Source organism: Gluconacetobacter tumulicola (genome assembly GCF_014174215.1).
GTDB lineage: Bacteria > Pseudomonadota > Alphaproteobacteria > Acetobacterales > Acetobacteraceae > Gluconacetobacter > Gluconacetobacter tumulicola.
The window spans coordinates 112,508-227,319 of the sequence record NZ_JABEQL010000004.1; the positions used below are offsets into that span (position 1 = coordinate 112,508).

The following is a 114,812-nucleotide window of genomic DNA, read 5'->3' on the forward strand; positions in this document are numbered from 1 at the left end:
CATCATGCCGGCCCGTCCGGTCACGCCCACCCGTCCGGCCCCGCAGGCCGCGACGCCGGCCCAGCCGCCGGGCGAGACCCTGCGCCTGCGTACCGGGCGTGGTCCCGACACGGAAGAAGAACGCCGTGCCCCGCGTCGCCCCGGCGTCGTGCCCAGCCGCAAGCCGAGCGGCGCGCCGGCGAAGAAGGGGGGCGACAATCGCCGTTCCGGCCGCATCGACGTTCAGGCGGCGATCGAGGGTGACGACGACAAGACGCGTTCGCTGGCCTCGGTCCGGCGCCAGCGTGAGCGTGAGCGCCGGCAGGCGGAGCTGGAGCGCCTGCGCTCCGACCAGGTTCGTGTGGTGCGCGACGTGGTGCTGCCCGAGACGATCACGGTTCAGGAGCTGGCGAACCGCATGGCGGCCCGCCAGGGCGAAGTCATCAAGGCCCTGATGAAGATGGGCGTGATGGCGACCGTGACCCAGTCGCTCGATGCCGATACGGCCGAGCTGGTCATTCAGGAATTCGGCCATCGCGTCCGTCGCGTGGCCGACAGCGACGTCGAAATCGGCATCGAAGGCATCGAGGATACGCCGGAAGACCTGCTGCCGCGTCCGCCCGTCGTGACGGTTATGGGGCATGTCGACCACGGCAAGACCTCGCTGCTGGATGCGCTGCGCACCACCGACGTGGCCGCGGCCGAAGCCGGTGGCATCACCCAGCATATCGGTGCCTATCAGGTGACGCTGCCTTCGGGCGCCAAGATCACCTTCATCGACACGCCGGGCCATGAGGCGTTCACCGCCATGCGTGCCCGTGGCGCGTCGGTGACCGACGTGGTGGTGCTGGTCGTGGCGGCGGATGACGGGGTCATGCCGCAGACGATCGAGGCGATCCGCCATGCCAAGGCGGCGAATGCGCCGATCGTGGTTGCGATCAACAAGTGCGACAAGCCGGGCGCCAACCCCGAGCGCGTGCGTCAGGAACTGCTGTCGCACGAGATCGTGGTCGAATCGATGGGCGGCGACACCCAGGATGTCGAGGTCTCGGCGCTGAAGCGCACCGGGCTGGACAAGCTGGAAGAAGCCATCCTGCTGCAGGCGGAAATCCTGGACCTGCGCGCCAACCCGGACCGGGTGGCCGAAGGCTCGGTGATCGAAAGCCGGCTGGATCGCGGTCGTGGCCCGGTGGCGACGATCCTGGTGCAGAAGGGCACGCTGCGGCGTGGCGACATCGTGGTGGCCGGTGCCGAATGGGGCCGTGTCCGTGCGATGCTGGACGACCGCAACCGCCCGATCCAGGAGGCGCTGCCTTCGACCCCGGTCGAGATCCTGGGCATTGCCGGCGTGCCGGGTGCCGGCGAGCCGTTCGTGGTGGTGGAGAACGAGAACCGCGCCCGCGAGATCTCGGAATTCCGCCAGCGCGTGATCAAGGACCGCATGGCCGCGGGCCAGACGGCCGCGCGCGGCACGCTGGACCAGATGCTGGCGCGTATCCAGGCCGGCGCCCAGAAGGAAGTCGCCGTACTGATCAAGGCCGACGTCCAGGGTTCGGCCGAGGCGCTGCAGACCACGGTGCTCAAGCTGGAGCATGAAGAGGTCAAGGTGCGGGTGCTGACGGCCGGTGTCGGCCAGATCACCGAAAGCGACGTGCAGCTGGCCAAGGCGTCGGACGCGGTGATCATCGCGTTCAACGTCCGCGCCACGACGCAGGCGCGGGAGCTGGCGCAGCGCGAAGGGGTCGATATCCGCTACTACTCGATCATCTATCAGGTCGCGGACGACGTCGAGCAGCTGGTCAAGGGCAAGGTCGCGCCCAAGCACCGCGAGAAGTTCCTGGGTTATGCCGAGATCCGCAAGGTGTTCGACATCACCAAGGTGGGTAAGGTTGCCGGTTGCTACGTCACCGAGGGCGTGGTCAAGCGTGGGTGCGGTGTGCGCCTGCTGCGCGACAACGTTGTCATCCACGAGGGCGATCTCAGCCAGCTCAAGCGCTTCAAGGACGATGTCAAGGAAGTGGCGCGCGGTTATGAGTGCGGCCTGTCCTTCGCCGGCTACAACGACCTGCGTGAAGGCGACATGGTCGAGTGCTACGAAATGGAACTGGTCCCTGCATGAGCCGCAACCCATCACGTGGGAAGGTGAATACGGCTGGGCCGGCGGGGAAACTCGCCGGTCTTGCCGCTTCCGGCCCCAGCCAGCGCCAGTTGCGCGTGGGCGAGGAAGTGCGCCGCGTGCTGGCCGACCTGTTCGCCCGCACCGAATTCCGCGACCCGGAACTGGTCGATGCCCGCATCACCGTGACCGAAGTGCGGCTGTCGCCTGATCTGAAGCACGCCACGGCCTTCGTTGCGCGGCTGGGGCGGAGCGATGTCGACGCGCTGATGCCGGCATTGCGGCGGGTGGCGCCGTTCCTGCGGTCGCGCATGTCGGGCAATCTGCGGCTGCGGGTGGTGCCGGAAATCCATTTCCAGCCCGATACGGCGCTGGATTATGCGATGGAAGTCAGTGCGCTGCTGAGCCAGCCCGAGGTGGCGCGGGATCTGGACTGAGAGAAGGTCTCTTCTTTTTCTGAAGAAAAAGAAGCAGAAAGACTTTTGATCTGTTCAGGGGCACTGTGTGCCCCGGCAAAAAACTCCTGAACGAATAAAAGTTTTTTGGTTCTTTTTTTCAAAAAAGAACGAAGACTATTTCGTCCCCATCAGCAGCACGCCCGGTGCCTGTCGGATCTCATGCACCGCGTCGTGCAGCGCGGCGCCGCCGGCCGCGATATCGCGCCGCGTGGCTTCCAGATCGGTCTTCAGCGCATCGTCGGGCGTGTGCAGGTCGGAGCGGACCTGCCGGGCGGCTGCCATGCCTGCCTTGCTGTCGCGGGTGAGGGCCCGGATGTCCGCGCCGCGATCATGAATCTGCTGGTGGGCTGTGGCTCGGGCCCGCGCGATTGTGGTGCGGGTGGCGTGCCAGTCGTTTTCAGTCTTTTGCCGGGCAGTCTTCGCCGTGGCCGAGGCCGTTCGGAGGGCTGATGCGGTGGCCGTCAGGCTGGCGCGGACGGGCGGCAGGCTGGCATCCAGATTCTGCGCTATTTTTTGGCTTTCCTGCACGGCCTGTCGCCATTCCGCCGCCATTTTGTGGATCGGCAGGGTGGTCAGGGTCCGGCGCAGGATCGCCAGCCGGGATTCGTGGGCCGGGATTTCCACCAGGTCCGACAGGCCGGGATGCGGCGGCGGGACGGGGCCGGGGACGATATCCAGATCGATACCGATGCGCCCGGTGACCAGGCTGGCGGTATGGAGTTCGGCCTGCAATCCGTCGCGCACCAGCCGGGCCAGGATCCGGCGGGGCGACGAGGCGTCCGCGCCGGCCGTCATATGAATCCGTTTGGGCTGGATGCGGATGATGACGGGGATCAGCGCGCGGCCCTGCTGTGGCTCGGCGTCGAGGGCGACCTGCTCGACCCGGCCCAGCATCACGCCGCGAAATGTGACGACCGCGCCGGCGCGCAGGCCGCCGACCGGATGGTCGAACACGATCATGGCCCGTTCGGTGCGTGCCAGCAGGCCGAACTGGCCGAACGAGCCCAGGAAGGCGCAGCCCAGCGCGATCCCGCCAGCGACGAAGAGCAGGATGGCCGCCCATCGGGCTGCCTGACCCGGATGCATGCTCATCGGCCGCGGGGACGAAGAAGAGTGATCATCGGCTTTTATTCGGGCCTCCCCCGCCTCATGAGAAAGCAGGCATCGCACAATCCGGCATTGCTCCTCATTCAGGGCTCGTCTACACGCACGCCTCTTCCAGGATTCTGATCAAGAAGGTTTTGCCCCATGCGACGCAAGCGCGGACGTCCGATCGATGGCTGGCTGGTCATCGACAAGCCGACGGGGATGACATCGACCGATGTCGTCAACCGGGTGAAGCGTCTGTTCGACGCCGCCAAGGCGGGGCATGGCGGCACGCTGGACCCGCTGGCGACCGGGCTGCTGCCCATCGCCTTCGGCGCGGCCACCAAGACGGTGCCCTACATCATGGACGGGACCAAGCGCTACCAGTTCACCCTGCGCCTGGGCGAGGCAAGGGACACGGACGATGCCGACGGCGCGGTGACCGAGACCTCGCCGGTTCGTCCCTCGGACGATGATTTCCGCCGCGCGTTGCCAGCCTTTCGGGGCGATATCATGCAGGTGCCGCCCGTCTATTCCGCGATCAAGGTGGCGGGCGAACGGGCCTATGACATGGCGCGCGACGGTCGGCCGCCCGAGCTGCCGCCCCGGCCGGCGCGGATCGACCGGTTCGAACTGGTGGCGCGGCCTGATGAGGACACCGCGATTTTCGAGGTGGAATCCGGCAAGGGCGTCTATATGCGCTCGCTCGCGCGCGACATTGCCAGGGCCTGCGGCACGGTCGGCCATGTGGCCGCCCTGCGCCGCCTGCGGGTCGGCCCTTTTGCCGAGGAAGACGCGATTCCACTGGACAAACTGGCGCCAAACGACGACAACGCGCCTGCCTCACCGGATCTTCTTCTTCCGGTCGCGACCGCGCTGGCCGACATCCCGGCGCTGGCCTTGACCCACGAGGAAGCAGAGTCCCTTTCGCACGGGCAGGCGATCAGCCTGCTGGGCCTGATGGGACGCATTCCGGACGCCGCCGATCCCGAGCAGGGGATCGTCCGGGGGATGGACGGGGGGCGCGTGATCGGGCTTTGCCGGCTGGAAGATGGCTGGCTGCGCCCGGACCGCATGCTTTAACCGAATCTGAATGTGGAGAACCCGATGTCGATTACTGCTGAACGCCGCACGGCGCTGATTGGCGAATACCAGACCGCCGCCCAGGATACCGGCTCGCCGGAAGTCCAGGTCGCCCTGCTGACCGAGCGGATCACGAACCTGACCGAGCACCTGAAGACCCACGCGAAGGATTTCCATTCGCGTCGCGGCCTGCTGGTGATGGTCGGCAAGCGCCGCGGCCTGCTGGACTATCTGAAACGCAAGGACGAGGCCCGCTACCAGACCGTGATCGGCCGCCTGGGCCTGCGCCGCTGAGATGATTCGCGATCCGGTCCGCTGCCGCGCAGTGCGTGGCAACGGACCGGATCGCGTTGGTGCGTTCCGCCGACGGGATGGCGTGGCCACCCCGTTGTCGCGGGGCCGCCATGCCCGATGCCCAATCGTGGGCCGGGTTACACGCTGCCGCCATGTCGGTGGAGACATCCGGACCGGGTCGCAGCGTTTCAGGCCACATGGTGTTCTGGCGGGCCACCGTCATCGCTCCATGCCGTCCGAGACGCTGTCCTTCATCCCCTTGTCCGGACCCCTCCCATCCGTCCGGGGCGGCTTTCGGACAGGGAGTGTCTGAATGTTCAATTACTACCGCAAAGAGATCGAGTGGGGCGGCCGCACGCTGGTGCTGGAGACGGGCAAGATCGCCCGCCAGGCCGATGGCGCCGTGGTCGTGACCTATGGCGACACGGTCGTGCTCTGCACCGCCGTTGGCGCCCGCAGCGTCAAGCCGGGCCAGGATTTCTTCCCGCTGACGGTCAACTACCAGGAAAAGGCCTATGCGGCCGGCAAGATCCCAGGCGGCTTCTTCAAGCGTGAAGGGCGCCCGTCGGAGATCGAGGTCCTGAATTCGCGCCTGATCGACCGCCCGATCCGTCCGCTGTTCCCGGAATCCTTCCGCAACGAGGTTCAGGTCGTCGCGACCGTGCTGAGCCACGATCTGGAGAACGACCCGTCGATCGTGGCCCTGATCGGCTGCTCGGCGGCGCTGACGCTGTCGGGCATTCCGTTCTTCGGCCCGGTCGCGGCCTGCCGCGTCGGCTACGAGAACGGCGCCTATGTGCTGAACCCGACCCTGGCGGAGCTGAAGACCAGCGCGCTGGACCTGGTGGTCGCCGGCACGTCGGAAGGCGTGCTGATGGTCGAGTCCGAGGCGGGCGAGCTGAGCGAAGAGGTGATGCTGGGCGCCGTGACCTTCGGTCATGAATCGTTCCAGCCGGTCATCGACTCCATCATTGCGCTGGCCGAGCATGCCGCGAAGGCGCCGTGGGACCTGGCCGAGCCGTCGGCCGAGGAACTGGCGCTGCGCAAGCGGGTCGACGAGCTGGGCCGCGCGTCCATCGCCGAGGCCTATCAGGAGCGCGTGAAGCAGGCGCGTTACAAGAAGGTCGGCGCGGCGAAGGATGCCGTGCTGGCGGCGCTGACGGAAGAAGGCCTGGACGCGAATGCGGCCAAGCCGGTCCTGAAGGACCTGGAAGCCGACGTGGTGCGCAGCGCGGTGCTCGATACCGGCCTGCGCATCGATGGCCGCGACCTGAAGACGGTCCGCCCGATCGTGTCGGAAGTCGGCATCCTGCCGCGTGCCCATGGCTCGGCCCTGTTCACCCGTGGCGAGACCCAGGCCCTGGTGGTCGCCACCCTGGGCACCGCCCAGGACGAGCAGGTGATCGACGCGCTGGAAGGCGAATACCGCACCAACTTCATGCTGCACTACAACTTCCCCCCCTACTCGGTGGGTGAATGCGGCCGCATGGGGTCGCCCGGCCGCCGCGAGATCGGGCATGGCAAGCTGGCCTGGCGCGCGGTCCATCCGCTGCTGCCCGGCAAGGACACCTTCCCGTACACCATGCGCGTGGTGTCCGAGATCACCGAGAGCAACGGTTCGTCCTCGATGGCGACCGTGTGCGGCACCTCGCTGGCGCTGATGGATGCCGGCGTGCCGCTGAAGCGGCCGGTGGCGGGCATCGCCATGGGCCTGATCAAGGAAGATCGCGGCTTCGCCGTGCTGTCCGACATCCTGGGTGACGAAGATCACCTCGGCGACATGGACTTCAAGGTGGCGGGCACCGAGCAGGGCGTCACCGCGCTGCAGATGGACATCAAGATCACGTCCATCACGCCCGAGATCATGAAGATCGCCCTGGGCCAGGCGCGCGACGGCCGCCTGCACATCCTGGGCGAGATGTCCAAGGCCCTGACCGAGGGGCGCAGCGACGTGTCCTCGACGGCGCCGAAGATCACCACCATCACCGTGCCCAAGGAAAAGATCCGCGATGTGATCGGTCAGGGCGGTAAAGTGATCCGTGAGATCGTTGAATATTCGGGTGCCAAGATCGACATCAACGATGACGGCACGATCATGATCGCGGCGTCGGCCGAAGAGCAGGCCACCAAGGCCATCGAGCGCATCCGCGGCATCGTGGCCGAGCCCGAGATCGGCGCGATCTATACCGGCAAGGTGGTCAAGACCGCCGATTTCGGTGCGTTCGTGAACTTTCTGGGCGCGCGCGACGGTCTGGTCCATATTTCGGAACTGTCGCAGGGCCGGGTTGCCAAGACCACCGACGTCGTCAACCAGGGCGACGTGGTCAAGGTGAAGGTCCTGGGCTTCGACGATCGCGGCAAGGTCAAGCTGTCGATGCGCGTCGTCGATCAGGAGACCGGCGCCGACATCACTGAGAATGTCGGAGCCAAGCCCGCTCGGCCGCCGGCGCGCTGAAGCCGGTCGGCGGTGGGGCAGCCTGCCTCCACCGCCGCGGCCCCGCGGGGTGCGGGGCACGTATGGACGAGACGCCGGTCCGTCGGGACCGCGCGAGGACGATAGGGTAGTGATGAAGGCGATCAATGCGATCCGCATGGGCGGGGTGGATGTCCTGCCGCTGATCGAAGGTGGAAAGGGCGTGTCGGTTTCGACCGGCATATCGTCCGGACATTGGGCGGCGGCGGGTGGCGCCGGCACGGTGTCGATCGTCAATGCCGATTCCTATGACGCCGAGGGACGACGCGTCCCGCAGGTCTATCATGGCCGCAACCGGCGCGAACGGCAGCAGGAACTGATTGCCTATGCCATCAATGGCGGCATCGCGCAGGCGAAGATCGCGCATGATCTGGCCGGTGGGCGCGGACGTATCCACGCCAATATCCTGTGGGAGATGGGCGGCGCCGAGGAAGTCATTACCGGGGTGCTGGAAGGCGCGCCGGGGCTGATCCATGGCCTGACCTGCGGCGCGGGCATGCCCTATCGCCTGTCGGAGATCGCGGCGCGGTTCGGCATCCATTATTATCCCATCGTCTCGTCCGCCCGGGCGTTCAGCGCCCTGTGGAAGCGGTCGTTCCACAAGAACCCCGACGGGCTGGGCGGGGTGGTGTACGAAGACCCCTGGCGGGCCGGCGGGCATAATGGCCTGTCGAATACCGAGAATCCGCTCAACCCCGAGGACCCGTTCCCCCGCGTGCTGGCGCTGCGCCAGGCGATGCGCGGTTTCGGCCTGCACGAGACGCCGATCATCATGGCCGGCGGCGTGTGGTGCCTGGAGGAATGGGAAGACTGGATCGACAATCCCGAACTCGGGCCGATCGCCTTCCAGTTCGGCACCCGGCCGCTGCTGACGCAGGAAAGCCCGATCCCCGACGCGTGGAAGCGCAGGCTGCTGACCCTGAAGAAGGGCGATGTCTTCCTGAACCGCTTCTCGCCGACCGGATTCTATTCCTCGGCGGTGAACAATCCGTTCCTGCTGGAACTCCAGGCGCGGTCCGAGCGCCAAGTTGCTTATTCCACCGAACCGGTGGGCGAGCATACGGCGTCCTATGGCGTGGGTGCGCGTGGCCGGCTGGTCTTCATGACCGAAGCCGACCGCGCGCATGTCCTTCTGTGGGAGCGCGAGGGCTATACCGAGGCCATGCGCACCCCGGATTCCACCCTGATCTTCGTCGCGCCCGAGAAGGCGCGGGAGATCCTGGCCGACCAGGTGGCGTGCATGGGCTGCCTGTCGGAATGCCGCTTCTCGAACTGGAGCCAGCGGGGGCCGGACTATTCCAATGGTCACAAGGCCGATCCGCGCTCGTTCTGCATCCAGAAGACGCTTCAGTCCATCGCCCATGCCGGCTCCGAGGGCGCCGACGAAGTGATGGACAATAACCTGATGTTCGGCGGCACGAATGCGTGGCGCTTCGGCACCGACCCGTTCTACGCCAACGGGTTCGTGCCGACGGTCGGCCAACTGGTCGATCGCATCCTGACCGGACGCTGACACGGCGCATTGCTGGAATGGTTGGAACGGGCCCCGATGGGGCTCGTTCGCGTTTACGGGCGGAAAAAGGCGATATCGTACGACCGCGGACCCTGCGTGCGCCGTCTTCAGCCTGCTGAGGGCGCTTTCCTTTCATCGTCGCCGGCTTTCCGCGGTGCCAGGAAGACCGTTCGGTCGGCGCCGTCCAGAACCGGGATATAGCCGGCCGCGTCCAGCGCCTCGGTGATCGGGTCGTGGCCGCCATGGGCGATCGCTTCGGCCTGGCGATGAGTGGCGGGATCGATTTCCACCCTCGCGAAACCATGCCCACGGACGATGTCCATAAAGGGGTAGAGCGTGTGTGTGGTCAGCAGGGCCTGGGTCAGATTGAAGAAATCGACCGTCTCCTCCTTGCCTGCCCAGTAGCAGAGGGCCAGCGTCTCGCATGCCGCTGAGCCGGGTGTGGCATGCAGATCGTCGATCGCCATCTGCCAATGTGCTGACCTGACGGGCAAGGCGCGCAGGTCGCGGAATTCATGTGTCACCTGGATCGGAGCCAGGGCCAGCAGCGGCAGGATGGACAGGCATGTCGGCAGGACCGCACCGTATGGCCGACCACCCAGCGCGCTTGTCGCGCGCGACACGGCCAGCCCCGCCGCGAGGCAGGCCGCGATCAGGGTTTCAAAATGGGCATTGGAATTTACGCCGTCGCCCATGCGCTGCAACAGGCCCGTGGCCAGCGCCAGGGCCAGGAACAGAGTGACGAAGGCCCGCATGCGCCGGGTCGCAGCATCGGGTGGCGGTCCGGCCCAGAGCAGGCCGGCCGCCAGCAGAAGGCCCAGCAATTCGATCAGTTTGCGGAGGCCGTCGGTTACTCCGGCCGCTGCCATCGTGCGGGCGTGATGCAGCAGGTCGGTCAGGAAAGACGGGCCGTACAGCAGCGTTGTCAGGCCGAAACCCGCCAGCAGGCCCAGTGCCCCGACCCCGCACCAGATGGCCAGCGCGCGCCGGTCGTACCACGCCAGCCAGACTGTCACGGCCAGTGGCAGCGCGACCAGATTGTGTTTGACGAAACCTCCGGCGACGACCAGCAGGGCCGCCGCCGCGACCCGGCCGGGGCGGAATCTGTCCGCTCCCGCCGGGAGCAGGGTGGCCAGACCGGCCAGCATGACGGCGTGCGCCAGCCATTGCGGATCGTCCATTGCGACGTAGCCATGGAAGGATGTGGCGGCATAAAGGGCCATCAGCAGACCGGCCAGCATCGCGGCCGCAGGCGTGCCGCCCATGCGCCGTACGCAGCCTGTCACCAGCCCCGCGCTGGCCAGCAGGGCGAGCAGCGCGACCAGCCGTCCGGCCACGATCACGTCGCCTTCCAGCCGGCCCGCCAGCCCCAGCAGCGGAAAGGACAAGGGTGGATAATTGTTGAAGAGCATCGCGCCCGGCGGCGGGTAGAGCGGCCGGGTTGGATCGCCCGCCACGGCGCGGGCTGCCAGATAGGCGTTCCAGCCTTCGTTGGGGTTCAGCGGGATGTGGTGGGGCAGTGTCATGATCGGGCCGGCCAGCAGCACGGCCAGCAGCGCCAGCAGACTGGGGTTTGGGTTCCGTGAGAAAAAGAGCCAAAACCCCTTCATTCGTTCAGGGATATTTTTCATGCCGTAAGAAACACTGACGAACGAACGTCTTTGGCTTTTATTCCTTCGGAAAAAGAAGCCCTCGCGGATACGCGCGGATCAGGGCGTTTCCTGGCCATGGTCTTTAGCCGGGATCGGGCAGACAAGCCGCCTGGAAGGCGGCGAAGGCACGGGCACGATGGCTGATGGCGTTTTTCTCGACCTCCGGCATCTCGGCGAAGGTTCGGGTTTCGCCTTCCGGCGTGAAGATCGGGTCGTAGCCATGGCCGTGGGCGCCACGGGGCGGCCAGGCGATCTGCCCGTCGATCCGGCCTTCGAACATGCGGATGGTGCCGTCGGGCCAGGCCAGGCACAGGACGGAGATGAACCAGGCCGATCGGTCCTCGTCCGTGCCGATGCCTTCATGGATGCGGGCCATGGCGCCGGGGAAATCCTTGTCGGGGCCGGCCCAGCGGGCGGAATAGATCCCCGGCGCGCCACCCAGGGCGGCAACGCACAGGCCGGAATCGTCGGCCAGTGCCGGCAGGCCGCTGGCCTGCGCCGCCGCCACGGCCTTCAGCGCCGCGTTGCCGGTAAAGCTGTCGGCGGTTTCCTCGGGCTCGGGCAGGCCAAGCTGGCCGGCCGAGACGATGGTGATGCCATACCCGTTCAGCAGGGCGTCGAATTCGGCCAGCTTTCCCTTGTTGTGGCTGGCCAGGACCAGCCGTTCGCCACCGGTCAGGCGGCGTGCCTCCGCCCCGCTCACGACGCGTCGCTCCGCGCGCCCAGTGCAGCGTCCACCGCCGCGCGCTGGGCGGCGAACAGATGCTGCGTGCCGTCCTGCGCCAGACGCAGCAGGGCCTCGAACTGCGCCTGCGAGAAGGGGGCCTGCTCGGCCGTGCCCTGGATCTCGACGATGCCGCCGGCCTCGGTCAGGACGAAATTGGCGTCGGCGGCGGCCGCGCTGTCCTCGTCGTAATCAAGGTCCAGCACTGCCCCGGCCCCGGTCAGGCCGCAGGAGATCGCGGCGACCTGCGCCGTCAGCGGCACGCGGGCCAGGACGCGGTTGCGCACCAGCTTTTCCAGCGCCAGCCGCAGGGCGACCCAGGCGCCGGTGATCGAGGCGCAGCGGGTGCCGCCATCGGCATTCAGCACGTCGCAATCGACGGTGATCGAGATTTCGCCCAGCGCGCTGAGGTCGGTCACGGCGCGCAGCGAGCGGCCGATCAGGCGCTGGATTTCCTGCGTGCGGCCCGACTGCTTGCCCTTTGCGGCCTCGCGCGCGCCGCGCGTGTGGGTGGCGCGGGGCAGCATGCCGTATTCCGCCGTCACCCAGCCCTTGCCCTGGCCGCGCAGGAAGGGCGGCACGCGCGGTTCGACACTGGCGGCGCACAGCACCTCGGTCCCGCCCATGCGGATCAGGGCCGATCCCTCGGCGTGGCGGGCAAAGCCCGTTTCGATGGAGACGGGGCGCAGCGCGTCGGGGGCGCGGCCCGAGGGGCGGGTGGTCATGGGCAAATGATACTCCGCATCGACAGGCAGGGTATTCCGGGGCGGGCCGCCGAAAAGGCGGGCATAGCCCGAGCCGGGGGATAAAGGCCAGCCCGACGCTTGTCATCGCCTGCCGGCGCCTCCAGATTCCGTTGCAGCGGTTGCCCGCGCGCCACCTGTTCAGGGGGCATCGAAACTTTGGCGGCGACCTCGTATAATGCTCAATACGGCCGGTATTTCCGGCTGCGAACGTGGAGGCTTCAAGCAGGATGAATCCCGGCACGCTGTCTTCCCGTCCGGCCCTGCCGCCGGGGCTGGATGCCCGTTCGGCGGCGATCCTGCGCGAGATCGTCGAACAATATGTCGAAACCGGCGAGCCGGTCGGCTCGCGCACCCTGTCGCGGCGCCTGCCGCTGCCGCTCTCGCCCGCCACCATCCGCAATGTGATGGCGGACCTGACCGAGGCCGGTCTGCTGTTCTCGCCCCACGCGTCGGCGGGCCGGCTGCCGACGGAAAAGGGGGTGCGGCTGTTCGTCGATGGCCTGCTGCAATTCGGCAGCCTGAGCGAGGATGAGCGCGAGACCATCACCAACTCGCTGGAGATGCGCGGGCGCTCGTTGCAGGACACGCTGGCCGAGGCGTCGTCGATGCTGTCGGGCCTGTCCTCGGCCGCCGGGCTGGTGCTGGCGCCCAAGGGCGACGGGGCGGTGAAGCATATCGAATTCGTGGCCCTGGGCCCCCGGCGCGCCCTGGTGATCCTGGTGGGCGCGGACGGGCAGGTGGAAAACCGGGTGATCGAGATCCCGATCGGCCTGCCGCCCTCGGCGCTGGTCGAGGCGGGGAACTACCTCAACGCCCAGCTGGCGGGCCGTTCGCTGGAGGATCTGCGCGCGCATGTCAGCGCGGATATGAGTGCCAATCGCAGCGAGCTGCACCATCTGACGGCCGAGATCGTGGCCAGCGGGCTGGCGACGTGGAGCGATGTGGACCGTGGCGGCACGCTGTTCGTGCGCGGCCAGGCGCGCCTGCTGGCCGACGTGACGGAGATCGAGCGCCTGTCCACCATTCAGATGCTGTTCGAGCGGCTGGAAACGCAGGAGACGATGCTGCGCCTGCTGGAACTGGCCCAGGAATCGGACGGCGTACGGATCTTCATCGGGGCCGAAAGTGGCCTGTTCGGCCTGTCCGGCACCTCGGTGGTGGTGGCGCCGGCGCGGACCGAGAGCAATCGCATCGTAGGCGCGATCGGCGTGATCGGCCCCACGCGGCTCAATTACGGGCGTATCATACCGGTGGTGGACTACACGGCGCGGGTTATCGGCAGAATGCTCGGCTGAATCTCCGCCCGGACACGCGCGCTGGTGGCGATCCGGCGCGGGCGTGAAAGGCCGGACGGCCTTGGTGCCGCCATCTTCCTGCCCTAGCTACCGGGACGGTGCGTTCGTTTCCGCCCGGCGCGCATGTTCGAGGAGAGCCTTAATGCCCCGTCCCGATGCACGCCAGGCCGGCACGTTCCTGATCGGTGGCGACCTGCCGGTCGCGCGCCTGGGGTTCGGCGCCATGCGCATTACCGGGCGCGGAATCTGGGGCGACCCGCCCGACCGCGGTCATGCGCTGGAAACCCTGCGCCGCGCGGTGGCCTGCGGGGTTACCCTGATCGACACCGCCGACGCCTACGGCCCTTATGTCAGCGAGGATCTGATCCGCGCTGCCCTGCACCCTTATGCCGGGCTGCATATCGCGACCAAGGGCGGCCACACCCGCCATGGACCGGACATCTGGCGCCCGGTGGGCAATCCGAACTATCTGCGCCAGTGCGTGCTGATGAGCATGCGCCGCCTGGGCGTGGAGCGGGTCGACCTGTGGCAGTTGCATCGCGTGGGGCCGGACTGCCCGCCGGAGGTGCAGTTCGAGGTCATCGCCGCGATGCGCGCGGAAGGGCTGATCCGTCATGTCGGCCTGTCCGAAGTGTCGGTGGAGATGATCGAGCGGGCCCAGCGCTTCTTCCCGGTCGTGACGGTGCAGAACCGCTATAATCTGGTCAATCGCGCGTCCGAGGACGTGCTGGATTATTGCGCCGCGCGCGGGATCGGCTTCATTCCCTGGGCGCCGCTGGCGGCGGGCTCGCTGGCGCGGGAAGGCGGTGTGCTGGATCGGACGGCGCGCGCGCTGGGGGCTACGCCGGGACAGGTGGCGCTGGCCTGGCTGCTGCGCCGCGCCCCGGTGATGCTGCCGATCCCCGGCACCGGCAGCCCCGCGCATGTCGAAGAGAATGTGGCCGCCGCCGGACTGGTGCTGGACGATGCGACCTTCACCCGGCTGGAGCAGGAGGGGCGCGTGGAATGGCGCCGTCAGGCGGATGGTTGACGCCCCGCCCGGGGGGCGACGCCGCGGCCCGAGAATGCTAGGAGAGGCGTCCTTGCCCGTCGTGACGGATCTCGTTCCCTTGCCCTTCGCCCATTGGACCCTGGATGATTTTTCGTAACGGATCAGGCCGTGACGGCCGGCTGCTTGTCACCTCGCGCGTTGGGGGCGATGTCGTCGAAGGCGCGGCCCCGGGCCAGCCCCGGCGTGGCTTCGGCCTGACCGGGCCGGGCGGCGGCCCGCGCCGGCCGCGCTTCCGGCTGGTCCGCCGCCTGCTGGGTGGCGGGGCGGCCGTGGTGCTGCTGGTGACGCTGGCTGGCGGGCTGGTGGCCTGGACGAAATATGAGCAGCTGGTGGCCGACCTGCCGACGGTGGACGGGCTGCGCACCTATCAGCCGCCGGTCATGAGCCGCCTCTATTCCGGCGATGACAAGGTGATGGCGGAGCTGGCGGCCGAACGGCGCATCTTCGTGCCTTATTCGGCCATTCCGGCCCGGGTGAAGAATGCCGTCATCGCGGCCGAGGACCAGAAATTCTATACCCATGGCGGCGTCGACCCGTTCGCGATCATCCGCGCGGGGCTGAGCGACCTGACCGTGCATAGGGGCCACCGCCCGATGGGGGCCTCGACGATCACCCAGCAGGTGGCGCGCATCATGCTGCTGGGATCGAAGCAGACCCTGTCGCTGGAACGCAAGGCAAGGGAAGCCCTGCTGGCGATCCGGATCGAGCAGACGCTGCCCAAGGAGAAGATCCTCGAGATCTACCTGAACGAAATCTATCTCGGCGCGGGTGCCTATGGCGTGGGGGCTGCGGCCCAGACCTATTTCAACAAGCCGCTGGACCAGGTGGACGATGCCGAGGCCGCGTTCCTGGGCGCGCTGCCGAAATCGCCCACCAACTACAACCCCTATCGCTTCCCTGACGCCGCCAAGGGAAGGCGCGACTGGGTGCTGCAACGCATGGCCGAGACCGGCGCCATTTCCGATAGCGATGCCCGCGCCGCGCAGAATGAGCCGCTGGTGCCGCAATCCTTTACACGCCCGGGCCCGGTCCCCGGTTCGGAATGGTTCGGCGAGGAAGTCCGCCGCCAGCTGATCGAGCGGTACGGGCAGGACACCACCATGCAGGGTGGCCTTCTGGTCCATACCAGCATGGACCCGCAGCTGCAGCAGATCGCCACCGCGGCGGTGCGTGACGGGCTGATGGCCTATGACCATGATCATGGCGGCTGGCGCGGGCCGGTGGGGCATCTGGACGGTGTGGCGAACGCCGGCCAGTGGGTCCCCGCCCTGGCTGGTACGGCGCGGCTGCCCGGCATGCTGGACCCCTGGCGCCTTGGGGTCCTGCTGTCGCCGTCGACGGGCGAGATCGGCTGGCTGGAAGGGCCGGCGGCGCGTGCCGAACCGCGCACCGGCCGGTTGCTGGCGCGCGACATGGCCTGGATGCGCCGCATGCGGGCCCCGCATGCGGGTGACCTGCTGATGGTCGAGCCGCAGGCCGAGGGCGGCGGGGTCGCGCTGCGCCAGGTGCCGAAGGTCGAAGGCGCGCTGGTGACGATGGACGTGCGGACGGGCCGGGTGCTGGCGATGGTGGGCGGTTGGTCGTTCGGCCAGTCGCAGTTCAACCGCGCCACCCAGGCGCTGCGCCAGCCCGGATCGTCCTTCAAGCCGTTCGTCTATCTGACGGCGATGGAGCAGGGGATTTCGCCGTCGCAGAAATTCGACGATTCCCCAGTCTCGTACGGCACATGGCACCCGAACAATTACGAGAAGGATTTCTGGGGCCCCACCACCCTGCATGACGCGCTGCGGGAATCGCGCAATCTGGTGACCATTCGCCTGGCGGCCCATATCGGCATGAAATCGGTGGCGAACATGGCCATGTCGCTGCAACTGGTCGATGCCATGCCCCATGTCCTGCCCGCCGCCCTGGGCGCGGTGGAGACGACCGTGCTGCGTGAGGCCGGGGCCTATGCCACCATCGCGGCGGGCGGACGGCTGGTGACGCCGACCCTGATCGACAATGTGCAGGACCGCGACGGCCATGTGCTGTGGCAGCCGCCGGGCCTGGGCTTGCAGGCGGCGGCCACGCCCGGTCCCGCCACGCCCGCATCTGGCGCCCCCGCGTCTGCCGTTGCGGCGCCGCAATCGGCCTCCGCGAGCGGCCAGACGCCGGCATTGGCACAGGCGGCGATTGTGGCGGCGATGGCCGCGCCGGCCGATGGGCCGGTGCTGGTCGATACGCGGCCGCAGGTGGCCTCGCCGGCCAGCGCGTTCCAGATCGTGACGATGATGCGCGACGTGATCCTGCGCGGCACCGGGACCCGGGCGGGGCAGGGGATCGACCGCCCCATCGCCGGCAAGACGGGCACCAGCCAGAATTTCAACGATGCGTGGTTCGCCGGTTTCTCGCCTGATATCGTGACGATCGTCTGGGTCGGGTTCGACACGCCGCAGACCCTGGGCAAGAACGAGACCGGCGGCACGATCGCCGGCCCGATCTGGAACCGGGTGATGAAGGCGGTACTGGCCGACCGGCCGAAGCTGGATTTCCCCGTTCCGCAGGGGCTGACGCTGACGCGTTACGATACCGGGATGGGCATGGCGATGGATGCCTTCAAGCCCGACCAGGTGCCGGGCATCAGTGCCGACCTGAACGCCACCGCGACCGGCGCGCTGACCGCCGAGGACACCGGCGCCGAGACGATGCCGGATTCCGAGAGCGACATGGCGGCATCGCCCTCCGCCGCGCCGGCAGGCGGCCCCGCGACCGGCCCCGGCGCCGTGCCGGGCCAGCCCGCGCCGTCGGCCGCCGCCCCGGCCGCCGGGGGTGACATCGGCATGGGCGGCCTGTATTGACCCCGTTTGCATTTCCTGTCGGGTAGGCCGCCGGTCGGCTGCCCCTCTTGACCGATGGAGTTCCTGTTCCATGTCCGCCGAGACCGAGGCTCTCAACGACCAGATCAAGCAGTCGGTGGCACTGCTGAGGAGGCATCTTTGACTGGGATGTCGCACTTGGCCGCCTGGCCGAACTGAACAACCGGGCGGAGGACCCGGATCTGTGGAACGATCCGGATGCCGCCCAGAAGCTGATGCGCGAGCGCACCCTCCTGGCCGGGCAGGTCGAGGGGGTGCAGCGGCTGGAAGCCGATGTCCGCGATACGCTGGATCTGGTCGAACTGGCCGAGATGGAAGGCGACGAGGCCGTCCTGAAGGACGCCACGCGGATGCTGCGCGACCTGGCCGACGAGGCCAAGCGCCGCGAGACCGAGAGCCTGCTGTCCGGCGAGGCCGACAGCAATGACTGCTACATGGAAGTCAATGCCGGCGCGGGCGGTACCGAGGCCCAGGACTGGGCCGAGATGCTGCTGCGCATGTACACGCGCTGGGCCGAACAGCATGGCTACAAGGTCACGTTGATGGAAAGCTCGGAGGGCGAGCAGGCGGGGCTGAAATCGGCGACGATCCAGGTGTCCGGCCCCAACGCCTATGGCTGGCTGAAGACCGAGGCCGGCGTGCATCGGCTGGTGCGGATTTCGCCCTTCGACGCCGCCGCGCGGCGGCAGACCTCCTTCGCCTCGGTGTGGGTCTATCCGGTGGTCGATGATTCGATCGAGATCGAGATCAACGAAGCCGACCTGAAGGTCGATACGTTCCGTGCTTCGGGCGCGGGCGGACAGCACGTCAACAAGACGGAATCCGCGATTCGCATCACCCATATTCCCACGGGCATCATCGTGGCCTGCCAGACCGACCGGTCGCAGCACCGCAACCGGGCCACGGCGATGACGATGCTGAAGGCCCGCATGTACGAGCAGGAACTGCAGCGGCGCGAAGCCGCCGCAGCCCAGACCGAGGCGGCAAAGACCGATATCGGCTGGGGGCACCAGATCCGTTCCTACGTGCTGGCGCCCTACCAACTGGTGAAGGACCTGCGGACCAATGTCGAGCGGGGCAATCCCGGCGCCGTGCTGGACGGCGACCTGGACGATTTCATGGCGGCGGCCCTGGCTGCCCGGGTGGGAGCCACCCGGTCCGAGGCCAGCGCCTCCGCGCAGTGATCGCGGGATATCCCCGGCGGCAGGAAAGGGTGGCTTCGGCCGCCCTTTTTTTGGCCGTCTCCATGGTGCGGTTCGGTGCCGCGCGATGGATTCGAACCCGGTCCCGGCCTCCTGCGTTGAGGTTTCGTCAGCGCGGTGAACGAGGCCGCGTGGGGCCGGTCAGCCATTGTGTCGGATTCGCAACGAAATCGGACTCGGCGCGAAAAATGGCAGAAAAACGGGCACGATCTCAAAAATCGCCAGTTTTTGGCCATTTATGACAGGTTGTTAATATGGCCATTTTTTGGGCCACTGATGACAAATTACTCGTTTCAAATTCGATAAATATCTTGCTTGACATCGGATGGGCGCAATAGCCCAATTCGACGGCTTGGCGGCATTTCGATGTCTGTCCGGTCAGGTCGGAACGCAGGGGATGCACGATCCCGATGTAGTCTGTTACGCCCTTTCGCACGTGTGCGTGGTTCGTGCCACGGCATGACCCGGGTTTACCCGGGGTGAGGGTCGGACGCTGCGCAGTGGTCCTGATTTGTTGTGGTTTTGAGTGCCGAAACCGGCGTGGACGAGAGGGTTAAGGAGGTTTCGACATGAACTACGCGGAACAACAACGCAGTCCGACGAAGCATATCATCGGCATAACTGTCGTTGTTCTCCTGCACGTGGTTCTGATCTGGGCGTTGATGAACGGGCTCGGGGCGAAGATCGTCCAGGAGCTGCATCCGCCCATCCAGACCAAGATTATTACGGAGCCAAAGCCGCCGCCGCCGCCGCCACCACCGCCGCCGCCGCCGGTGATGACGCAGCCGCCGCCGCCGTACATTCCGCCGCCGAAGATCCAGATTCAGCCGCCGCCGCAGCAGGTGATCAGGCAGGTGACGCATACACCACCGCCGAAGCCTGTGCCGCCTTCGCCGCCTGTGCCGCCGTCGGCGCAGAACGCGCCGGTCGGGCCGCCGGTTCCGGATCATCTGGCGGGTGCGCGTCCGGTCAACAACGTCAAGCTCGAATATCCCGAGGAAATGCTCGAGGAGAATCGGGAAGGCCGCGTGACCGTGGTGTGCGACGTGGAGCAGGACGGGGCGACCAGCAACTGCGCCGTGACGAGCGTGCAGGGTGGGCAGGCTTTCTCCCAGGCCGCGTTGGATTACGTCCGCCGCGCCCGGTATCAGCCGGCGGTGAAGAATGGCGTGCCCATCAAGGAGTTCCGCCATCCGTATACGATTACCTTCAGGCTCAGCAACGACTGAGGGTCACCTAACGACCGGGGCCGGCCGGATGTAAGTCCGACGGCTCCGGGGTTCCGGTAAACGGGCCATTTACCACAGAGGATTTGGAGTACATGACCAGACTGCACCGTGTTCCTGTCGTTGCCGCGTCGGCCCTGGCTGCCATTCTGAGCGTCTCATCGCCCGTGATCGCGGTGGCTCAGGACGCACAGTCCACCGCTCCGGCCGCCGCTCCCGCTCCTGACGCGTCGGCTCCCGCCGCCACGGCGCCGGCCGCTCCGGCGCCCGATGCATCGGCTCCGGCCGCCGCTCCGGCCGCGCCGACCGATGGTTCGGCCCCTGCCGCTCCGGCCGCCGACGCATCCGCCCCGGCTCCCGTGACGCCGCCGGCGGAAGATGCCGCCCCGGCCAAGCCGGCGGGCAACCCGTATGGCCTGGATGCGCTGTGGCGCAATGGTGACATCATCGCCCGCGGCGTCCTGCTGATCATGGTCGTCATGTCGCTGGGCACGTGGTACATCATGATCACGAAGTTCTTCGAACAGATGCGTATGTTCTCGGCCGCCAAGGAAGCCGCGACGACCTTCTGGACCAAGTCCTCGATCCAGGAAGGCGCCGCCGCGCTGAAGCCGTCCTCGCCGTTCCGCTACATCGCCGATACCGGCATCGTCGCGGCCGAGCACCATGAGGGCACGATGCAGGAATCGATCGACCTGCATACCTGGACCTCGATGTCGATCCAGCGCGCCGTCGATACCATCCAGGCGCGTATGCAGGGTGGCCTGGCCTTCCTCGGCACCGTGGGTTCCACCTCGCCGTTCGTCGGCCTGTTCGGCACCGTCTGGGGTATCTATCACGCCCTGACCGCCATCGGCATCGCCGGCCAGGCGTCGATCGACAAGGTTGCCGGCCCGGTCGGTGAATCGCTGATCATGACCGCGATCGGTCTGGGCACCGCCGTTCCGGCCGTGCTGGGCTACAACCTGCTGGTCCGCCGCAACAAGGGCGCCATGGACAAGGTCCGCAACTTCGCCGCCGACCTGCAGTCGATCCTGCTGGGTGGCTTCCGTCATGGTGTTGCGCCGGAAATCGTGGTTCATCCCGATAGCTCGCCGACCACCACCACCACCTCCAACCGGGTTGCCTGAACATGGCGATGCAAGTCGGAGGCGGCGGCGATGAAGACGAGGTGGTGTCCGCCATCAACACCACTCCACTTGTCGACGTCATGCTGGTGCTGCTGATCATCTTCCTGATCACCATCCCAGTCGCAACACACACGATCAAGGTGACCCTGCCGAAGGACGCCAACCAGCCCACTCAGACCAAGCCCGGCAACGTGGTGCTGGCGGTGACGGAGAACGGGCAGATCTACTGGAATGAAATCGCGATCAAAAGTCGCGCCGACCTTCTGGACAGGCTTGAAAAGGTGGCGGTGATCAAGCCGCAGCCCCAGATCCAGATCCGTGGCGATGCCAAGTCGCGCTACGAATCGGTGGGGCGGGTGATCGCCACCTGTCAGGAAGCCGGGATCTACCACGTCGACTTCATCACCGAGCAGCCGCACTCGGACTGAACGACGGGGAACAAGGGGCCGGCCCGCGCCGGCCCCGGACTTCCGGGAATCTCACATCAGGGCGCCGCGTTCGCCCGTCCGCACCGGTTCAGGGGTGGGCGGCCTGAACGGTCCGGCATCCGCGTTTTTTTAGAGAGTACACCGCCATGGGCATGAGTGTCGGCTCCGAGAGTACCCACGAAGACGAAGGTATGGTCGATATCAACACGACGCCGTTGATCGACGTCATGTTGGTGCTGCTGATCATGCTGATCATTACCATTCCGCTGCAGACCCATTCGGTCGCGCTGGACCTGCCCCAGGGCAACCCGCCGCCCTCGACCGACGTGCCGAAGGTCGTGACGGTCGCAATCGATTTCGACAACAGCATTTCCTGGAATGGCGAACCCATCGGGGACGAGGGATCGCTGCTGGCTCATTTCCAGCAGGCCGCCGCACTGCCCGACCAGCCCGAAATGCATATCCATCCCAATCGTCTGGCCGACTACAAGACGGTGGCGCATGTCCTTGCGGATGCCCAGAGGCTTGGCATTACCAAGCTGGGTATCGTAGGTCAGGATCAGTTCATGGAAGGACAATGAGCTGATGTCATTACGTCTGTTCCGCGCCGGCCTGCTTGCCGGCGTGATCGCCGCCGTTCCGTTTTCCGTCTCGCCGGTCGGGTCCGCCCTGGCGGCCGATGCCCTGAGTGCCAAGGTCGGCAAGCCCTTGCAGCAGGCGCAGGCCGCCCTGGCCGCGCACAGCTACGCCAAGGCGATGGCCGCCGTCGACGCGGCCGAGGCCGTGCCGGGCAAATCGGACTATGAAGAATATACCATCACCCAGATGCGCGCCGCCATCGCGGCGCAGTCGGGCGATGTGGCGGCGGCGACGGCCGCCTATGACAAGCTGATCGCGTCCAGCCGCACTCCCAAGGATGCCAAGCTGCAGATGATGATGGCGGAGGCCACGATGGCCTACACCGCCAAGGACTATCCCCGGGCCGTCGCCGGGACCGAGCAGTATCTGAAAGCCGCCGGCAACAACCCGGCGATGGAAACGCTGCTGATCCAGTCCTATTACCTGCAGCAGGATTACAAGAACGCGGCGCGCGTCCAGCAGGCGCAGATCGATGCCGCGCTCAAGGCCGGCAAGGTGCCCGCCGAGTCCCAACTGCAGCTTCTGGCGGCCTGCCAGACGCAGCTCAAGGACCAGTCGGGGCTGAACCACACCTATGTGACGCTGGTGTCCTATTATCCCAAGCCGGAATATTGGGCGCTGATCCTGCATGGGCTGATCACCAACCCCAAGGTGGCGCCCGGCCTGCAGCTTGATGTCTATCGCATCCGGCTGGCGGCGGGCGTGCTGACGGCGCCGTCCGATTTCATGGACATGACCGAACTGGCCATGCAGGCGGGCCTGCCGCAACTGGCGCTGGACCTGATGAATGCAGGTTACGCCAGCGGTGCCCTGGGCAAGGATGCGGGGGCCGCACGCGAGGCCAAGCTGAAAGCCATGGTCGTGAAGGCGGTGGCCGACAAGAAGGCCACCATCGCGGCGGACGAAGCGGCTGCGGCCAATGCGCCGACGGGCAATGCGCTGCTGACCGTGGGTTACAATTACGTGACCTTCGGCCAGGCGGACAAGGGCCTTGCGGTCATGCAGCAGGGGCTGACGAAGGGGCCGCTGGACCCCAATATCGGCAAGCTGCATTACGGGCTGGCGCAGGCGGCGGCCGGGCATACCGCCGACGCCATCGCGACGCTCAAGACCGTCGCGGGCGAGAATGGCGCCCGGGATATCGCCCAGCTCTGGGTTCTCAAGCTGACCCCGGCAGCCGCCGCCCATCACTGAGCGGTGGCCGGGCATGAACGGCCCGGCATGATGACCCGGCATACGGCGAGGCCGGGCGGATCGTTCCGCCCGGCCTTTGCTGATTGATGGGGTTCTTTTCGCCGATGCCGATTTTGCGGTATCCTTCCGTCATCCCGGCCCGATCCGGCGGCCAGTGCTTTCAGGAATGACGATTCACCTCGTGACGATGTCCCAGACCGCCCCAGATTCCGACCTGCCTGCCCGCATTCTGGTCGTCGAGGACGATCCCGGCATGCGCACCCTGCTGGTAAGGGCCTTGCAGGCCGATGGCTATCGCGTGCGGGGCGTGCAGGATGGGCGCGAGATGTGGGCCGCGCTGGCGGCATCACCCGCCGACCTGATCGTGCTGGACGTGATGCTGCCGGGGACCAACGGGCTGGATCTCTGCCGCTCGCTGCGGCGGGGCGGCACGCCGGGTAGCGAGGCCATCCAGCCTGATCGGCACACGCCCGTCATCATGGTTTCGGCCCGGGGCGAAGAACTGGACCGCGTGCTCGGCCTCGAACTCGGGGCTGACGATTACGTGGCCAAGCCCTTCAGCCAGAAGGAATTGCTGGCACGGGTCCGCGCGGTGCTGCGGCGCGGCAGCGGTGGCGTGACCGGGGTTCAGCCCAGCACCCCGCGCCGTGAAACGCTGAAATTCGCCGGCTGGACGCTGGATCTGCGCCGGCGCGAACTGATCGACCCCTCGGGGGCGGTGGTGGATATTTCCGGCGCCGAGCATGATCTGCTGGCCAGCTTCCTAGACAATCCGCAACGGGTGATCGGGCGCGATCGGCTGCTGGAACTGTCGCGCACGCGTCTGGGTGATGTGTCCGATCGCAGTGTGGACGTTCTGGTCAGTCGCCTCCGCCGCAAGCTGGGCAACGACTCCGAAGCCCTGATCCGGACCGTCCGGGGGTTGGGGTATATCTTCACCGCCCCCGTAGAACGCCTCTAGTGTGTGCGCGGAAACGCGCGCTGGTGGCGATCCGACGCGCGTTTCCTGCGCGCCGGTGCTCACGGCCATATAGGCCGCTCCGCTCCGGTGCTCGGAAACGCACGCCGGGCGCGGCCCTGTGGGCCGCTCTCGCTCACCAGCCCACGTTTCCGCGCACACACTCCCGGCCATATGCGCTGGCGGCGATCCGACGCGCGTTTCCTGCACTCCGGTGCTTACGGCAATATATGCCGCTCCGCTCCGGTGCTCGGAAATACGCGCCGGGCGCGGCCCTGTGGGCCGCTCTTGCTCACCAGCCCACGTTTCCGCGCACACACTCCCGGCCATATGCGCTGGCGGCGATCTGGCGTGCGTCCCGGGTCGGGCGTTGACTGTCGGGTCTTCGCCTGGGGTGCGGCGGATCACGCTCTGGCCGCGGGGGTTGGTCGGGCGGGTGACGTTTGTGCTGCTGGCGGCGGTGGCGCTGGTGTTCCTGGGCAGTTCGGCGTTTTACGAAGAGGCCGAGACCTATACGGTCGATGATGCGCAGTTGGACGCCATCGGCGAGCGGCTGGCGGTCGATGCGCGGGTGCTGGCGGCCACGCCGCTGTCCCAGCGGCCGATCCTGGCGGCCATGCTTTCGACCGGCGACCTGACGCTCGACTGGCGGCCGCCTGTGGCGGGCCGGCCCATGAAACCGGAGCCGGCGGCGCTGCGCGACCTGCATGACAGGCTGGTGGCGAACCGCGAAGCCCTGCGAGGGGCGGTTCTCAACCTGTCTCCGACCCAGATCGGCACCTCCGACGTGCGCGGCATCGTGCGGCTGCCCGATGGCAGCCGGCTGGGCTTCGTGGCGCCGGATATCCTCCAGCCGCACCATATGACGCGGGGCCTGGCCTCGGCCGCCATTCTGGCCGGGGCGGTGCTGCTGGCGGCGGCGATGCTGGTGCATACGCTCAGCATGCCGCTTCGGGCCCTGGCGGATCTGGCGGATGGGGTCGGTTCAGGCCGCTGGGTGCCGGTCGAGGAGAAGGGACCGCGGGAGGTTCGTCACCTGGCGCGGGCGATCAATGCCATGCAGGATCGCATCCGCCGGCTGATCGCCGACCGGACCGAGGCGCTGGCCGCCGTGTCGCACGATTTGCGCACGCCCCTGGCACGCCTGCGCCTGCGCGCCGGCTTTCTGAACGATCCGGAAGCGCAGAGCGCGATCGAAAGCGATGTCGCGGAGATGGAGGCGATGGTCGGCGGCGTGCTGGCCTATCTGTCCGGCGAGAATGACCCCGAAACCGTGCGATCGGTGGATCTGGTCTCGATCCTGAGGACATTGGTCGACGATGCGGCCGATCAGGGGCGGGACGTCATGTATGACGGCGTGGAGCACTGCCTGGTGAAAGTCCGGCCGCTGGCGATGAAGCGCGTCTTCGGCAATCTGATCGACAATGCGGTCAATTATGGCGGCGCGGCGCGGGTGGGCCTGTCGGTTGCGCCCGACGGACTGCGGATACGGGTCGATGATGATGGGCCGGGCCTGCCCGAAGCCGAACTGACGCGGGTGCTGGCGCCCTTCTATCGCGTGGAGGGGTCGCGGTCGCGGTCCACGGGCGGTCTGGGGCTGGGGCTGGCGATCGTGAACCGCGAGGTGACGCGTGAAGGGGGCCGGTTCACCCTGGCGAACCGGCCCGAAGGCGGATTGCGGGCCGAGATCCTGCTGCCCCGCTCGCGGGTCCAGAATGGGGGCAAGGCTCAGGGCGCGGGCAAGACTCAGGGTGTCGGCAGGGCGGGGCGGTCGGCCAGCGACAGGTGAAGCAGGGGCTGGTTGGTGTTCAGCCAGATCCCGTGCGGCGAACGGCCGGTGCGGATGGTATCGGTGACCTCGCCGCTCGTGGGGTCGATGATCGCGACATGCTGCCGCCAGCGCAGCGTCGCCCACATCTTGCCGTCGGGCGCGAAGACGATGTCATCCGGGCCGCCCGCCACGTGGTAGGACTGCACGACGTTCAGCGTATCCCAGTCCAGCCGTTCGATGATGCCTGAGGCGCGGCAGGTCACATACAGGCGCTTCTGGTCGGGCGAGACGAACAGATTGTGCGGGCCCGGCGCCATTTCGATCTTGCGCGCGATATGGCCGTCCGTCGGGTCCAGGGCCGCGACATAGCTGGTGCCCATCACGCCGACCAGGATCTGCCCGTTATGCCACAGCACGCCGGCGGGCGTGGACCCGACATCGGATGTCCACAGCACGTTGCCGGTCGCCGTTTCGATGGCCGTCAGCTTTCCGGTATCCTGCAGGCTGACATACACCACCGAGGAATCCGGCGCGTAGTTCATGTGGCTCGGCATCGCGTCGACATGGATGCGGTGCAGCAGGTGATAGTCGGCGGCGTCGTAGATATCGACCTGGTTGCGGGCCAGTCCGGCGACGGTGAAGAAGCGGCCGTCGGGGCTGAACTGAAGCTGGTAGGGATCGGCAACGGGAATCTGCTTCACCCGCTCGCCGGTGACCGCATCGAGAAAGAACAGCATGTTGCCGGCCGTATCGCCGACCAGCAGATATTTGCCATCGGGCGTCGGCGCAGTGTGGTGCGGCTCGCGCAGGACGGAGACGCGGCGGATTTCCTGATGGGTGTCGATATCGAATTCGCTGATCGTGGCATCGGCGGAATTCAGCACGAAGGCCAGGCGCTCGGCTCGCGCGGCCCCGGCGGAGAGAACGGCCAGCGACGCGCATGCCATCATCAGCATGCTGGCGCGGCGGACAAGGCGGGTAGGGCGGAGCGGGACGGAACGCATGGTGGATTCGGTGCCTCGGCTGGTCAGAACAGGCCCTAGCCGTGGATCGCACGTCCCTCGCCGGGCCCGGGAACCTGACCGAAAATGCGGGCCGGCTCCCACATCATGCAAGGCCAGAGCCCTTTCTGTGTGTCAATGCATTTCGGACATCGGGTGCTGCTTTCGCCATGACTTCGCGCAAGGACAGATTGCGTTTCCGTCATCTCCGGCGGGACAGACGCATTTCCGGCGGCTCGTCCACAGGCGGCGGCATGCCTCCATTCCGCCATCAGGGGCTTGTTTCGCCGCGCGTCTTGGCACATCTGGACAGTAACCGGACCGCCACGGTCCGCCTTGCGCTGCCCCCAGCCGGATAAGGCCCATATCGATGTTCATCGAAACCGAAGATACCCCCAATCCCGCGACCCTGAAATTCCTGCCGGGCCGCACGGTCATGCCCGGGCGCAGCACCGCGGATTTCGTCAGTCCCGACGCGGTTGCCGGCCGGTCCGCGCTGGCGGAAACCCTGTTCGACCAGCCCGGCGTGGCGCGGGTCTTCCTGGGTGGCGATTTCGTGGCCGTGACCAAGGACGAGACGGTCGAATGGTCGGCGCTGAAGCCGCAGATCCTGTCGGTCCTGGTCGATTTCTTCGTCTCCGGCCGCCCGGTGGTCGAGGAGGATACGGCGGTCGAGGAAGAGCTGATCGCGCCGGAGGATGAGGAAATCGTCCGCCAGATCAAGGAGCTGCTGGACACGCGCGTCCGTCCGGCCGTGGCCGGCGATGGCGGGGACATCGTGTTCCGCGGCTATCGCGACGGCGTGGTGCGCCTGACGATGCAGGGCGCCTGCTCGGGCTGTCCGTCCTCGCGGGCGACGCTGAAGCATGGCGTCGAGAACATGTTGCGGCACTATGTGCCGGAAGTGGTGTCGGTCGAGCAGGTGGACGCCTGACCTTTCGGTCACCGTTACGCAAGGTGGGAGACGACATGGTTCTGGACGAAGCCGGGCTGGACCTGCTGTTCCGTACGGCGCGCACGCCCGAGCGCTGGCGCGACGAACCGGTGACGGACGATGTGCTGCATCGCCTGTACGACCTGGTGCGGCTGGGGCCGACCTCGGGCAATTGCTCGCCCGCTCGTTTCGTGTTCCTGCGCTCCGCCGACAATCGCGAAAGGCTGCGTGCCACCCTGTCCGAGGGCAATGTCGACAAGGTGCTGTCCGCGCCGGTCACGGTGATCGTGGCACACGATCCGCTGTTCTTCGACCGTTTCGCGACCCTGAACCCCGAGCCAGGCCTGCGGGCCTGGTTCGCCGCCGATGTCGGGCTGGCCGAGGAAACGGCCTTTCGCAACGGCACCCTGCAAGGGGGGTACCTGATCATGGCCGCGCGGGCGCTGGGGCTGGATGTGCTGCCGATTTCCGGCTTCGACGCCTATGCGGTCGAGGATGCGTTCCTGGCCGCGCAGGGCTGGCGGGTCAATTTCCTGGTCAGCCTGGGCTATGCCGATGGACAGCCCGAGCGGCCGCGCGCGCCGCGCCTGTCCTTCGACGATGCCTGCCTGATGCTCTGACCCCACGTGCGGATTCTGGTGATCAACGCCGCCCCGGCCGGAGCGGAGGCGACTGCCCTGCTGGGCTGTGTCCAGGAGGAAGAGGGCGCGCTGCATCCCGTGCGGATGCTCGACCTGCCCGGACGCGGGGGCGCGGAAGCGATGCCTGCCCATTGCAGCGCGCTGCTGGCGGCATGCGGATGGCGGCCGGCGGATCTTGATCTGATCGCGGTGGTCGTCGGGCCAGGCTCGTTCACCGGATTGCGGGCGTCGCTGGCCCTGGCGCACGGTCTGGCGCTGGGGACGGGCTGCGCCCTGGCGGGTATCACGAGCGGCGAGGCCATGGCCCGTGCCCTGCGGGAAGAGGCCGGGCCCGGGCGGGCGGTGCTGTGCCTGTCCTTTGCGCGGCGTGGCCGCATCTTCGTCGAGCAGGATGGCGTGGTGCGGGCCGCGATGTGTGACGATTTCGTCTTTCCGCCCGGCAGGCTGCTGCTGGCGGGCGACGCGGCGGCCGGCATGCTGGCGGCACGCGGCGCGGGGCGGGACGATATCGCCCTGTCGTCGCGGACCGTGCCCGATGGGGTGATGATCGCGCAGGCGGCCCTGGACCGCCGGGCAGCCGGGCTGGCGGCGCGCGAGATCCTGCCGCTTTACGTCGATCCGCCCGAGGCGAAACTGCCTGCGGCGGGGCTGCGCCCGGCCCCCGGCGCGTTGTGACCGGCGCAACGGGACCCGTCATCGGTCCGGGTGGCGCGCATATGGGGGCGCTGCTCGCCGCCCTGCACCGCACCGCTTTTCCGCCCGCCGAATGTTGGGACGCCGCCGCGATGGACGCGGTGCTGGCGATGCCCGGCGTGCTGGTCGGGCTGGGGCGGATGGGGGACGAGCCGGTGCCCGACGGGTTCATCATCGGCCGGGTCGCGGCCGACGAGGCCGAGATCCTGACCCTGGCCGTTGCGGGCCCGGCGCGCCGGCGGGGGATGGGGGGCGCGCTGCTGGACTGGATGGAAGGGCAGGTGGTGGCCCAGGGGGCGGCCCGGCTGATCCTGGAAGTCTCGGCGGCCAACGTGGCCGCCCAGGCGCTGTATCGGGGGGCGGGATTCAGCGAAATCGGTCGGCGCCGCGCTTATTATCCCGATGGTGCCGATGCGCTGGTGCTTGAGCGGGCATTGACGGACGGAACGCCTCCGGCGCCGTGACGGCCCATGAAATTTTCATGACGGGCCGGGGTCGGCAGATGCCTTGACGATCAGGATTTCGTGGATCTCGTTACCGTGATCGGTCTGTGCCGTGATCGCGTGACCCAACTGCCGGACGCTGCGGCTGACATTGTCGAGCGGCACCGCGCCCCGTAGCCGAACCCGCAGGCAACCGCCGTTCGGCAGTCGATCGAGCGCCAGGCGCGTGCGCACGAAAGTCATGGGACAGGTCTCGCCAGTAATGTCGAGTGCCGCGCTTTCCAGATCGTTCATCACTATCTCCTTCTGTCCGAGTATGGTTGCGATGGCGTCGGGTTCAATTATATAGAGATGCGTTTATTTTGACTGGCAGGATCTTGGACATGGCCACTGAAATGGCAAACAACACTCTGCGGGACCTGACCGCGCAGATCGCGGCGGCTTATGTCTCGGGCAATGCTGTCGAGGCCGCTGCCCTGCCGGACCTGATCCGGCAGATCTATGGCACGTTGGACGGGCTGGGCCGCGTGGCGCCGGAGCCCGAGCGCCCGGTGCCGGCGGTTTCGCCCAAGCGGTCGGTCTTTCCGGACTATATCGTCTGCCTGGAAGACGGCAAGAAGCTGAAAATGTTGAAACGGCACCTGAAAACGGCCTATAACCTGACCCCGGACCAGTATCGGGAGCGGTGGGGCCTGCCGCATGATTACCCGATGGTGGCACCGAACTATGCGAGCCACCGGTCGTCCCTCGCGCGGAAAATCGGACTGGGTACGAAGCGCGGGGAATGAATATGGGGCGCCCGGCGACGGGTCGGCCCTTGTCGGAGGAGGCGGTAGCTTCGTTGGACCAAACGTCTGAGGTTCGGGCCGGACTGCCGACATGGTAGCGTCGGGCGATGCCATGGAATCGCGCATCGGCCGGATGTGCATAGAGCGGGGCCTGAAAATGACGGGCCAGCGCCGCGTGATCGCGCGCGTACTGTCCGAGGCCGAGGATCATCCGGATGTCGAGGAGCTGTACCGCCGCGCGGTCAGCCTCGATGCCCGGATCTCGGTCGCGACCGTCTATCGGACGGTGCGCCTGCTGGAAGAAAAGGGTATCCTTGAGCGTCGGGATTTCGGCGGCGGGCGCGCGCGCTATGAGGCGACCGAGGAAGGCGACCATTATCATCTGATCGATGTCGACACCGGCAAGGTCGTCGAGTTTGAAGATGCGGAACATACGGCCCTGATGCATCGGATTGCCGAGCGGCTGGGCTTCGACCTCGTTTCCCATCGTCTGGAACTGTTCGCGCGTCGCAGGCCGGCATCGCCGGATGACAAGCCGGCCCGGGCCGCCCGTGCGGCAAGCAAGGATGGATCACGTCGTTGAGCCTCGAAAAACCGATCCGGTCGCTGTCGACCCTGGAATTTGAACGGGACGGGTTTCCCGAACTGCGCGGCGGCAATCTGGGTGTGCGCATCGCCGCCAACGATGCCGAACGCGATGCCGCCCAGGCGCTGCGCTATCGCGTGTTCTACGAGGAGATGGGCGCGCGGCCGGATGAGCGGACCTTGCGCACCCGCCGCGATGTCGATGAATTCGACGAATATGCCGATCATCTGCTGGTGATCGACCACGCGATTTCCTCGGGCGCCAAGGGCGTGGTCGGCACCTACCGGCTGTTGCAGGGCGACAATGCGCGCAAGGTCGGGCGTTTCTACAGCTCGGGCGAATACGATCTGTCGCCGCTGACCGATTTTCCGGGACGGCTGCTGGAAGTCGGGCGTTCCTGCGTCGATCCGAACTATCGCGGCCGGGCGGCGATGCAGTTGCTGTGGCGCGGCATCGCCTCGTACATCTTCCTGCACCGGATCGATGTGCTGTTCGGCTGCGCCAGCCTGCCGGGAACCGATCCGGCCCCGCTGGCCGACGAACTGACCTATCTCTATCACAATCATCTGGCCCCGCCCGCGCTCAGGCTGCGCGCGCTGCCGCATCGGCGGGTCGAGATGCTGCGGGCCGATCCGAACCTGCTGGATCATCGCCGCTGCCTCGCCCGGCTGCCGCCCCTGATCAAGGGGTATCTGCGGCTGGGCGGCTATATCGGCGACGGGGCCGTGGTGGACGATCAGTTCAACACCACCGATGTGGCCGTGATCGTGAAGAGCGAATTGCTGGCCGACAAATATTACCGTCATTACGAACGACGGCTGCGTGACGCTCTCGACTAGGGCTCTTGCGGGGGGATCTGCGCCGAATGCGGCTCTGCCCGTTGCGCCGGTTCCGCCCTTCTGGCTGGGGAGTGGGCTCGCACGCGTGATCGGGGCCGGCGGATGGCGGGCCGACCTGCTGATGCTGCTGGCCGGCGCGCTGGCCGCGCTGGCCTTTCCGCCGGTCGATCTGTTTCCGATCCTGATACCCTGCTTCGCCGTGCTGACGGCGGCGATCGACGCCGCCGGCTCGTGGCGGGGTGCCGCGCGGCGCGGCTTCCTGTTCGGGCTGGGGCTTCACACGGCCGGACTGTACTGGCTGACCGATGCGATTCTGGTCCGTGCGGATACGTTCTGGTGGCTGGTGCCGCTGGCCTCTCCCGGCTGTGCGCTGATCCTCGCCCCCATTGCGGCATTGCCGGCCGCGCTGTGCCGCCTGGCCCCCGTAGGCTGGCGGCGCCTGCTGGCGTTCGCCGGCTTGTGGACCCTGTTCGACATGGCCCGCGTCTTTATCTTCAGCGGCTTTCCGTGGAATCCACTGGGAACGACCTGGGAATTGCCGGGCCGGCTGGGCGACGTGATGATCCAGCCGGCGGCCTGGATCGGCGTCGATGGGCTGACCCTGTGTACCGTCCTGCTGGCGCTGCTGCCGCAGGCGGGGCGTCGCGGCGTGCTGGCGGCCCTGGCCGGGCTGACGGTCTGGGGGCTGGCAGGCTGGAGCCGGCTGGCCCTGACGCCGCTGCCCCCCACCCGCAACCCGACCGTGGTACTGGTGCAGGGCAACGTGCCGGAAACCGAGAAGATCGACGGCAGTGACAATGTGGCGATCTTCCGCCGCTATCTGGCGCTGACCCGCTCCGGCGTCGCCCGTGCGCTGCCCGTGGCCGGCGAGCGGCCGGTGGTGTTCGTCTGGCCCGAATCGGCGTTTCCGGGCCTGTTGCAGCAGGACGATATCGCGCGACAGATGATTGCCCGCGCCGGCGAAGGGGCTGCCGCAGGGCTGATCGGCGCCATGCGTGCCGATTCCGAAGGCAGATGGCGCAACAGCGTGATGGCGGTCACCGGTCCCGAGGGACAGGTGGCCGATGTCTACGATAAATCCCATCTGGTGCCGTTCGGCGAATATCAGCCCCGTTTTCTGCCGTTCCATGTCGTCCCCGGCGAAGGCATGGCGGCGGGGAATGGTGTCCAGACCTGGCATCTGCCCGATGTGGCGCCTGTCGGCCCGCTGATCTGTTACGAGGTGATCTTCTCGGGCCAGGTCGTGGATGCGAAGGATCGGCCGGACTGGCTGGTCAATGTCACCAACGACGCCTGGTACGGCGACAGTGCCGGCCCGCGCCAGCATCTGGCGGCGGTGCGCATGCGTGCGGTCGAGGAAGGGCTGCCGGTGGCGCGCGCCGCCAATACCGGCATTTCCGCCGCGTTCGACGCCCATGGGCATGAACTGGCGCGACTGGGCTGGGACCGGCAGGGGGCGCTGGTCGTTTCCCTGGGGGCCCCCCTGCCCGAGACGTTCTTCGGTCGCTGGGGGCGCTGGGTCCCGATCCTGCTGGCAGCGGCAATGCTGCTGCCCGCGCTGGGGGCGTGGGTGCCCGGAATTGGCAGAAGGCCGGTCGCGCGCCGCTTGTAGCTGGATCCCGCACGATTCCGTGGCGATATATGACCATTTCTGGTATCAGATATGCGCCCGCCGTATGGCACAGCCAAGTGCCGATGCCGAGTCGATGCCGAGCGGATCGTCTGCCCCGTCCATCTTACAGATTGATTGTTGAATTGTCAGTTAGCGGCCTGACAGGATGATGGTAAATGAAATGTTAATGTCGCATTATTCGACCCGTCGCATGCCGGACCACGCTGATGCCAAGGGGCAAGAAGATCTGTTGACCGATAAGCTGAGCGCTGGTCCAAAACCTGTGGATGTTCATGTCGGCGGTCGTATCCGGCTTCGCCGTACATTGTTGGGCATGTCGCAGGAGCGCCTTGGCGAGGCGCTGGGCCTCACCTTCCAGCAAGTCCAGAAATACGAGCGCGGAACCAACCGGGTCAGCGCCTCGCGGCTCTATGAACTGTCGGACGTGCTGGACGTGCCGGTCAGTTTCTTTTTCGACGGGCTGGAGCATGGTCGCCGGCCGGTCGGCCGGGGCAGTGCCGAAGCGCTCGGCTTTGCCCAGGCTCAGGAAGCCTTCGGCGGTTCGTCCGATGGCCCGGTGGCGTCGGCCAGCGAAATGGCCCTGCTGTCGCGCCGCGAGACGATCGAACTGGTGCGCACCTATTACCGGATCGAGGATGCGGCGACCCGCCGGCGGGTGCTGGATCTGATCCGGATGATGATTCCGCCTGAATAAGGGGGCTTTCGCGGGGCTCTGCCCCGCACTCCGCCAAAGGCGGCGCCTTTGGAAACCGGTCGTTTGGGGACAAGGGCGAGAGCCCTCGTCTCATTCGCGGCGCAGTACCTGGTCGTTGACGAAGGATGCCAGCCTGCCGGCGACGAAATCCTGGCGCAGTTGTTTTTCGTCATACTCGTCGCGCACCCAGTCCAGGAAAGGGATGCGGCCTTCGGCCTGCTGCTGGTAGCGCAGGAAGAACGCGTCGAGGATGCCGGTGCGCGAGCGGTTGAAATGGCCGAACCGCCATGAAAGCTGGCGCAGCGCCTGTGCGGCGCTACCCCCTTCGAACAGGATGACCAGTCCCGAGGCCAGGCCTGCCCGGTCGGCGCCGGATTTGCAGTGCATCAGCATCGGGAAATCGAGCGTCCGATACATCGCGGCAAAACGCAGGATACGGTCGCGATGCGGCGCGCCCCGGCTTTCGAAGGCCATGTCCAGATGGGTCAGCCCCAGCCGGGCCGCGGCCGCGCGCGACAGGGCGTCCGATCCGCATTTGCGGTGCCCGCGCAGATTGACCAGCGTCCGCAGGTTATGGCGGCGCATGGCAGCCGCCAGCCGGGCCGGGGTCGGGTGATTGCAGCGATAGACCTTGCCCGGGATGACGGGGGCGAGATTGGTCCAGGGGATGCGGAAGATGGCGTGATCGACGAACAGGCTGTCGATCCACGCCCGCCTTCTGCCGCCGGGCGCGGCCAGAGATCCTTCGAACACGGCGGGCGGCTTCCTCGGTCGGGGCAAAAAGAAAGGGCGCCGGATGTGTCTCATCCGGCGCCCCCTCAGTCAATCTCTTCCCGCCTGGCAATCTCTTCCCGGCAGGCGGGATGGGGATATCGACGATCAGACCTTGCGTTCCAGCTGCAGTTCCTTGATCCGGGCGATCGCCTTCGCCGGGTTCAGGCCCTTGGGGCAGGTCTGGGTGCAGTTCATGATCGTGCGGCAGGCATAGAGCTTCAGCGGATCTTCCAGCGCATCCAGCCGGTCGCCCGTATGTTCGTCACGGCTGTCGGCAATCCAGCGATAGGCTGCCAGCAGGGTGGCCGGGCCCAGATACCGGTCACCGTTCCACCAGTAGGACGGGCACGAGGTCGTGCAGCAGAAGCACAGGATGCATTCCCACATCCCGTCCAGCTTTTCGCGTTCCTCGATGCTCTGGCGGCGCTCGGAATCCGGCGGCGGCGCGGTGTCGGCCTTCAGCCAGGGTTCGATCGAGCGGAGCTGGGCATAGGCGCCGTTCAGGTCGGGGACCAGGTCCTTGACCACGGGCATGTGCGGCAGCGGATAGATCGAAACCGCGTCCTTCACGTCCTTGATCGGCTTGAGGCACGCCAGCGTATTCTCGCCGTCGATATTCATCGCGCACGAGCCGCAGATGCCCTCGCGGCACGAACGCCGGAAGGTCAGCGTCGTGTCGACGTTGTTCTTGATGTGGATCAGCGCGTCCAGCACCATCGGGCCGATCGCGTCGAGATCGAGCTCGTAGGTGTCGACCACCGGGTTGGCGCCATCGTCCGGATTCCAGCGATAGATCCGGAACGGCTTGACGTTCTTGGCACCGGGCGCGGCCGGGAAGGTGCGGCCCTTCCCGATCGTGCTGTTCTTTGGCAGGCTGAATTCGACCATCGTCTCGTTCCTTTTCCGCCGCTTCGCTCAGTAGACGCGCTTCTTGGGGGGGAAGACCTGGACCTCGTCGGTCAGCGTCTTCATATGCACCGGGCGGTAGGTCAGGGTGACGCCGCCCTTGTCGTCCAGATGGGCGACAGTGTGCTTCATCCATTCCTTGTCGTCGCGGTCGGGATAGTCGTCGTGCGCCTGGGCGCCGCGGCTTTCGTGCCGGGCTTCGGCGCCCGCCATCGTGACCGTGGCGTTGGCCAGCAGGTTCTCGAACTCCAACGCTTCCATCAGGTCGGTGTTCCAGATCAGCGAACGATCCGAGATTTCCAGATCGGGCAGGCCGGTCCAGATGTCCTTGATCTTCTCGACACCTTCCGCAAGGCTCTTGGAATTGCGGAACACCGCGGCGTGCTTCTGCATCGTGCGCTGCAGCGTGTCGCGCATGGCCGACACATGGGTGCCGCCGCGGGCGTTGCGCAGCCTGTCCAGACGGTCCAGCGCGGCCTCGCCGGCCTTGGGCGGCAGCGGCGCGATGGTCTCCAGCGGCTTGATGATCTCGGCGGCGCGCTTGGCGGCGGCGCGGCCGAACACGACCAGATCCAGCAGCGAGTTGGTGCCCAGGCGGTTGGCGCCATGCACCGACACGCACGCGGCCTCGCCCACCGCCATCAGGCCGGGGACGACGGCATCGGGATTGTCGGCGGTGGGGCGGATGACCTCGCCATGATAGTTCGTGGGAATGCCGCCCATATTGTAATGCACGGTCGGCAGGACGGGCACCGGCTCCTTGGTCACGTCGACACCGGCGAAGATGCGCGCGGTTTCGGAGATGCCGGGCAGGCGCTCATGCAGCAGGTCCGCGCCCAGATGCTCCAGATGCATCATGATGTAGTCCTTGTTCGGACCACAGCCACGGCCTTCGTTGATCTCGATGGTCATGGAGCGCGAGACCACGTCGCGCGACGCCAGATCCTTGGCGGTCGGCGCGTAGCGTTCCATGAAGCGCTCGCCTTCGGAGTTCGTCAGGTATCCGCCTTCGCCACGGCAGCCTTCGGTCAGCAGGCAGCCGGCCGGGTAGATGCCCGTGGGGTGGAACTGGACGAATTCCATGTCCTGCGTCGGCACACCGGCGCGCATCGCCATGCCGCCGCCATCGCCGGTGCAGGTATGGGCCGAGGTGCAGGACTGGTACGCGCGGCCATAGCCGCCGGTTGCCAGCACCACCGTCTGCGCGCGGAAGCGATGGATCGTGCCGTCTTCCAGGCACCAGGCGACCACGCCACGGCAGGCGCCTTCGTCGTCCATGATCAGGTCGATGGCAAAATATTCGACGAAGAATTCGACGTTATGCTTCAGGCACTGCTGGTACAGCGTGTGCAGGATGGCATGGCCGGTGCGGTCGGCGGCGGCGCAGGCGCGGGGCACCGGGGCCTCGCCGTAATTGCGCATGTGGCCGCCGAACGGGCGCTGATAGATCTTGCCATCTTCGGTGCGCGAGAAGGGAACACCCAGATGTTCTAGTTCCTGCACCGCCGGCACGGCCTCGCGGCACATATATTCGATGGCGTCCTGGTCGCCCAGCCAGTCCGACCCCTTGACGGTGTCGTACATGTGCCAGCGCCAATTGTCCTCGGCCATGTTGCCCAGCGACGCGCCGATGCCGCCCTGGGCGGCGACGGTGTGGCTGCGGGTGGGGAAGACCTTGGTGACGCAGGCGGTCTTCAGACCGGCGGCGCCCATGCCCAGCGTCGCGCGCAGGCCCGAGCCACCGGCACCGACGACGACGACGTCGTACGCATGGTCGATGATGCGGTAGGCATTCGATGATGGAAGAGTGATCGCATTCATTGTTTGGACGTGTCCCGATGCTCGTCCGGCCCGATGGGCGCCTTAGGCGGCTGCTCCGGGGCCGGAACTGTCCTCTGTGTCACTTGCTTCGCGGCCCCCCGGACACCGTCCGGGGGTGCCCGATCAGGCACCCGCCTTGGTCGACGGAGCCAGCGCCAGCTTCAGGACGGCGATCACCGCGAACAGCCCGATCAGAAGGGCGGCGCCCTTCAGCAACAGGCTGGCCGGCAGGTGCGCCTTGCCATGCACATAGTCATCGATGATGACCTGCAGGCCCAGCTGCATGTGGTAGAAGGTCAGGACCATCAGGGCCAGCAGCATCGAGGCATTGGCGGGCTTGCCGCCCCATTCCACGACGTCCTGCTGTTCGGCGCCGGCCAGGCGCAGGACCTGCAGCACGAACCAGCCCGAGAGGGGGACCAGCGCCACGGCGGACATCCGCTCCAGCCACCAATGGTCGACACCGGTCTTGGCCGAGCCGAGGCCACGGGCCCGAGCCAGCTGGGAGCGCATGACATCGATGCGCGGCGTATGGGACGCGTTCATGTCAGGATGCCTTCTTCTTCTTTCTGGAACGACAGGCGGCGACGCCGAAGATGCTGGCCAGCAGCACCAGCGTGGCGCCCACCGTCACACCCACGGCCACCGGGCCGTCCTCGTTGATCTCCTTCTTTTCGAAGCGGTAGCCGGCATCCCATGCGAGATGCCGCAGTCCCGCGACGAAATGATAGACCAGCGCCAGCGTCCACCCCGCCAGGGCCAGCTTGCCCAGCGGATTGCGGGTGACCTTCTGAACCTTCTTGAAGGATTCTGGCCCTTTCGACGCAGCGTTCAGCCAGCAGACGCCCAGCGCGGACCCTGCCGCCGCCGCGACGCCGGCTGCCCGGTTCGCAATCGAAAGAAACATGGAGAGGCGGAAGCGATAGACCTGGAGATGCGGGGACATGGGTCGCCGGGTCAGTGTTCCGTCGCTTCGGTGCCCTATATAGAGCGCATCACGGACATCCTGCATGGTCGTCTCGTCGATTTCCCTGATTATGGCTCCGGTTTGTTCCGTCGCCTTGTGCCTGTTCGGTCCTACGCCGGGGAAAGGGCGCGGTCAACGCAGGGGGGAACACGAGGTCGCGAGACGCCTTGTCGGGGTCCGGCTCGCGGAAACCGGAACGGAGTCGAACCGTTCCGGTTTCGCGGCATTTGGGGTCAGCGGGTGCGCGGGTGAATCAGGTCCAGCGCGATCATGGTCTCGGCGATCTGCACCGCGTTCAGCGCAGCCCCCTTGCGCAGATTGTCCGCGACGCACCAGAAGGCCAGCCCGTTGGGGACGGTGGGGTCGATCCGCAGCCGCGACACGTAAGTCGCGTCCTCGCCAACACATTCGATCGGCGTGACATAGCCGCCATCCTCCGGCTTGTCGTGCAGGATGACCCCCGGCGCGTCGCGCAGGACGGCGCGGGCGCGCTCCAGATCCACCTTCTCCTCGCATTCCACCACCACGGACTCGGAATGACCGATGAAGACCGGCACGCGGACACAGGTAGCGAAAACAGAGATATCAGGGTCGAGGATTTTGCGGGTCTCGACCGCCATCTTCCATTCCTCCTTGGTCGCGCCGTCATCCATGAAGCGGTCGATATGGGGAATGCAGTTGAAGGCGATCTGCTTGGTGAACTGTTCGGGGCTGGCCGGGTCGCCGACAAAGCTGCCGCGCGACTGGATGAACAGCTCGTCCATGCCTTCCTTGCCGGCGCCGGCCACCGCCTGGTAGGTCGAGACCACGACGCGGCGGATGGTGAACAGGTCGTGCAGCGGCTTGAGCGCCACCACCATCTGGATGGTCGAGCAGTTCGGGTTGGCGATGATGCCGCGCTTGGCCTTCTTCAGCGCGTCGGGGTTCACCTCGGGCACCACCAGCGGCACGTCGGGCTCCATGCGGAAATGCGACGTGTTGTCGATGACGATGCAGCCCGCCTTGGCCGCGCGAGGCGCATGCATGGCCGAGACCGAGGCGCCGGGCGAGAACAGGGCGATGTCCCAGCCGGTGAAATCGAAGGTCTCGAGGTTCTGGACCTTCAGCACCTTCTTCTCGCCGAACGAGATCTCCTGCCCGACCGAGCGGGCCGAGGCCAGGGCGGCAATCTCGGTAATCGGGAACGCGCGTTCGGCCAGCGTTTTGAGCATTTCACGCCCCACGGCTCCCGTGGCGCCTACGACCGCGACGCGGTATCCCATCGAACACAATCCCTGATCTGTGCCCCCGGCCTATCCGGTGGACCTGTTGGAAACTCCGGAACGGAGACGCTGAGAGGTAGTGCGTGACCGGGCCTGACGCAAGCGAGAGCCGCCGTCAGGCCCGGTTTTTCCCCATTCCGGGCCCCGGGGAGCGCCCCGGGTCTCACGCTTGTGTGCGCGGATGGCGCCGCCGCGCGTTGTCACGACGACCATGCGGGTGTCAGATGGTGCAGGTCGATCCGGCGCAATGCGTCCGTTTCCGCCGCCGGTCCATGCGGTGGCGGCCTGTCCAGGAGGGATGTCCCGTCATGTCGTTCTTTCGCGATATTTCGTCGCCGGCGCGCAGCGCACACGCCATTCCGCCATCGGGCAGCCGGCCGGCGCCGGCCTGCACGCTGGTCATTTTCGGTGCGCGCGGCGACCTGACCAAGCGGCTGCTGATTCCGGCACTGTACAATCTGGCCGGCAGCTTGTTGCTGGATGCCGATTTCCGCGTGCTGGGCGTCGATCGCGTGGCGGGCACCGACGCCGACTGGCGGGACGGGCTGGCCGCCACGATGCAGGACTTCACGAAGGACCCGGACGGCGAGTTCTATACGCCCACCATCGACCAGGATGCCTGGAACTGGGTTGCCGACCGACTGGATTATATGCAGGCCGATTTTGCGGATCTGGAGCAGATGCGGGCGCTGGCGGAGCGGGTGAAGGGCAATGCCGTCTTCTACCTGGCGGTGCCGTCGCGCTTCTTCGGCCCGCTGGTCGAGATGCTGGGGCAGGCGGGGCTGGTCGCCCAGCAGGAGGGGACCTTCCGCCGCGTGGTGATCGAGAAGCCGTTCGGCTCCGACCTGGCGACCGCGCGGGCACTGAACCGGCAGGTCCTGAGCGTGCTGGACGAACAGCAGATCTACCGGATCGATCATTTCCTGGGCAAGGAGACGGTCCAGAACATCCTGGCCATGCGGTTCGGCAATCTGATCTTCGAGCCGCTCTGGCGGAACGAATATATCGACCATGTGCAGATCACGGCGGCCGAGACCATCGGGGTGGAACAGCGCGGCGCCTTCTACGAGCCTACGGGCGCGTTGCGTGACATGGTGCCGAACCATCTGTTCCAGCTCTTCGCCATGGTGGCGATGGAGCCGCCAGCCTCGTTCTCGGCCGAGACGGTGCGCACGGCGAAGGAGCAATTGTTCGAGTCCGTCCGCCCTGTTCGGCCCGAGGACGCGGTGCGCGGCCAGTATCGCGCCGGCACCGTGGAGGGAAAGCCGGTCGTCGCCTATCGCGCGGCGCCCGGTGTCGCCCCCGACAGCGTGACGGAGACCTATGTGGCACTGAAGCTGTGTGTCGATAACTGGCGCTGGTCGGGCGTGCCCTTCTACCTGCGGACGGGCAAATCGCTGGGCGGGCGGCGGACCGAGGTGGTGGTGCAGTTCAAGAAGCCGCCGGTGGCGATCTTTCGCGGCACGGCCACCGACAGCCTGCCGCCCAACCGCATGATCCTGAACGTGCAGCCGGCCCAGGGCCTGACGATCGAGATGGCCGCCAAACATCCGGGCCCGGCGATGGACCTGGCCGGGGTGCAGGTCAAATTCCGTTATGAAGACGCGTTCGACCTGCAACCCAATGTGGGGTACGAAACGCTGCTGTATGATTGCCTGACCGGCGATGCCACGCTGTTCCAGCGGGCCGACAATATCGACGCGGCCTGGACGGCGGTCGATCCGGTGCTGCAATCCTGGGGGCATGTGGCCGAGGGGCTGGAATTCTACGATGCCGGGGCCACCGGCCCGGCGGGCGCCGACGCGCTGCTGGCCCGCGACGGGCGGGCCTGGTACCCGCTGAACGGCACATAAAGGGACGGGCTCTGCCCGAACCCGAGAGGGGTCGCGGACCCCTGCATCCCAATGCGTTGATATCGAATGGTTTCCAAAGGGCAATGCCCTTTGGCGGGTTTCAGGGCAGAGCCCTGAACGCTTAGTGCGTGGCAGCCTGTTTCGGGTGGTTGTCCGACTGGCGGAACAGGGCATCGGCCGCTTTCTTCTGTGCGTCGCTCAGTCCGTTGTACAGCGTGCGGAACGCCATGTTCAGCGATTGCAGGTCCTGTGCGCGCTGGGTGATCAGGTCGGCGTAGGATTGCATGTTGTCGGGCGCGCTCAGGGTCGCCAGCTTGGCGCGGCGCTGCTCGATCGTGTCATGGAAGCGTGCCGCATTGTCGCGCATCACCTGCGCGAAGGCATTCCACGCGCCGTCCTGCGCCGGGGTGATGCCCAATTGCTGATGCAGCGTTGCGATATGGGCTTCAAGCTGGTCCGGCGAGGGATCGCGCGGCGTGTGGACGGGGACGGCCGAGCCCGGGGCGGCGGTGGCGGTCGGGGCCGTGGTGTCGGGCGCCGCCAGCGCGGGCGTGGTCAGCAGGGCGAGGGCGGCGATGAGGGGTAACCGGCGGACGGTCATGGACGGAGGTCTCCGGGAAATCATGGGGCTGAACGGGCCGGGCGTGTCAGGCGGGCGGGTTCAGTAAGGCGGCGCGCCATAGGACGCCTGCGGATAATAAGCCGGCGGGGGCGGCGGCGGTTCCGGCTGAGGCGGATAATAGGCGGCCGGCGGTGGCGCGGCCTGCGAGGCCAGCGCCCCGCCGATCAGCGCGCCCACCGCCAGGCCGGCGACACCGGCGCCGATGGCGGCACCGACGCCGGGGCCACGACGATAGCCGCGGTCATCGCCGCGCCAGCCGGGGCCGCCACCCCGGTTCCAGCCACGGTCCGGCCCGTGATCGTGCCAGCCATGGTCGTGGCGGCCACGATCCCAGTGCTCCGCCAGGGCGGGCACCGAGGCCGCGATCGGCGTGGCGCCGGCCAGCAGGATGCCGGCCATCAGAAGGGGGAGTGTGCGGACCCGCATGACGGGACTCCTATAATCTAAAAGTCAGTTCGGCCATGGCGGGCCGAATCCTGTTTCATGTCAGGATGATCGGCGCAGATCATGTCAGAATCAGGGCCGAGGCCCGGCGCGGATCGGGCGGCGCGGATCAGGCGGCGGGCGACAGGCGCTTTGCCAGGGCCGACAGGCGGTGGCGGCGCAGTTCGCTCCGCGCCTTGGCGTCGTTTTCCATATAGTTGAGCTGGATCGTGTAGCGCCGGCCGACATATTGCCGGTGGCCGTGCCAAGTCGTCGGGCCGTTGGGGAAGATCAGCAGCGTGCCGTCGACGGGCGGGATCTCGGCTGCATAATCCTCGACATCGTCCGGACCGCGCAGCAGGCGCAGGCAGCCCTCCTGCCGGGCCCAGGCCTCGCTGGCCGGGTTGAGATACAGCAGCACCGTCACGCGCTTGGCCACGGAATCACAATGAATGCGCCCGTCCTTGGCCCGCGTGCGGCCACGCAGGGTCAGCATGGTCGGCGCGTCGTCCAGGTCCAGGGCGAATTTGCGGGCGATCGCCTGGCGCAGCACGGGCCCTTCCAGCTCCGCGATCAGGCCCTGCGCCAGCGGCGACAGGGTGAGCGCCGAGGGCGGGAACGATCCACCGGACGACAATTCGGGCAGCGAGGCCACCAGCGCCGCCAGATCGTCCGGCCGGATGAAGTTCCGGACCACGACATGGGCAAACGGCGTGTCGGAAACCTGGGCGGCTTCCAGGGCGGCGTAATCGGGACGGATGGGCGTGGTGACGGTCATGGAACCTGCGCGGGATCGGGATGAGGAAGACCACATCCCGATTCCTAGTGCCGGAGCCGGCGGGAAATCAAGGTGGGGCGGAACGGTGCGCCCCGCCGCGCGGGTGTCAGGCCGCGCCGGCAGCCTTTTCGGCCGCGTCCAGCGCCCGGGTGGAATAGACCGCGGCCGCGCCGGCGTTCAGCGCCACGGCAACGCCCAGGGCCTCGGCGATATCCTCTTTCGTCGCGCCGGCCTGCACGGCGGCCTTGGAATGGACGGCGATGCATCCGTCGCAGCGGGTGGTGACGGCGACGGCCAGCGCGATCAGTTCGCGTGTCTTGGCATCCAGCCGGTTGGTGGTCTTGGCGGCATTGTCCAGCGTCGTAAGCCCTTCGACCGTTCCCGGCGAGAGGGCGGCGAAGGCGGGCACGGCACGGCCGAGGAAATGGCGGTAGGCGGACCAGTCGATCATCGTGAAACATCCTTGATGTGTGGTCATGGACCGCGACGGAGTTCACCAGATGGAGAGCAGGCCTGTCACGACACGGTTTGGCGAGTGGATGCTCTTGCTGAGAGGCGTTGCCGGCGCTATCGGCGATAGATCATGGAATCCGCGCTGACAGCCTTCGCATCCGATCTGAATCTGCCCCCTGGCTCGGGGCCCCTGGCTGCGTACGAGGCGCGGGTTGCCGCCGGACTGCTGTCCCGCGACCCCGAGCAGGCCAAGGCGGCCGCCCGGCTGGACCGGCTGTGGCGCGAACTGCCCGGTTATCACCCCGTGGTGCGGCGCCCGCCGCCGAAGGGGCTGCTGGGCGGGCTGAAGGCCCGGCTGGGCCTGAATGGCGGCGCGGCGGAGGCGCCGCGTCCGCGCGGGGTCTACATGGTCGGGCAGGTCGGGCGCGGCAAGACCATGCTGATGGACCTGTTCTTCGAACTGGCGCCGGTCGAACACAAGATGCGGGTGCATTTCCACCGCTTCATGCAGGATGTTCACAAGCGGCTGCACGACATGAAGCGTCGGAACCCGGACCTGACCGATCCGATTCCGCCGCTGGCCCGCGCCATCGCGCAGGAAGCCTGGCTGCTCTGTTTCGATGAATTCCAGGTGAACGATATCGCTGACGCGATGGTGCTGGGGCGGCTGTTCGAATATCTGTTCGCCGATGGCGTGGTCGTGGTCGCGACCTCGAACACCGAACCGCAGGATCTGTTCCAGAACCGGCCGGGGGCCGATGCCTTCCGGCCTTTCATCGCGATCATCCAGCGCGAGGTCGATACGGTGGTCCTGGACTCGCCGCGCGATTATCGTCGCGGCGGCATGCGCGGCATGACGACCTGGATCGTGCCGCCAGGCCCCGATGCGACGCAGGAGCTGGATTCGCTCTTCATGCGTCTGGCCGATGGCGCCCCGATCCGCCCCGTGACGCTGGAGGTGATGGGCCGCAAGCTCGCGGTGACGGTCGCGGCCGGCCCGGTGGCGCACTTTACCTTCTCCGACCTGTGCGGCCGGGCGCTGGGCGCGGGCGACTATCTGGCCCTGGCCACGCGCTTCCCGGCCCTGGTGCTTGACGATATTCCCCGTCTGGGACCCGATAATTTCGATGTTGCCCGCCGTTTCATCGTTCTGGTCGATACGCTGTACGAACAGAAGGTGAAGCTGTTCGCCTCGGCCGAAGATCAGCCGGATGCGATCTACCAGAAGGGCGAAGGCGCGCAGGCCTTCGAGCGGACCGCCTCGCGGCTCGAGGAGATGCAGAGTGCCGCCTATCTGGACCTGCCGCATCTGTCCTGATCATGCCCGGCAGGCTCAGCCAAAATCCATGCAGGGTCTGCCTTTCTTTTCAGCATTTCCAATGCGGCGGCGCCTCGCCCTGCCAGTGTGTTCCGGCGGCGTGCGCCCGGATGCGCCAGCGACGGTCGGGGCGGTTTGGGCTCGGGGGCGGTCGTTCCCTGCTGTCACGGTATCGTGACGCATATGGCGGTGGTGTGAGCGGCGCGGCGGTAGGCAAGTGGTTCGCTCTTTGCTTGGGTATGGACGGCCCTTCGGGTCATCTGCCGGTTCCGTCGCTGTTCGGTGTGCCGCGCGCCTGATGCCGGTTTCGTGACACCGTTGCGTGAGCAGGTGGAAACGGAAAGGTGAGTATGCGTGCGAAGCAATCCTGCCCGTGGCGAAAGATGGCGGCGGATGGCCAAAGGTGGCGCTAGGGTTGGGACGATAAAGGGTGAGGATCGTCTTTTCGCCGTGATCGGCGGAGAGGGTCCGGGTCCGGATAATGACGTGGCCGATCAGGCCATGAACGAGGAGATGTCTTCAAGATGGCGGGCGTAGATATCCTGTCGACCGCGTTCAGCGGAGCCAACACGGCCTATCTGGCCGACCTGTATGCTCGCTGGGCGTCGGACCCCGGCAGCGTCGATCCTTCTTTCGCATCGCTGTTCTCGGCGATGGACGAGGAAGGCGCTGCGATTTTGCATGACGCGGAAGGTGCCTCGTGGGCGCCGCGCCCGTCCAGAATCGATGGCGGCGACGTTGTGGCGGCCCCGGCGAAGGCCGCGCCCGTGTCGACGGCCAGCCTGAATGCGGCGGCCGACGACAGCCTGCGTGCGACGCAGCTGATCCGCGCCTATCGCGTGCGCGGCCACCTGGAAGCACGGCTGGACCCGCTGGGCCTGCAGGTGCCCAAACCCCATGCCGATCTGGACCCCGCGACCTACGGGTTCGGCCCGCAGGATTTCGACCGTCCGATCTATCTGGGCAAGATCGTCGCCAGCCTGATCGGCCCGCAGACGCAGTCGGCGACGGTCAACCAGGTGCTGGACGCGCTGCGCGCCGTCTATTGCGGGCCGATCGGCTCGGAATACATGCATGTCCAGGACCCCGAGCAGCGCAACTGGCTGCAGCAGCGGCTGGAAGGCGACAACTGGCGCGCCGGGGCCTCGGCCGAGCAGAAGAAGGTCATCCTGGAGCACCTGACGGAGGCCGAGGGCTTCGAGGCGTTCTGCCAGAAGCGCTATGTCGGCACCAAGCGTTTCGGACTGGAGGGCGAGGACGTCACCATTCCGGCGCTGCATGCGCTGATCGACCAGGTGGCCAAGGACGGCGTGCGCACGGTTGCGATCGGCATGCCGCATCGCGGCCGCCTGAACACGCTGGTCAACGTGGTGCGCAAGCCCTACACGGCCATCTTCAGCGAATTCGCCGGCGCCTCGTTCAAGCCGGACGACGTGCAGGGCTCGGGCGACGTCAAATACCATCTCGGCACCTCGACCGACGTGGATATCGACGGCAATTCCGTCCACATCTCGCTGCAGCCCAACCCGTCTCATCTGGAAGCCGTCGATCCGGTGGTGATCGGCAAGGTGCGCGCAGCCCAGGATGATGACGACCCGCATGTGCGCAGCCGCCACATGGCGGTGCTGATGCATGGCGATGCCGCCTTCGCCGGCCAGGGCCTGGTCTACGAGACCATGGCGATGTCGCAACTGATCGGCTATCGCACCGGCGGCACGGTCCATATCGTGGTGAACAACCAGATCGGCTTCACCACCGTGTCGGCGCATGCGTTCTCCGGCCTCTATTGCACCGACGTCGCCAAGGCGGTGCAGGCGCCGATCCTGCACGTCAATGGCGACGAGCCCGAGGCCGTGATCTATTGCGCGCGTCTGGCGGCCGATTTCCGCCAGAAATTCGCCACCGACATCGTGCTGGACATCGTCGGCTATCGCCGCCACGGCCATAACGAATCCGACGAGCCGTCCTTCACCCAGCCGACGATGTACAAGGCCATCGCCGCCCGTCCGACGATCCGCACGCTGTATGCCGACCGTCTGGTGCGCGAAGGCGTGGTGACCGAGGCCGAGGCCACCGGGCAGTGGGATGCGTTCCAGAACCGTCTGGAAGAGGCCTATCAGGCCGCGCAGACCTACAAGCCCAACAAGGCCGACTGGCTGGAAGGGGCCTGGACCGGCCTGAAGCCGCCGCCGGTCGGCACGGTGGACCCCGAACCCGCCACCGGTATCTCGGTCGAGACGCTGCGCAAGATCGGTGCCGCGATCAGCACCGCGCCGGCCGATTTCAACGTCAACACGAAGATCGTGCGCCAGCTCAAGGCCAAGGCGACGATGTTCCAGACCGGCGAAGGCATCGACTGGGCGACGGGCGAGGCCCTGGGCTTCGGTTCGCTGCTGCTGGAGAAGCATCGCGTCCGCCTGTCGGGCGAGGACTGCCAGCGCGGCACGTTCAGCCAGCGCCATGCGGTGCTGACCGACCAGGTCAACCAGAACACCTATGCGCCGCTGAACAATATCGACCCGGCGCAGGGCGTGTTCGAGGTCTTTAACTCGCTGCTGTCCGAATTCGGCGTGCTGGGCTTCGAATATGGCTACTCGCTGGCCGATCCGAACGCGCTGGTGCTGTGGGAAGGCCAGTTCGGCGATTTCGCCAACGGTGCGCAGGTCATCATCGACCAGTTCATCGCCTCGGGCGAGACCAAGTGGCTGCGCATGGCGGGCCTGGTGCTGCTGCTGCCGCATGGGTACGAAGGCCAGGGTCCGGAACATTCCTCGGCCCGTCTGGAGCGTTACCTCCAGCTCTGCGCCGAGAACAACATGCGGGTGTGCAACATCACCACGCCGGCGAACTATTTCCACGCCCTGCGCCGCCAGCTCAAGCTGGGCTATCGCAAGCCGCTGGTCATCATGACGCCGAAATCGCTGCTGCGTCATCGTCTCGCGGTGTCCAACCTCGAGGAGTTCGCATCGGGCACCACCTTCCGTCCGGTGATCGGCGAGATCGATCCGATCGCGTCGGGCGACAAGGTGGAGCGGGTCGTGATCTGCTCGGGCAAGGTCTATTACGACCTGCTGGCCGAGCGGCGGGAGCGTGCGCTGGACAAGGTCGCGATCCTGCGGCTGGAACAGTTCTATCCCTTCCCGGAAAAGCTGCTGGCCGAACAGCTGGCGCTGTATCCCAAGGCCCAGGTGATCTGGTGCCAGGAAGAACCCGAGAACATGGGGGGATGGACCTTCGTCGATCGCCTGATCGAGGGCGTGATGACCAAGGCAGGCCGCAAGGGCGGGCGTCCGACCTATGTCGGCCGCGTCGCGGCCGCCAGCCCGGCCACGGGTCTGGCCCGAATCCATGCCAGCGAACAGGCGGCCCTGGTCGCCGGCGCGTTGGGCGTGGCCTGAGGTTGCGTCCCGGCCGGCGGGCCGGGACGTCGAAGGTCGGCCGGTGCGGTATTCCCGCGCCGGCTTCAGTCTGGTTATGTTGAGAATGCACAAGCCGGCAGACGACGGGTGGGGGCGCGGACGATCGTGCCCCGGTCCAGCACGCGGATCTGACCGGCAGAGGGAATGGAAAGAAAGATGTCTGCCGAGATCAAGGTTCCGACGCTGGGCGAGAGCGTGACGACCGCCACCATTGCCAAGTGGCTGAAGAATCCGGGTGACAGCGTCGCCGCCGACGAGCCGGTGGTGGAGCTGGAGACCGACAAGGTCAGCGTCGAGGTCGCGGCGCCGGAAGCCGGCGTGCTGGGTCCGCAGCTCGTCGCCGAAGGCGCCGAGGTCGAGGTCGGGACCATTCTGGCGTCGGTCGACGCCGGCAGCGGCGCCCCCAAGGGGGCGGCGCCCGCCAAGGCCCCCGAGGCCCCGAAGGCCCCCGCCGGCGTTCAGGCCCAGCCGGTCGCGGCCGGCCCGGTCGCGCGTCCCGCCACCCCGCCGTCCGATGTCGCGGCCCAGGGTGCGGCCCATGCCCCGATGCCGTCGGCGCAGAAGATCATGGCCGAGAAGGGCATCTCGACCGCCGAGATCGGCACCGGCACGGGCAAGGACGGAAGGGTGACCAAGGGTGACGTGCTGTCGTTCCTGGCGCAGCCGCCGGTGGCCAAGGCGGCCGCCGCCCCCGCCACGCCGCGCACCGACGACCCGCGCGAGGAACGGGTGAAGATGACCCGCCTGCGCCGGACCATCGCCCGCCGCCTGAAGGACGCCCAGAACACCGCCGCCCTGCTGACCACCTTCAACGAGGTGGACATGACGGCGGCGAAGGAACTGCGCGCCGAATATCGTGACATCTTCGAGAAGAAGCATGGCGGCACCAAGCTGGGCTTCATGTCGATCTTCGCGAAGGCGGTGATGGCGGCGCTGAAGGAATTCCCGGCGGTCAATGCCGAAATCGACGGCGACGACATCATCTATCGCGAGTTCGTCAATCTCGGCATCGCGGTCGGCGGCCCGAACGGGCTGGTCGTGCCGGTGATCCGCGATGCGGAGAAGCTCGGCTTCGCCGGGATCGAGAGCGCGATCGCCGGTTTCGGCAAGCGCGCGCGTGACGGGTCGCTGAAGCTGGACGAACTGTCGGGCGGCACGTTCTCGATCACCAATGGCGGTATCTACGGCTCGCTGATGTCGACGCCGATCATCAACGCGCCGCAGTCGGCCATCCTGGGCATGCATGCCATCCAGGATCGTCCGATCGCCCTGAACGGCCAGGTCGTGATCCGGCCGATGATGTATATCGCCCTGACCTACGATCACCGCATCGTTGACGGCAAGGAAGCCGTCAGCTTCCTGGTGCGCGTGAAGCAGAACGTGGAAGACCCGCGCCGTCTGCTGCTCGAGGTCTGATGCGCCGGGGCGGACCGGGTCTTCGGCCCGGTCCGCCGATTCATTCCGACGCAGCGAACGCAGGACAAGAATATGACCATTGAAATCAAGGTGCCGACTCTCGGCGAGAGCGTGACGACGGCCACGATCGGCAAATGGCTGAAGCAGCCGGGCGACAGCGTCGCCGCCGACGAGCCGGTGGTGGAACTGGAGACCGACAAGGTCAGCGTCGAGGTCGCCGCCCCGGCGGCCGGCCGTCTGGGCGCGCATGCCGTGGCCGAGGGCGACGAAGTCGCGGTCGGCGCCGTGCTGACGACCGTCGAGGAAGGCGCCGCCGGTGCCGCTCCGGCCGCCAAGCCCGCGCCAGCACCGGCCGCGGCGAAGCCTGCCGAAGCCAAGGCCGCGCCTGCTCCGGCCCCGGCTCCGGCGGCGGTGCCCCCGGCCGAGACCGATTACGACGTCATCGTCATCGGCGCCGGCCCCGGCGGCTATGTCTGCGCCATCCGCGCGGCCCAGCTCGGCTTCAAGGTCGCCTGCGTCGAGAAGCGCGCGACCCTGGGCGGCACCTGCCTGAATGTCGGCTGCATTCCCTCCAAGGCGCTGCTGCAATCGTCCGAAAACTTCCATGCCGCCGGCCATGATTATGCGGGCCATGGCATCCTGATCGACAGCGTCAAGCTGGATCTGAAGCGGATGATGGCGCGCAAGGCCGAAGTGGTCGATGCCAACGTCAAGGGCGTCGAGTTCCTGTTCAAGAAGAACAAGGTCACCTGGCTGAAGGGCTTCGGCAAGCTGGAAGGCACCGGCCGCATCACGGTCGACGGCAAGCCGGTAACGGCGAAGCACATCGTGATTGCCAGCGGCAGCGACAGCGCCGGCCTGCCGGGCGTCGAAGTCGACGAGAAGGTCATCGTCACCTCGACCGGCGCGCTGGAACTGTCGGCCGTGCCGAAGAAGCTGGTCGTCATCGGCGGCGGCGTGATCGGGCTGGAACTGGGCAGCGTGTGGCACCGTCTGGGCGCCGAGGTCACGGTGGTCGAATATCTCGACCGTCTGGTGCCGGGCACGGATGGCGAAATCGCCAAGCAGTTCCAGCGTATCCTGACCAGGCAGGGTCTGCAGTTCAAGCTGGGCCACAAGGTCACCAAGGCCGAGAAGACCGGCAAGGGCGTGACGCTGACCGTCGAGCCGGCCGCCGGTGGCACCGCCGAGACGCTGGAAGCCGACATCGTCCTGCTGTCGATCGGTCGCACCGCCGCCAGCAAGGGCATGGGCCTGGAAGAGGCCGGCGTGGCGCTGGACAAGCGCGGCCGCGTCGTGACCGATGCCCATTATGCGACCAGCGTGCCGGGCGTCTACGCGATCGGCGACGTCATCGCCGGCCCGATGCTGGCGCACAAGGCCGAGGACGAAGGCGTCGCCATCGCCGAGATCCTGGCCGGCCAGGCGGGGCATGTGAATTACGATGCCATCCCCGGCGTCGTCTACACCTGGCCCGAGGTCGCGACCGTCGGCCGCACCGAGGAAGAGCTGAAGGATTCCGGCGTTACCTACAAGACCGGCAAGTTCCCCTTCACCGCCAACGGCCGCGCCCGCGCCATGGGCATGACCGACGGCTTCGTGAAGGTGCTGGCGGATGCCACGACCGACAAGGTGCTGGGCGTGCACATCATCGGCCCCGGCGCCGGCGAAATGATCGCCGAAGCCACGCTGGCGATGGAATTCGGCGCCTCGTCGGAAGATATCGCCCGCACCTGCCACGCGCATCCGACGCTGAGCGAAGCGGTCAAGGAAGCGGCGCTGGATGTGGAAAAGCGGGCGATCCATATCTGATCGCACGCTCCGGTCCGATGTTCATTGCGCCCGGTCATTTCGGTGGCCGGGCGTTTTTTATCCGGGGTATCGTCGGGATGTGGCCCCCGACTCCGCTACGCCTTGCGCAGAAATTCGGCCTTCAGCATGTAGCCGCCGGCTTCCACCGCGTGGTCGCCACCGCGAAGACGGATGTTCTTGATCTTGGTGCCGACTTTCAGCGTCGTCGAAGACCCCTTCACCTTCAGGTCCTTGATCACGACGACCGTGTCGCCATCGGCGAGCGTCGCGCCGTTGGCATCGCGCACCACCTCGTCGGCCGATGCCGCTTCGGCAAGATCGGCGGGCCATTCATAGCCGCAGGTGTCGCAGACATAATGCGTCCCTTCGATATGGACATCGTCCAGGGTGCATTGCGGGCAGGCGGGGAGGGTGGTGCTCATAAACGGGAATTAACGCCACGGAGAGCGCTCGACAATCCCGTCCCCTCCGCTGCCGATCAGGCCAGCACGATCCTGTCGCCGGTTTCCGACAGCCGGCAGCGCAGCAGCTTCTGGACCGAGCGGGCGAATTCCACAGGCCGCAGCAGGTCGAAACTGCCGGTCACGCGGCTGCGGGCAATGCGGTCGCTCTCGATCATGATCCGGGTGCGCGAATAGCGGTTGAACTGCGCCGCGGCGTCCGCCAGCCGCGTGTCGTTCAGCACCGCCTGCGCATCGCGCCACGCCCGGTCGGACAGGATATCGGCCGGCGAAAGCGGGCGCAGGGCGGTGTTCATGGCCAGGCTGGGGGCCGGGGGCAGATGGTAGAAGGCGGGCCCCTTCAGCAGCATGTTCGTGCTGCCGACTGAAACCGCGATGGTGCCGGCATAGGCGATCAGCGCCGCCCGGCCGTCATCGATGGCCAGATCGAAATCGGCATGGGTCGCCTGCATCAGCAGCGGCCCGGCCGATAGATGAATGGGCCTATCGGTGGCCTGTACCCCGATCCGGCCGGACAGAAAACGGATGGCATGGCCGACACGCCCCGTATCGGGCACATAGGCAGCGGACAGGGCGTCGAGCGTGAGCGTGGCGCCACGCCAGCGATAGCGGCGCGGCGCCTCATGGTCGCGGCGCAGCAGAAAGACCTGGTCCGGCGGAACGGACTGCCCCGTCAGGCCGACGGCGCACGCCGCCGCAGCCCCGACAAGCACGCGTCGCCGACCATGGATCCGGGCGGCTTTCCGGTCGGGATCCGTCATCAAGGCGGGGGCTGCGGCAACGGGTGCCGTGTAGTTCAATGTTCTATAGATCGCCTGCGCGCGGACATAGGCGCCGAGATTGCGGCTGTCCGCCTGCAACCACCGGTCGAAGCGGGCCTGCTCGTCGGGCATCAGCGTCCTCCGGTCCCGCATCGCGACCCACTGACTGGCCTGATCGGTCCGGGAATGTCGCCCCCCGCCGAAACGTGGAAAGAGGACCGGCCGGCCGATATCGGTCATGACCGCTTCTCCGCCCGGATCTGGCGGCCGGACTGCGGCCGGTCTTCCAGATCGCTGTCGGCAGGCATGTGCGTGGGCTGCGCGGTCTCATCGTGCGTGGCCAGCCATGACAGGCCGTTGGAGACCTGCCGTTCGACCGACCGTTCCGAGATGCGCAGCTTCTGGGAGATCTGTGCGTAGCTCAGGCCGTAGACTTTGCGCATGACGAAGACATCGCGACACAGGGCAGGCAGTTTCAGCATCCGCGCTTTCAGATGGTCGATTTCCTGTCGCCCGGCGGCAATCCGTTCAGGAGACGGGGCGGAATCGGCGATTTCATCATCCCAGTCAAGGTTGCGGTCCAGATAGTGAATATTCGCCTTGCGGGCCGCCTCGATCACCAGGTTGCGGGCACAGCGAAAGAACAGGGCGCGGCCGTTGCGAATGTCGCCCGGCTGGGCTGCGCATAGCCGGGCGTAACATTCCTGCACGATATCCTCTGCGCTGACATCCACCAAAGGGAAACGCCGCAGCCACTTCCGAACGGCATGTTCGTGGGGCAGAATCTCGTCCACGATCCAGGACAGGCGCCTGTCGTCCGGGACGGTGGTCGCGGGTTTCGCCGGACGGGCTTCACTGTCTCCATTCACGTCGGTACGGACTTTCCCCTGCTGGCGGCGCGACGGTTCCTGACAGCATCATCGGGCATCGTAAAGAGAGGGCGCGGGGCGCGCATGTCGGGCGGCGACCATGCCCGGTATGGTGGAAAGGCGCTGTTTGGCGGCTTTCCGCGTCCCATGGATCGACTGTAACAATATTGAAACAATTCTGACGCAAACTCTTAACCCCTTTCCGCTCCCGCAAGGGGAGGGGGAGCAGGTCCGGCGCACGTCTTCTCTCATGCACGCCCTTCTGCATTAGAGGTTTCTGGACAATGCGTCGTTCAAGCGCCCTGGTTTCTGCGCTGTTTGTTGGAACAGTCATGTCGTCGCACCGGGTTATGGCCGCGACGCATTATTTCGATATCTCGACGCCCAGTCTGCCGGCGGCTCTGGCCCAGTATGAGAAGATTACCGGGATCGGTGTTATCGCGTCCGCGAAAAGTTCCGAGAATATCAGGATTCATGCCATCAAGGGGATGATGGATGATCGGGCTGCCTTGTCCGCGCTTCTGGCAGGCACCCGCCTGACGGTTGGCGAGTTCAACGGCCGCAGTGCCGTCATCCGCAGGAAGCCCGATTCAGATATCGAAAAGAAGAAGCGGCATGCGGACGACGATGAAAAGCTCGACGTCATCGGGCATCGTTCGGTCGTGACCACGAAGCGGAACTCCGATGCCCTGGTCGACAGTATTGCCTATAATGATACATCCAGCCTTGGGGGCGGCGCATCCTCGGTTGCGGATCTTCTGGTCCTGCTGCCGGGTGTGACGGGTATTCAGGACGGGGATCAGCCGCGATATGTCAGCGTGCGCGGCATTTCGCCGGACCTGAACCAGACGACGCTGGACGGCATTACGCTGGCGACGATCGGCGATAACGGCGGCGGCACGCGGCGCGTCAATCTTCAGAATATTCCAGGAGAATTGACGGGTGAAGACAATGTTTACAAGACGTTCACGGCCGAGCAGGACGGCGGCGCCATCGGCGCGGTGATCGACATGGTTCCGCGCAGCGCCTTCGATTACAAGGGGCTGTATAAATATTTTACCGCCTATGGTGTCTATTCGACCTACAAGGGCGCGGCGGGATCGAACCACGTCTCCGGACAGTCGCCGCATCTTGCGCAGGGCGCAAAGGCCGTTCTTGCCGACCGGTTCGGAAAAAACAAGGAATTCGGGGCAATCGTCTCGATCCGATATCAGAACCGCGTCCGCAATTCCTACAAGAACTGGCAGACCGACAGCTATTTCTACGATGACAAGGGCCTGCCGGTCGGTGGCATGAGCAACAACATCCCAAGCCGGGCACAGGGCTGGAATGGATGGGAGGCACCGCAGGATATCGAATACGGAAACTATTCGAATTCGATCACGAATCTCGGTGGTTCCGGCCGGTTGGAATGGCGCCCGACCGATTCGGGATGGAATGCGTCGCTGATGGGATATTCCTATGAACGATGGGAACATTCCATGATGGATCATACCTATCTTCTGCTGGACAACCCCCAGATCTGGAACCAGACGCCCACCAGCGGCCGGGAGCTGATCTACCGTTCATCCAGTTATGTCCGGCAGGATCGCTGGCAGAGCAGCAGCAATGGTGTTCTGGGAAATGTCGGCTGGCACGACAATATCTCGGCCCTGAAGCTGCGCGTCGGTTACACGTGGGAAGCCTATCACAATTACCAGCCTCGCCTGACGGCATATGCCTATCCGAAAAAGCAGGGTCTCTATCCGCTTTATGCCGATTATAACGTCAGCGACGATTTTGCCTCGATGGTCGGGGTCAGCGACCCCCACAAGCTGCGGGCCATGAAATACAGCCTGAGCCAGATCCAGCGCTATCATGACGATGCGCGGGAAGGGGTAACGAACGTCCGCCTGGATTATACCCGCAATATCGGACCGCAGGCCCACGGTTTCGGTCTGGCGACCGGGTTCGAATGGCGTTCGCTCAACGTGACCGACCAGATGAATTACGAGGATTACGTCACGGGTGGGGATGCGTCGAGCTACATGTATTTCCCCAACTTCGCGCCGCCGGGCGCACCTTATACCCTGCCCTGGATCGACATGGGAAAATTCCCCTGGTCCAAACAGAAACTCGATGTCGCGACCAGCCGAAACGACACGCTGGAATCGTTCTATCGCTATCGCGAGGAACTGATCGACGGGTATCTGTCGCTTCATTACAAATGGAAGGACACGTTGCTGATCGCGGGTGTGCGCGCCGATGGCGTCAGCTTCAACAGCCTGCTGCCTCAGGTGCAGAACGGCAACGCGACCGGCAGTCTGGGCACCAATCGAGGCGGCTATCTGCATCCGCTTCCGTCGGTGACCTTCCTGCATGATTTTCCCTATGATGTGCGCCTGCGCGCGTCGTTCAGCCAGTCCGTCGGGCGTCCCATGCCCTCGCAGATTGCGCAGGTGCAGAAACTGACATGCGGCGACGACATGCGGGGTGGAACCGATTGTACGCTGTCACGCGGCAATCCCAATCTACAGCCTCGCCGTGCCAATAACTTCGATGCGTCGGTCGAGAAATATTTCAACCATAACCATGGCGTAGTCAGCGTCGCCTATTTCGACAAGATGATAAAGCACGACATCTACACGTTGCTGGATCATCAGATGATCAACGGCATGCCGACATCGGTGACCGAGCCGTTGAACGCCACCAACTCCTCGCTGATGGGGGTCGAAGGCTCGCTGGTCGAAGAAGGGCTGCGGGGGCCGTTCAGGCAGCGTTTCGATATTTCGGTCAACGGGACCTGGATGCACGGATCGATGATGTATGCATCGTCGAGCGGGTCGTACAAGCTCAATCAGCTGCCCGACCAGCCCAACTATATCTTCAACGGTGCCGCGACGTGGCATATTCCGCAGATGCGCGGCGCCGTCCGGGCAACCTTGTCCTACACTCCGAAATATCTGACCGACCCGGCGTCACAGCCGTGGGAGAATGTCGGGTATGGCGAACTGCTCAGCCTGGACCTGGCGGCGTGGAACGACATTACCGACCATATTCGTCTGAAATACGAGGTCGACAATCTCGTGGGCGCGCATCGTACCTACGTGCAGGGGACGAACCTGCAACGCATCAACGAGAAAGATTATTACGGCCGCAGCATCTATTTCCAGGTTGTCGTCGACTGAAATCCTCGTTGGAAAGCATGCCGGCCAAGGGGCCGGCATGCTTTCCGGAGCGTCGTCTGACAGGCCGGTAGGCGGCGATCAGCCCGATGCGGCGCGCAGGGCCCGGTCGCCGATGTCGCGGCGCCATACCGCATCATCCCAGGTGATGGCTTCGACGGCGTGATAGGCGCGGCTGCGGGCTTCGCCCAGCGTCGCGCCGGTTGCGCAGATCGTCAGCACACGGCCGCCGGCCGCAACGATCTGTCCCTGGTCATTGCGTCTGGTACCGGCATGAAAGATGTGCACGCCGGGTTCGGCGGCGGCGTCTTCCAGTCCGGTGATCACGCCGCCGGCGGCGGGTTTGCCGGGATAGCCGCGCGCGGCCAGCACGATGCTGATGGAGTGGTCGTCGGAAAAGCGGATGTCCGCCGCGTCCAGCGTGCCGGCGGCGACGGAGGCCAGGGCGGGCAGCAGGTCGGATTGCAGGCGGATCAGCAGGGCCTGGGCCTCGGGGTCGCCGAAGCGGACGTTATATTCGATCAGCTTCGGGCCCTCGGCCGTCAGCATCAGGCCGGCGAAGATGATTCCGCGGAAGGGGGTGCCGCGGCGGACCATTTCGGCCAGCATCGGGCGGACCAGCAGGTCGAGCGCTGCTTCCTGCCGCGCGCGGTCGAAGCCGGTGGGGGGCGAGACCGCGCCCATGCCGCCGGTATTGGGGCCGGTATCGCCCTCGCCGATGCGCTTGTGGTCCTGCGCCGCGCCGATCAGCACGGCGGTCTCGTCGGCGCAGAAGGCGAACAGCGACACTTCGTCGCCGATCAGGCATTCCTCGATCACCACCGACTGTCCGGCGGCCCCCAGCGTGGCGTCGTCCATCATGGACCGGATGGCGTCCTCGGCCTCGGTGACGGTCATGGCTACCACCACGCCCTTGCCGGCGGCCAGGCCATCGGCCTTGATCACGATCGGCGCGCCACGGCGGCGGACGAAATCCAGCGCCGGGGCGGCTGAGTCGAACCGCTCCCACCGGGCGGTGGGGATATGAGCGGCGTCGCAGACTTCCTTGGTGAAGCTCTTGCTGCCTTCCAGTTCGGCGGCAGCGCGGCTGGGGCCGGCGCAGGGGATGCCGCCATCGCGGCAGGCATCGGCCAGGCCCGCGACCAGCGGCGCCTCGGGGCCGGGCACCACCAGGTCGATCCGCTCGGCCCTGGCGAAGGCCACCAGGGCGGGTACGTCGTCGACGGCGATGGCGACATTGGTGCCCAGGGCGGCGGTGCCCGGATTGCCCGGTGCAATGAACAGGGCCTCAAGCGCGGGCGAGCGCGCGATCGCCGCCGCCATCGCATGTTCCCGTCCACCAGATCCGACCAGAAGCACCCGCATCAATTCGTTTCCCTGTTCCTCGCACGCCCCGGGCCTTCCGGGGAGGCCGTCTCTATCATACCCTGTGCCGATGGACGAAACTCTTCGCACTTCCGGCGGCGCCGGACCGGGCCCCATGGCGGGTAATGTGCCCGAATATTCGGTCTCCGAGATTTCGGGGGCGATCCGCCGCACGCTGGAGGGCAATTTCGGCCGCGTGCGCGTGCGCGGCGAGATCACGGAATTCAAACGCTACCCGTCCGGTCATCTCTATTTCTCGCTGAAGGACGAAGGCGGGAAGATTTCGGGCGTGGTCTGGCGCGGGTCGGTGTCGCGGCTGGGGCTGGTGCCGGAAAACGGGCTGGAGGTCATCGCGACGGGCAAGGTGTCGTCGTACGGCGAGCGCTCGTCCTACCAGCTGATCGTCGAGCGGATGGAATATGCCGGCGAGGGCGCGCTGCTGGCGCGTATCGAGCGGCTGCGCCTGAAGCTGGCGGAAGAGGGGCTGTTCGACGCTGCGCGCAAGCGGGCGCTGCCGTTCCTGCCCGGTGTGATCGGCATCGTCACCTCGGCGCAGGGGGCGGTGCTGCATGATATCCGCACCACCGTCGCCCGGCGTTTTCCCCGCCGGCTGCTGGTCTGGCCGGTCGCCGTGCAGGGCGAAGGTGCCGCGGCGCAGATCGCCGCCGCCATCGCGGGGTTCGACGCGATCGACGGGCGGGGGCCGGTGCCGCGCCCCGATGTGCTGATCGTCGCGCGCGGCGGCGGGTCGCTGGAAGATCTGATGGCCTTCAACGACGAAGCCGTGCTGCGGGCGGTGGACGCCTGCCGCATTCCGCTGATTTCGGCCGTCGGGCACGAGACCGACACCACGCTGATCGATTTCGTGTCCGACCGGCGCGCACCCACCCCCACGGCGGCGGCCGAGATGGCGGTGCCGGCACGGGCCGAACTGGTGGCCGATCTGGCGCATCGCGCCGCGCGCCTGACCAGCGGACTGGCCCGCCTGACGCAGACGGCGCGGCTGCGGCTGGACCGGACGGCGGCGCGGATGCCCGACCTGCCGTCGCTGCTGGGCACGGCGCGGATGCGGGTGGACGATCGGGGCGCGCGGCTGGACCGCGCGCTGCCGGGGCTGATCGAACGGCGGCGCGCCGCCCTGCTGGCGACCGGGCGCATGATGCCCTCGCCCCTGCTGCTGACCGGCCCGGGCCGCGCCCGGCTGGACCTCGTGGCCAGTCATCTGCTGTCGGGCCTGCGGCAGGCGCTGCGCGACCGCCGGGCGCGCACCGACCGGGCCCGCCTGTCGGCCGCCCCGCTGGCGGCGATGGTGCGCGAGCGGCGTGCCCACCTGAACGGGCTGGGGGGGCGGCTGGAATCGCTCTCGCCCATGGCGGTGCTGGAACGCGGCTATGTGCTGGTGCGCGATCCGTCGGGCATGGCGGTGACCCGTGCGGCCGACGTGCGGCCGGGCGGGCGGCTGGAACTGACTTTCGCCGACGGCGTGGCGGAGGTCCGCGCCCTGCGGCCCGACGCATCGCAGGGGCAGCTCGATCTTTGACCGTACCAACGAGAAGGCAGATGATGGCGATAAGGTGGATGATGGATGGGACGGGAATGGCTTGCCCGATGGTTGGCCGGAGCGCACAGGACAGAGCCATGAACGAACGTCCCCGGTCTTCTTTCACGCGGCTCACCGGCCTGTCGGCGCTGTGCGTCATGGCGCTGCTGGCCGGCTGCGCCACGCCCCCCGCGCCCCTAGCCCCCAAGCCGGCGCGGCGCCCGCCCCTGCAGTTCGCGCCCGGAACGGCGGTGGAAGCCCCGCCGCCCGCCAACGAGGCGCAATTGGTGAACGACCCTTCCGCCCCGCTCGACACGCCGCTCTGCGGCGCCGCCGCGCATATGACGCAGGGCATGGCGGCCCGGCTGAATCCGGCCCCGCTGGTATCGGGCAATGCCTGCACGGCCAATGCCTGCTTCGACCCGCTGACGGGCACCTATATCGGCGCAGATGGCGAACGGCATATCTGCCGCTAACGGACTGTGACCCGCAATCCGGCATAAGCGTTATCCGGAAACGGTCCCGCAGTCGGGACAGGTTATGATTGACAGCCGGAGCCGTGGGGCAACATCGTCGAGGGGATGAGCGGCCTCACTCCTCCGGATGGCGCCAATGACGGTTTGGCGACCGTTCATGTCTTTCCCCTGCGGCGCATGCTGCCCCTGGCCGATGCTGCCGTCTATCTGGGCATTCCATCGCGACGGCTGCGCATGCTGGGCCTGCTGCATGCGGGGCCGCGCCCGGCGGCGCGGAACGGGCGGACGCCGATGTATCGGGTCGAGGATCTGGATCGTTATGTGACCCTGCTCTACGGGCGGGTGCGGATTTCGGCGGTCGAAGAAGCGCGGCAGCGGCAGGAATGGCGGGCACGGATCGCGGCACCGGCGGTGTGTGACGCACGGGGGCGGCCGGTACGGCCGATCGACCCGTGCATGCAGGCCCTGACACTGGATGCGCTGGTGTCGGCGGGTGGCCCGCTGGGGCTGAAACTGCTGTTCGCCTCGGGGCTGGGGCTGATCTTCCTCTCCCATACACCCGTGATGTGGCGATTGTACGGAATGCTGTGACCAGCGGTGTGACGCCGGGAACATTTGCATCACGCACCGACGTCACACAACCAGTTTGGCCTGGAATTGCAGCGGAATTATGGCACGGCCCGCTCCCTCAGCAGGCACCGGCGCAAGGGGGCTCCGGCGGCGGCAGGGTGCTGCCGGTCAGGCCGGGCGGCCGCATGGAGGGCTCGGGCGCGCGGGCGCCGGGCGGCGGTGGGGGCACGATCTGCGGCACGTTCGGGGGCAGGGTCTGCACATCCAGCGGCTGGGCCGGGGGAATGGGCTGGCCCTGATAATAGAGCGGCCCGTGATAGCTCTGCGGCAACTGGGCCGCGTTCAGCCGGTCGACCAGCGAATCGCCGGTTCCATCGGGATAGGCGGAATGCGGCGCCGGCGCGGCAGGCCCCCGTGCGGCAGGGCCTGGTGCGGCATGAGCCAAGGGCAGCGCCGGCGGCAGGCACAGGGCGGCGAGGGTGAGGCACCCGGCAAGGTGGCAACGCGGTCTCATGGCGAAGGGCCTTTCGGAGAGGGGCGTGGAAGGGCGAGTATAGGCCCGATCCTCGCGCGCATGCATGTGTTTGAACGGCCGAGGACTGGTCATGCTCCCGGTGATCGGCTAGGCAGGGCAGCATTGCTCTTTTTGCCGTCTCCGGCCCTCGCGCCGTCGCGTTTGCTCCCTGCCTTACGGATTGCGATCATGACCGATATTTCCCGGACCTCGTGCCGCCGGCTTCTGGCCGGATTCTTCGTTGTGACCGGGATGGGCGCCGTCCTGACCCCTGCCGTCGCGGCCCCCGCGCCGGCTGAAGCACCCGCCGCCGCCGCCCAGCAGCCCCTGCTGCCGGCGCCGCCGGTGCCCGATTTCGGGCCGCTGCCGGCCGGTGCCAAGCCGCCCGCCCCGATCGTCGGTGTGTTCGACACCGATGCGATCATGCGGCAATCCGTCGCGATCCAGGAGGTCGAGAAGGAAATGGGCACGCGGCGCGACGCCCTGATCCGCGACGTGCGGGCCGAGGAGGGGCAGATCCAGGCCCTGCGCCAGCAGATGATGAACGCGCCCCGGCCCGAGGCCGAAGCCCAGCAGCGCAGCCTGCAGCAGCGCGTGGCGGCCGATCAGCGCAAGTTCGGCAACCGTAACCGGATCCTGGAGGAAGATATCCAGATCGCGCTGAACCAGGTCCAGCGCGAAATCGGCCAGGTGGTGAACAGTGTGGCGAAAGCGCGCGGGCTGACCCTGGTGGTGCAGTCGGGCCTGACCGTGCTGCATGGGCCGCAGGTCGATATCAGCGACCAGGTGGCCAGCCGGCTGAATGCCATCCTGCCCCATGTCTATCTGCCGGCAGCGAACGAGGACCCGGAAGTAATCGCGAAATCGGGCAAGTTCCCGACCGCGCCGGTCCAGATGACCGATCCCTCGCAGCAGCAGGGGTAAGAAGGGAAGACGTTCTTTTTCTTCAGAAAAAGAAGATCACTCCGCCGTCAGATCCGCCAGCATGGCCTGGCTGGCACGTAGCGCGTCGGCCGGGGCAAGGCGCACCTGCAAGCCCCGCTGCCCGCCATTGGTATAGAGATAGGGCAGATCGGCTGCCTGCCGGGCGAAAGCCGTGGGCACCCGCTTTTTCTGCCCGAACGGGCTGATGCCGCCGACACGGAAGCCGGTGATGCGCTCGGCATCGGCTGGCTTCATCATCTTCGCGCTCTTGCCGCCGAAGGCGGCGGCCAGTTTCTTCATGCTGACCTCGTGGTCCGATGGCACGACGACGCAGACCGCGCGGCCGTCGATTTCCGCCATCAATGTCTTGAACACGCGGGCCGGCGGTTCGCCGATCGCTTCCGCGGCCTGCACGCCCAGCCGGTCGGCATCGGGATCGTATGTGTAGGTCACGGGGGTGAAGGCGATCCCTGCACGGGTCAGCGCCAGCGTCGCCGGGGTGCCGGGTATCTGGGGTTTCTTGGCCATGTCGGTGTCATAACAGGATCGGGCGCGCGCGTCAGGCTCCCGCGGCCACGATCCTCTGCCCATGAAGCTGCGCGTCAGGACGGCACAGGGCGGCGATGGTGACGGCGGCGTCTTCGGGCCGGGGCAGGGCGGACAGGTCGGCGGCGGGCATGGCCTGCACCCGCAGCCGGGTGGCCACCGGGCCGGGATCGTACAGATTGACCCGCAATGCCGAATCCGGACCGATTTCATCGGCCCAGGCCAGCACCGCGGCCTCCATCGCCGCTTTCGAGGCCGCCATCATGCCCCAGAAGCTGGCGGGGCGGGCGGCATGCCCGTCGGTCAGGAACAGGGCGCGGCCGGCCGGTGCGCGCTCCAGCAGCGGGGCCGTGGTGCGGATCAGCCGCCAGGCGGCGGTGGCGTTGACCGCCAGCGTGGTGTCCCAGTCGATGTCGCGCATATGGGTGACGGGCGTGAGCACGCCCAGCATGGCGGCACAATGGACCAGCACGTCCAGCCGGCCGAAGCGCGCCGCGATCGAGGGGCCCAGCGCGTCGATCGCCGCCCCGTCCCGCAGGTCCATGGGCAGCAGGGTCGCGTGCCGGCCGGTGCGCCGTGCGATCAAATCGTCGGTTTCCTCCAGCCCGCCCGGTGTGCGGGCGGTGAGGATGCAATGGGCTCCGGCGTCGGCCAGGGCCAGGGCGGTGGCACGGCCGATGCCGCGGCTGGCACCGGTCACCAGCGCCACGCTGCCCGTCAGCATGGTGGGTGGCCGCCCTGCCGCCTCATGCCCGGCAGGCGGTCACGCGCAGTGCGGGTCGCCGCCGGCGGCCTCGTAATCGACCAGGGCGATCGGGTAGTCACCGGTGAAGCAGGCATCGCAGTAGCGGCCCGCCGCCGCCTCGCGGCCCTCATGGCCCAGGGCGCGGTACAGCCCGTCGAACGAGATGAAGGCCAGGCTGTCGACGCCGATCAGCTCGGCCATTTCCTTCAAATCGTGCTGGGCGGCCAGCAGCTTGCTGCGCTCGGGCGTGTCGATGCCGTAGAAGCAGGAATGCGTCGTCGGCGGCGAGGAGATGCGCATATGCACCTCGCGCGCGCCGGCGGCGCGGACCATGTCCACGATCTTGCGTGAGGTGGTGCCGCGCACGATCGAATCATCGACCAGCACCACGCGCTTGCCGTCCAGCACCGGGCGGTTGGTCGAATGTTTCAGCTTCACGCCCAGATGGCGGATCTGGTCGGTCGGCTCGATGAAGGTGCGGCCGACATAATGGTTGCGGATAATGCCCAGCTCGAAGGGAATGCCGCTGGCCATGGCATAGCCCATGGCCGAGGGCACGCCGGAATCCGGCACCGGGACGATCACGTCGGCCTCGACCCCGCTTTCGCGGGCCAGTTCGACGCCGATGCGCTTGCGCGCCTCATAGACCGGCACGCCGTCCAGCACCGAGTCCGGGCGCGCGAAATAGATATATTCGAACACGCAGAACCGGCCCTTCTGCTCGCCGAAGGGCTTGACCGAGCGCACGCCGTCATTGTCGATGATCACGACCTCGCCCGGCTCCACGTCGCGGACGAATTCCGCGCCCACGATGTCCAGCGCGCAGGTCTCGCTGGCCAGCACCCACGAGGCGGGGTCGGATTCGGTTTCGCCGGGGATGCGGCCCAGGATCAGCGGCCGCACGCCCAGCGGGTCGCGCACGCCGATCAGTGCGTCACGCGACAGCACCACCAGCGAATAGGCGCCCAGCACCTGCTTCAGCGCGTCGATCAGCCGGTCGATCACCGAGGCGTAGAGCGAGATGGCGATCAGGTGGATGAACACCTCGCTGTCGGTCGTGGACTGGAAGATGCAGCCACGGCGCACCAGCGCGCGCTTCAGGGTTTCGGCGTTCGTCAGGTTGCCGTTATGCGCCACCGCCAGGCCGCCGAACTCGAAATCGGCGAACAGCGGCTGCACGTTGCGGATCAGCGTGGCGCCCGTGGTGGCATAGCGGTTGTGGCCCACCGCCCGGTGGCCGGGCAGGGTGGCCATGACCCGCGCATCGCCGAACACGTCGCCGACCAGCCCGAGGCCCTTGTGGGTGTGGAAACGCTCGCCGTCATAGGACACGATGCCGGTGGCTTCCTGCCCGCGATGCTGGAGCGCGTGCAGCCCCAGCGCCGTCAGGGCCGAGGCGTCCTTGACGTTCCAGACGCCGAAGACGCCGCATTCCTCATGCGGCTTGTCGTCGTCGTGCCACTGCGGCGGCACGTCGTCGCGGTGGCCCGACGGACACGCGGCGGCCGGGCTGCATGAGGTGGCGGCCTGCGGGACGGTGGGGCGGATCGGCATGATCAGTTCTCTTTCCTCGGCGGGTGACCGGGCGGAGACCCCGGGCTGGCACTGGGGAGGCCCCGCTAAGGGGTCATATCGGGGCGTCATGGCGCGTCTGCGGCGGTTGCGCAAGGCGTGCCTGCATGGAAATGGGCAGGAACCCGCTCAGAAAGAAGGCCCCCCGGGCAACGAAAGCCGTTGCCCGCGCATCCTGCACCGGCTGGGGCCATTCCGCCGGAGCCACTTCCGTCCCCACGGCAAGGTAGAACACGGCCAGGAGAACATAGCCGCGCAGCCCGCCGAACAGCAGGCCCAGCATGCCGTTCAGCCCGCCCAGCGCCGAGTCGCGGACGATCCGGCCGAGAAGCTGGGCCACCAGCGTGAAGACGATCAGCAGTCCGATAAAGGGCAGGACGAAGCCGGCGGCGGACGCGACCAGCGGGTTGTCGATCCACGGCGTGAGCGCCTGCCGCACCGGCTCCATCCAGCGCATGGCCAGGACCAGCGCGCCGGCCCAGGTTGCCAGGCCCAGGATTTCGCGGACCAGGCCGCGCCCCCACCCGAACAGGGCCGAAGCCACCACCACCAGCGCGGCCGCCAGATCCACCCAGGCTCCGTTCATGGACCAGGATCGGCCGCCCGGCCGGACGCTGGGAAAAAAGGGACCCGAGACATGGGGGGCGGGACTGTCCTTGTGTTGCGGCGGGCCTGCATGGCCCAGAGGGCATTATTGAGGGGCGCTATCCACGGGCGCTTATGCCACCCGGCTCCCGTGGTGCCAAAGGAAAGATCGCACCCGCCCCATCAGGGCAGCTTGGTGGACTGGATCTTCCACGGGCGGCCCAGGGACCGTCCGGCGGGCTGGCCGACGCGGCGGCGCTGCGTATTGTTCAGCATCACCAGCAATTCGCCGACCTGGGTGCGGCGGTCCAGCTCGGTCCATACGGCGCCGGCCGAGAGGTCGCGCGCGGCCCAGATCCGCATCAGGCAGGTCAGCACATGGGCGCTCTCGCGGATGAGCTGGCCCTTGTCCTCGGCGATCAGCCCCACCACGCAATGGTCGCCATGCAGGCCGAATGCCCGGGCCAGGCGGCGGATATCCCGCTCGGTGGGGGGCGGGGCCTGGGCGGCATCCTGCGACAGGGCCTGCCACAGCGCCTCGACCGCCCGCCGCGCGTCGGGCGGCGGGGCGGCGCTGTCGTCACCCGGCGGTGGAGGGGGGATAGATGCCATACCGCGATGATGCCGGGGGGCGGTTCATGCGGTCAACATCGCGCGCGGTCCACGCATGGCGGTCTGCCGTCAGATCGAAAAATATTTCGCCTGCGGATTGAGGACCACCAGGGCCGAGGTCGATTGCTCCGGGTGCAACTGGTAGCCGTCGGTCAGCGACACGCCGATCCGCTCGGCATCCAGCAGCTTCAGGATCGGTTCCTGGTCCTCCAGCCTCGGGCAGGCGGGATAGCCGAAGGAATAGCGCGATCCGCGATAGCCCTGCTGCAGCAGCTTCGCCATGTCGCGGTCGTCCTCGGCGGCGAAGCCCAGCTCGGCACGGATGCGCTTGTGGGTGTATTCGGCCATCGCTTCGGCCATTTCGACCGAAAGCCCGTGCAGGTAGAGGTAATCCTTGTAGCGGTTGGCTTCGAACCATTCGCGGGCCATGTCCGATGCCTTCTGGCCCACGGTGACGACCTGCAGCCCGATCACGTCGCGGGCCTCGTCATCCACGTCGCGCACGAAATCGGCGATGCAGGCGCCGTCCTCGCGCGGCTGGCGGGGCAGAGCGAAGCGCGCGACCTCGGTGGTGCCGTCCTCGGCGAACAGGATCAGGTCGTTGCCCTGGCCCGCCGCCTTCCAGTAGCCGTAGGAGGCCTGGGGACGCAGGATGTCCTGCTCGGCCGCTAGTGCGAGCATGCGGCGCAGGACGGGGCGCAGTTCCTGTCTGGCCCAGCCCATGAAATCGTCCAGCGAGCGGCCCTGTTTGCGGAAGCCCCACTGGAATTGATAGAGCGACCGCTCATTGAGGAACGGCAGCACGGCATCCGGCGTGGCTTCCAGCACCTTCGGCCCCCAGAAGGGTGGGGTGACGACCGGTTCGCCCTGCGTCAGGCGGTGGCGGCGGGCGCGGGCGGCGGCGACATCGACCGGGGCGAAGCCGCGCTGTTCCTGCTGTTCCATGTCGCGCGGGCGCGAGCGGGTGGCCTTGCCGGCGCGGCGGGAGCGCACGGCGGCCAGGTAATTGTCGAACTCGCCCTTGGCCACCTGGTCCATCAGCGACAGGCCGTCGAACGCATCGCGGGCATAGGCCACGCGCCCGTCGGTGCCGTAGGCGGCGGCGCAATCTTCCTCGACATAATTGCGGGTCAGTGCGGCACCCCCCAGCAGCACGGGCAGGTCGACCCCCTGGCGGGCCATCTCTTCGAGGTTCTCGCGCATGATCACCGTCGATTTGACCAGCAGGCCCGACATGCCCACCGCGTGGGCATTATGCTCGCGCGCGGCGGTGATCATGTCGGCGACCGGCACCTTGATGCCCAGATTGATCACCCGGTAGCCGTTATTGGTCAGGATGATATCGACCAGGTTCTTGCCGATGTCATGCACGTCGCCCTTGACGGTCGCCAGCACGATGATGCCGCGCGCCTGGCCCTCGACGCGCTCCATGTGCGGTTCCAGATGGGCGACGGCGGCCTTCATCGTCTCGGCCGATTGCAGCACGAAGGGGAGCTGCATCTTGCCGGCGCCGAACAGCTCGCCCACCACCTTCATGCCGTCCAGCAGGATGGTGTTGATGATCTCCAGCGGCGGGATGGTGGCCATCGCCTCGTCGAGATCGGCTTCCAGACCCTTGCGGTCGCCGTCCACGATGCGGTCCTTCAGGCGGCCTTCGACCGTCTCGGCGCGCACCTTCTTCACCGCGTCGCTGGCCTTGCGGTCGGCGAACAGTTCCAGCAGCTTCTGCAGCGGGTCGTAGCCCTCGGCACGGCGGTCGAAGATCAGGTCTTCGGCCACCTTCACCTCTTCCTCGGGGATCAGGTGCAGCGGGCGGATCTTCGAGACATGGACGATCGCCGCCGTCATGCCCGCGCGCACCGCGTGATCGAGGAACACGGAATTCAGCACCGCGCGCGCCGCCGGGTTGAGGCCGAACGAGATGTTCGACAGGCCCAGCACGATCTGGATGTCGGGGAAGCGTTCATGGATCTGGCGGATGCCCTCCAGCGTCCACAGGCCCAGCTTGCGGTCGTCCTCGACGCCGGTGCCGATGGTGAAGGTCAGCGGGTCGATCATCAGGTCCGATTGCGGCAGGCCGTGCCGGTCGCAGGCGAATTCCACCAGGCGGGTGGCGATGCGTAGCTTGTCCTCGGCCGTCTTGGCCATGCCGACTTCGTCGATCGTCAGCGCCACCACGGCGGCGCCGAACTTGCGGGCCAGGAGCATGCGATCGTTGGCATGGCCCTCGCCATCCTCGAAATTGATCGAATTGATGATCGCCTTGCCGCCATACAGTTTCAGCGCGGCCTCGATGACCGGGGTTTCGGTGGAATCGATCACCAGCGGCGCGTTGACCGAGGCGGTGAAGCGGGTCACCACCTCGTTCATCTCGCGCATCTCGTCGCGCCCGACGAAGGCGGTGCAGATATCCAGCGCGTTGGAGCCCTCGCCCACCTGCTCGCGGCCCACGGCCACGCAGCCGTCCCAGTCGCCCTCTTCCTGCAGGGTGCGCCATTTCTTGGACCCGTTGGCGTTGCAGCGCTCGCCGATCGAGAAATAGCTGTTTTCCTGCCGCAGCGGGACCTGGGTGTAGAGGCTGGCGACCGAGGGAATCCACACCGGGCGGCGGACGATCGGAGCGGGGCGGTGGCGGCCGGTGCCTTCGGCGCGGCGGCGCAGCATGGCGTCCAGCGCCGCGATATGCGGGGTGGAGGTGCCGCAGCAGCCGCCGACCAGGTTCAGCCCGTCCTCGGTAATGAAACGTTCCACCCAACTTGCCATGTCGGCGGGCGAGAGCGGGTAGTGGGTCTGGCCGTTCACCAGTTCGGGCAGGCCGGCATTGGGCTGGATGGAGACCAGGCCCGGCCAGTTGGTGGCCAGCCAGCGCACATGCTCGGCCATTTCCTGCGGGCCGGTGGCGCAGTTCAGCCCCATCAGCGGCACGTCCAGCGCGTGGATGGCCGTGGCCGCCGCCGCGATGTCGGGCCCGACCAGCAGCGTGCCGGTGGTCTCGACCGTCACCTGCACGAAGATCGGGGTGTCGGTGCCCTGTTCGGCGCGGGCGATCTTGGCACCGTTCACCGCCGCCTTGATCTGGAGCGTGTCCTGGCAGGTCTCGATCAGCAGCGCGTCGACGCCGCCTTCGATCAGGCCCCGGCATTGCTCGGCGATGCCGGCTTCCAGCGTGTCGTAATCAATATTGCCCAGCGAGGGCAGCTTGGTGCCCGGCCCGATCGAACCGACGACATAGCGGTGGCGGCCGTCGGCGAAGCTCTCGGCGGCCTCGCGCGCCAGGTGGGCGGCGGTGCGGTTGATCTCGCGCGCCCGGTCGGTCAGGCCGAATTCGCCCAGCGTGATGGGCGAACCGCCGAAAGAGTTGGTCTCGACCATGTCCGCGCCGGCTTCGAAATAGCCGCGATGGATTTCGCGCACCAGTTCGGGGCGGGACAGGTTCAGGATCTCGGTGCAGTTCTCCTGCCCCCAATAATCGCGCTCGACATCGAGGTCGAGCACCTGCACGCGCGAGCCCATGCCGCCATCGCAGAGCAGCACCTGGTCACGGAGGGCGTCGAGAAGATGGGGGCGAGCGGTCATCGTGTATAGTGATCCGGCATGGAGGGCAGGGTAAAGGCTGGAGTTATTCCCATGGCGTCCCCCCCTGTCCAGCCCGTTGTGAGCCGACGGGACAGGTCGGTAGGGAAGAATGGGTAAAAAATCCCCATATCGCCGATGTCCTGCTTACGTTCGGGGGGCGGCTGCCGCTATTGTCGCGCCGGCATGAGCAAAAAATATTCCCCGATACGATTGCTGCTGGTCGAGGACGACGCGGACATGGCGGCCTATATCCGCGAAGGTCTGGCGCAGTACGACATTGCGGTGACATGCGCCTTCGACGGGATGGAAGGGCTGATCCATATCCTGCGCGAGCCCTGGGACGTCGTCGTGCTGGACCGGATGCTCCCGGGCATGGACGGCATGCAGGTGCTGACCCGACTGCGCAAGGAGGAGATCCGCACGCCTGTACTGGTCCTGACGACGATGGACGGCGTGTCCAGTCGGGTGGAGGGGCTGCGCGGCGGGGCGGACGATTATCTGGTCAAGCCTTTCGCCATGCGCGAACTGGCGGCGCGGGTTGTCGTGCTGGTGCGTCGCGCGGGCCCGGCGCGCGCTGCGACGGCTCTGCGGATCGCCGGCATCACGCTGGATCTGCTGTCACGAGACGTGACGCGTTTCGGCGTGAAACTGCAGCTGCAACCCCAGGAGATCAAGGTCCTGGAATATTTCATGCACAATCCCGGTGTCATTCTGTCGCGGAAGATGCTGCTGCATTATGCCTGGAACGTCGATTTTCCCGTTCATACCAATCTGGTCGAAAACCATATCAGCCGCCTGCGTGACAAGCTGGGGCCCGACGGGCGGCAGTTGATCCGCACCGTTCGTGGCGCCGGCTACATCATGGTGTCCCATGATTGTCCCTCCTTCGATCAAGCGGATACGGCCCCGTGAAACACCGGCTGGACAGGCTGTACCGGATCGCGTCCAGCCTCTCCTTCCGGATCGTGCTGCTGTTTGCCGGGCTGCTGATCGTGTCCGGCCTGTTTGTTGTTCTTCTGGCCGCCCTGCATAGCCAGCATTCCATGGAGCAGCAGATCCGCCGGGCGGTGACTGCGGAAGTGGCTGAGATCCTGTCATCCGCCGGGGGGCGCAACCTGGCGGATATCCAGCCGGTCATCCAGGGCCTGGTGCGGCATGAACCCGAATTCTTCTATCTTCTGCAGGACGATTCGCAGCGCGTGGTCGCCGGTAACATGCTGCATCTGCATCCATGGCCCGGTCTGCGCTGGCTGTCGCGCGAACACCGGCGGCCGTCCGGTGAGCGGACCCAGATGATCTTCGGCGAAGGGGTACTGCTGGAGGACGGCTATCTGTTTGTCGGCCTCAATGCGCGTTCCCTGACCGAATTGCGGCGTGATGTCTGGATGCTGCTCGGGTGGGGCGTCATCGGCTTCGCTGTCCTGGGCGTGGGCGGCGGCATGCTGCTCAGCGCGGTCATCCTGGGGCGGATCGAGACGATCAGCGTCACCGCGCGGCAGATCATGAATGGCGATATGTCCCGGCGCATTCCCTATCAGGGGGGTGATGACGAATTCGACCATCTGTCGCACAGCCTGAACGCGATGCTGGAGAAAAACGAGCAACTGATCGCCAGCCTGCGGCAGGTATCGAACGATATCGCGCACGACATGCGCCGCCCCCTGTCGCGCCTGCGCCAGAGGCTGGAGACGGCGGCGGCGTTCCAGAAAGTGCCAGCCGAAGGGCGGGACATGATCGAAGACGCGCTGGAAGATCTGGACGCGGCGCTGGAAATCTTTTCCTCTCTTCTCCGTCTCTCCCAGATCGAGGCCCGGATCGCCACCGATGCGCTGTCGCCTGTCCCGCTGGACGTGCTGGTCTGCCAGATCGTGGAAATGTATCGCCCTCTGGCCGAGGACCGGGGGCAGTCCCTGGCGGCTGGCGATGCCGCGCCGATCACTGTGCTGGGGGATATCGTCCTGCTGTCGCAGATGCTGTCCAACCTGGTGGAAAACGCGATCAACCACACGCCGGCCGGTAGCATGATCATGGTCACGCGGCAGGTGCGCGACGATTGCGCGATCCTGATCGTTGCCGATAATGGCGCCGGTATTCCACCGGAGAGTCGCGAGAAGGTCTTCGACCGGTTCGTGCGGCTGGATGCCAGCCGGTCGGTGCCGGGCAGCGGCCTGGGGCTGAGCATGGCGCGGGCGATCGTGCGGCTGCATGGCGGCACCATCGTCCTGTCGGACAACGATCCTGGCCTGCGCTGCACCATTGCGATACCCTGCGGTTCGTGACGGAACGAAGTTTGGGAATTATGTAAACGCGCTGACCCTGTTCATCATGCCCGTCGTCTATCCGTGCGTGGAACATATGCGCCAGCGCGCACCTGGCTGGCGTCGGCGATTGCGGGCAGTCTAAACAATTGCCAATGTTTTAAAAATTCAGCCGCAATTGTTCTTCATAACCTTCACGCAGGTTTCCAATACGCTCGACTATAACACCGCCATTCATTTCGCAGTTGATCCGCCGTTGTCGCGGAGACCGCCTTTCCGGTGGTCCATGACTGCCGAACGGATGGGATGTTGTAGAAATGAGAAAATTTTTTCTTCTTGTGGGCACGGTTCTGGTCGGTTGCGGAACGGCGATGGCCGCGCCATTGAATGCCGATAGCGGCCCGGTGCAATTCCTGCGCAGTACGCCGTTGCCCGAAATCACCGAAGGCGGTTTCGATCATTTCGCCGTGGACAAGAAGGATGATCGCCTTCTGATCATGGCGGAAAAACATGCGACGGTTGAAATGTTCCGCCTCAGCGACGGGGCGCACCTGGCCTCGGCCGGCGGGTTCGGTTTGCCGCATACGCCCGCTTATGTCGCCGGCCAGCATCAGATGTTCGTTTCGGACGACAAGCTGGGCTGCGTCGTGGTCGACGTGCCGTCGCTGAAGATCGCCAGGATCATCCCGCTGCGTCAGGGCGCCGATGAAGCCGTCTTCGACAAGAAGGCGGGTCTCTTCTATATCGGCAACGGCGGCAAGAAGGATAAGTCCGACAACTCGTCGATCAGCGTGATCGACGTCAAGACGTACAAGGAAGTCGCGCGGATCGCGATTCCGTCGTCCAATATCGAGATGATGGCCATCGATCACGCGCGCGGCCTGATGTTCGCCAACCTGCGCGACAAGAACCAGATCGCCGTCATCGATCTGGCGACGCGGACGCTGAAGACGATCTGGACCGTTCCCGGCCTGAATCTGATCACGCCGATGGCTTATGACGGCAAGACCCAGCGCCTGTTCGTCATCGGCCGCAAGCCGGGCAAGCTGTCGGTGATCGATGCGACCAACGGCACGCTGCTCTCCACCGCCGGTTCGGTGGATACGGCCGACGGCATCACCTGGGACGGCGGAAATGCCCGTCTGTATGTCAGCGGCAGCGAAGGGCTGAGCGTCTTTCACCGCGACGATGCCGATCATTTCACCGAAATCCAGCGCATCGACACCAAGACAGGCAAGGTCTCCGTCTATGTCGACAAGCTGAAGCAGCTTTATATCGCCCACGCCAAGACGCCGGACGGTCCGGCGGCGCTGGACATCTACACCGTGGCGCCCGATCCGGTCGCCCAAGCCGCCGCGAAGGCGGCCGCCGACGCCAGGAAGAAGCCCTGACGTCCCGCTCGCCGCGCCCCGTCTCCGGGGTGCGGCGGCCCCGATATCCCTATCTTTCCCCGTCAAATCCAGCGAGGCCGCCCAGCGTGCCCGCACCGCCTGGAGTCGTCATTTTCGATGCGTATCCATCCGATGCTATGCCGCAGCACGCTTCTATGCCTGGCGACCGCGCTGGCCCCCGTCGGGGCGCCTCTTCTGTATGCCCAGGATGTACAGAAGGTGGAAAAATCTCATCATGACGGGAAGAGGCACAAGGAAAACAAGAAGCACCATCGTGAGCGGGCGTCGCATGCCGATGTCGGGCGATCTCATGGCAGTGACGCCGGACGTGGTGCGCGGCACGCGGACGCGGCGCGCTCCTCCGCCCCCGAGCATCTTCAGGTCGTGGGGTTCAAGCGCCCGCCCAAGGCCAATGCCCTCGGCACCATCGAGGAAGCGCGCCTGGTCCAGAAAAACGCGCCCAACATCGTCGTGCTGATGCCGCAGTCGGAAATCGAGAAAATTCCGAACTTCGTTCTGGGTGATGCGATGCGCCGGATGCCCGGAGCCTCGATCATCTTCAAAAGCGGCGAATCGCGGGCTCTTCAGGTACGTGGCCTGGATTCCAGCCTCAACGGCGTGATGTTCGAGGACGTTCTGCTGCCCGCCGGCTCGATGAGCGGCTCGGGCCGCGCCATGCCGCTGGATGCCATGCCGGCATCGCTGGCCGGCGCGCTGGAGCTTACCAAGACCAATCGCCCCGAGCAGGACGCCATCGCGCTGGGCGGCCAGATGAACATCCTGTCGCGCGATATTGGCGAAAATCAGGACCCGTTCCTGAAATTCCACCTTGCGGGCGGCTACCGCGATCCCAGCGCGACACCGGTTTTTCAGGGCACTCTGGCGGGCGGCATGCGGTTTGGCCTGCATGGCGACCCCTTCAATCCCCATGCATCGGGCGACAGGCCGTTCAGCGTATCGTTCTTCCTCAACGGTCTGACCGATTGGTTGAACATGGGGGACCTGCAACAGAAATTCGCGTCGGGCGATCCGGTCGGCAGCCAGGCGAACAAGGTCACGCAGGCATCGCAGGTGATGTATGCGGGGCACAAGGTGCGTTATTCCTACGGCGGCACGCTGGGCTGGGATATCGACCATAATAACAAGATCTATCTGAAAATGTTCGAATCGGCGATCTATGCGCCGGTCGTCAGGAATCAGCTGATCTATGCGTTCAGCCCCAAGACCGGGCTGGGCGATCCGGGGCAGGATGGTACCGCAAGCCTGACGCAGGGCGTGACCAATACCAAGACAACGGATCTGGAGCGGGTTTACAAATTCGGCGGCGACAGCAGGATCGGGCGCTTCAAGCTGGATTATTTCGGTGCCTGGGCCGCCAACAATGTCGATCAGACCTCATCCTATGTCTCCAATTTCACGGGCCCGACAAATGTTCCAGTCAGTTATGACAATGTGACCAATCCCCTGCGCCCGACGGTTACCGTGCTGAATGGGGTCAACCCGCTGAACTATAATGCGTACAAACTATCGTCGTTGAGCAACCAGATCCAGCACGACAAGGATTACGAATGGACCGGCCATGTCGGGGCGTCGACGGAGCTGAACCTGTTCCGCGAACTCAAGGGCATGCTCAGCTTCGGCGGCGGTCTGCGCATGGCGCATATCCAGCATTATGACCCGACCTATACATATTCCCACCTGCCCAACGTCACCGCCGGGCAGTTGGCGGGCAGCGACCAATGGACGTTCTTCGACGGACTCTATAATATCGGCTACCCGGCTGGCCCTCACCAGGTCAACCAGTTGGCCAGCAGCGCGATCTATCCGCAGGTCACCAGTTCCGCCGGCACGACGGCGCAGCAGCAATATATCAACGATAACGAAAACGTCTATAATACCTATCTGCAATATCGGGCTACCTGGCGTCGCCTGGGGATTCTCGCCGGTTTCCGCTATGAAAAGACGGATGGTGTCTATCGTGGTACGCAGACGGTTACGCAGGGCGGTGTCACCACGCTCTCACCGCGCGCGGTGGGGCAGGAATATGCCAATTTCTTTCCGACCGTACAGTTGCGCTACAATATCACCGATAATCTGATCGCCCGCGCCAATTGGTCCACCGCCGTTGGCCGGCCCGGTTTCAACCAGGTGACGGCCAGCCAGACGGTCAATACGTCCACGAACGCGGTCAGCATCGGCAATCCCGGTCTGAAGCCGACCACCGGCAATAATTTCGATGTGTCGATGGAATATTACCTCCCGCATGGTGGCATCATCTCCGGCGGCGCATTCTACAAGCTGTTCAAGAACTATGTCGTCAATTACACGAATTATTGCACGGGGTGCTACAATCTGCCCGGTCAGGCCACCGTCAGCACCTATGCCAATATCCCCGACGCCTACGCCCGCGGGTTCGAGCTGAACTACCGGCAGCAATTCGAATTCCTGCCCGGCCTTCTCAAAGGGTTCGGGGTCGGCGGCAATATGACCTATGTGAATTCGCGCGGCCAGCAGCGTAACGGCACGCAGGAGACGCTGCCGAACACCACAAGCCATATCTGGAATTTCGAAGCCTTCTATAATTATGGACCGGTCAGCGTGCAGTTCAACGGCAATTACCAGGGACTGACCATGACCGGCCTGGGTTCGGATCCGTCGCTGGACAGCTACGTGCAGCCGTTCCTGAATTTCGACATCGGCGCGAGCTACCGGATCAATCGTAGGGTCAGCGTCAATTTCCAGGCCCGCAACTTCACCAATACGATGCAGAACGCGACACAGGGCATCTCCGCGAAAAGAATGGTCGAACTGCAATATTTCGGTTCGGCCTACATGTTCGGTGTCGATGTCTCTTTGTAAATCCAAATCAATAATTTCCAAAAAAATTCATGCTGGAAGGATATTTTCGTCCTTCTGGCGGTCCGGTCGGGGCGGTATGACAGAATCCTGCAAGGAAACATGCTCCCCGGCAGTGTTTCACGAATGAAAAACAAGGTAGCCATGATCAAGCGATCGATCTTCAGCCGTCTCGGGGCTGCTCTGCTCGTGACTTCGGCGCTCGCGGCGGGCCAGCAGGCTCATGCCGCGCATCACGCGGCCGCGGGGCTGGAAGGCGTGCCGCATTACGACAACATCATCGTCATCGAGATGGAAAATCGCCAGTATGGCGAAATCATCGGTGCCGATCCGGCCAGCTCGCCCCATATGACGGAACTGGCGCGGACCTATAATTCGGCCACTTCCTATTACGGGATCACCCACCCCAGCGAACCGAACTATATCGCCATGATGGCCGGCGACCAGGAAGGCGTCCTGGATGACGATGGCTGGTACTGCCAGGCCGACGGCACCCCGCTGCCCGCCGACAAGGCGATCGTGGCCGGCAAGCCGGATACGGCGCCGATGAACCGGCCCTGTAACGGCATCAAGAAGAACAAGGCCTATGTCGCACACCATTTCACGGTGCCGAATTTCTTTGCGCAGCTGAACAAGGCCGGCATCTCCTGGTCGATGTATAACCAGAGCATGCCCACCAATCCGCAGACCGGCGAAAGCATGCCGGAAATGCCCACCTATCCGGCATCGGACGATACCACTGCCGACGTGCGCGGCCTGTATGCGTCCAAGCATAATCCATCGGTCAATTTCGACGATATCCGTGAGGCGGCGGATTTCCACGCGCACAATCGCGGCGAGCAGGCCTTCTTCAACGACCTGGCGACGGGCAAGCTGCCGCGTTTCGCCTATTTCGTGCCTGACCAGTGTCATGACGATCATGGTCCGTCCGGCCCCATGAACGACCATCCCGAGTGCAAGGGCCGTGGCTACGGACCGTCGCCGCTGCTGACGACAGGCGACAATTATGTCCAGACCCTGGTGGATCATATCCAGGCTTCGCCCCAATGGAAGTCCAGGATGAATGTGGCGATCGTGGTCACGTTCGACGAGGATGACAGCGGTGGCGCCGGCATACAGGGCTGCTGCGGCTATCATCCGGTCGCTGCCGGACAGCCGCACAAGGGCGTGGTCAATCAGGGTGGCGGACGCATTCCCATGCTGGTGATCACCAATCACGGTGTGCGCGGCGTGCAGGACGACACGCCCTATAATCACTATTCGCTGCTGCGCACGATGGAGGATGCGTTCGGCATCGCCGAGCATATCGGCCATGCCAATGACGGAACGGCCGTCCAGCCGGCCGATGGCGCGTTCGTGCAGACGCCGGTCGTGCCGATGGTCAGGATGTTCGCCCTGGCGGCACATTGATGGCAGGCGGGCGGGGACGCACGGGTAAGGCGAGCCGGTCCGCCGGGCGGATCGCCGGGTGGTGCGTGCTGGCTATCCTGCTGTCCGCGCCCTGCGGCGCCGGTACCGTGCGGGCGGCAGGCGGGCTGTCGCCTGCTGCCCTGCTGGGCCGACAATTATTCTTCGATTCCGGACTGTCGGCCTCCGGCCGGCAATCCTGTGCCAGTTGCCATGATCCGGCTAATCATTATGCACCCGCCAATGCCCGGCGGGTGCAGATGGGGGGCGCGGCCCTGGATCGGGCCGGAATCCGGGCCGTCCCGACCCTGACATACAGGGATGAAAATCCGGATTTCTCGGTGTCTTTGGAGAATCCGGATGAATCGGCCAGTGGTCCCGGTGGCGGCTATGATTGGGACGGTCGCATGCCATCGGTGGCGGCGCAGTCGGCCAGCCCGCTGACTACCCCTTTCGAAATGGCGAACCCCGACCTCGCGTCGGTCCGCGCGCGCGTGCGGCGCAATCCGGACTATGTGCAAACATTTACCAAATTATTCGGCGCGGACATATTCGCCACGCCCGATCGCCTGGTCCAGGCGATGGGGACGGCGCTGGCGGCTTTCCAGCATGAGGATACGTCCTTTCACCCCTATAGCAGCAAATATGATTTCTATACGCGCGGCCAGGCGACACTGAGCGCGCAGGAACAGCGGGGCATGGCGCTGTTCAACGATGCCGACCGTGCGAACTGTGCATCATGTCACACGGCCGGCCAGGGGCCGGGACGCGACGGCGCGACATCGGTGGGTCAGTTCACCGATTTCTTCTTCAAGGATATCGGTGTTCCCGCCAATCCGGATAACGCACCGGCCGGCCACAGGGGCTACGACATGGGGCTGTGCGGCCCGCTACGCGCCGACCTGACCCTGGCGCGCGACCCGGCCAATCGGGCGTATTGCGGGCTGTTCATGACGCCGACTTTGCGAAACGTTGCCAGCCGGCATGTCTTCTTCCATAACGGGGCGCTGAAAAGCCTGCGCGACGTCGTCGAATTCTATGTCACCCGTGATACCGACCCCGATCGATGGTATGGACGGCAGGATGCGGCGCTGCCCTATGACGGGCTGCCGCCCGATCTGCGCGGAAACGTGGACCGAGCGGACATGCCTTTCGCCGCCCAGACACGCGGTGGCAGGCCGATTCTTTCGGAACGCGAGGTCGATGACCTGGTGGCCTTTTTGAAAACCCTGACCGACGGCTATCGGATTCCGTCGGTCCAAGCGAAATGATCACGATGCAGAATCCTCCCTCTCTTTCCTACGATCCTGTGACGCGCCGGCTGCACTGGATCACCGCCGCCATCGTGATCCTGCAATTCGCCATGGGCGAAAGCTGGGGCTGGTTCGGGCCGGTCTGGAAAGCGACGGCCCGCAATATTCATACCAGTGTCGGGGTGGCGTTCGCGCTGCTTCTTCTGGTGCGTCTGTATTGGCGCTGGACACGCCGGACCGGTATGCCGCCCCTGCCTGGCCGGCTGGTGCCGGGGGTTCATGCGCTGTTATACGGCCTGCTGATTGCCGAAGTGATCGATGGTGTCGCCTGGCGATTGACGGGCACCCATCCGCTTTACGTCTTTGGCGCCAACATAAGCTGCGGCGCCTGCCGGCTGGATCGGTCCTGGCATAATGCCCTGGCCTGGCTGCATCATTATGGTGCGTGGGCCATCATCGTGCTGGCATGCGGCCATGCCGGCGCCGCCCTGTGGCATCATCTGGTGAGGCGCGACGATACGCTGGGGCGGATGCTGCCGCGTCTCCGCCCCCGGTGACGGGTGCCGATCATTTCCTGTCGGACAGGCTGTCCAGATAGGCCACGATATCTGCCCGGTCCCGATCATCCGTGATGCCGTCAAACGCCATGCGTGTGCCCGGCGCGAAGGCGGCCGGGTTTTTCAGCCAGGCGGAGAGCGTGCCGACGGTCCAGACTTGCGATTTGTGCGCGAGCAGGGCAGGCGAAAAATTGAAATCGGCCATGGAGGCGACCGGGCGGCCTTGTATGGCATAAAGGTTCGGTCCGATCATTGCCGCGCCGCCGCGATCGAAATTATGGCATTCGGAACACATGCCGTCCGCCAGGTCGCGGCCGCGCGCACGATCGCCATGTTGCACCAGGGTGGCGAATGGTGTCTCCGCGGCGCCGCACATGTTGATCACGGGGAGTCCGCCCGTCAGGGTCGACAGGGTCAGGAACAGGAACATTCTTTTCGACATTGCGCGTCAGCCTTTCGATTTTGTATCGGAAGTGTAAATGGGCGCATCGGGCATCGCGAGAACATGGTTTCGGATACAAGCGATATTCAAAAAACATTCACGAAATATGGTCGTTGGACGATCCTCCGTTTTGGATGGTTCCTCTGGAAGGTGTCGTCGTGATAATGTCTTTATTGGAGATTGAAAATTCTCATATTCGAATCAATTTCGGGATTTCAGATTATAATTTTGCATAGATTGTTTTCTATAAAGCAAATTTAATAATTATTGTATCTTGTCGATGGTAATGCATGCACGCCGTCCGGCGGCTGGTGTGGGCCATACGCCTGTCCCTGTCGTCGATACGGCCATATTTCCGTATTCAAAAAAAGGTCTTCGTCTGATGAAATCAGCATACATCGCGTTTGCGTTCACGTGCCTCGCGGCCGGTGCGGCCATGGCGGATACGAAAGCGCCGGTGCATTACGATCCGGTCCATGCCCCGACTGCGCAGACGCTGGTGCAGCAGATCGCCATGCGGCATGACGACATGGTGCTTCTGGGCGTGCATGCGACGGTGCCGGGCAGCAAGAACAATGTCATCATCGCCTGCAACGATCAGGCGCGGATCGGCAAGCCGTCCAGCAAGGGCGACCTGGCACTGATCGGCAAGCCCAAGATCATGGTGGCGCGCCTGCCGCAGAAGAATGTCTATGAAGTTGCCATGACGTTGAACGATGCCCAGGGACGGACCGTCGGTATGATGGTCGACCAGATGCGGCTGAATGCGGTGCCCGATGAGGTCGAGGCCCTGAGGCGCGCGCTTGAGGTCCGTTCGGAACTGGAGAAGAACATTCCCAGCGAAGGCGCGCTGTTCGAGTAAAGGCGGAGCCAGGGGGGAGACGGCCGGGTTCCGATCGTCTCCCCCGAAGGGATTCAGCCGCCGGCGATCAGATCCGCGATCATGACGGCCTTTTCCGTGCGGATATGGCCTTTGCCGGCTGCCCTGGCGGCCCAGTCGGGGTTCGCGTTCAAGGCCTTGCGGGTGGCGGCGATGACGTCATTGCGTCGGTCCAGCCCGTTATCGCCGTGATAGGCCAGCACCAGCATCGACATCCAGTTCCGGCCGGCGCCATAGCGGGCGACGTAGAGCTGGTAGGCATTCAGGGCACCGGCGGCGATCCACCCGTCGGTCTGCGGAAAGACATAGGAGCGGGCATAGGCGACGTAATCCTTCGTCGGCACGAAATAATCGTAGGGAACCACCATGTAGACCGGGTCCGGGCCATCATCGGCAGAGCCGCCCTTGCCGACCGGATCGGAGGGGGTGCTTTCCACTGCCGTTACGTTCGCCAGGTCTGTCGCGGCCAGCCCGGCCGGTGTTTCCGCATCGACCGCCCGCCAGGAGGCCGCCTGCGCACTGGTGCGGAAATCGAGAATCAACAGCGCGTCCCAGCTATTCGCATCGGCAAGGCGGCTGAACAGGATGCGATAATGCGTCAATCTGCCCTGGGCCTGCAATGTATGCAGGCGGGGTGCCAGTTGGGCGCGCAGCGTGCGCAGCAGGGCTGGCCGTCCGGCTGGCGTGCTGCGATAGGAAACGATCAGAGACGATTGTGTGGGCCGGGCGGCGGCGTCGCTGTCGGCTGCGGCCGCGTCATGCATGGCCGCCATGGTTATCGCGAGCAGGGCCGCCGCTATTCGGGCGCCCCAGGTCGTTCTGGTCTGGATGGGTGTGCGGTCGATCATGCAAGCGTCCTTCATTTCGCTCATGTCCTGTGACGTGCGTGAACAGGCCATGAAAATGGAAAGCCATGAATTAAATAGTTTGTATGCTTCTATCGGTTTTTCATGATGCCTCGGAAAGCCGGGGCGACGGGCGGCCTGCCAGATGGCGACTCGGGGGGCGATCGGCTATCATGACGACGAATGGCCAGGGAGGAGCATCATGCAGCGCGGTGACGGGCTGATCCCGCTGGAACTGGTGGATGACGCGATGTTTGCCGACCTGCCCGGCGATGGCGCGACACTGGTGCTGCGCGTGGGAGGCGCGGGCGATGATGGCGGCAAGGGCGGTCAGTGGCTGGGCATCGTCGCCATGCCGGCGCCCACGCCCTTCGGTCATGGCGCGAATTGTGTCTGCTGCACGCCGGACGGGGCGATCGCCGCCATGCTGGCCGATCTGTTTCGTGCCCGCGTCACCGGCCAGCGCCCGTGGTTCGACCGCGTGATGGTGGTGGTGCCCGCGGCCCTGCGCGAGGGGACGCGGCAGGCGCTGGAGGAAAATCGCGTGGTCGTGGCGCGTTATCGCTCCGTCCGGCATTCCATCGACGCGGGGCATTAACCGTCCATTCGTCTTTCGGGCCCTAGGATCGTGCCATCGGGACCAGCGAAGGACGATCCGTGGCGCAGCCAGATCAGGGAACAGATCAGGAGACAGGGGCGCGGCCGACGCCGACGATGATCCGCCTGTATGCGGCGGTCGCGGCGGCGCGCTTCCATGGTCTGTCGATGGATGTACGCGATTTCATCGCCGAACCCGGCGAGGTCACGCCCTCGCCGGCGTCGTTGGCGCGCTGGCTGAACGACCAAGGCGCGGTGGCGCGCGGCATGCGCCTGCGCTGGCGCGACCTGGTGCGGCTGCGCAGCGTGCCGCCCATGGTGCTGATGTTCCGTGACGGCTCGGCGGGGCTGATGGTGGCGGGCGACCCGGACCGGGGCGTCGTGTGGCTGCGCGACCCGCTGGGCGATGAAGGCACGCCCCCCGTGCCGCTGGACGAACTGCGCCTGGCGCAGGTCTGGACGGGCGACGTGCTGCTGGTCAAGCGTCGCCGCGACCAGAGCGAGGCCGATGCGCCGATCGACGCCGCGTGGCTGGGCCGCATGGTGCTGCGCGAGAAGCGGATGATGCGCGACATCCTGCTGGCCTCGATGGTGCTGAGCGTGCTGGCGATCTTCCCGCCGCTGATCGTCATGCAGGTGATCGACAAGGTGGTGAGCTATCATTCCTTCGCCACCCTGATCTCGGTTTCGGCGATCCTGGGCGTGATGAGCTTCTACGAGATCCTGCTGACCTATGCGCGGCGGGAACTGGCGCTGGTGGTGACGACGCGGCTGGATACCAGGATCTCGCTGCTGGTGTTCGACCGGCTGCTGTCCCTGCCGCTGGAATTCTTCGAGCGCGAGCAGGCCGGGCAGGTGATCGGCCGGGTATCCGCCATCTACAGGGTGCGCGATTTCATGACCGGCAAGCTGATGAACACGGTGCTGGACCTGTTCACGCTGGTCGTCGTGCTGCCGTTCCTGTTCTATTTCAGCCCGCCCATGGCCTGGATGACCATTTGCGCCGCCGGGATGATCGGCCTGGTGGTGTTCGGTTTCATGCGCCCGGTCGGGCAACTGGTCGGGCGCAAGATGGCCGCCGACATGGGGCGCGGCGCCGTATTGTATGAAACGGTGGCCGGAATCCGCACCGTCAAGACGCTGGCGCTGGAACAGACGCGGCGCCAGTTGTGGGACGAACGCTCGGCCGAGGCCGCCTTGTGGGGGCTGGCGGCGGGGCGCATGGGCAACATGGCCGCGACCGTGGCCCAGCCGTTCGAGCTTTTCATCAGTCGCGGCGTCCTGCTGGTGGGGGCGTGGCTGATCCTGACGCATCGCGGCGACATGGGCGCCGGGGCGCTGATGGCCTTCATGATGCTGGGCGGCCGCGTCGCGTCGCCGCTGGTGGGACTGGCGCGGCTGCTGGACGATTTCAGCGAGGTGCGCACCGCGCTGGCCGAGGCCGGCCATGTGCTGAACCAGCCGACCGAGCGCCAGGCCCTGACGACCGGCCTGCGCCCGGCCATCCGGGGCGCCCTGTCGTTCCAGGAGGTTTATTTCTCCTATCCCGGCGCCACCACGCGCGCCCTGTCGGGTGTCAGCTTCGAGATTCCGGCGGGCAGCACGCTGGGGCTGGTGGGGCGCAGCGGGTCGGGCAAATCCACCATCACCCGCCTGCTCCAGGGCGTCAGCCGGTCCTATACCGGCTATCTGCGGCTGGACGGGGTGGACCTGCGCGAGATCAACCTGATGCATCTTCGCCGCTCGCTCGGCGTGGTGCTGCAGGACAATTTCCTGTTCCGGGGCACCGTGCGCGACAACATCACCGCCGGGCGGCCGGGCCTGACGCTGGATGACGTGATCCGGGCCGCCCGGCTGGCGGGGGCCGAGGAATTCATCGAGCGCATGCCCGCCGGGTATGAAACCTGGATCGAGGAAGGATCGACCAACATCTCGGGCGGCCAGCGGCAGCGGCTGGCCATTGCCCGCGCGCTGATCTGCGACCCGAAACTGCTGATCCTGGACGAGGCGACCTCGGCCCTGGACCCGGAGAGCGAGGCCGTGGTCAACGCCAACCTGCAACGTATCGCGCGCGGGCGCACCATGGTCATCGTCTCGCACCGCCTGTCCTCGCTGGTCGATTGCGATCGGATCTGCGTCATGGACCGTGGGCAGGTGGTCGACATCGCCCCGCATGCGGTCCTGCTGGAACGCTGCGCGATCTATCGCGCGCTGTGGCTGCAACAGAACCGGCATGAATCGGGCGCGCACGCGCACGCCCATCCGGCGGCGATGCTGGCCGAGGGGGACGCGCCATGACCGCCACCCCCCTGGTGCCGCCCGATTCCGACGCGGTCGAAGCCTATGTTCTGCCCGAAACCACCGACCGCGACATGCCGCGCGCCCTGCTGGAATTCCATTCGCCCAGCCTGGCGCTGATCGACCTGCCGCCCACCGCTTCGGCGCTCTATCTGGTCTGGATCATCTCGGCGCTCGCGATCATGGGGGTGATCGTGATGTCGGTCTTCCCGCTCGACCAGGTGGTGACGGCACAGGGGCGGATGGTTTCCACCGAAGCGACGCTGGTGGTCCAGCCGCTGGAAACCGCGATCATCCGCACCATCGACGTGCATGAGGGCGATTTCGTCCACAAGGGCCAGATCCTGGCGCGGCTGGACCCGACCGTGACCGGCGCCGATGTCGAGGATATGGGCCAGCAGGCCGATGCCTACGCCGCCCAGGTCGCGCGCCTGACGGCCGAGGCCGACGGGCGGGAATATGCGCCCAACCCCGGCGACCCGGCCGCGATGCAGGAAGCTGCGGCCTTCGCGCGGCGGCGGGCCGAACTGACCGCCCGGATCGAGAATTACGACAAGCAGATCGCCGGCGCCCGCAGCGACATGCAGGGCAATCTGGCCGATGCGGCGATGTATGGCGCCCGTGCCCGCGTGGCGGCCGACGTGCTGGCCATGCGCCAGCGCCTGCAACGCGACCAGGTGGGCAGCCGCCTGTCCACCCTTTCGGCGCAGAACGACCTGATGGAAGTCGAGCGCGCCCAGATCGCCGCCCATCAGGCCGCCGACAGCGCCCGCGCCAAGCTGGAGGCCGTGACGGCCGAACGCGACGGTTTCGTCCAGAACTGGAAGGCCACGGTCTATGAGGATCTGGCCACCGCCCAGCACCATCTGGCCGATGCGCGCGACGAATCCCGCAAGGCCGGGCTGCGGCACAGCATGGTGGTGATGCGCGCCGACCGCGATGCCGTGGTGCTGGGCATCGCGGCCCTGTCCGTGGGGTCGGTGATGCAGTCGGGCACGCAGCTGATGACCCTGGTGCCGGTCGATAGCGGGCTGGAGGTCGAGGCGGCGATCCGGGGCTCCGATGTCGGCTTCATCCGGGCGGGGGACCACGTGCTGCTGAAATTCGCGACCTTCCCCTACACCCAATATGGCGGGGCCGAAGGCGTGGTGCGCGTCATCAGCGCGGATTCCTTCGCCCCCGGCGAGAGCGGGCGCGGCGCCCCGGGATCGCCGGCCCCGGCCCAGCCGGCCGATGCCGCCGGCGGGATGGACGCCTATTACCGTGCGCGGGTACGGGTCGATCGCTACACGCTGCATGGCGTGCCGCCCTTCTTCCACGCGCAGCCCGGCATGCCGGTCGAAGCCGATATCCATGTCGGCCGCCGTACCATCATGCAGTATCTGATGAATCATCTGGTGCCGGCCATGACCAATGGCATGCGCGAACCATAAAACCTGTCCTGCAAGCCATTCTGCCGGCGATCCGACGCGCATTTCCTGTGCTTCGGTGCTCACGGCCCATAAGGCCGCTCCGCTCCGATGCTCGGAAATACACGCCGGGCGTGCCGCTGCGCGGCACTCCCGCTCGGCACAACGGCTTGCAGAACGGGTTTTGCGTTTGGGCCCGCAAACGCGCGCTGGTGGCGATCCGACGCGCGTTTCCTGTGCTCCGGTGCTCACGGCCATCAAGGCCGCTCCGCTCCGGTGCTCGGAAACGCACGCCGGACGCTGCACTCCGTGCAGCTCTCGCTCACCAGCCCACGTTTGCGGACCCAAACTCCGCAGTCCAACCCGATCAGGGGCGCGTTTCGGGCGTCCGGTGCTCACGGCCATCAAGGCCGCTCCGCGCCGAAGCTCGGAAACGCACGCCGGGCGCTGCACTCTGTGCAGCTCTCGCTCACCAGCCCACGTTTGCGGACCCAAACTCCGTGGCCCAACCCGATCCGGGGCGCGCTTCGGGCGTCGGGTGTTCGTGGCGGATAAGGCTGCTCCGCTCGGATCTTCCGAAACACTTATTGTCTGTTCTGGCGATTGTCTGATCCGGGGGGGGGCGTGAGGCGGGTTCTTTCCGCGCTGGGGGCGCGGTTTTCTTCACGGGCGCGTCTGGCGCATGCCTTGCGGTTGATCGAGGACGGGGATGTGGTGGCCGGGGTGGCGCTGCTGGGCAGCGTGGCCGAGGCCGGCATGCCGGAGGCCCAGTTTCGGGTCGGGCGGGCCTATCTGGATGGCACCGGCGTGCCGCCCAGCCTGGTGGAGGGCGCGCGCTGGATGCGTCGCGCGGCCGAGGCCGGGTGGGTCGAAGCCCGCATGGTGCTGGGCACGCTCTATCTGTTCGGCCTGCCGCGCGAAAGCGCGGAGGGACAGGGCGTGCGCCTGGTGGCCGAAACGCCGGGCGACCGGGTGCCGGACCCGGTCGAGGCCGCCCGCTGGGCCCGTCTGGCGGCCGAGGCCGGATCGCCCGACGCGCAGGCGCTCTATGGCTATATCCTCGCCGACGGGCCGGCCGACATGCGCGATCCGGCGGCGGCGGAGGGCTGGTTCTCCCGCGCCGCCGCCGCCGGCTGTCCGCAGGGTCATCTCGGCCTCGGGCTGGTCTGGATGCGGGCGGCGACCGATGAGGCCGGGCATGCGCGGGCGGCGGCGTCCCTGCGCCTGGCGGCCGATGCCGGGTTGGGGTCGGCGCAGTTCCTGCTGGGGGCGCTGACCGAACAGGGGCGCGGCGTGGCGCGTGACAGCGCGGCGGCCACCGCGCTGTATGGGCGCGCGGCCGAGGCCGGGGTACGCGCCGCCCAGGCGCGGTTCGGTCTGGCCCTGCTGGAGGGGCGGGGTTGCGCGCGCGATGCGACGCGGGCGGAAAGTTGGCTGCGCCGTGCCGCCCTGGCCGGCGATCGCGAGGCGGCATCGCTGCTGGGCGATCTGTATGCCAGCGGCGGCGACCTGCCGCCGAACTATATCGAGGCCGCGCAATGGTATCGCCGGGCTGCTGCCGCCGGCCATGCGGCCTCATGGCGGGCGCTGGGGATGCTGGCCCTGACCGGGGCCGGCCAGCCCCGCGATGTGACCGAGGCCGTGCGCTGCTTCCGTCAGGCGGCGGCGCTGGGCGACGGGCGGGCGGGCGCCGATCTGGGCAACCTGCTGCTGGACCAGGATGTGTCGGAGGATGACCGGCGCGATCTTGGCCGATATTTCGCCCATGCGGCAGAGGCCGGGGACCCGGTCGCGGCCTTCAATTTCAGCATCTGCCTGTCGCAGGGGCTGGGGATGGCGCGGGACGAGCAGGCGGCGGCGGGCTGGATGCTGCGCGCCGCCGACGGGGTGGTGAATGCGCAATACTGGTACGGCCGCATGCTGCTGGATGGGCGCGGCTGCGCGCCCGACGCGGCGGCGGGCCGAAGCTGGATCGCACGGGCCGCCGAGGCCGGCATGGCCGATGCCCAGGTCGCACTGGCGCAATTGATGCTGACCGGGCGCGGCGGTCCGCGCGACCATGCGGCGGCGGCCGTGCTCTATCGGGCGGCGGCCGAACAGGGGCAGGTCGATGCCATGTTCTCGCTGGGCGCGCTGCTGGGCGGCGGCCACGACGTGCCGGTGGATCGGCCGCAGGCCCAGCACTGGTTCCGCATGGCGGCCGAGCGTGGCAACGCGCTGGGGCAGTTGATGCTGGGGCGCTATCTGCTGCGCGGACTGGCTGGCGTGACCGACCCGGCCGAGGCCCGGCAATGGCTGGAACGCGCCGCCGCGCAGGGCGTGCCGGACGCCGCGGCCGAACTGGCCCGGCTGGGGGCAGGGGCGGGCCCGGCCGCCGGCGCCGGGGCGGGCTGAGCGGTGGCAGGGCATAGGGTGCAGCCCGCGCGCGGCCGGGTCACGCCGCAGGACCGCGCGGCCTGGCAGGTCTGGGCCGACGCCCAGGCCCAGTCGGCCTTTCGCCGTGCGCGGGAGAGCGAGGATGCCGCCGACCATGGCAGCGCCTGGGCCTGGTACGAGCGCGCCCATCGTCTGGCACCGGACAGTGTCGTGGTCGCCTTTCCGCTGGCGATGGCGCGGCTGCGCGGCGGCGATGGTGCGGGCGCCGCGCAGCTTCTGCGCACGCTGACCGGGCGTTTCGATTTCCGCGAGGGCTGGGTCGCCCTGGCGGCCGCCCTGCTGATGGCGGGAGAGGACAGCGCCGCCATCGCCGCCGCGCAGCATGCCCTGTCCCATCATGCGCCGCCCGACGACATGCAGCCCCTGCTCGCGCGGCTGGCGGCGCGGGCCGGCCGGCCGGGCTGGTGCGGCCTGTCTGTGTCCGGGCGGCTGTGCCTGGGGGCAGGGGCGTCGGTGGTGACGGTCCTGATCGACGGCCGGCCTGTCCCCGGTGCGCAGGATGGGACCGTACTGCCCGCGCGGTGGCGCCGCGCGCGGCGGGTGGAGGTCCTGGCCGGCGGTGCGAATCTGCTGGGCAGCCCGCTGGACCCGGCGGCCCTGCAACGGACCGACGGGCTGGTCGAGGCCGGGCCCGATGGGCTGTCGGGCTGGGCCTGGCATCCGTCGGACCCGGATCAGGTACCGGTGCTGCACATCCGCGACGCGCGGGGGCGCATGATCCGGCGCGTCCTCGCCGCCGATCCTGCGCCGGGGGCGGAGAGCATGTTCCCGCTGGCCCGGCCCCGCCGCTTTGCCCTGGCAGCGGCCGACCTGCCGCCCGGCCCGCTGCATGTACTGGGGCCGGATGGCAGCGACCTGACGGGCAGCCCGCTGACGGTGCGCCCGGTTACGCCCTCCGACGTGGAACCGTCCACGCATCCGCCACCGTTGGAGCCGCCGGTCCGGTCCGGTCCGGCCATCGTCATCCCGGTGCATGGTGATGGCGCCGCCACCCTGGCGTGCCTGGATTCGGTGCGGACCAGCGTGGGGGACGCGGTGCCGGTGATCGTGGTCGATGATGCGACGCCGGACCCGGTTCTGGCCGCCGAACTGGACCGGCGGGCGCGAGAGGGGGCCATTCGCCTGATCCGTCACACACGCCGTCTGGGCTTTCCGCAATCGGCCAATGACGGCATGCGCGCGGCGGCGGGGCACGATGTGCTGCTGCTGAACAGCGATACGCTGGTGGCCGGCGGATGGCTGGAGGAACTGGCCGACATCGCCTATGGCGCGCCCGATATCGGCACCGTCACGCCGCTGTCCAACCGGGCCAGCCTCTTCTCATGGCCCGGCCCGGATGCGCTGCCGGGCGACGCGCCCGCGCTGACGCCCGATCTGGCGACGGTGCAGCGCCTGATGGCGGCGGCGCGGGCGGCCAATCGCGGGCAGGCGGTCGATGTCCCGACCGGGCATGGATTCTGCCTGTTCATCCGGCATGACTGCCTGGCCGCCACCGGCCCGTTCCGCGCCGACCTCTTCGCCCAGGGCTATGGCGAGGAGAATGAATTCTGCCGGCGCACTGCCGTGGCGGGCTGGCGGCATGTCGCCGCGCCCGGCGCGTTTGTCGGTCATGCGGGGTCCGCCTCCTTCGGCGCCGCCCGCCCGGCGCTGCTGCGGCGCAATCTGGCGATCATGGATCGGCTGTATCCCGATTACGGTGCGCTGGTGGCGGCCCATGCCGTCGTCGATCCGCTGTTCGCGGCCCGCAGGCGGCTGGATCTGGTGTGCTGGCGAAGGGGCGGGGCCGGCTGGCGCCACGCGGTGCTGCTGGTCACGCACGATCAGGGCGGCGGGGTGGAGCGGGTGGTGCGGGACCGGGCCCGGATGTGGCGCGCGCGGGGCGCGCGGCCGGTGGTGCTGCGCCCCGCGCCGGATGGCTGCCGGCTGGAAGATGCGGCAGGGGGCGCCTGGTCCGCCACCCCGCGCTTCCACCTGCCGGCGGAACTGGATCTGCTGCTGGCGGTGTTGAGGGCATCGGGGGTGGACAGGCTGGAATGGCATCACGGGCTGGGGCTCGGGATCGACGCGCCGACGCTGGCTGCCGGGCTGGGTGTGCCGTACAGCGTGCATATCCATGATTATGTCTGGTTCTGTCCCCGCGTCGCGCTTGTGGACCCGTCCGGCCGGTATTGCGGCGCGCCCGGGCCGGCGGGATGCGCCGCCTGCCTGCAGGCGGGCGACAGCCTGCTGAAGGGCGCCGGCCCGGTGCCCGGGCGCCTGTCGGCCTATCGTGCGCGGTCCAATGCCGTGCTGCGCGGAGCGGGCGCGGTGATGACCCCCTCCGCCGATACCGCTCGCCGCATGGAACGGGCCTTTCCCGGCCTTGCGGTCGGCGTGGCCGCGCTGGCGGACGATCCGGCGGATGCGCCGCCGGCGGTGGCGGCCCGTGGTCCGGCAGCGCGGATACGGGTGGCGGTGCCTGGCGCGATCGGGGTCGAGAAAGGGTACCGCGTGCTGCTAGAAGCGGCGCAGGATGCCGCCGCCCGGGCGTTGGATCTGGAATTCATCGTGGTGGGGCATACGCCGGACGATGACGCGCTGATGGCCACCGGCCGGGTGTTCGTCACGGGTCCGTACGCGGAAGGCGACGGCGCCGCGCTGCTGGCGGCGCAGCGGGCGGACCTGGCCTTCCTGCCCTCGATCTGGCCCGAGACCTGGTGTTTCGCCCTGGGGCTGGCGTGGCAGGCGGGGCTGGATGCGGTGGTGTTCGATCTGGGTGCGATGGCGGAGCGCGTGCGCCGGACCGGTCGCGGGGCCGTGCTGTCGCCCGGCCTGCCGATTCACGAATTGAATACGTTTTTGCTGTCTTATGGGCGGATCGGGGCGGCCAGCACGTGTCGCCGGGAGAAAAGGGAGATCCCGACCTTGCATCCAGTCGACTGCCTGCCGGCGCAGGACACTGCCTCTTGTTCCTCCACCCCACGACGGAAAGCCCGCTGATGCCGGACAGCATGACGACCGACAATCCGGGCCGGCTCATGGACCTGAAGGTCTCCGGCCGCCTGATGACGCTGGAGCCGGGATTGTACTGCATCTTCCATGCCGCCGGGGGCGAGATGCCTGCTGGGGGGGCGGGCGAGGACCTGCCTGGCGTGCGCATCTCGCGCGCTCCGGGGCCGGGCGGCGTTGGGGTCGGGATCGCGACCTTCGATGAAGATGGCTGGCTTGGGGCGGCACGCAATGCCGCACTGGTCCGTGTGCCGGGGGCGGCCGGGCAGATCCTGATCACCATCTATCAGGACCCGGCCCAGATGGCCGAGACGCCGCGCCTTCAGGTGGTGCGTCTGGCCGATGCGCCGGCCGCCGGCCCGGCGCCCGCCATGGCGTCGCCCCGGCCGGCCCCCGGTGCCGCGCCGCCCTTTCCGCTCTCGCCCACATCCGCGGAGCGGCCGACAGGGGATCGCCCGGCCGGGCAACCCACCACCGGCGAGCTGACGGCCCACATCCAGCGTCGCGGCGATGTGGCGACCGCGATGGCCGAGTGGATGGGCACGCCCGGCAGCCGGAACTGGATCGAGGGCTTCGCCATCGCGCCTGCCCGGCTGATCACGGCCGAGGAGATCGAATATCAGGCGGTGCTGGGGCGCGGCTGGCTGTCGCCCTGGGCCTCGGGGGGGCAGTTCTGCGGCAGTCGCGGCATGGCGCTGCCGATCCTGGGCCTGCGCGTCCGGCTCAAGCCGCAGGCCGCCGGCCGGTATCGGTGCCGCGTCTGGGCCAGCTTTACCGATGACAGCCGGGTGGGGCCGGTGACGGATGGCGGGGTGGCGGAGGCCGAAAGCGCGGCCCCGCTGGAGGCCTTCCGTATCGAGATCGTGCCGGTGGCGGAATCGGAGGTCCCCGACGAGGGGGAAAAGGCGCTGCTGGCCAGCACCATGGCGGCGGAGAAAAACACCCGCCGTCCCCCGAAATCCGTGACGGCTCCCCCGCCGATGGCGGAGGCGCCCGCCGGGACGGTCCGGAAACGCCGGGCCGGAACCGCCGATCCGGTCAAGGACGCGCCAGCCAAAATCGAGCGGAAGCGTCGGAGCAAGGGTGCCGAGCCGGCCGAAGACATTGTGTCCATCGATGCCCTCCGGCCGGGCCGGGGGCGCAAGGCGCAGGGGTCGCGCGTGGGCCTGCTGAAGGCGCGCCGGCAGATGGCGTCGCGCCGCCGGCCCCGACAGGAGCCGTGACCGGCGGCCGGCGTGCGTCCGCCCCGTTTCCGTCCCACAGGGCTGCCGGGATGATGTCTTGAGATACCTGTTCGTTCACCAGAATTTTCCCGGCCAGTTTTTGCACCTGCTGCGGCATCTGGGCCAGGACCCCGGGAACGAGATCGTCTTCATCAGCGAGCCGAACGACAATCAGGTCCCCGGGGTGCGCCGCGTGGCCTACCGCCTGCCGCGCGGCGGGCTGGACGGCGTGCATCCGGGGGCGCGGGAGTTCGACCTGGCACTGCTGCGGGCCGAATGCGTGGCGCGTGCGGCCGCCAGCCTGCGCGATCTGGGCTATCGCCCGGATATCGTGATCGGCCATCACGGCTGGGGGGAATTGCTGAACCTGGGCGATGTGTTTCCCGGCGTGCCGCTGCTGGGCTATTTCGAATTCTTCTACCATGCCGACGCGCTGGATGTAGGGTTCGACCCGGAATTTCCTTCGCCCGAGAGTATCCGGCCGACCATCCGCGCCAAGAATGCGGTCAATCTCCAGGCACTGGCGCTGGGCGCACACGGCCATACCCCGACCCGCTTCCAGTGGATGACCTATCCCGACTGGGCGCGGGAGCGGATCGCCCTGCTGCCCGAAGGGGTGGATCTGGACGCCTGCTCCCCCGATCCCTCGGCCTTCCAACGGCCACTGCATGTCGCGGGCACGGTGATCGCGCCGCAGGAGCGGCTGGTGACCTATGTGGCGCGTGACCTGGAGCCCTATCGCGGCTTTCATGTCTTCATGCGCGCGCTGCCGCGCATTCTGGCGGCGCGACCGGATGTGCGGGTGGTGCTGGTGGGCGGCGATGGCGTCAGCTACGGCGCCAAGCAGCCGCATGGTGCCTGGCGGGCGCGGATGATGGCGGAACTGGCGGGAAAGATCGATCCGGACCGGGTCCATTTCGCGGGAAGGGTCGATTACGAGACGTTCCGCGCGCTGCTGCGCCGGTCCGACGCGCATGTCTACCTGACCTACCCGTTCGTGGCGTCCTGGTCATTGCGTGAGGCGATGGCGATGGGGTGCGCGATCGTGGGCAGCGACACCATGCCGGTGCGCGAATTTCTGTCTGACGGGCGCACCGGCCGGCTGGTGCCGTTCCTGGACCCCAACGGCATCGCCGAGGGCGTGCTGGAGGTGCTGGAGGATGTCCGCCTGTCCGCCCGGCTGCGCCGCGCGGTGCGCCGGCAGGCCGAACGCACGCTCGACATGGCGGAGTATATGGCGCGCTATCGCGACCTGATCGACCGGGTGGCCGGCCGAGGCGCCTGAAGGTCCCTCCTGCCGCCCCGGAGCGGCAGGAGGGAAGAGAATCAGGCTTTCTGGGCGGCGGCCAGCGACGCGGTGATGATCTCGCCCGCTTCCTCGCGGCCGGCCCAGCCGGTCACCTTCACCCACTTGCCCTTCTCCAGGTCCTTGTAGCGGGTGAAGAAATGCTCGATCGCCTGCAGGGTGATCTCGGGCAGGTCTTCCAGCTTCTCGACCTTGGAATAGTGCGGATGCACCTTGTCGTGCGGCACGCAGATGATCTTCTCGTCCTGGCCGCTTTCGTCTTCCATGCGCAGCATGCCGATCGGGCGTGCGCGGATCACGGCGCCGGGCACGACCGGGGCGGGGATCAGCACCAGCGCGTCGGCCGGGTCGCCATCGTCGGCCAGCGTGCCGGGAATGAAGCCGTAGGCGGCCGGATAGGCCATCGGCGTGAACAGGATGCGGTCGACGACGACGGCGCCGCTGTCCTTGTCGATTTCATATTTCACCGACGACCCCTGCGGGATCTCGATGACGACGTTGATATCGAACGGCACGTTCTGACCGGGCGAGATTTTCGACACATCCATGGCGGTGCTCCATAACTCTTGGAAACAGGAACAGAATAAGGCCGAACCTATCGACGCCGCCGGTGGTTGCCAAGCGTCGTTTCGATGGCGGGAATCGCCGGTACGGGCCAATGTGCATCTTGCCAAAAGCCCGCACATGCGCGAAGTGAGGACCGGCCTGCGCGCCCGTAGCTCAATTGGTTAGAGCGGGCCGCTCATAACGGCTTGGTTGCGGGTTCAAGTCCTGCCGGGCGCAGGCCGCAGCCCGCGTCGCGCGTCCCACCGGGGAACGCCGGCCGTTCGCTTTCTTTTTACTCTGGATCATCGGGAGCCTTCGTCATGGCCGCCACGCAATATGTCTATGTGATGAAGGACCTGACCAAGGCGTATCCGGGTGGGCGCGAGGTCTTCAAGGGCATCACCCTGTCCTTCCTGCCCGGGGTGAAGATCGGCGTGCTGGGTGTGAACGGTGCCGGTAAATCGACCCTGCTGAAGATCATGGCCGGGATCGAGAAGGAATATGGCGGCGAGGCCTGGGCCGCCGAAGGCACCCGGATCGGCTATCTGGAGCAGGAGCCCAAGCTGGACGAGTCCCTGACCGTCGGCGAGAACGTGGCGCTGGGCTTCGGCGACCTGAAGGTGGCGGTCGACCGCTTCAACGAGATCTCGATGAAGTTCGCTGAGCCGATGTCCGACGACGAGATGACGGCGCTGCTGGCCGAGCAGGCCGAATTGCAGGAAAAGATCGACGCCGGCGACGGCTGGGAGCTGGACCGCAAGATCGACATCGCGCTCGACGCCCTGCGCTGCCCGCCGGCAGACAGCCCGGTGACCAAGCTGTCGGGTGGTGAGCGCCGCCGCGTGGCCCTGTGCCGCCTGCTGCTGGAAAAGCCCGACCTGCTGCTGCTGGACGAACCGACCAACCATCTGGACGCCGAGAGCGTGGCGTGGCTGGAGCGGACCCTGCGCGACTATGAAGGCACGGTCATGATCATCACCCATGACCGCTACTTCCTGGACAACGTCACCAACTGGATCCTGGAACTGGAGCGTGGCCGGGGCTATCCGTTCCAGGGCAATTATTCCTCGTGGCTGGAACAGAAGCGCAAGCGCCTGGCCCAGGAGGAAAAGGAAGAGAGCGCCCGCCAGCGCGCCCTGGCCGCCGAGCAGGAATGGATCGGCTCCAGCCCCAAGGCGCGCCAGGCCAAGAGCAAGTCGCGTATCGCCCGCTACGAGGAAATGCTGGCCCAGAACGCCGAGCGTGCGGGCGGTACCGCCGATATCGTCATTCCGCCGGGCCCCCGCCTGGGCGGCACGGTGATCGAGGCCGAGGATCTGCGCAAGGCGTTCGGCAACCGTCTGCTGATCGACGATCTCAGCTTCAAGCTGCCGCCCGGCGGCATCGTCGGCGTCATCGGGCCGAACGGCGCGGGCAAATCGACCCTGTTCCGTATGATCGTGGGCCAGGAGCAGCCGGATTCCGGTACGCTGAAGGTCGGCGACACCGTCAAGCTGGGCTATGTGGACCAGTCGCGCGACAGCCTGGATGACAACAAGACGGTCTGGGAGGAAATCTCCGGCGGCACCGACGTCATCTATCTGGGCAAGCGGGCCGTGCCGTCGCGCGCCTATGTCGGCGCCTTCAACTTCAAGGGCGCGGACCAGCAGAAGAAGGTCGGCATCCTCTCGGGCGGCGAGCGCAACCGCGTGCATCTGGCCAAGATGCTGCGGCAGGAAAGCAACGTCATCCTGCTCGACGAACCGACCAACGACCTGGACGTCGATACGCTGCGCGCGCTGGAAGACGCGCTGGCCGAATTCGCCGGCTGCGCCGTGATCATCAGCCATGATCGCTGGTTCCTGGACCGTCTGGCCACGCATATCCTGGCCTTCGAGGGCGACAGCCACGTCGAATGGTTCGAGGGCAATTTCCAGGCCTATGAAGAGGACAAACGACGTCGACTCGGTCCGGATGCGACCGAGCCGGGACGGATCAAGTACCGCCCCCTGGCGCGCTGAACCGCCGGGGCGGCCATGCACGTCCCGATCGTCCTGCCGGGCCCCCGTGACGCGTCCGCCGCGCGGGATTGACGGGCCGGACCCCGCCGGGGCGCGGCATTTGCGCCGTGGCCCGTGGGGGCAGCCCGCTGACCGCACCGAATTGGCGCCCTATCCCCGGATCACGGGCGGGTCGATCCGCACGCCGCGCCTGGTGCTGGAACCGGTCTCGTGGCGGGACATGGACGATATGGCCCGGCTGAAGGCCGATGCCGGGGCGTTCGGCATGATGCTGGGCGGCGTGCGCAGCCGCCAGCAGGCCGAGGCCGACATGGCCGACGACATGGCCTGCTGGGCACGGCGCGGGGTCGGAATCTTCATCATTCGCGAGGATGGCCGCTTCATCGGCATGACCGGCCTGCACGAACGCCCGGACGGGCGCGGGCTCGGCCTGCGCTTCGCGCTCTGGCCGTGGGCGGCCGGGCGCGGCCTGGCGCGCGAGGCCGCCTCGGCGGCGCTGAGCTTCGCCCATGATGCAGGGATTCGCCGCGTGATGGCGGTGACGCGCGACACCAACATCGCCTCGCGCACCATCCTGGGCGGGATCGGCATGACCCAGTGCGACAGTTTCGAACGCGATGGCCACCAGATGCTGGTCTATGAAAGCATCCGCGACGTCGCGCCCGAGCCGCTGCTCCCCCTGCCGCCGCGCCGCCCGGTCAGATTGCCGGAATAGTGGGGACGAAGCGCATTTCCAATCAGCGTGAGAGAGGCGGATTGGAAACGCGCGCCGGATCGCCACCAGCGCATTTACAACCGCCTCTAGGGGGCGGCGTGCGCCTGTACCTGATGGTCCAGCGCATGCAGCAGGGCGTCGATGCTGCCATTATGCCGACCGAGAAAGGACGCATAATCCTGCCGCGTGGTCAGGCGCAGGCTGGGGCCTTCGGCCATCACGTCCACCACCATGGGCTTGCCGCTGCTGAAGCTGACGATCCACTGCGCGTTGAAGGCCGGCTGTTCGGGGCGGCTGATCACCGTATCCACCGCCTGATCGGGGCCGGAGGAGGCGACATTGCCGATCGTGAAGGTCACGCCCCGATAATCGCCGATCTTGTCGGTGATGGAATTGACCAGGATCTGGTGGAACAGCGCCAGGAAGCGCGTCTGCTGTTCCGGCGTGGCGACCCGCCAGTAGCGGCCCATGGCGTCCATGTCGACATGCTCCTGCAGCAGCGGCAGGATCGCGACCTTCTTGTCGGCCAGCGAGTGGTCGGAATTGACGATTGCGATCAGATGCTGGCCGAAACTGCTGACGAATGCGCGGGCATCGCCGGCGGAAGCGGCGCGGGCTGGTGCCGCAACCCGCAGGGTGGCGGCCGCGGCGACAAGACCCAGCGCATGACGACGGGAGAGGGCTGTCTTCATCTCTGTGTCCCTGTTCAGTTGTACCAGTCGGGTACGGTGGCGCGGTGGTCGTTGCGGATGGCTTCGGCCTGGGCCTTGCGCTGCTGCTGGTAGGCGCTGCGGATGGTGGCGTAGGGGTCCAGCGCGTCTTTCTGCAACTGGTCCAGCGCGTCCAGATGGTCGGCCCGCCCGTTGATCATGCCCATGATGTTGTAGGCCCAGTTGAATGTCAGCAGCCCGTAGCCCCTGGGAACGTAGTTGAAGGGTTGCAGGCCGGTATCGATGCCGTAGCCGATCCCGTCGCGGATCGACGACGGACCCAGCATCGGCATGAACAGATAGGGGCCGGACGGCACGCCCCATGTCGCCAGCGTCAGGCCCGCATCATTGTCGTGGTGCGGATAGCCCGCATATTTCGCGACATCGACCAGCCCGCCGACGCCGGCCACCATGTTGATGCACCAGCGCACGAAGGCATCGCCCGCCCGGCGGGGCCTGCCGGCGCCGACATCGTTGAAGAACACCACCGGCTCGTTCATCGTCTGGACCATGTTGCCCAGCGACTGCCGCACGCGATAGGGCACGGCCCAGACATAGGCCTTGGCCACCGGACGCATGGAATATTTGTCCAGCGTCATGCTGACGTCGTACATCTTGCGGTTGAGGGATTCGTACGGATCGTTGGCCTCGCGATATTCGGCCAGCGCGTCCGGGTCCTTGGGGGGCGGGGCCGCGCAGCCGGCCAGTGCGGCCAGCCCCAGTCCGGCGAAGAGGCGGGTGATCCGGCGCGGGCGGCGGGCGGGAGTACATGACCGGGATGGCTGTAAGTTCGATCCTGTCACTGCACGCATGCTCGTTCCCGTTTCCCTGGTCTGCCGTTCCCGAACGCCACTAATGCGCGGGAAGCCAATGGATGTCGCGGGCGTCGACGCGTGTCCGCGAACCCTCTCTCTAGCATGGGACGCGGCGTGTGCAATCGTCGCCGTTGACCGACCGGTCATGCGCCTGGGGAGCGGGCGTGGGGACGGCAGGGGTTTTCAGGCCACCTGCGGCATGTCAGGCCTGTTCCTTCACCGGAACGGTCCGGTTCGTCATCGCGCGGAACAGCCCGGCGGGGCCGATGCGGCCAGCACCCGCACCGGGGGCGCGGGATGCCGCCGGGCGGAGCCGTTCACGTTCCCGTGATTGACCGGTGGCCGCCTGCGGCGGCATCCTGTCACGAAGCCAGGGAGAAGAATGATGCAGGATATGACGGACCCGGCGGCCGGGGCGTGCGTGGCGCGGGTCGTGGCGCTGCATGTCCATCCCGTCAAGTCATTGGGCGGGATCGCGGTATCGGCCGGCCGGCTGGGGCCGTGCGGGCTGGAGGATGACCGGCGCTGGATGGTCACCGACCCGGATGGCGCTTTCCTGACCCAGCGCCAGCTGGCGCGGATGGCGCTGGTGACGGTGGCGCGCGGCACCGATGGGCTGGTGCTGGCGATGGAAGGCCACGGCGCGCATGCGGTCGCCCTTCCGCCCGTCGACGGCACGCGGCGGATCGTACGGGTGTGGAAGGACAGCGTGCCGGCCGTCGATGCGGGCGATGCGGCGGCCGCCTGGCTCGGTGCCGCGCTGGGCCGCCCCTGCCGGCTGGTCTACCTGCACGATACGGGGGCGCGGCCGGCCGATCCGGCCTTCGCGCCGCCGGGCGCCACCGTGGGGTTCGCCGACGGGTTTGCCGTGCTGCTGGCCAGCCGGGCGTCGCTGGACGCCCTGAACCGCGACCTGCCGTCCCCGGTGCCGATGGACCGTTTCCGGCCCAATCTGGTGCTGGAAGGGGCGGCACCCTGGGCCGAGGATGGCTGGCGCCTGCTGGCGGTGGGCGAGGCGCTGCTGCGGGTCGTCAAGCCCTGCTCGCGCTGCATCATGACGACCATCGACCAGCGGACGGCCGAGAGTCCCGACCCGCGCGAACCGCTGGCGACGCTGGCCCGCACCCGCCGCGCCCGGGGCGGGGTCATGTTCGGCCAGAACGCGGTGGTGGTGCGGCCGGGCCGGGTCGCGATGGGCGATGACGTGCGGGTGCTGAAAGAGGGGCCGTCGAACCTGTTACCGGTCTGAGGGCGGCTTTTTATCTTCCCAGCCGGGGGGCGATCTCGGGCAGCAGGCCGATCAGGTCCGTGACCTCGCGCTTCGACAGGCCGGACGCCTGCAGATCGACCTCCCGCCCGGCCAGCACGTCGCGCAGGGCCCGCAGCGCGGGGCCGGACAGCAGGGCCGCTTCCTGCATGTAGTCGCGGAAGGCCTCGTAGGTCAGCGGTACCCAGCGTTCCACCAGGTTCAGGATCGTGTCGGCATAGGCGCGGATTTCGTACTGCGCGTGGGCATCGGCCCGCAGCCGCAGGAAATGCAGCAGGTTCCACAGGTTGAGCTGCCAGTAGAACTGCGTCATCACATTGACTGGCAGCGTCATGCGCGCCAGCTCGCGCGCCACCACCGGGCGGTCGGGATCGACGACATTCCCTTCCTCGTCCTGGTTCAGCATTTCCAGGTAATGGTCGTAGCAGCGGGTCGCGTCCTCGCGCAGCAGGTCCAGCACGTGCTGGGCGGCATCGGGGGGCAGGCTGTCGCCGCGCCCCTGCTTGTTGCTGGCCGACTGGTGGGCGATGTCCTCGGGCCGGGGGAAATAGAATTCCTTCTCCAGCACCGAATAGCGGGCCGAATATTCGTTGATGCTGGCCGTGCGGTGGCGGAACCACTGGCGGGTCACGAAGATCGGGGCGCGGACGTGGAACTTGGCCACCGCCAGCTCGAACGGGCTGGTGTGCCGGTGGCGCATCAGGTAGCGGATCAGCCCCCGGTCGTCCGAGGTGCTGCGCGTGCCCCGCCCGTACGAGACGCGCGCACCCTGCACGATGGCTTCGTCGCCGCCCATATAATCGACCAGCCGGACGAATCCGGTGCCCAGCACGGGCTGGGGCTCGTACAGCGCCTCTTCGACGGCGGGGACGACCGTGCGGCGCGTCTGGGCCCAGTCGGCGCGGGCCGCGTCGATTTCCGATTTCTGGTCCGTTGAAAACATTGCCGCGCTCCGTCCCTGCCGCTGAGTCCAAGGGGGCGCATACCACGAATCCCCGGCCGCGGACACGGCTTGCGCCCATGATGCGGCATCCTTATATACCGGAGTGCCGGAGGGGCTTGCTCCTTGGCTATGGCGATAAACGGCACGTGGAATAAGTGTAGTGGACCCGGGGGCAGTACCCGGCGTCTCCACCAGAACTCTCCCCGCCATGACCCTTCGGGGCAGGGGAGCATGGGGACGAAACAGGCTCGACACGCATGGTAAAGACCTGCCTTTTGCCCGGCATTGTACCGCCGTCATCGGGCTAACTTACAAGTGCCAACGATAACTCTGAGGTGCTCGCTGTCGCTGCATAAGTGACAAGCGCGGTTCGGGAGGGCACCGGGCAACAGAAGCCCTCCCACTTCGCCGCCAAATCATGCCATTATTCCTGCGGTTGTGATGTCTGACCTGCCGAGGCAGCCCTTGTGCCCTCACGCGGTTTGACGCATGGCTGAAGGCTGTGGCAGGGCGTGGCGCGACCCACACGGCCATCATGGCCCGGCCGACTCCCGATGGGGCGGCCGGACGGTACGGAGTATCCCGCATGTCCGACGATCGCGACGAGGAAAACGGTTTCGACACCACGATTCCCGAAAGCCTCCTGCCCTATGATTCCTGGATCGAGGACGCGTATCGCGGGGTGATGCTGCGCGCGCTGGAACATGTGGGGCGCGAGGGACTGCCCGACGGGCATCATTTCTACATCACCTACCGCACCGACTGGCCGGGCGTGGTGCTGCCCAGCCGGCTGCGCGCCCAGTATCCGCACGAGATCACCATCGTGCTGCAGCACCAGTTCTGGGACCTGAAGGTGGATGAGGACGCGCAGACCATTTCGGTCGGCCTGTCCTTCGGCGGCGTGGGGTCGACCCTGGTCATTCCCGTCGACGCCGTGACCGCCTTCGCCGATCCCCATGTCCGGCTCGCGCTACGCTTTACCCCGCCCGAGCCGGCGGTCGAGGAAGACGAGGCGCCCGCCGCCTCCGAACTGGCGGCCCCGGCGGATGAGGCCGCGGAACCCGCGGAGGAAGCGCCGTCCTCGCCACAAGTGGTCAGCCTGGCCGCCTTCCGCAAGAAGGGTTCCGGTCCGGGCTGAACCGTACACCATCCGGGGGGCCCGGATGCGGCCGGGCTCTCCGTGCATCGCCACCACCCGGAACCAATCCGGGGGAGACAGGCACACAGAGGGAGACTGTCCATTGAACGCCTCATCCACCCCCCCCAAGCCGCCGTTGAAGCCATTCGTCTACGGCCCGCTCTTTCCGCTCCATGACGATGACACGCCCTATCGGCGGCTGGAGATCGAAGGGGTCCACACCACGGTCTGCGACGGCCGCACCGTGCTGCACGTCAAGCCCGAGGCACTGGGCGAACTCGCCGCCCGCGCCTTCCACGACATCGCGCACCTGCTGCGCCCCGGCCACCTGGCCCAGCTTGCCAAGATCCTGAAGGACCCTGAGGCGTCGGACAATGACCGCTTCGTGGCGCTGGACCTGCTGAAGAATGCCAGCATCGCCGCCGGCGGCGTGCTGCCGATGTGCCAGGATACCGGCACCGCCATCATCTACGGCAAGAAGGGCCAGCGCGTCTGGGTGGACGGCAACGAGGAAGAGGCATTCTCGCGCGGCGTCTACGACACCTACACCCGCACCAGCCTGCGCTATTCGCAGATGGCGCCGCTGTCGATGTTCGAGGAAGTGAATACCGGCACCAACCTGCCGGTGCAGTTCCACATCTCGGCCACACCGGGCGACTACCATGCCGAGCAGATGGACCTGATGTTCGTCGCCAAGGGCGGCGGGTCGGCCAACAAGACCTTCCTGTTCCAGGAAACCCGCGCCCTGCTGTCCACCAAGGAAAACCTGCTGAAATGGCTGGACGTCAAGGTGCGCACGCTGGGCACCTCGGCCTGCCCGCCCTACCATCTGGCGGTCGTGATCGGCGGCATGTCGGCCGAACAGACGCTGGAGACGGTCAAGCTGGCCTCGACCAAGTGGCTGGACAGCCTGCCGACCGAAGGCAGCCCGCAGGGCCACGCCTTCCGCGACCTGGAGATGGAGCAGGAGATCCTGAAGCTGACCCAGGGCCTGGGCATCGGCGCGCAGTTCGGCGGCAAATATTTCTGCCATGACGTGCGCGTGGTGCGCCTGCCGCGCCATGGCGCGTCGCTGCCGGTGGGCATCGGCGTGTCCTGCTCGGCCGACCGGCAGATCAAGGCCCGCGTGACCGCCGACGGCTTCTTCCTCGAACAGCTCGAGACCGATCCCGCGCGCTTCCTGCCCGAGACGACCGACGAGCATCTGGGCGGCGAAGAGGTGCAGATCGACCTCAACAAGCCGATGACCGAGATCCGCAAGCAACTGTCGCAGTACCCGGTCAAGACCCGCCTGTCCCTGACCGGCACCGTGGTCGTGGCACGCGACATCGCCCATGCCAAGTTCCGCGAGCGGCTGGAGCGCGGCGAGGGCCTGCCGCAGTACCTGAAGGACCATCCGGTCTATTACGCCGGCCCGGCCAAGACGCCGGACGGGCTGCCGACCGGTTCGTTCGGCCCCACCACCGCCGGGCGCATGGACAGTTATGTCGACATGCTCCAGGCTGCCGGCGGGTCGTTCGTCATGCTGGCGAAGGGCAACCGGTCGAAGGCGGTGCGCGAGGCGTGCCACAAATATGGCGGCTTCTATCTCGGTTCGGTCGGCGGCCCGGCGGCGCGGCTGGCCAAGGACTGCATCCGCAAGGTCGAGGTTCTGGAATATCCGGAACTGGGCATGGAAGCGGTCTGGAAGATCGAGGTCGAGAATTTCCCGGCCTTTATCGTCATCGACGACAAGGGCAATGATTTCTACGAAGGCCTGACGGGCTGAGTCGGGGCGCCGCCCCGCCATCCGTCTACAAGGAGATCCCCGTTCCATGCGCTTTACCGTCGATCGGCTGGACCATGTCGTCATTACCGTCCGTGACCTGGAGGTCTCGGCGTCCTGGTATCAGCGGGTTCTGGGCATGGAGCGGGAGGAATATGGCCGCAACAACCGCACGGCGCTGAAATTCGGCGGCCAGAAGCTCAATCTCCGCCCCCAGGGGGCGGAAGGCTGGGCCTCGGCCACCGATGCGCTGCCCGGCACCAACGATCTCTGCTTCATCACCGCCGTTTCCAGCGCCGACGTGGTCGAGCATCTGGAAGGGTGCGGCGTCCGCGTCACCGACGGGCCGGTCGCCCGCCTGGGGGCGCTGGGCCCCGTCACCTCGGTCTATTGCGAGGACCCGGACGGCAATCTGGTCGAGATCGCATCCTACCAGGGATAGCAGTGTCCGAATCCGCTTCCGTTCCCCCCATTTCATCCGATCCGGCATGCTATCCCCATCCGCATGACCGGCCGCTGGCCGGGGCGCCGAATCCGGGCCGGCCGGTCCATCCCCGCCTGTATGCCTGCGAGTGCGCCGGGACCGTCCTGCTGATGGTCTTCGGCGTCGCCACCAACGTCCTGCTCGGTGCGGCCGGCAGCCCGGTGGGGCGGGTGCTGGCGGCCCACCCCGCCTTGCAGGTGGCGTTGCAGGGGCTGTTCTTCGGCATGGGCGGCACCATCGCGGCCCTCTCTCCCTTCGGCCGGGTCAGCGGCGGGCATGTCAGCCCGTCGGTGACGCTGGCCTTCACCCTGATGGGACGCCTGGCGTGGCGGGACATGCTGGGCTACATGGCCGCCCAGCTGACGGGCGCGGTCCTGGGCACCGGCTTGGTCGCGCTGGTGGGGCTGCTCTGGCCGCGCTGGGCGGTGTGGTCGCGGGTCACTCATTTCGCCGCCACCATCCCCTCGGCGGCGGTGCCGCTCTCCTGGCCCTTCCTGGGCGAGGTCTGCACCACCGCGCTGCTGATCGGGACCCTGCTGTTCACCGGCGGGACCGCCGGCCTGCGCTGGGTGACGCCGCTGGTGGCCGGCCCGCTCTTCTTCATGCTCAATCCGTTCGAGGCCTGGCTGTCGGGCGACAGCACCAACCTGGCCCGCAGCCTGGGGCCGGCACTGTTCTCCGGCCAGTGGCGCAGTTTCTGGATCTATGGCGTGGCCCCGTTCACGGGTGCGGCGGTGACGGTGGCGCTGGCGCGGCTGGGCGTCCTGGGCGCGATCGAACTGCACGAGGCGCGGGTGGCCCATTTCGGCCACCATGGGCGCGCGCCCTATCTGCTACCGTGGCGGCGGCGGTCCCTCACGGAATAACGTCACCCGGCCGGAGCCGCTTTCGCCGTCCTTCCGGATCGTCACAGGGCAGAGGGGAGGGGGATGGATCATCCGCCGCGCGCAACGAAAGCCTCGACGCCGTTCTGGACCCAGTCGCCGGATGCCATATTTGCCGCGGTCGCATCCGGCGCGCAGGGGCTGACGGGCAGCGAGGCAGCGGCCCGTCTGGCCAGTATCGGCCCGAACACCGACCGGCCCATCCGCAGGCTCTCGCCCGTCATCGCGATCGGCCGGCGGTTTCTGGAGCCGCTGATCCTGCTGCTGCTGTTCGCCGCCGGGGTGTCGGCGGGCATGGGCGACGTGACCAGCGCCTGCATCATCGCCGCCATCATCATCGGCTCCATCGCGCTGGACGCGATCCAGGAAGGCCGTGCGGCCCGGGCGGCCGAGGCGCTCAGGCAATCGGTGGCGCTGACGGCGGAAGTCAGGCGCGATGGAAAATTCGTCAGCATCCCCACCGCCGAGGTCGTTCCGGGCGATGTCTTTCGCGTGCGGACCGGCGATGTCATTCCGGCCGATGCCCTGGTCCTGGAGGTCGCCAGCTTTACCGCCAATGAGGCGGCGCTGACCGGCGAGCCCTACCCGGTGGAAAAGCACCCCGGTCCCATTCTCTCCCGCTCGCCCGCCGACGCGGCGAACGCGCTGTTCCGCGGGGCGATCGCGCAGACGGGCGAGGCGACCGCCCTGGCGGTGGCCACCGGGCGCAAGACCCTGTTCGGCGCGGTCGCGTCCGTGCTGGCCGAGGACACCGCACCTTCGCCGTTCCAGCGCGATCTGCGCGCCCTCGGCCTGGTCGTCGCGCGCGCGGCCGGCGTCCTGTCCGTGGCGGTGCTGGTGATCAACCTGCTGTTCGGGCGGCCCCTGATCGAATCCCTGATGTTCGCGGTGGCGCTGGCGGTGGGACTGACGCCCGAACTGCTGCCGATGATCACCACCGTCACCCTCTCGCGCGGCGCCGTGCGGATGGCCCGGCGCCGGGTGATCGTCAAGCGGCTGACCGCGATCCACGATCTCGGCGCCATGACGGTTCTCTGCACCGACAAGACGGGCACCCTGACCTCGGCCGAGATCGTTCTGGCCGGCAGCCTCAATGCCAGCGGCGAGGACGATCCGCATATCGCAACGCTGGCCGGCCGGTGCGCCGAGCTTGCGGGCGATCGCGGCGCCATGGATGGCGCGCTCGCCACCGCCGCGCCACGAGCCGCCGAGGGCTGGACCGCGCAAGGCCGGATCGGGTTCAATTACGAGCGGCGGCGTGGCTCCGTGCTGGCGGCGCGGCCCGGGGAGTGCGTGCTGATCTGCAAGGGCGCGCCGGAAGCGATCCTGGCGGTCTGCGATCGGCGACGGGCGGGCACGGACGCACCCGCCCTCGACGACGCGGCGCGTGACGCGATCACGGCCCGGCTGAACGGCCTTGCCGCCCAGGGTCTCCGTGCCATCGCGGTCGCCACCAAACCCTGCGCCACGCCCGCCAATGCGCTGGCGCCCGGTGATGAGGCGGATCTGATCTTCGAGGGGTTCTGCACCTTCGCCGACCCCCCGAAGGAGAGTGCCGCCGCTGCCCTGAAACGATTGGCGGCGGCCGGCGTGCGCGTGAACGTGCTGTCGGGAGACGACCCGCTGGTGGTCGCGCGGATCGCGGGGCTGGTCGGATTGAACGCAGACGCCGTCCTGGCCGGCCCGGAACTGGAGATGCTGAGCGACGAGGCCCTGGCCGCGCGGGTCCAGGGGGTCGCGCTTTACGGTCGCCTGACCCCCGACCAGAAGGTGCGCGTGGTCCGTGCCCTGCAGGCCAGGGGCGAGACTGTCGGTTTCCTCGGCGACGGCGTCAACGACGCGCCGGGCATCCGCACGGCCGATGTCGGGCTTTCCGTCGATGGCGCGACCGGCGTCGCGCGGGCGGCGGCCGACATGATCCTGCTGGCCCCGGACCTGAATGTGGTGGCTGATGGTGTGGCCGAGGGGCGGCGCACATTCGCGAACATCCTCAAATATGTCCGCATGGGGTCCAGCTCCAATTTCGGCAACATGCTCTCGATGGCCATGGCGTCGCTGTTCCTGCCCTTCCTGCCCCTGCTGGCGACGCAGATCCTGCTCAACAACCTCCTCTACGACCTGTCAGAAATCGGTATCCCGTTCGATACCGTCGATCCGTCCGATCTCGGCCACCCGCAACGCTGGAGCATGCGCGGGATCGTCCGCTATGCCGGGATCATGGGGCCGCTCTCCTCGGTCTTCGACGGGATTACCTTTGTCGTGCTGCTCTATGGTTTCCACGTCGCGGCGCCGGAATTCCGCACCGCCTGGTTCGAGGAATCCATCGCGACACAGATCCTCGTGGTCTTTCTGATCCGCACACGCGGCCTGCCCTGGCGCACCCCACCCGATCCGTGGCTCCTGGTCTCCGCCCTGTGCGCCCTGAGTGTGGCCCTGGTCCTGCCTTTCACGATCGCGGGGCGCTGGCTCGCTTTCGCCGTGCCTGGTGCCGCCGTGCTGTTGGCGATGGGCGGGATCACGGCGGGTTATCTGGTCGCGGCCCAACTTGTGAAGCGTATGGCGGCGGGGAAGAACTAGGCGGGGATCGGTTTCTGTTCTTTTTTGAAAAAAGAACCAAAAAACTTTGATTCGTTCAGGAATTTTTTGCTGGGGCGCGCGATGTCCCTGAACGAATCAAAAGTCTTTTTGCTTCTTTTTCTTCAGAAAAAGAAGAGATCTTTCTTCACCGCAGCCGACGCGCCAGCCTGTTGCCGACAGCCTGCATCAAAGTCACCAGCGCAATCAGCACCGCGACGACCGAAAGCATGATCGTCGTATTGAAGCGCTGGTACCCATAGCGGATCGCCAGGTCGCCCAGCCCCCCGGCGCCGATCACGCCCGCCATGGCCGAGGCCCCGACCAGCGTGACGAGCGTGACCGTAAGGCCGGAGATCAGGCCGGGCAGCGCCTCGGGCAGCAGGACGAAGCGGATGACCATCCAGCGCGTGCCGCCCATCGCGCGCACGGCATCGACCAGATTGCGATCGACCTCGCGCAGCGACACTTCCGCGATGCGCGCGAAATAGGGCACGGCGGCGATCGAGAGTGGCACGATGGCCGCCCCGGTGCCCAGCGCGGTGCCCGCGACCAGCCGTGTGACGGGGATCAGTAGCACCAGCAGAATCATGAACGGCACCGCCCGCGCGGCGTCGACCACCAGCCCCAGCACGCGGGAGAATGCCGGCAGGGGCAGAATGCCGCCCGGCGCGGTCGCAATCAGCAGGATGGCCAGCGGCAGCCCGCCGATCACCGCGATCAGGCCGGACGCCAGCACCATTTCCATGGTCTCGACCGTGGCGTGCAAGATCAGATCAAGAATCAGCCGGGACATAGCCCAGTACCTCCATCGACGGGCTGGCCTGAAGCAGAAAGCCCATGGCCCCGTCATCATGTCCCGACAGGCGCACGACGCATTCCGCCTGCATGTGCGTGCGGCCTTCGGCCATGCCGGCCTGCAGGATCGTGGCGTCGATCCCGTGGCGGCGGGCCAGGATCGACAGCACGGGCGTGCCGGTCGCCCCAGTATCGAGCGTCAGGCGCACCACGGGGGCGCCCCCGGCAAAGGGGTCCGGGCGCAGCCGGGCCAGCAGGGCGTCGGGCAGGCGCGCGGCTTCGCCATGCAGGAAGGCCCGCGTGACATCGTGCCGCGCCCCGCCGCGCAGGACCTGCGCGGTCTCCGCGTCCTCCACCACGCGGCCATGGTCCATGACCAGAATCCGCTGTGCGATGCGGCGGATCACATCCATTTCGTGCGTGATCAGGATGATCGTCAGCCCCAGCCGCCGGTTGATGTCGCGCAGCAGGTCGAGGATGGAGAGCGTGGTTTCCGGGTCCAGCGCCGATGTCGCCTCGTCGCACAGCAGCAGCGCCGGATGCGCCGCCAGCGCCCGCGCGATGCCCACGCGCTGCTTCTGGCCGCCCGACAACTGGCCGGGGCGTTTGTCGGCATGGCCCGTCAGCCCCACCAGCTCCAGCAATTCGTCGGCGCGCGCCCGGCGCTTGTCGCGCGGCATGCCGGCAATCTGCAGCGGCAGTTCGATATTGGCGGCGACGGTGCGGGAATTCAGCAGGTTGAAATGCTGGAACACCAGCCCGATCCGCCGCCGCACCTGCACCAGCTCGCGCTCGGGCAGGGTCGTGATGTCGCGGTCTTCGATCAGGATGCGCCCGCTATCGGGCCGTTCCAGCCCGTTCAGGCAGCGCAGCAGCGTGGTCTTGCCCGCGCCCGACCGACCGATAATGCCCAGGATCTCGCCGGGCCGTACCTGAAACGAGACATCGTCCAGTGCCGTCTGGCCGCCGAAGCGGCGGCAGGCATGTTCGACCCGCAGAAGGCTCGTCACCATGCCGGGACGATCGCGTTGTGATAGATGTCCAGAATGGCCTGCCGCACGTCCGGCTGATGGACGGCGTTCATCAGCGGCGCGATCCACGGCGCCTTGGCGTCTTCCGCATTGACCGCGACGAAATTGACATACGGGTTATTGGCCAGCGTTTCCTGCCCGATCCGCTGCTTGTCGACCTGGATGCCCGATTTGAACGCCCAGTTTGTATTGACGACAGCGGCATCCAGGTCGGGCAGGGTGCGGCCGACGATCCCGGCATCCAGTTCCTTGACCGAAAGGTCGCGCGGATTGTCGGTGATATCCAGCGCGGTCGGCAGCAGGCCGGCCGAGGGTGCCAGCTTGATCAGCCCCAGCACCTCCAGCAGGCGCAGGGCGCGGCCCTCGTTGCTCGGGTCGTTCGGCACGCCGATCACGGCGCCCTTCGGCAGCGCCGCCACCGACGGCCAGCGGGTGGAATACAGCCCGATCGGCGAGAAATAGGTATTGCCCACCGGCACGATGCCATAGCCGTGCGCGGCCTTCTGGGCCTCCAGGAACGGACCATGCTGAAAGGCGTTGGCGTCCAGCTCATGCTCCGCCAGGGCCTCGTCAGGCGCGTTATAGTCCGAAAAGGTCACGATCTTCAGCGTCAGGCCGGCCTGCGCGGCATGGGTGGCGATCAGGCGCCAGATATCCTCGTCCTCGCCGGACATGATGCCGATGCGCAGGGTCTTCTGCCCGGCGGCACGGGCAACCCGCAGCAGCGGCGCCATCGCCAGCAGGCCCAGAAAGGCCCGGCGGGGCTGGGATAAAAGAGAAGTCATTGAGGGGCCCCGATCAGGAGAAGAAATATACGCATTCCGTGCGTTGTATATGGTCGGGTGTCCCCCGATCAAGACAGGGATGTGCATGAAGAAGCAGGAGGGCACTCCTGCCTGTATTTCGCTCGCACGCCGTCAGGGATGAAAATATCCGGCAAAAGAATTATTTATATACAATATCTTGATCGAACAATGCGCGACGGAAGAAAGCGGATGGACGCTATGGAAGCGATTGTCGCGTGCGATATTTATATCACGATCTCAATATGAAAAATTCCCTTCCGATGGGTGGTGGCCCTGCGTCCGCGCACGTTCAGGCGAGCCGCCGGCCCGGCCGGTGCGGTTGGCCTTGCGGGTCACGGGGAATGGGCGTCTTCTCATGTGGCGAAAAACCAGGCAGCGGGGCAGATTCCCCCGCGTGACGAAGGAGGCAGGACATGTCCGATCTCGTGGTTCTTGGCTTCGATACGCTCGACGGCGCCACCCGCGCCCGCGAGGAAATATGGAAACTCGAAAACGCGTATCTCGTTGATGTTGATGACGCGGTTGTCGTGCGCCGTACCGATGACGGTCGGCTGCATCTCGACCAGTCGGTTCATACGGTGGCGCTCGGTGCGCTGGACGGATTCTGGAGTGGGATGCTGCTCGGAACATTGGTGGGGCTGGTCTTCATGAACCCGCTGGCCGGTTTCGCCGTCGGGGCGCTGACGGGAGGGGTCGCGGGCGCCGGCGGGGGCGCGCTCTTCGATTATGGAATCAACGACCATTTCATCAGGGAAGTGGGCGCCAATCTGAAACCGGGGACATCGGAACTGTTCGTCCTGGTGCGGAAGGTCGAGCCGGGAAAGGTCGTGGACCATCTGCGCGCGCTCGAAGGCAATCCCCACATCGTCCAGACGTCCCTGTCGCCCGAGGCGGAGCAGAAGCTGCGCCAGGCGTTCCTGGCCGGCTCCGGCTGACAGGGCGGGCGCCACATCACCGAGCAGAAAACGGGAGAGAGATCGTGGCCAATATTTCTGATCAGGTCGAAAAGCTCCGGGCCGATCTTCATACCCTCGGGGAAGATCTTCGGGAGACGGACAAGGCCCTGCGGACCGAATTCAAATCCTGGGGCCTGCGGAGCGGGGCGACCGCCCTGCGCCAGACCGCCAAACAGTTGCAGGAACTTGGCGATACCGCGGTTGGCCAGGTGAACGAGCTGAACACGAAGGTTCTGGAAAAGGTCGGCAATTCGAAAGAGCGCGCGGAGCAGGCCGCGACATTGCTCGGCCAGGTCGCCGACCGCGCGCAGGGCGCGCTGGCGAAGCTGGAAAGCGGGCAGGTGCCCGCGCGTTCGATTGGGAATATGAGTCCGCTGGTCCGTACCGTGGCGGCCATCGCCGTCGTGGCAACCGGCGTGGTGATTCTGAAGAAACTCTGCCGCAAGTCGTAAACGATATGACGAAGGGCCGCCCCGGAGTGTCCCGGGCGGCTCTTGCGTCACGATGCCGATGATGGTTCCGACCGTCTATGTCGTGTTCTCGCCTGCCGGCAGATCCTTGTCGAAGAGCGTGCGTGCAATGGCCCCCGAGCAATCGAGACGCACCTGATCGGTGATCTCCACGATATGGCTCGTGGGCAGGTAATGCGTATCCCCGTCCGCCAGCGTGGTGTCCTGGAGAAGGAGCCGCGTTGCGCCTTCCACGGCACGGATTCTGCCGACCGGCTGGCCGTCTGAACCGACGACATGCATGCCGACATGAATATCGGATAGCGCGATCATGGGATTCTGCTCCTTGTTTCGCCGCCCCGGCAAAACAACGGCCCGGCCTCCGGAAGGATGCCCTGTGATCTTTTTTAAATGCATGTTCGATGGAATTCCGCCTCGAACGCACACCGTGCGGGTCGAGGCCCGAAACCAGGATTTTGATTTGAAGGTATTTTTATGGAAATGGTGCCCAAGACCGGAATCGAACCAGTGACACTGCGATTTTCAACTGCGCGAGTATGGAAACGTAAGTCGCGGGATCGGTGTATATCGCGGCTAGATTGGATATAACCTCCTGAAATGCCTGTGGTGCGTTGCTTATGCTCATATGGTCTCCGGCTTGTTGATAAAGTTCTTCGATGTTCTCCTGTTGGTAATCATCGACACGTTGTCGTTCATGGAATCTTCTCGGAAGATCGCGTGAGTCGAATAGAGAAGATAAGATTCCCAATAATCCATCTCGGTCTTATTCGCGCATAGATAGACGACTTGTCGTTCTACCTCTTGCTCTCGGCCGCCAATGTGTTGGAGCCATCGCTTGCCTGAACCGAAATAGTCCTGATATTTCGTCGGCTTGCCTTTTGGGCTCTTGATGGTCTTCTTGCCAATATACCAGAAGCCATCGAGGGACATTCGATAAACGATTCCCCGTATGGCTTCTGTTGGCTCAAATGGTTCATTGTCATATATCCAGTTCATTCCGTATTTACTGGATATAGCTCTTGGAGCGGTCTAAATGGCCATTCTAAGTATAAATCTTATTTGATTCAGACTTTCTTTTGGTTGGGGGTGACAAATGTTACAAACCACTGCAATGCCAATACAGAGGCAAAAAATCCTAAAAATATAGGAAGGTTATTTTGCTGATATATAGCAAGGCGCGCATTCGGACCGAATGGAACGCACGATGTTAAAAAATATACAGATTGACACCAAAAGAAGGATAATAACGTCTGTAAGTTCGTTCTAATCTCTTCTTTGGAGAGAGACCGTAGCGCGGAATCTTTTTCAGATATTAACGTAAAGGCACCAGTTATAATCAAAACAGCAACGAAAATAGCTCCTGATCTCATATAAATTCCGTCAGGAGTTCCTATTATTTTTTCTATTGTACCAGCATAGAACATGTTAAATGAGTTCAATATAGAAACGGATGCTCCTATAAATCCCCATAAGGCAAGCTTATACAGAGTCTTATACCACTTGGTGTCCAGATTCGAGAGCCGTGAATTCATAGTCATTCTCATTGGTGAAGTTTCGAAAGAAAGAATGACATGTTGTTTTGTATTTTCAATAGGAAAAATCTAGAACTCGACTGAAAATAAATACCGGTTATTCGATTTATCGGATTAATGTTATTTTTTATCCCGAAGAGCTTGCGCCCATTGACGGCAAAACACCATGAGATCTGTCGCCGCCTCATTAAGCGCGACCGTCGATTGCTTCACCTTGATATCCCAGAGGCTGTGATCGAGTGGCGTGGGCTTCTTGATATCGTCTTCATCAATGGAAGGCATTTCCAAGACTTCACGAACCTGTTGTGCTGAAATGGTGCCGCATTCCAAGCCAACGGCGATTGCTTCGAGCTCGTGTGGCTGAATAGGTTCTGGATCGGGAAAAGATATTGTTTCTGGTTTATCGTCCAGAGCATGACTAACCATGACCGCGAGTTCGACCGGCATGTTATATAGTCGTATAGCCTTGTTTTTCCTGCTGTTGTATCGGATGCCTTTGGCTTCTGATGGTGTGACATACATCTGTCCACGATCTATGCGGTTGTCGATGTTCCTCTTGAGGTCAGACCAACGCTTGAAGCCAATATCATTGGTGGCTGTCTCGATCATAAGATCAAGGTATTCGTCTAGGTTTGGATTTAAGTTTGTCATTGTTTTCTCTCTCTCACACTTAAATGACTTTTGTTTGCGGAAACATTGTCCGTATTTCTATTTATTAATAAGAGAAAAAATCAGCCGATTTACGTTAAATATTGGAGCATTTGATTAGGAGAAAGAATGGCCAAACAAGTTTATGATGCGAAGTGGAGAAAGTTGTCAGAGACGATCCGACATATGACGCCTTACTGTGAAGACTGTCGTGCCGAAGGCGTTATCACGACCGCCGAGGATAGGGACTGTCAGGAATTTCGTGTGCGAGGCGTTGTTCACGTTGTTGATCAGACGGTGGCGCGTGCGAAGCGTTCACCGAAGAGAATGGCGAACTGGGCCTTTGCCATGGACC

Annotated in this window: 102 protein-coding genes, 1 tRNA gene and 1 other RNA gene (1 of these 104 cut by a window edge); 64 read left to right on the plus strand and 40 right to left on the minus strand. The window is 66.4% G+C overall.

Annotation, left to right across the window (positions count from 1 at the left end):
* Together infB and rbfA are read left to right on the plus strand one after the other, a co-directional pair.
* Positions 1-2,098: the 3' portion of a translation initiation factor IF-2 gene (gene infB, locus HLH29_RS04315; RefSeq protein ID WP_182964778.1), read on the plus strand. It extends 587 nt beyond the left edge of the window; the window shows 2,098 of its 2,685 coding nt (coding positions 588-2,685); the start codon falls outside the window, past its left edge; it ends in the stop codon at positions 2,096-2,098.
* The gene (gene rbfA, locus HLH29_RS04320; RefSeq protein WP_182964779.1) at positions 2,095-2,532 is read left to right on the plus strand and encodes a 30S ribosome-binding factor RbfA; all 438 of its coding nucleotides are present in this window, start codon (positions 2,095-2,097) and stop codon (positions 2,530-2,532) included. The genes infB and rbfA overlap by 4 nt, the downstream gene beginning before the upstream one ends.
* 135 nt (positions 2,533-2,667) lie before the next feature.
* On the opposite strand, the gene HLH29_RS04325 is transcribed toward rbfA, so the two are convergent.
* The gene (locus HLH29_RS04325; RefSeq protein WP_246373779.1) at positions 2,668-3,645 is read right to left on the minus strand and encodes an MlaD family protein; all 978 of its coding nucleotides are present in this window, start codon (positions 3,643-3,645) and stop codon (positions 2,668-2,670) included.
* Between the two features lie 156 nt (positions 3,646-3,801).
* Between HLH29_RS04325 and truB the strand changes: the two genes are divergently transcribed.
* The 4 genes from truB to HLH29_RS04345 all read left to right on the plus strand — a co-directional run bounded on the left by truB (position 3,802) and on the right by HLH29_RS04345 (position 9,002).
* Complete coding sequence (gene truB, locus HLH29_RS04330) at positions 3,802-4,722, plus strand: tRNA pseudouridine(55) synthase TruB (RefSeq protein WP_182964780.1); 921 nt, start codon at positions 3,802-3,804, stop codon at positions 4,720-4,722.
* A 24-nt stretch (positions 4,723-4,746) separates the two neighbouring features.
* Positions 4,747-5,016, plus strand: a complete 270-nt coding sequence (gene rpsO / locus HLH29_RS04335) for a 30S ribosomal protein S15 (RefSeq protein ID WP_182964781.1) — start codon at positions 4,747-4,749, stop codon at positions 5,014-5,016.
* A gap of 313 nt (positions 5,017-5,329) precedes the next feature.
* A complete protein-coding gene (pnp, locus tag HLH29_RS04340; RefSeq protein WP_182964782.1) occupies positions 5,330-7,471 on the plus strand; it encodes a polyribonucleotide nucleotidyltransferase in 2,142 nt (713 codons plus the stop codon).
* A gap of 112 nt (positions 7,472-7,583) precedes the next feature.
* Positions 7,584-9,002 carry an NAD(P)H-dependent flavin oxidoreductase gene (locus HLH29_RS04345; RefSeq protein WP_182964783.1) on the plus strand — a complete coding sequence of 473 codons (1,419 nt, stop codon included), beginning with the start codon at positions 7,584-7,586 and terminating at the stop codon, positions 9,000-9,002.
* A gap of 107 nt (positions 9,003-9,109) precedes the next feature.
* Here HLH29_RS04345 and HLH29_RS04350 read toward each other — a convergent pair whose 3' ends face one another.
* The 3 genes from HLH29_RS04350 to rph all read right to left on the minus strand — a co-directional run bounded on the left by HLH29_RS04350 (position 9,110) and on the right by rph (position 12,103).
* A complete protein-coding gene (locus HLH29_RS04350; RefSeq protein WP_182964784.1) occupies positions 9,110-10,612 on the minus strand; it encodes a hypothetical protein in 1,503 nt (500 codons plus the stop codon).
* Between the two features lie 124 nt (positions 10,613-10,736).
* On the minus strand, positions 10,737-11,357 hold the full coding sequence (gene rdgB / locus HLH29_RS04355; RefSeq protein ID WP_182964785.1) for an RdgB/HAM1 family non-canonical purine NTP pyrophosphatase: 621 nt from the start codon (positions 11,355-11,357) through the stop codon (positions 10,737-10,739).
* Positions 11,354-12,103, minus strand: a complete 750-nt coding sequence (gene rph, locus HLH29_RS04360; RefSeq protein WP_182964786.1) for a ribonuclease PH — start codon at positions 12,101-12,103, stop codon at positions 11,354-11,356. Before rph ends, rdgB begins: the two co-directional genes overlap by 4 nt.
* A 248-nt stretch (positions 12,104-12,351) precedes the next feature.
* Between rph and hrcA the strand changes: the two genes are divergently transcribed.
* The 11 genes from hrcA to HLH29_RS04415 all read left to right on the plus strand — a co-directional run bounded on the left by hrcA (position 12,352) and on the right by HLH29_RS04415 (position 25,891).
* Entirely contained in the window at positions 12,352-13,419 is a 1,068-nt protein-coding gene (gene hrcA, locus HLH29_RS04365; RefSeq protein ID WP_182964787.1) for a heat-inducible transcriptional repressor HrcA, read from the plus strand.
* A 142-nt stretch (positions 13,420-13,561) separates the two neighbouring features.
* Positions 13,562-14,449 carry an aldo/keto reductase gene (locus HLH29_RS04370; RefSeq protein ID WP_182964788.1) on the plus strand — a complete coding sequence of 296 codons (888 nt, stop codon included), beginning with the start codon at positions 13,562-13,564 and terminating at the stop codon, positions 14,447-14,449.
* 104 nt (positions 14,450-14,553) lie between these two features.
* A complete protein-coding gene (locus tag HLH29_RS04375; RefSeq protein WP_182964789.1) occupies positions 14,554-17,307 on the plus strand; it encodes a penicillin-binding protein 1A in 2,754 nt (917 codons plus the stop codon).
* A 70-nt stretch (positions 17,308-17,377) separates the two neighbouring features.
* A protein-coding gene (prfB, locus tag HLH29_RS04380; RefSeq protein ID WP_182964790.1) for a peptide chain release factor 2 occupies positions 17,378-18,509 on the plus strand; the annotation gives its coding sequence in 2 pieces (ribosomal slippage) (positions 17,378-17,446 and positions 17,448-18,509; 1,131 coding nt in all).
* Between the two features lie 587 nt (positions 18,510-19,096).
* Positions 19,097-19,756, plus strand: a complete 660-nt coding sequence (locus HLH29_RS04385) for an energy transducer TonB (RefSeq protein ID WP_182964791.1) — start codon at positions 19,097-19,099, stop codon at positions 19,754-19,756.
* A 92-nt stretch (positions 19,757-19,848) separates the two neighbouring features.
* Entirely contained in the window at positions 19,849-20,883 is a 1,035-nt protein-coding gene (locus HLH29_RS04390) for a MotA/TolQ/ExbB proton channel family protein (RefSeq protein ID WP_182964792.1), read from the plus strand.
* A 2-nt stretch (positions 20,884-20,885) separates the two neighbouring features.
* Positions 20,886-21,311 (plus strand): ExbD/TolR family protein, encoded by a 426-nt coding sequence (locus HLH29_RS04395; RefSeq protein ID WP_182964793.1) that lies wholly within the window; start codon positions 20,886-20,888, stop codon positions 21,309-21,311.
* Between the two features lie 146 nt (positions 21,312-21,457).
* Positions 21,458-21,892, plus strand: coding sequence for an ExbD/TolR family protein (locus tag HLH29_RS04400; protein WP_182964794.1), 435 nt, complete (start codon positions 21,458-21,460; stop codon positions 21,890-21,892).
* Positions 21,893-21,896: 4 nt separating this feature from the next.
* Positions 21,897-23,144 carry a tetratricopeptide repeat protein gene (locus HLH29_RS04405; RefSeq protein WP_246373781.1) on the plus strand — a complete coding sequence of 416 codons (1,248 nt, stop codon included), beginning with the start codon at positions 21,897-21,899 and terminating at the stop codon, positions 23,142-23,144.
* Between the two features lie 166 nt (positions 23,145-23,310).
* Entirely contained in the window at positions 23,311-24,105 is a 795-nt protein-coding gene (locus HLH29_RS04410) for a response regulator transcription factor (protein ID WP_246373783.1), read from the plus strand.
* A 367-nt stretch (positions 24,106-24,472) separates the two neighbouring features.
* Positions 24,473-25,891: an ATP-binding protein gene (locus tag HLH29_RS04415; RefSeq protein ID WP_182964795.1), complete on the plus strand. Its 1,419-nt coding sequence runs from the start codon at positions 24,473-24,475 to the stop codon at positions 25,889-25,891.
* On the opposite strand, the gene HLH29_RS04420 is transcribed toward HLH29_RS04415, so the two are convergent.
* The gene (locus tag HLH29_RS04420; protein ID WP_182964796.1) at positions 25,849-26,877 is read right to left on the minus strand and encodes a YncE family protein; all 1,029 of its coding nucleotides are present in this window, start codon (positions 26,875-26,877) and stop codon (positions 25,849-25,851) included. The two genes, HLH29_RS04415 and HLH29_RS04420, sit on opposite strands and share 43 nt — an antisense overlap.
* Before the next feature lie 367 nt (positions 26,878-27,244).
* On the opposite strand from HLH29_RS04420, the gene HLH29_RS04425 reads away from it, so the two are divergent.
* Genes HLH29_RS04425 through HLH29_RS04440 form a run of 4 tightly spaced genes read left to right on the plus strand, consistent with a single transcriptional unit; the run spans position 27,245 to position 29,606 of the window.
* Positions 27,245-27,808 (plus strand): NifU family protein, encoded by a 564-nt coding sequence (locus HLH29_RS04425; RefSeq protein ID WP_182964797.1) that lies wholly within the window; start codon positions 27,245-27,247, stop codon positions 27,806-27,808.
* Between the two features lie 35 nt (positions 27,809-27,843).
* Positions 27,844-28,428, plus strand: coding sequence for a malonic semialdehyde reductase (locus HLH29_RS04430; RefSeq protein ID WP_182964798.1), 585 nt, complete (start codon positions 27,844-27,846; stop codon positions 28,426-28,428).
* 18 nt (positions 28,429-28,446) lie between these two features.
* Positions 28,447-29,124 (plus strand): tRNA (adenosine(37)-N6)-threonylcarbamoyltransferase complex dimerization subunit type 1 TsaB, encoded by a 678-nt coding sequence (gene tsaB / locus HLH29_RS04435; RefSeq protein ID WP_338030173.1) that lies wholly within the window; start codon positions 28,447-28,449, stop codon positions 29,122-29,124.
* Positions 29,121-29,606, plus strand: a complete 486-nt coding sequence (locus HLH29_RS04440; protein WP_338030174.1) for a GNAT family N-acetyltransferase — start codon at positions 29,121-29,123, stop codon at positions 29,604-29,606. Before tsaB ends, HLH29_RS04440 begins: the two co-directional genes overlap by 4 nt.
* A gap of 15 nt (positions 29,607-29,621) precedes the next feature.
* On the opposite strand, the gene HLH29_RS04445 is transcribed toward HLH29_RS04440, so the two are convergent.
* Entirely contained in the window at positions 29,622-29,879 is a 258-nt protein-coding gene (locus HLH29_RS04445) for a sulfurtransferase TusA family protein (RefSeq protein WP_182964800.1), read from the minus strand.
* Positions 29,880-29,968: 89 nt separating this feature from the next.
* Here HLH29_RS04445 and HLH29_RS04450 point away from each other — a divergent pair, with 89 nt between their 5' ends.
* From HLH29_RS04450 to HLH29_RS04470, 5 genes are all read left to right on the plus strand, one after another.
* A complete protein-coding gene (locus tag HLH29_RS04450) occupies positions 29,969-30,373 on the plus strand; it encodes a MucR family transcriptional regulator (protein ID WP_182964801.1) in 405 nt (134 codons plus the stop codon).
* A 91-nt stretch (positions 30,374-30,464) separates the two neighbouring features.
* Positions 30,465-30,956, plus strand: a complete 492-nt coding sequence (locus tag HLH29_RS04455; protein WP_246373785.1) for a Fur family transcriptional regulator — start codon at positions 30,465-30,467, stop codon at positions 30,954-30,956.
* Positions 30,953-31,798, plus strand: coding sequence for a GNAT family N-acetyltransferase (locus tag HLH29_RS04460; RefSeq protein ID WP_182964802.1), 846 nt, complete (start codon positions 30,953-30,955; stop codon positions 31,796-31,798). Before HLH29_RS04455 ends, HLH29_RS04460 begins: the two co-directional genes overlap by 4 nt.
* Positions 31,799-31,919: 121 nt before the next feature.
* Positions 31,920-33,410, plus strand: coding sequence for an apolipoprotein N-acyltransferase (gene lnt / locus HLH29_RS04465; RefSeq protein ID WP_182964885.1), 1,491 nt, complete (start codon positions 31,920-31,922; stop codon positions 33,408-33,410).
* A gap of 169 nt (positions 33,411-33,579) precedes the next feature.
* Entirely contained in the window at positions 33,580-34,125 is a 546-nt protein-coding gene (locus tag HLH29_RS04470) for a helix-turn-helix domain-containing protein (RefSeq protein ID WP_182964886.1), read from the plus strand.
* Between the two features lie 90 nt (positions 34,126-34,215).
* Here the strand turns inward: HLH29_RS04470 and HLH29_RS04475 are convergent, their stop codons facing one another.
* From HLH29_RS04475 to HLH29_RS04500, 6 genes are all read right to left on the minus strand, one after another.
* A complete protein-coding gene (locus tag HLH29_RS04475; RefSeq protein ID WP_182964803.1) occupies positions 34,216-34,878 on the minus strand; it encodes a protein-tyrosine phosphatase family protein in 663 nt (220 codons plus the stop codon).
* 126 nt (positions 34,879-35,004) lie between these two features.
* Entirely contained in the window at positions 35,005-35,787 is a 783-nt protein-coding gene (locus HLH29_RS04480; protein ID WP_182964804.1) for a succinate dehydrogenase iron-sulfur subunit, read from the minus strand.
* A 27-nt stretch (positions 35,788-35,814) separates the two neighbouring features.
* Positions 35,815-37,626: a succinate dehydrogenase flavoprotein subunit gene (gene sdhA / locus HLH29_RS04485; RefSeq protein ID WP_182964805.1), complete on the minus strand. Its 1,812-nt coding sequence runs from the start codon at positions 37,624-37,626 to the stop codon at positions 35,815-35,817.
* A 123-nt stretch (positions 37,627-37,749) separates the two neighbouring features.
* On the minus strand, positions 37,750-38,172 hold the full coding sequence (gene sdhD, locus HLH29_RS04490) for a succinate dehydrogenase, hydrophobic membrane anchor protein (RefSeq protein WP_182964806.1): 423 nt from the start codon (positions 38,170-38,172) through the stop codon (positions 37,750-37,752).
* 1 nt (position 38,173) lies between these two features.
* Positions 38,174-38,638 (minus strand): succinate dehydrogenase, cytochrome b556 subunit, encoded by a 465-nt coding sequence (gene sdhC, locus HLH29_RS04495; protein ID WP_182964807.1) that lies wholly within the window; start codon positions 38,636-38,638, stop codon positions 38,174-38,176.
* A gap of 188 nt (positions 38,639-38,826) precedes the next feature.
* Complete coding sequence (locus HLH29_RS04500) at positions 38,827-39,855, minus strand: aspartate-semialdehyde dehydrogenase (RefSeq protein ID WP_182964808.1); 1,029 nt, start codon at positions 39,853-39,855, stop codon at positions 38,827-38,829.
* 308 nt (positions 39,856-40,163) lie between these two features.
* Between HLH29_RS04500 and zwf the strand changes: the two genes are divergently transcribed.
* Complete coding sequence (zwf, locus tag HLH29_RS04505; protein WP_182964809.1) at positions 40,164-41,708, plus strand: glucose-6-phosphate dehydrogenase; 1,545 nt, start codon at positions 40,164-40,166, stop codon at positions 41,706-41,708.
* A 121-nt stretch (positions 41,709-41,829) separates the two neighbouring features.
* On the opposite strand, the gene HLH29_RS04510 is transcribed toward zwf, so the two are convergent.
* The 4 genes from HLH29_RS04510 to HLH29_RS04525 form a co-directional block, all read right to left on the minus strand.
* Complete coding sequence (locus HLH29_RS04510; protein ID WP_182964810.1) at positions 41,830-42,309, minus strand: Spy/CpxP family protein refolding chaperone; 480 nt, start codon at positions 42,307-42,309, stop codon at positions 41,830-41,832.
* A gap of 60 nt (positions 42,310-42,369) precedes the next feature.
* Complete coding sequence (locus HLH29_RS04515) at positions 42,370-42,756, minus strand: hypothetical protein (protein ID WP_182964811.1); 387 nt, start codon at positions 42,754-42,756, stop codon at positions 42,370-42,372.
* 127 nt (positions 42,757-42,883) lie between these two features.
* Positions 42,884-43,531, minus strand: a complete 648-nt coding sequence (locus HLH29_RS04520; RefSeq protein WP_182964812.1) for a 2OG-Fe(II) oxygenase family protein — start codon at positions 43,529-43,531, stop codon at positions 42,884-42,886.
* Between the two features lie 106 nt (positions 43,532-43,637).
* On the minus strand, positions 43,638-43,982 hold the full coding sequence (locus HLH29_RS04525; RefSeq protein WP_182964813.1) for a carboxymuconolactone decarboxylase family protein: 345 nt from the start codon (positions 43,980-43,982) through the stop codon (positions 43,638-43,640).
* Between the two features lie 132 nt (positions 43,983-44,114).
* Between HLH29_RS04525 and zapE the strand changes: the two genes are divergently transcribed.
* The 4 genes from zapE (at position 44,115) to lpdA (ending at position 51,949) form a co-directional block, all read left to right on the plus strand.
* On the plus strand, positions 44,115-45,302 hold the full coding sequence (gene zapE, locus HLH29_RS04530; protein ID WP_182964814.1) for a cell division protein ZapE: 1,188 nt from the start codon (positions 44,115-44,117) through the stop codon (positions 45,300-45,302).
* A gap of 524 nt (positions 45,303-45,826) precedes the next feature.
* Positions 45,827-48,700 carry a 2-oxoglutarate dehydrogenase E1 component gene (locus HLH29_RS04535; RefSeq protein WP_182964815.1) on the plus strand — a complete coding sequence of 958 codons (2,874 nt, stop codon included), beginning with the start codon at positions 45,827-45,829 and terminating at the stop codon, positions 48,698-48,700.
* A gap of 177 nt (positions 48,701-48,877) precedes the next feature.
* Entirely contained in the window at positions 48,878-50,137 is a 1,260-nt protein-coding gene (odhB, locus tag HLH29_RS04540) for a 2-oxoglutarate dehydrogenase complex dihydrolipoyllysine-residue succinyltransferase (RefSeq protein WP_182964816.1), read from the plus strand.
* 72 nt (positions 50,138-50,209) lie between these two features.
* A complete protein-coding gene (gene lpdA, locus HLH29_RS04545; RefSeq protein WP_182964817.1) occupies positions 50,210-51,949 on the plus strand; it encodes a dihydrolipoyl dehydrogenase in 1,740 nt (579 codons plus the stop codon).
* A 95-nt stretch (positions 51,950-52,044) separates the two neighbouring features.
* Here lpdA and HLH29_RS04550 read toward each other — a convergent pair whose 3' ends face one another.
* From HLH29_RS04550 to HLH29_RS04560, 3 genes are read right to left on the minus strand one after another with little or no spacing between them, the layout of a single operon-like run.
* A complete protein-coding gene (locus tag HLH29_RS04550; RefSeq protein ID WP_182964818.1) occupies positions 52,045-52,371 on the minus strand; it encodes a zinc ribbon domain-containing protein YjdM in 327 nt (108 codons plus the stop codon).
* A gap of 56 nt (positions 52,372-52,427) precedes the next feature.
* A complete protein-coding gene (locus HLH29_RS04555) occupies positions 52,428-53,411 on the minus strand; it encodes a DUF4880 domain-containing protein (protein WP_182964819.1) in 984 nt (327 codons plus the stop codon).
* Complete coding sequence (locus HLH29_RS04560; protein ID WP_182964820.1) at positions 53,408-54,040, minus strand: sigma-70 family RNA polymerase sigma factor; 633 nt, start codon at positions 54,038-54,040, stop codon at positions 53,408-53,410. Before HLH29_RS04560 ends, HLH29_RS04555 begins: the two co-directional genes overlap by 4 nt.
* 332 nt (positions 54,041-54,372) lie before the next feature.
* On the opposite strand from HLH29_RS04560, the gene HLH29_RS04565 reads away from it, so the two are divergent.
* Positions 54,373-57,207 carry an outer membrane beta-barrel protein gene (locus HLH29_RS04565; RefSeq protein ID WP_182964821.1) on the plus strand — a complete coding sequence of 945 codons (2,835 nt, stop codon included), beginning with the start codon at positions 54,373-54,375 and terminating at the stop codon, positions 57,205-57,207.
* 78 nt (positions 57,208-57,285) lie between these two features.
* Here HLH29_RS04565 and purD read toward each other — a convergent pair whose 3' ends face one another.
* Complete coding sequence (purD, locus tag HLH29_RS04570) at positions 57,286-58,569, minus strand: phosphoribosylamine--glycine ligase (protein ID WP_182964822.1); 1,284 nt, start codon at positions 58,567-58,569, stop codon at positions 57,286-57,288.
* Between the two features lie 70 nt (positions 58,570-58,639).
* Between purD and xseA the strand changes: the two genes are divergently transcribed.
* The 3 genes from xseA (at position 58,640) to HLH29_RS04585 (ending at position 61,176) form a co-directional block, all read left to right on the plus strand.
* Positions 58,640-60,109 carry an exodeoxyribonuclease VII large subunit gene (gene xseA / locus HLH29_RS04575; RefSeq protein ID WP_182964823.1) on the plus strand — a complete coding sequence of 490 codons (1,470 nt, stop codon included), beginning with the start codon at positions 58,640-58,642 and terminating at the stop codon, positions 60,107-60,109.
* Positions 60,110-60,207: 98 nt separating this feature from the next.
* Positions 60,208-60,585: a BA14K family protein gene (locus HLH29_RS04580; RefSeq protein WP_182964824.1), complete on the plus strand. Its 378-nt coding sequence runs from the start codon at positions 60,208-60,210 to the stop codon at positions 60,583-60,585.
* Positions 60,586-60,690: 105 nt separating this feature from the next.
* The gene (locus tag HLH29_RS04585) at positions 60,691-61,176 is read left to right on the plus strand and encodes a DNA-binding protein (protein ID WP_182964825.1); all 486 of its coding nucleotides are present in this window, start codon (positions 60,691-60,693) and stop codon (positions 61,174-61,176) included.
* A gap of 97 nt (positions 61,177-61,273) precedes the next feature.
* Here the strand turns inward: HLH29_RS04585 and HLH29_RS04590 are convergent, their stop codons facing one another.
* Entirely contained in the window at positions 61,274-61,669 is a 396-nt protein-coding gene (locus tag HLH29_RS04590; protein ID WP_182964826.1) for a hypothetical protein, read from the minus strand.
* 189 nt (positions 61,670-61,858) lie between these two features.
* Between HLH29_RS04590 and HLH29_RS04595 the strand changes: the two genes are divergently transcribed.
* A complete protein-coding gene (locus tag HLH29_RS04595) occupies positions 61,859-62,593 on the plus strand; it encodes an OmpH family outer membrane protein (protein WP_182964827.1) in 735 nt (244 codons plus the stop codon).
* 36 nt (positions 62,594-62,629) lie between these two features.
* Here the strand turns inward: HLH29_RS04595 and ybaK are convergent, their stop codons facing one another.
* The 6 genes from ybaK to metH form a co-directional block, all read right to left on the minus strand.
* On the minus strand, positions 62,630-63,121 hold the full coding sequence (ybaK, locus tag HLH29_RS04600; protein ID WP_182964828.1) for a Cys-tRNA(Pro) deacylase: 492 nt from the start codon (positions 63,119-63,121) through the stop codon (positions 62,630-62,632).
* A gap of 31 nt (positions 63,122-63,152) precedes the next feature.
* Complete coding sequence (locus HLH29_RS04605; RefSeq protein WP_182964829.1) at positions 63,153-63,863, minus strand: SDR family NAD(P)-dependent oxidoreductase; 711 nt, start codon at positions 63,861-63,863, stop codon at positions 63,153-63,155.
* A 39-nt stretch (positions 63,864-63,902) separates the two neighbouring features.
* Positions 63,903-65,438: an amidophosphoribosyltransferase gene (gene purF / locus HLH29_RS04610; protein WP_220791365.1), complete on the minus strand. Its 1,536-nt coding sequence runs from the start codon at positions 65,436-65,438 to the stop codon at positions 63,903-63,905.
* Between the two features lie 73 nt (positions 65,439-65,511).
* On the minus strand, positions 65,512-66,042 hold the full coding sequence (locus HLH29_RS04615) for a CvpA family protein (RefSeq protein ID WP_182964830.1): 531 nt from the start codon (positions 66,040-66,042) through the stop codon (positions 65,512-65,514).
* 182 nt (positions 66,043-66,224) lie between these two features.
* The gene (locus HLH29_RS04620) at positions 66,225-66,653 is read right to left on the minus strand and encodes a phosphoribosyl-ATP pyrophosphatase (RefSeq protein WP_182964831.1); all 429 of its coding nucleotides are present in this window, start codon (positions 66,651-66,653) and stop codon (positions 66,225-66,227) included.
* 69 nt (positions 66,654-66,722) lie between these two features.
* Positions 66,723-70,229 (minus strand): methionine synthase, encoded by a 3,507-nt coding sequence (metH, locus tag HLH29_RS04625; protein ID WP_182964832.1) that lies wholly within the window; start codon positions 70,227-70,229, stop codon positions 66,723-66,725.
* Between the two features lie 183 nt (positions 70,230-70,412).
* Between metH and HLH29_RS04630 the strand changes: the two genes are divergently transcribed.
* From HLH29_RS04630 to HLH29_RS04660, 7 genes are all read left to right on the plus strand, one after another.
* On the plus strand, positions 70,413-71,141 hold the full coding sequence (locus HLH29_RS04630; protein WP_182964833.1) for a response regulator transcription factor: 729 nt from the start codon (positions 70,413-70,415) through the stop codon (positions 71,139-71,141).
* Positions 71,138-72,508 carry a sensor histidine kinase gene (locus tag HLH29_RS04635; RefSeq protein ID WP_338030175.1) on the plus strand — a complete coding sequence of 457 codons (1,371 nt, stop codon included), beginning with the start codon at positions 71,138-71,140 and terminating at the stop codon, positions 72,506-72,508. Before HLH29_RS04630 ends, HLH29_RS04635 begins: the two co-directional genes overlap by 4 nt.
* A 350-nt stretch (positions 72,509-72,858) precedes the next feature.
* Positions 72,859-73,878 carry a YncE family protein gene (locus tag HLH29_RS04640; protein WP_220791366.1) on the plus strand — a complete coding sequence of 340 codons (1,020 nt, stop codon included), beginning with the start codon at positions 72,859-72,861 and terminating at the stop codon, positions 73,876-73,878.
* 117 nt (positions 73,879-73,995) lie between these two features.
* Positions 73,996-76,737, plus strand: coding sequence for a TonB-dependent receptor (locus tag HLH29_RS04645; RefSeq protein ID WP_182964835.1), 2,742 nt, complete (start codon positions 73,996-73,998; stop codon positions 76,735-76,737).
* 141 nt (positions 76,738-76,878) lie between these two features.
* Positions 76,879-78,144, plus strand: a complete 1,266-nt coding sequence (locus tag HLH29_RS04650) for an alkaline phosphatase family protein (RefSeq protein WP_182964836.1) — start codon at positions 76,879-76,881, stop codon at positions 78,142-78,144.
* Positions 78,144-79,412: a cytochrome-c peroxidase gene (locus tag HLH29_RS04655; protein WP_182964837.1), complete on the plus strand. Its 1,269-nt coding sequence runs from the start codon at positions 78,144-78,146 to the stop codon at positions 79,410-79,412. Before HLH29_RS04650 ends, HLH29_RS04655 begins: the two co-directional genes overlap by 1 nt.
* A gap of 5 nt (positions 79,413-79,417) precedes the next feature.
* Positions 79,418-79,951: a cytochrome b gene (locus tag HLH29_RS04660; RefSeq protein WP_182964838.1), complete on the plus strand. Its 534-nt coding sequence runs from the start codon at positions 79,418-79,420 to the stop codon at positions 79,949-79,951.
* 10 nt (positions 79,952-79,961) lie between these two features.
* Here the strand turns inward: HLH29_RS04660 and HLH29_RS04665 are convergent, their stop codons facing one another.
* A complete protein-coding gene (locus HLH29_RS04665; RefSeq protein WP_182964839.1) occupies positions 79,962-80,393 on the minus strand; it encodes a c-type cytochrome in 432 nt (143 codons plus the stop codon).
* Between the two features lie 382 nt (positions 80,394-80,775).
* Between HLH29_RS04665 and HLH29_RS04670 the strand changes: the two genes are divergently transcribed.
* Positions 80,776-81,255: a hypothetical protein gene (locus tag HLH29_RS04670; protein WP_182964840.1), complete on the plus strand. Its 480-nt coding sequence runs from the start codon at positions 80,776-80,778 to the stop codon at positions 81,253-81,255.
* A gap of 53 nt (positions 81,256-81,308) precedes the next feature.
* Here the strand turns inward: HLH29_RS04670 and HLH29_RS04675 are convergent, their stop codons facing one another.
* The gene (locus HLH29_RS04675) at positions 81,309-82,121 is read right to left on the minus strand and encodes a hypothetical protein (protein ID WP_182964841.1); all 813 of its coding nucleotides are present in this window, start codon (positions 82,119-82,121) and stop codon (positions 81,309-81,311) included.
* Between the two features lie 199 nt (positions 82,122-82,320).
* Between HLH29_RS04675 and HLH29_RS04680 the strand changes: the two genes are divergently transcribed.
* The 7 genes from HLH29_RS04680 to HLH29_RS04710 all read left to right on the plus strand — a co-directional run bounded on the left by HLH29_RS04680 (position 82,321) and on the right by HLH29_RS04710 (position 94,354).
* Positions 82,321-82,716: a hypothetical protein gene (locus HLH29_RS04680; protein WP_182964842.1), complete on the plus strand. Its 396-nt coding sequence runs from the start codon at positions 82,321-82,323 to the stop codon at positions 82,714-82,716.
* Positions 82,717-82,832: 116 nt separating this feature from the next.
* Entirely contained in the window at positions 82,833-85,013 is a 2,181-nt protein-coding gene (locus HLH29_RS04685; RefSeq protein ID WP_182964889.1) for a peptidase domain-containing ABC transporter, read from the plus strand.
* The gene (locus HLH29_RS04690) at positions 85,010-86,446 is read left to right on the plus strand and encodes an HlyD family type I secretion periplasmic adaptor subunit (protein ID WP_182964843.1); all 1,437 of its coding nucleotides are present in this window, start codon (positions 85,010-85,012) and stop codon (positions 86,444-86,446) included. Before HLH29_RS04685 ends, HLH29_RS04690 begins: the two co-directional genes overlap by 4 nt.
* A 600-nt stretch (positions 86,447-87,046) precedes the next feature.
* Positions 87,047-88,816 (plus strand): SEL1-like repeat protein, encoded by a 1,770-nt coding sequence (locus HLH29_RS04695; protein ID WP_182964844.1) that lies wholly within the window; start codon positions 87,047-87,049, stop codon positions 88,814-88,816.
* Between the two features lie 3 nt (positions 88,817-88,819).
* A complete protein-coding gene (locus HLH29_RS04700) occupies positions 88,820-91,837 on the plus strand; it encodes a glycosyltransferase (RefSeq protein ID WP_338030176.1) in 3,018 nt (1,005 codons plus the stop codon).
* Complete coding sequence (locus HLH29_RS04705) at positions 91,837-93,069, plus strand: hypothetical protein (RefSeq protein ID WP_182964845.1); 1,233 nt, start codon at positions 91,837-91,839, stop codon at positions 93,067-93,069. Before HLH29_RS04700 ends, HLH29_RS04705 begins: the two co-directional genes overlap by 1 nt.
* Before the next feature lie 58 nt (positions 93,070-93,127).
* Positions 93,128-94,354: a glycosyltransferase family 4 protein gene (locus HLH29_RS04710; RefSeq protein ID WP_182964846.1), complete on the plus strand. Its 1,227-nt coding sequence runs from the start codon at positions 93,128-93,130 to the stop codon at positions 94,352-94,354.
* Between the two features lie 41 nt (positions 94,355-94,395).
* On the opposite strand, the gene ppa is transcribed toward HLH29_RS04710, so the two are convergent.
* Positions 94,396-94,923, minus strand: a complete 528-nt coding sequence (ppa, locus tag HLH29_RS04715) for an inorganic diphosphatase (protein ID WP_182964847.1) — start codon at positions 94,921-94,923, stop codon at positions 94,396-94,398.
* 161 nt (positions 94,924-95,084) lie between these two features.
* Between ppa and HLH29_RS04720 the strand changes: the two genes are divergently transcribed.
* From HLH29_RS04720 to HLH29_RS04730, 3 genes are all read left to right on the plus strand, one after another.
* A tRNA-Ile gene (locus HLH29_RS04720) sits at positions 95,085-95,158 on the plus strand.
* 83 nt (positions 95,159-95,241) lie between these two features.
* Complete coding sequence (ettA, locus tag HLH29_RS04725) at positions 95,242-96,921, plus strand: energy-dependent translational throttle protein EttA (RefSeq protein WP_182964848.1); 1,680 nt, start codon at positions 95,242-95,244, stop codon at positions 96,919-96,921.
* Positions 96,922-97,081: 160 nt separating this feature from the next.
* Positions 97,082-97,636, plus strand: a complete 555-nt coding sequence (locus tag HLH29_RS04730) for a GNAT family N-acetyltransferase (RefSeq protein WP_182964891.1) — start codon at positions 97,082-97,084, stop codon at positions 97,634-97,636.
* Between the two features lie 86 nt (positions 97,637-97,722).
* Here the strand turns inward: HLH29_RS04730 and HLH29_RS04735 are convergent, their stop codons facing one another.
* Positions 97,723-98,328 carry an MlaC/ttg2D family ABC transporter substrate-binding protein gene (locus tag HLH29_RS04735; RefSeq protein ID WP_182964849.1) on the minus strand — a complete coding sequence of 202 codons (606 nt, stop codon included), beginning with the start codon at positions 98,326-98,328 and terminating at the stop codon, positions 97,723-97,725.
* 14 nt (positions 98,329-98,342) lie between these two features.
* Positions 98,343-99,158 (minus strand): MlaA family lipoprotein, encoded by an 816-nt coding sequence (locus tag HLH29_RS04740; protein WP_182964850.1) that lies wholly within the window; start codon positions 99,156-99,158, stop codon positions 98,343-98,345.
* Between the two features lie 385 nt (positions 99,159-99,543).
* On the opposite strand from HLH29_RS04740, the gene HLH29_RS04745 reads away from it, so the two are divergent.
* A complete protein-coding gene (locus tag HLH29_RS04745) occupies positions 99,544-100,410 on the plus strand; it encodes an MOSC domain-containing protein (protein ID WP_246373789.1) in 867 nt (288 codons plus the stop codon).
* Positions 100,411-100,420: 10 nt separating this feature from the next.
* On the opposite strand, the gene thyX is transcribed toward HLH29_RS04745, so the two are convergent.
* A complete protein-coding gene (gene thyX, locus HLH29_RS04750; protein ID WP_182964851.1) occupies positions 100,421-101,371 on the minus strand; it encodes an FAD-dependent thymidylate synthase in 951 nt (316 codons plus the stop codon).
* Between the two features lie 65 nt (positions 101,372-101,436).
* On the opposite strand from thyX, the gene ssrA reads away from it, so the two are divergent.
* The 6 genes from ssrA (at position 101,437) to mgtA (ending at position 108,219) form a co-directional block, all read left to right on the plus strand.
* Positions 101,437-101,776: a transfer-messenger RNA gene (gene ssrA, locus HLH29_RS04755) on the plus strand.
* Positions 101,777-101,957: 181 nt separating this feature from the next.
* Entirely contained in the window at positions 101,958-102,509 is a 552-nt protein-coding gene (locus tag HLH29_RS04760) for an SspB family protein (RefSeq protein ID WP_182964852.1), read from the plus strand.
* Between the two features lie 103 nt (positions 102,510-102,612).
* Entirely contained in the window at positions 102,613-104,277 is a 1,665-nt protein-coding gene (locus tag HLH29_RS04765; protein ID WP_246373791.1) for a fumarate hydratase, read from the plus strand.
* Positions 104,278-104,323: 46 nt separating this feature from the next.
* The gene (locus tag HLH29_RS04770) at positions 104,324-104,716 is read left to right on the plus strand and encodes a VOC family protein (protein WP_182964853.1); all 393 of its coding nucleotides are present in this window, start codon (positions 104,324-104,326) and stop codon (positions 104,714-104,716) included.
* 2 nt (positions 104,717-104,718) lie between these two features.
* Positions 104,719-105,624: an MIP/aquaporin family protein gene (locus tag HLH29_RS04775; protein ID WP_338030177.1), complete on the plus strand. Its 906-nt coding sequence runs from the start codon at positions 104,719-104,721 to the stop codon at positions 105,622-105,624.
* A gap of 63 nt (positions 105,625-105,687) precedes the next feature.
* Entirely contained in the window at positions 105,688-108,219 is a 2,532-nt protein-coding gene (gene mgtA / locus HLH29_RS04780) for a magnesium-translocating P-type ATPase (protein WP_182964854.1), read from the plus strand.
* Between the two features lie 145 nt (positions 108,220-108,364).
* Here mgtA and HLH29_RS04785 read toward each other — a convergent pair whose 3' ends face one another.
* From HLH29_RS04785 to HLH29_RS04795, 3 genes are read right to left on the minus strand one after another with little or no spacing between them, the layout of a single operon-like run.
* Positions 108,365-109,012 carry a methionine ABC transporter permease gene (locus HLH29_RS04785; protein ID WP_182964855.1) on the minus strand — a complete coding sequence of 216 codons (648 nt, stop codon included), beginning with the start codon at positions 109,010-109,012 and terminating at the stop codon, positions 108,365-108,367.
* A complete protein-coding gene (locus HLH29_RS04790; protein ID WP_182964856.1) occupies positions 108,993-110,027 on the minus strand; it encodes a methionine ABC transporter ATP-binding protein in 1,035 nt (344 codons plus the stop codon). Before HLH29_RS04790 ends, HLH29_RS04785 begins: the two co-directional genes overlap by 20 nt.
* On the minus strand, positions 110,021-110,830 hold the full coding sequence (locus HLH29_RS04795; RefSeq protein ID WP_182964857.1) for a MetQ/NlpA family ABC transporter substrate-binding protein: 810 nt from the start codon (positions 110,828-110,830) through the stop codon (positions 110,021-110,023). Before HLH29_RS04795 ends, HLH29_RS04790 begins: the two co-directional genes overlap by 7 nt.
* 434 nt (positions 110,831-111,264) lie before the next feature.
* Between HLH29_RS04795 and HLH29_RS04800 the strand changes: the two genes are divergently transcribed.
* On the plus strand, positions 111,265-111,786 hold the full coding sequence (locus HLH29_RS04800; protein ID WP_182964858.1) for a DUF1269 domain-containing protein: 522 nt from the start codon (positions 111,265-111,267) through the stop codon (positions 111,784-111,786).
* Between the two features lie 44 nt (positions 111,787-111,830).
* Entirely contained in the window at positions 111,831-112,259 is a 429-nt protein-coding gene (locus tag HLH29_RS04805) for a hypothetical protein (protein WP_182964859.1), read from the plus strand.
* Positions 112,260-112,334: 75 nt separating this feature from the next.
* Here the strand turns inward: HLH29_RS04805 and HLH29_RS04810 are convergent, their stop codons facing one another.
* From HLH29_RS04810 to HLH29_RS04825, 4 genes are all read right to left on the minus strand, one after another.
* Complete coding sequence (locus HLH29_RS04810; RefSeq protein WP_182964860.1) at positions 112,335-112,589, minus strand: DUF2171 domain-containing protein; 255 nt, start codon at positions 112,587-112,589, stop codon at positions 112,335-112,337.
* A 309-nt stretch (positions 112,590-112,898) separates the two neighbouring features.
* Complete coding sequence (locus tag HLH29_RS04815; protein ID WP_220791369.1) at positions 112,899-113,273, minus strand: GIY-YIG nuclease family protein; 375 nt, start codon at positions 113,271-113,273, stop codon at positions 112,899-112,901.
* 68 nt (positions 113,274-113,341) lie between these two features.
* Positions 113,342-113,809: a hypothetical protein gene (locus tag HLH29_RS04820; RefSeq protein WP_182964862.1), complete on the minus strand. Its 468-nt coding sequence runs from the start codon at positions 113,807-113,809 to the stop codon at positions 113,342-113,344.
* 120 nt (positions 113,810-113,929) lie between these two features.
* On the minus strand, positions 113,930-114,418 hold the full coding sequence (locus HLH29_RS04825; RefSeq protein ID WP_220791370.1) for a hypothetical protein: 489 nt from the start codon (positions 114,416-114,418) through the stop codon (positions 113,930-113,932).
* 168 nt (positions 114,419-114,586) lie between these two features.
* On the opposite strand from HLH29_RS04825, the gene HLH29_RS19405 reads away from it, so the two are divergent.
* On the plus strand, positions 114,587-114,812 hold a 226-nt coding region (locus HLH29_RS19405), incomplete at its 3' end, for a hypothetical protein (protein ID WP_220791371.1).

Bases quoted from the DNA above. Each gene is read 5' to 3' on its own strand.
- rbfA (WP_182964779.1), top strand. From the start codon at position 2,095: ATGAGCCGCAACCCATCACGTGGGAAGGTGAATACGGCTGGGCCGGCG.
- HLH29_RS04325 (WP_246373779.1), bottom strand. From the start codon at position 3,645: ATGAGCATGCATCCGGGTCAGGCAGCCCGATGGGCGGCCATCCTGCTC.
- truB (WP_182964780.1), top strand. From the start codon at position 3,802: ATGCGACGCAAGCGCGGACGTCCGATCGATGGCTGGCTGGTCATCGAC.
- rpsO (WP_182964781.1), top strand. From the start codon at position 4,747: ATGTCGATTACTGCTGAACGCCGCACGGCGCTGATTGGCGAATACCAG.
- pnp (WP_182964782.1), top strand. From the start codon at position 5,330: ATGTTCAATTACTACCGCAAAGAGATCGAGTGGGGCGGCCGCACGCTG.
- HLH29_RS04345 (WP_182964783.1), top strand. From the start codon at position 7,584: ATGAAGGCGATCAATGCGATCCGCATGGGCGGGGTGGATGTCCTGCCG.
- HLH29_RS04350 (WP_182964784.1), bottom strand. From the start codon at position 10,612: ATGAAGGGGTTTTGGCTCTTTTTCTCACGGAACCCAAACCCCAGTCTG.
- rph (WP_182964786.1), bottom strand. From the start codon at position 12,103: ATGACCACCCGCCCCTCGGGCCGCGCCCCCGACGCGCTGCGCCCCGTC.
- hrcA (WP_182964787.1), top strand. From the start codon at position 12,352: ATGAATCCCGGCACGCTGTCTTCCCGTCCGGCCCTGCCGCCGGGGCTG.
- HLH29_RS04370 (WP_182964788.1), top strand. From the start codon at position 13,562: ATGCCCCGTCCCGATGCACGCCAGGCCGGCACGTTCCTGATCGGTGGC.
- HLH29_RS04375 (WP_182964789.1), top strand. From the start codon at position 14,554: ATGATTTTTCGTAACGGATCAGGCCGTGACGGCCGGCTGCTTGTCACC.
- HLH29_RS04385 (WP_182964791.1), top strand. From the start codon at position 19,097: ATGAACTACGCGGAACAACAACGCAGTCCGACGAAGCATATCATCGGC.
- HLH29_RS04390 (WP_182964792.1), top strand. From the start codon at position 19,849: ATGACCAGACTGCACCGTGTTCCTGTCGTTGCCGCGTCGGCCCTGGCT.
- HLH29_RS04395 (WP_182964793.1), top strand. From the start codon at position 20,886: ATGGCGATGCAAGTCGGAGGCGGCGGCGATGAAGACGAGGTGGTGTCC.
- HLH29_RS04400 (WP_182964794.1), top strand. From the start codon at position 21,458: ATGGGCATGAGTGTCGGCTCCGAGAGTACCCACGAAGACGAAGGTATG.
- HLH29_RS04405 (WP_246373781.1), top strand. From the start codon at position 21,897: ATGTCATTACGTCTGTTCCGCGCCGGCCTGCTTGCCGGCGTGATCGCC.
- HLH29_RS04410 (WP_246373783.1), top strand. From the start codon at position 23,311: ATGACGATTCACCTCGTGACGATGTCCCAGACCGCCCCAGATTCCGAC.
- HLH29_RS04420 (WP_182964796.1), bottom strand. From the start codon at position 26,877: ATGCGTTCCGTCCCGCTCCGCCCTACCCGCCTTGTCCGCCGCGCCAGC.
- HLH29_RS04425 (WP_182964797.1), top strand. From the start codon at position 27,245: ATGTTCATCGAAACCGAAGATACCCCCAATCCCGCGACCCTGAAATTC.
- HLH29_RS04430 (WP_182964798.1), top strand. From the start codon at position 27,844: ATGGTTCTGGACGAAGCCGGGCTGGACCTGCTGTTCCGTACGGCGCGC.
- HLH29_RS04445 (WP_182964800.1), bottom strand. From the start codon at position 29,879: ATGAACGATCTGGAAAGCGCGGCACTCGACATTACTGGCGAGACCTGT.
- HLH29_RS04450 (WP_182964801.1), top strand. From the start codon at position 29,969: ATGGCCACTGAAATGGCAAACAACACTCTGCGGGACCTGACCGCGCAG.
- HLH29_RS04455 (WP_246373785.1), top strand. From the start codon at position 30,465: ATGGTAGCGTCGGGCGATGCCATGGAATCGCGCATCGGCCGGATGTGC.
- lnt (WP_182964885.1), top strand. From the start codon at position 31,920: ATGCTGCTGGCCGGCGCGCTGGCCGCGCTGGCCTTTCCGCCGGTCGAT.
- HLH29_RS04470 (WP_182964886.1), top strand. From the start codon at position 33,580: ATGGTAAATGAAATGTTAATGTCGCATTATTCGACCCGTCGCATGCCG.
- HLH29_RS04480 (WP_182964804.1), bottom strand. From the start codon at position 35,787: ATGGTCGAATTCAGCCTGCCAAAGAACAGCACGATCGGGAAGGGCCGC.
- sdhA (WP_182964805.1), bottom strand. From the start codon at position 37,626: ATGAATGCGATCACTCTTCCATCATCGAATGCCTACCGCATCATCGAC.
- sdhD (WP_182964806.1), bottom strand. From the start codon at position 38,172: ATGAACGCGTCCCATACGCCGCGCATCGATGTCATGCGCTCCCAGCTG.
- sdhC (WP_182964807.1), bottom strand. From the start codon at position 38,638: ATGCAGGATGTCCGTGATGCGCTCTATATAGGGCACCGAAGCGACGGA.
- HLH29_RS04500 (WP_182964808.1), bottom strand. From the start codon at position 39,855: ATGGGATACCGCGTCGCGGTCGTAGGCGCCACGGGAGCCGTGGGGCGT.
- zwf (WP_182964809.1), top strand. From the start codon at position 40,164: ATGTCGTTCTTTCGCGATATTTCGTCGCCGGCGCGCAGCGCACACGCC.
- HLH29_RS04510 (WP_182964810.1), bottom strand. From the start codon at position 42,309: ATGACCGTCCGCCGGTTACCCCTCATCGCCGCCCTCGCCCTGCTGACC.
- HLH29_RS04515 (WP_182964811.1), bottom strand. From the start codon at position 42,756: ATGCGGGTCCGCACACTCCCCCTTCTGATGGCCGGCATCCTGCTGGCC.
- HLH29_RS04520 (WP_182964812.1), bottom strand. From the start codon at position 43,531: ATGACCGTCACCACGCCCATCCGTCCCGATTACGCCGCCCTGGAAGCC.
- HLH29_RS04525 (WP_182964813.1), bottom strand. From the start codon at position 43,982: ATGATCGACTGGTCCGCCTACCGCCATTTCCTCGGCCGTGCCGTGCCC.
- zapE (WP_182964814.1), top strand. From the start codon at position 44,115: ATGGAATCCGCGCTGACAGCCTTCGCATCCGATCTGAATCTGCCCCCT.
- HLH29_RS04535 (WP_182964815.1), top strand. From the start codon at position 45,827: ATGGCGGGCGTAGATATCCTGTCGACCGCGTTCAGCGGAGCCAACACG.
- odhB (WP_182964816.1), top strand. From the start codon at position 48,878: ATGTCTGCCGAGATCAAGGTTCCGACGCTGGGCGAGAGCGTGACGACC.
- lpdA (WP_182964817.1), top strand. From the start codon at position 50,210: ATGACCATTGAAATCAAGGTGCCGACTCTCGGCGAGAGCGTGACGACG.
- HLH29_RS04550 (WP_182964818.1), bottom strand. From the start codon at position 52,371: ATGAGCACCACCCTCCCCGCCTGCCCGCAATGCACCCTGGACGATGTC.
- HLH29_RS04555 (WP_182964819.1), bottom strand. From the start codon at position 53,411: ATGACCGATATCGGCCGGCCGGTCCTCTTTCCACGTTTCGGCGGGGGG.
- HLH29_RS04565 (WP_182964821.1), top strand. From the start codon at position 54,373: ATGTCGTCGCACCGGGTTATGGCCGCGACGCATTATTTCGATATCTCG.
- purD (WP_182964822.1), bottom strand. From the start codon at position 58,569: ATGCGGGTGCTTCTGGTCGGATCTGGTGGACGGGAACATGCGATGGCG.
- xseA (WP_182964823.1), top strand. From the start codon at position 58,640: ATGGACGAAACTCTTCGCACTTCCGGCGGCGCCGGACCGGGCCCCATG.
- HLH29_RS04580 (WP_182964824.1), top strand. From the start codon at position 60,208: ATGAACGAACGTCCCCGGTCTTCTTTCACGCGGCTCACCGGCCTGTCG.
- HLH29_RS04585 (WP_182964825.1), top strand. From the start codon at position 60,691: ATGAGCGGCCTCACTCCTCCGGATGGCGCCAATGACGGTTTGGCGACC.
- HLH29_RS04590 (WP_182964826.1), bottom strand. From the start codon at position 61,669: ATGAGACCGCGTTGCCACCTTGCCGGGTGCCTCACCCTCGCCGCCCTG.
- HLH29_RS04595 (WP_182964827.1), top strand. From the start codon at position 61,859: ATGACCGATATTTCCCGGACCTCGTGCCGCCGGCTTCTGGCCGGATTC.
- ybaK (WP_182964828.1), bottom strand. From the start codon at position 63,121: ATGGCCAAGAAACCCCAGATACCCGGCACCCCGGCGACGCTGGCGCTG.
- HLH29_RS04605 (WP_182964829.1), bottom strand. From the start codon at position 63,863: ATGCTGACGGGCAGCGTGGCGCTGGTGACCGGTGCCAGCCGCGGCATC.
- purF (WP_220791365.1), bottom strand. From the start codon at position 65,438: ATGCCGATCCGCCCCACCGTCCCGCAGGCCGCCACCTCATGCAGCCCG.
- HLH29_RS04615 (WP_182964830.1), bottom strand. From the start codon at position 66,042: ATGAACGGAGCCTGGGTGGATCTGGCGGCCGCGCTGGTGGTGGTGGCT.
- HLH29_RS04620 (WP_182964831.1), bottom strand. From the start codon at position 66,653: ATGGCATCTATCCCCCCTCCACCGCCGGGTGACGACAGCGCCGCCCCG.
- metH (WP_182964832.1), bottom strand. From the start codon at position 70,229: ATGACCGCTCGCCCCCATCTTCTCGACGCCCTCCGTGACCAGGTGCTG.
- HLH29_RS04630 (WP_182964833.1), top strand. From the start codon at position 70,413: ATGAGCAAAAAATATTCCCCGATACGATTGCTGCTGGTCGAGGACGAC.
- HLH29_RS04640 (WP_220791366.1), top strand. From the start codon at position 72,859: ATGGCCGCGCCATTGAATGCCGATAGCGGCCCGGTGCAATTCCTGCGC.
- HLH29_RS04645 (WP_182964835.1), top strand. From the start codon at position 73,996: ATGCGTATCCATCCGATGCTATGCCGCAGCACGCTTCTATGCCTGGCG.
- HLH29_RS04650 (WP_182964836.1), top strand. From the start codon at position 76,879: ATGATCAAGCGATCGATCTTCAGCCGTCTCGGGGCTGCTCTGCTCGTG.
- HLH29_RS04655 (WP_182964837.1), top strand. From the start codon at position 78,144: ATGGCAGGCGGGCGGGGACGCACGGGTAAGGCGAGCCGGTCCGCCGGG.
- HLH29_RS04660 (WP_182964838.1), top strand. From the start codon at position 79,418: ATGCAGAATCCTCCCTCTCTTTCCTACGATCCTGTGACGCGCCGGCTG.
- HLH29_RS04665 (WP_182964839.1), bottom strand. From the start codon at position 80,393: ATGTCGAAAAGAATGTTCCTGTTCCTGACCCTGTCGACCCTGACGGGC.
- HLH29_RS04670 (WP_182964840.1), top strand. From the start codon at position 80,776: ATGAAATCAGCATACATCGCGTTTGCGTTCACGTGCCTCGCGGCCGGT.
- HLH29_RS04675 (WP_182964841.1), bottom strand. From the start codon at position 82,121: ATGATCGACCGCACACCCATCCAGACCAGAACGACCTGGGGCGCCCGA.
- HLH29_RS04680 (WP_182964842.1), top strand. From the start codon at position 82,321: ATGCAGCGCGGTGACGGGCTGATCCCGCTGGAACTGGTGGATGACGCG.
- HLH29_RS04685 (WP_182964889.1), top strand. From the start codon at position 82,833: ATGATCCGCCTGTATGCGGCGGTCGCGGCGGCGCGCTTCCATGGTCTG.
- HLH29_RS04690 (WP_182964843.1), top strand. From the start codon at position 85,010: ATGACCGCCACCCCCCTGGTGCCGCCCGATTCCGACGCGGTCGAAGCC.
- HLH29_RS04705 (WP_182964845.1), top strand. From the start codon at position 91,837: ATGCCGGACAGCATGACGACCGACAATCCGGGCCGGCTCATGGACCTG.
- ppa (WP_182964847.1), bottom strand. From the start codon at position 94,923: ATGGATGTGTCGAAAATCTCGCCCGGTCAGAACGTGCCGTTCGATATC.
- ettA (WP_182964848.1), top strand. From the start codon at position 95,242: ATGGCCGCCACGCAATATGTCTATGTGATGAAGGACCTGACCAAGGCG.
- HLH29_RS04735 (WP_182964849.1), bottom strand. From the start codon at position 98,328: ATGAAGACAGCCCTCTCCCGTCGTCATGCGCTGGGTCTTGTCGCCGCG.
- HLH29_RS04740 (WP_182964850.1), bottom strand. From the start codon at position 99,158: ATGCGTGCAGTGACAGGATCGAACTTACAGCCATCCCGGTCATGTACT.
- HLH29_RS04745 (WP_246373789.1), top strand. From the start codon at position 99,544: ATGATGCAGGATATGACGGACCCGGCGGCCGGGGCGTGCGTGGCGCGG.
- thyX (WP_182964851.1), bottom strand. From the start codon at position 101,371: ATGTTTTCAACGGACCAGAAATCGGAAATCGACGCGGCCCGCGCCGAC.
- HLH29_RS04760 (WP_182964852.1), top strand. From the start codon at position 101,958: ATGTCCGACGATCGCGACGAGGAAAACGGTTTCGACACCACGATTCCC.
- HLH29_RS04770 (WP_182964853.1), top strand. From the start codon at position 104,324: ATGCGCTTTACCGTCGATCGGCTGGACCATGTCGTCATTACCGTCCGT.
- mgtA (WP_182964854.1), top strand. From the start codon at position 105,688: ATGGATCATCCGCCGCGCGCAACGAAAGCCTCGACGCCGTTCTGGACC.
- HLH29_RS04785 (WP_182964855.1), bottom strand. From the start codon at position 109,012: ATGTCCCGGCTGATTCTTGATCTGATCTTGCACGCCACGGTCGAGACC.
- HLH29_RS04790 (WP_182964856.1), bottom strand. From the start codon at position 110,027: ATGGTGACGAGCCTTCTGCGGGTCGAACATGCCTGCCGCCGCTTCGGC.
- HLH29_RS04795 (WP_182964857.1), bottom strand. From the start codon at position 110,830: ATGACTTCTCTTTTATCCCAGCCCCGCCGGGCCTTTCTGGGCCTGCTG.
- HLH29_RS04800 (WP_182964858.1), top strand. From the start codon at position 111,265: ATGTCCGATCTCGTGGTTCTTGGCTTCGATACGCTCGACGGCGCCACC.
- HLH29_RS04810 (WP_182964860.1), bottom strand. From the start codon at position 112,589: ATGATCGCGCTATCCGATATTCATGTCGGCATGCATGTCGTCGGTTCA.
- HLH29_RS04815 (WP_220791369.1), bottom strand. From the start codon at position 113,273: ATGAACTGGATATATGACAATGAACCATTTGAGCCAACAGAAGCCATA.
- HLH29_RS04820 (WP_182964862.1), bottom strand. From the start codon at position 113,809: ATGAATTCACGGCTCTCGAATCTGGACACCAAGTGGTATAAGACTCTG.
- HLH29_RS04825 (WP_220791370.1), bottom strand. From the start codon at position 114,418: ATGATCGAGACAGCCACCAATGATATTGGCTTCAAGCGTTGGTCTGAC.